A 115,343-nucleotide genomic window follows, 5' to 3' on the forward strand; every position below is an offset into this window, starting at 1 on the left:
AGTCTGACTTGTCAGCTAATAATTCAGCAGCTTGCTTTAACGGCTTTAGGGTCTCTAATTGGTCAAACATCCACGGGTAAACCATTTCGCCCGTAAACCAGAACGCATCACCTGTTTGGTAGTTAAAGTGCGGATATTCATCGCGAACACGGTGCGCTGACCATTGCGACGCCGTACCTTGACAATAGATCGACTCATGCAGAATCGCATAAATAGGATTAGTGAGGTAAGCCTGCTCTTGTTGCATCTGATTTAAGAAGCTGTAGCTCAGTTGCTTCTCTCCATCCACATCAACAAAGGCGTTTTCCAATGTGAAATACATCGGCAGATTCGCTTCCCCGCCACCAAGATTAATGCCAATTAGCTGGAACTGCTCAACCGTGAAGATCTGACCATTCGGCAAACGCACTTCATGAGTCAATAGATGATCTGCAATCTCACGACACAATGTTTGTGCTTGCGGGAACTGAGTGAAGAAGGCTTTGTTCTTATCTTCCACACGCTTGTAAGTCGCTCGATAGACATCATCTGCTTCACGCTCAATTGATGGAATACCGCCTGTGACATAACAACGCAGTAAGCTTTGAGGAAACAGAGAAAGGTAAGTCAGCGTACAAAAGCCGCCAAAGCTCTGACCGATTGTCGCCCACTGTTTGATACCAAATTGTTCACGAATCGCCTCAGCGTCACGCACAATGTTGTCAGCTCGGAAGTGTGACAGGTAATCAGCTTGCTGTTCTGGATTCAGGTGGGCCAGTGTTTGATGGCTAATCACCGTACTATTGCCCGTGCCGCGCTGGTCTAGTAAAAGCACGCGGTACTGTTGTAGAGCGCGTTTTACCCAGCCCGATTCGCCACTCATTCTTGGGGAAGGAAAGCCCGGTCCTCCTTGAAAGTAAACAAGCCAAGGTAGATCTTGATTGTCTTTTGCAAAGTCCACCAATTCACGTGCAAACACCTGAATTTGTTGACCGTGTGGGTTCTGGTAGTCGAGAGGAAGCTGAAAGCTATGTTGACGGTAAAGCGTCGTTCCATCAATGAATTGTGCCTGCACGCAAGTATCCTTTATCTGTAACTGATTAATTATCTGTAGCTAAGTATTTATCATTATATTTGAATTTGAGCCTAACCTAGCTCAAGACTTCAAGATACTCGCAAGTCACCCTATAGGAAACTGTAAATCGTCAATATTCGTAAAAATCTTTTACAGCCAGTCTGTTAACTCGTGAAAGTGACATCAACTCGCCAGCCGTCAGGCGATTGCTGGGTTTGATACGTCCATCCATACTGGGCGATAAGTCGCTGCGTCAGTTCTAGCCCCAAACCAAAGCCGAGATCATCTCGCCCAATTTTAGGCTCCGTATTTCGGTTCACAATAGATAACGTATCACCTGCTTGGGTAATCTCAACAATGCCATTTTCTGTGTGCTGAAAAGCGTTGCGAATCAGATTTGAAATGACAATTCGACACAAACTTTCGGGCAATTCCAGTGTGGTTTGGTCAACATTGGTGGTCACTTCCACTGATTTGCCTTGTAGTAAATAACCCAACTCGCCGACTATCTGCTGGATACTTTTCCCTAACACGACTGGGGAACTAGGCAGCGACTTCCCTTCCTGACGATTCAACCAAAGTAGTGTTTCGGTTAGGTCAGTCATAGTAAAGCCCGCCCTTTCGATACGATCGAGCACTTCGAGTTGTTTCTCTGTTGGGAGCTGCTTAGTAATCATTTTGCGCAGCAGTTCAGAATTGGTTCGCGTAACCGCAATCGGTGTTCGCAGCTCATGACTGGCATACCCAAGAAAACGTTGCTCTCGCTCCAAGCTCTCTTGTACCGAGCTCAAGCTAGATTTGATCAACTCCCCGAGTGCATTCAGCTCACTGTAGTGAAAGTTGGGGACAGGTTGAGTGAGCTGCTCTTTATCTAGCGCCTTTGCCCAATCTTTTAACTCTTCCACTGGCGAGGCTATTTTTCGCTGAACCAAAATCAATGCGATGAAAAAAAAGACGATGGCGCCAAGCCCAATAAAAATGATGTAGATAAATGGTGGCGGCTCATTTTCAAACTTATCGTTCATATCCATATGTTTAAGCAGCAAAGAGATATAACGTGTTTCCCCATCTACGACGACTTTCATTGCGAAGTAACCCGCTTCAGGCTCAGAGATGATAGGTACGCCATCTATCCGTTTAAGAAGTTCATTCGGGATCAACTCTTCCGGGTTCAGGTTTTGCTGAATCTCTTTCGGTAAGTCTTCCCACTTAGCCGCTAGCGTCACGTCATCAAACTGGACTGGTGCGTCGTTTTCACCCAGTGGAAGCTCAGTAGCTTGTGCACGCATAAACTCCGTCATCGCAGCATCTAAACCCGCAAAGAAGTAGTGAATACCAGTTATGGTCAACACGCCGATAGTGGCACTGCCAACAAATAGCATCGCGACCAGAAAATAGAGCCTGATACTCGGGCGGATCTTCATCTACGCGTCCTCATTCAGCTTGAAGGCAAAACCGTAACCGGAAACGGTTTGAATAAGCTTAGTATCGCTTTTGCCATCGACTGCTTTTCGAAGATTAAACATATGAACCTTCAAGCTATTGCTGTCTGGCTGTTCATCTCCCCAGACGGCTTGCATCAATTTTTCACGAGATACGGCATTTGGGCTCTCTCGCATCAAGCATTCTAGAAGTTTGATTCCGGTTGGCGATACTTTAAGCGCCTTACCTTGGCGAGTGGCGCTTTTATCTTGAAAATCCAACTCAACATCTTCGATGCGCAGTTTATTAACTTGCCCACTGCGACGACGAGATAAAACTTGAGTGCGTACGATCAACTCTTCCATAGCAAAAGGTTTTACGAGGTAGTCGTCTGCACCTTTAGAAAACCCTGTCAGTTTATCGTCGAGGGTGTCACGGGCAGTTAGCATTAGAATTGGAACATCTATACCTTGAGAACGTATCTTTTCACACACCTCTAGCCCATTAAGTTTGGGTAAATTGAGGTCAAGGATGACCGCATCGTAATGGTTAGTTTCGATGAGATTGTAACCGGACAAACCATTGGCTGCGTGGTCACATGATATATCTTCAAGTTCAAGGTAATCGATGACCGCTTTTGCCAAGTCGAGATCATCTTCAACCAATAGAAGTTGCAAATTGTTCACCCATCCCTCCGTCATTCCCAGAAAGCCCCATAAGCTTTTTCTCGGGGCTAGATATGCCTCATGTAATTGTAACTGATTACGCCAGCTCTAGCTGATTTTCAGTTTTAAAAAGCTTCTGTTTTATCTTGCTAATCAGCGTATTGGCATCATTTTGAATCATTAGCAGTGATGGTGTTAGAACCAGAGTGATAACAGTCGCAAACAAAATACCGTAACCAAGAGCCGCTGCTGCTGGAATTAGAAACTGTGCCTGCATAGAAGTTTCACTCAACAGTGGCGCCAAGCCAGCAAACGTAGTGACAGAGGTCAGCAATACTGCGCGTAAACGCCCTGTACATGCATGCTGGATCGCTTCTTTGACACTCAATGACTTATCTTTGATCAGTTCATTGAATCGTGAGACCAACAGTAAGCTGTCATTCACCACCACACCGCTTAGTGCCAAGATCCCGTTTAGTGACAAGATACTCAGCGTCAGGTCGTTCAACCAGTGCCCTAAAATGGCGCCAACAATACCAAATGGAATCGCGACCATGATGATCAATGGCTGCATGTACGATTTCAAGGGAATAGACAACAACGCAAAGATCATTATAAGCGCTAAAACAAAGGTCGATTGCATAGAGTCCGTAGACTCTTGTTGCTGCTCTGCTTCACCAGTAAAGTCAATTTTCACCGTCGGATAGTCTGCATTGAGCTCTTTGACTATGCTGTTTTTCAGCCGAGCGACAAGCTCGTTCGATGCGACCTGATCTTTGTCGACCACTGCCGTAATATACACCGCACGCTGGTTATCGATACGGGTAATTTCAGACTGTTGGTAATCCGAGTAGACCTTAGCAACCGTCGTCAATGGAACAACCGTACCATCTAGCGTTCTCACTTTTGACGCACCAATATCCGCAAGTGTTTGGCGATCTTCTTCTGGATAACGAACACGGACTTTCACTTCGTCTTTGCCGCGCTGAAAACGCTGAACAATATCGCCACCAAATGATTGCAACACTTGTTGCGCTAGCGTTGCGGTATCCATACCTAACGCTCGGCCTTGATCCGTCAATTCAAAGCGATACTGAGGTTCACCCAAGTCCAAGTTATCGTCAATGCCGCTAACTCCAGCCACTGTTTGCAACTCGGCTTTAAGTTTGTTCGCGGCTTCTTTCAATAACTCTTCGTCGTTGGCTTTCAGCTCGGCTTTAAACGCATCTACCATCTCCATCATTGATAGAACTTTGAGCTTTTTGACGCCTTCCATATTTTCAGAGTTTGCCAACCACACGTCAGCAAATTCGTTAGAGTCATAGGTCGCTTCACCGTCCAGTTCAATCGTCACTTTGCCCGACTTATCTTCCTCTGCGATCACTTGTACGCTTGAAATGCCCGACTCACCACCATGAATGGCTCGCAATTGTTTGTCCACTTCCAAAGCATTCGCTTCTAACTGCAGCAGGTTAGTTTGCGTTTGGCTAAAGCTACTATCGTTATACATGCTGATTTCAGCGGTCACAGTGTCGCCAGCAATATCTGGGAAGAAGGCAACCCGTACGCTACCGGTAAATGGCATCCCGATAACCAGAATGAATAACGAGATGAAACCGAGCACGACCGCATATCGGAAGTTCAATGCTTGTTTAATCAATCGCTTGTAAACCTGGTTGTTCACCCATTCTAAACCGTTATCAGCGCCTTGTTGAATGCGATTCCAAATCCCCTTTTTATCTGAACGTTGAGTATTCACATGGGCCAAATGAGACGGCAAGATCAGTTTAGACTCAACCAAAGAGAGCATTAAGCAGATGGCAACAACGGTCGCAAACTGAGCATAGATTTGTCCCATTTTGCCTTCAACCATGGCAATCGAAACAAATGCAACCACGGTAGTCAGCACACCAAATATGGTTGGTGCTGCCACTTTATGCGTACCTACAATCGTACTCTTTAATGAGTCCCCTTCTGCTCTGCGCGTCGAGTAAATGCTTTCTCCGACAACTACCGCATCATCGACCACAATCCCGAGTGCCATGATGAAGCCGAATGTGGTCATCTCATTGATTGTGAGACCCATAAATGAATCGGTCATAAAGAACAGAGTGCCACAGAATACAAATGGCAGGCTCGCCGCTACCCAGAACGCAACTCGGATGTTAAGAAACAGAGCCAAGACAATGAATACTAAGGCGATACCGGTTAGAGCATTTTTCGCTAGTAGAGACAGTCGTTCTTTAATCAGCGTGCTTTTGTCGTACCAACTCTCTATTTCAACGTTCTCTGGCAGTAAGTTACTTGATTTCCACGTTTCAACGACTTGTTCGGCCTGTTCAACGATGCTGATAACATCACTGTATTCATCCATTACAATCTGAATGCCCATCGAGTTCTGCTGGTTGTAACGAGACAGGCTGAAGGTATCCTCTTCAAACACATCACTGACTTTAGCAATATCGCCAAGTACGATCTGGCCACCATTGGCGGTGTTCAAGATAGGGATCGCTCTAAAGTCTTGCAGTTCGTACGCCTGATCCGACACTTTAAGACGAACCGTTTTATCGCCATTGCGTAAGCTTGTCGCTATGCTAGTTGATGATTCTGCATTGATTGCGTTAGAAACATCCGTTAGCGTTAGATTGTAAGCTTGCAGTTTGGCCTCATTAACCTCAACAGAGATCATTGGATCGATCTTAGCCTTAATTTCTAAATCACGAATCTGACTTTGACTCAGTAAATCCGCTTTTAGCTGCTCTGCAAGGTCCTGCAAGGTAGCGCGGTCTGTATCGCCATAGAGCTGAACCCACAGTGCGTGTTCTTGCATTCGCGCTTTGTCGATAACTGGGTTATCCGCTTCGACTGGCAGATTGTTAATTGCATCAACCTTGGTTTTCACGTCATCGAGCAACGTACTGAGGTCGTAATTGGTCTCTTTCTCGATAGAAACGTGGCTGCCTGAAGAGTCAGAAGTCGACGTTATATGCTTAATGCCTGATACCGTTTCAAGTGCCTCTTCGATCTTCATGGCGATCCCCTCTTCCGCTTGAACGGGGTCACCACTATCGTAGGTCACAGACACCGTGACGACGTCAGGTTCTAAGCTTGGGAATGCCTCTTTACGTAAGCTATTAACCGAGAACAAGCCAACCATGATAACGCCCAACATCAGAAGATTTGCCGCTACTGAGTTTTGGGCAAACCACGCGATGATGCCTTTAGGCTTATACGCTGATTGCTGGTCGGCTGAAGGTAACGAACTCATATTAGCCCTCCTCTGACATGGTACGATCTGAGGCTGAATCTAAGTTACGTTCAACCATTTGAATGTCACTGTTCTCTTCAGCAACCGTTGGAATGACCTTCATACCCACCTTAAAATTGCTTAGTGGACGCATCACCACTTGCACTGCGGTTTCACTGTTAACGGGTTCAACATAGATATGTTCGTTGCGCTCAAACATGGTGGCGGCTGGTGACTTAGTTAGCATACCTTGTGAATCAACAGTCCAAATGTCACCTTGCTGCGACAAAGCAGAGGCAGGCAGTTGCCATAAATTATCTACTTCAGCACCCGAGATGGTCGCGGTGACAAAGGTACCTGGGAAAAGTGGTTGAGTTTGTTCAAGCGGATTATCGACAACCAATACGACTGAACGCTGACGTGTGTTCTGTGCGACATATTGATAACTACGCTTGACCTCGGCTTGCCATTCAAAAGCACCAGTGCTGTCGGTAATGGTCGCGTTCCAAGTGACGTTGCCTTGTTGGTTGCCTTCTTTCGTTGCTTTTGGCAGGTTCGCCCACTGTTGTTCTGATAAAGGAATTTCGATTTCAATACGGTCGGTGCTGTATAGCGTCGCAACGCTACTTCCCGCGTTTAGATAACTGCCGGGCTGAATATCACGACTGACGACAACGCTATCAAAAGGTGCTCGAACTTCAGTATTCGATAAGTCTTGCTGCGCTTTCACCAAGGCTTGCTTAGCATTCGCTAGTTTAGCTTGCGCACTCGCTAGCTGAGGTTCGCGAAGCACAAGTGGAGAGCTCGGTTCTCCAGTTAAACCAGAACGCTCCCATTCAGAGCGAGCCTGTTCGCCTTGTCTCTGTTCTTCCAGTAATTCTTGGGTTGCGGTTGCAACATCTGACTTCGCTTGAGTCAGGGCTTGCTGGTAGCTTGTTGTGTCGATCTTAGCCAACAGCTCACCTTCTTTCACGGTAGAGCCTGCTTCAAAACTACCAGACAACCACTCAACACGACCGCTCACTTCACTTGCAAAGGCAAGCTCGTAGCGGGGTTTTGTTTCGCCATAGCCCACCACTTCAGCACGATAGCTGGCTGCGTCCGTTAACTGAACCGCAACCTGAGGAAGTGAACGTGTATCCAACGGTTGTTCACCAGCAATATCGAGTTTAGTTTGTGGCTGCGCTTGAGCGGCCTGAGCCATTTGGCTGCCGTTGTACGCAACTACAGCAAAAATAGAGCCCGCAGCCGCGACTGTGATAGCGAACGTAATTGCATTCTTTTTTAATGTGCTTTTCATGCTTTGTTTCCTAGATTTTCGACACCTAGGCCCAGTGCTAAGCCTAAATCAATTCGGTTAAGTAGACGTTGGTATGTGGTATTGGTGAGTTGAGACTCGACGTCATAGGCTTGCTGCTGAACGGTCAATAAATCGAAGATATCCACCAGCCCTTGACGGTATTTCTCTTCGTAGCTCACCACACTTCGTTTAGCACTCGATAGCGACGCTTGTAGGTGCTGTTGCTGATCCGCCAATGAGCCTTCTTGCCCAATCGCGTTTTCCACCTCATTCACAGCGGTTAGCAAGGTTTCTTGGTAAGCCCAGTAACTTTGCTCTGTCGTGAGTTCAGCAATCTCGGCATTGGTTTTCAGACGACCACCTTGGAATAGCGGTGCAGATACCTGTCCTAACGCACTCCACAAAGGGTTGGCAAACAAGGCTTCACTTGGTGTTTCAGCCATGTCTTTTAAGCTCGCAGAAAGACTGAACGATGGCAGCATCGCTTTATAAGCAGCATCGGTTCTCAAACTCTCGGCTTCAATATTGAAGAAGGCTTGTTGAAGATCTGGACGACCTGCTAGGTTTTGAACCGACATGTTTTCAAGTGGATTGAGAACATCAGGAAACGCTTGAACGACATTGACGTCAGTAACCTTAGTATTCAACTCACCCGTTAACAGCAGCAGGCTTCGTTTGCTCTGCGCCAAGTTTTCTTGATATTGAGCCACAGTCGCACGAGTAGAGGCTGTGCTTGTCTTTGCATTGTCGAGCTCTTCAAGTGTACCTAAGCCGACTTGATAGCGGTCTAATACTAAAGTTTCGTTGTTTTCAAGAATCGCTAAACGGCGCTGCTCAATATCTAACAACTGTTGATTAACACTGATCTCTAGCCAGCCACGCATAATGTTTGCAGCAAGAAGGTTGGTCGCGTTTTGTAAGCTAGCCTGAGATGCCGCAACATCTTTTCTAGATGCAGCGCTCACATCAGCAAGGCGTTGCCATAGGTCTAGTTCCCAACTCACCGTGACATCAGCGTTGTAACTCTCGTCACTGTCTTCTGTTTTTTCACCTGAAAAATTGGCATTCACCATTGGCAATTGGTCAGCAAAACTCAACCCCTCTTGGGCATAGGCGATCTTGAGAGCCACAATGCTCTGCTGAAGACTTGGGTTCGCGCTAAACGCAGTCGTCAGGTACTGCTCTAGCTCAGGTACATTAACGAGATCGGTAATTAAGGTCGTTGTTTGTTGTGTCTGCTCTTCACCAGCTGTTTCTACTCGATTAAGTAACTGCTGAATGGACTTATTTTGTTGCTCTGTGGCCTGCGTTGAAAAGTCGGCTTCACTGGTTGTCGCACAACCCATAAGACCGGATAGCATTATCGCAAGCACTGAATATCGAAACGTCATTGGTGCTCTCTCCCACTTAGATGCGGCCAAGATAGAGCAAGCAGGGTTAAGGAGGGGTTAACGCCTAAATATATTCACAAACAAAATGTTTAGCTGAAAGGTTTATACCAATCACAGTAAATAGGTGATCAAAAATAGCGCAGGAAAAAGGCTTGAGAACAAGGCGGCTTTTCTGCAACAGAGAGTTTCGATAAGTAGTTATTCTACAATCAAAAATTCTAACGCAGTTATCGAGCATTTTAACAAGCTAGGATGAGCAATTATTTACTACGATTGGTATTAATACTGCTAGAAAAGAAAAAGAGCCTAATGCTGAGAGGGAACATTAAGCTCTTTGGTTATAAACCAAGTGACACTGTCACTAAGATTTACATTTGTTTCCTCTGATAGGAAATAATGGAAATGCTTCAACGTATTGATCGCGGATTCTATCCATCACCACAAACAAGCGTTTCATGACTTGTGTGTACAGTATTTGAAGATAAACCAATAGAAGATTCATGGATTATGATGGCTTTTCGTTTTCTGACTCATGCTCTGCTACGAAACGTTTAATGAACCGCCTGATCTCACGCGCAGCAGAGGTATCCATGTCATCACACAATGAAATAAAGTTATCTTTTAACTCACTGTTAATTCTAATGATTAACTGGCTGTCTTTAGCGTTCGCTTTGTTCTTCTTAGTGGCCATCACTGCACACCCTAGATACTCGATTTGATTAGTTCGATTCTAAGACACACCAGAGCAGAGAGCCAATATGAACCGTATATTCGATGTATATACATGATCCGACTCTACAATTCGCTACAAATGACAATTCATTAGGTCGTCACATATCTGTCATAACTCGCCTGTAGATTACCCTGCGAAGTTTAACTAAACCTCTGATTAAGAAAAGATATGTCACAGGAAAAGCACCCTTTAGACAACAAGATCATCGCACTACTACAACAACGCGGCATGATCAAAAGTGAAGCGAAAACACGCCTCAAGAAACAGGTTTATAAGTTGCAGGCTTCAGAAGTGAATCAGATCAACAACTATTCCAATCACTTTGGCTTGACCGCAAAACAGAAATTGATTGATGAGATATTGGATATCAGACGTGAGGCGATGATTTCGAGCCTCACATCTGAAAAAGGTAGGGTTTGAATTAAGATAGCGTTAGCTAAATTTGATTAGAAGAAGTCGATGGAGTTACGACCGCTCTTCTCATCACGTTGTGGCTTTGGTTTTTCGTTTTGAGCTTGAAGTTTATTGGCGGACTTGTTTTTCTGCTTACGCGGCTCGGCAGAAGCACTCAAATTTTGGCCTTGATTAGCGCTCTTATTTTTCGGCTTAGAAGAACGTTTCGATTTGTGATGCTGTTTAGGCTCTTCTTTTTTCTTTGGTTTCTCAGCCACTTCTTGAACAGGCTGATCACAACAAACCACGTAGTACTCTTGGTTGAACTCAAAGAAGTCGCCATCGTACATTTTGCGACGCTTACGAGTTTCTAGCTCACCATTTACCGCAACGTAACCTTCAGAAATCACGTGCTTGGCCTCACCTCCACCGCCAACTAGGTTAGCGATCTTAAAGACTTTATATAGCTCGATAGGTTGTGATGAGACATCAACGCCAATCGCTTCAATCTCTATCTCTTCGCCTTCTTCGCCATACTGATCCACTTCATCGTAATCAGCGTCTTCGTAGTATTCTTGGTCCATGATGAACTTACCTAAAACATGTTCTTTATCGTATGCAGCGCAGTGTAATGGCAAACCAACAAAATAACCATCATCTATTTACCCTTCTACACGAGGGAATGAGAGAGCAAAGCAAGCGCCATCAAGATAGCTCTCTCCGACGGTCACTTGGGCCTGATGACGTTCACACACCTGCTTTACAATCGCGAGGCCAAGTCCATGCCCTGTCTTACCTTTATTCCTAGCAGCATTTGCGCTGTAGAAAGGGTCAAACAAGAATGGCCAGTGCTCTGACTCAACACCTTTACCATCATCATGCACTTCAACCACAACTTCCCCGTCGTTGGACCAAATTTCAATAACAATCTTAGAGTCGGCGAACTTAAATGCATTGCGGACGATGTTGTCTACAGCACGATTAAACAGTTTGAGGTCGACATGCAATTGTACGGACTCTTTAAGAGGCACCTTGACCAAATCAAGCGTGGTCTCTTTTTCCCAAATAGCACATCGCTCATCCAGCCAGTTATTCATATCAACCGGCTGCAACTGCAGTTCGGAGCCACCACGCTCTAGTCGCGAGTAGTAAAGCAGCTCATCGACCATGTCTTCCATCTCTTCGGTATCAGCAAGAATGCGCGCGATTGCCTTCGACTGTTTGTCCGTAGGGTCTAAATCACTCAGTAGCTCCGCTTGCCATTGAATACGAAAAATCGGTGTTCTCAGCTCATGAGCAACAGCATTGGTCAGAGATTTATTGCTGTTGATTAGGTCGCGAATCTTATCCGCCATCACGTTAAAACTGCGGTTAAGCGTACCAAGTTTAATGCTATTTTTCTCGGAGGCGCGCTGCATCAATTCGCCATTAGAAAACGCAACGGTAACCAATTCTAAATTCTTCAAACGACGTTTGATTCGCCACACTAAGAAAAGACCACTAAAAGCAAAGCCAGTGATGGCAAACACCCAAATGAATCGGTTTTCGGTCTTTATCTTTTTCCTCAGAAAAGACTCTTTGTTGTCCGATAGCTCGTACACATTTTGACTCTCCGGTAAACGCAGCCAAAGAAAATCTTCTTCATGGTAATACACGTTTACATCTGGATTATTAAACGCTTTTTGAACCATTTTAGGTGCAGCTTCAAACGCCACGATACGAAGGTTTTGGCGCGTTTTTTCCGCATAGTTTGTCAAAATGGTCTCGGTTTCAACTACTCCCTTCTCAGTCGCAATCGTGCTAATCAGCTCTTGATAAGCTTCTGCCTGATGATCGCGCAGGATGTATTCATAGTCGGTACCCAACTTGTAAACGACAAAAGCGTACGAATAGATACTGATGAGAAAGATTAGCGTCAGACCCACCAAGTATTCAAAATAGATTCTTCTCATTAAGAAAAGTCGCCTTTACCAGCGTTCAGGAACAAATAGATAGCCTTTACCGCGAACCGTAATGATCTTTTTCGGTGGCATAGTGATGTCATTCAGTTTCTTGCGAAGAATTACGATTTTGTTGTCGATAAAGCGATCGACACCATCGTATTCAATTCCTCGAATCTCCTGAGTCAAGTAGTTGCGCGACAAGACCTGCTCCGGCGAAGACGCCAATAACCAAAGTAGCTCAAACTCACTCTCGGCAATCGGAATATCTTGGCCTGCATGAACACATGATTTGGTCGCTTTATTGAGGGAAAGCTTGCCAAAACTCAGCTCATTGCCGTTACCCGTGGTATTTGGCTGTAAATCTTGAGTCCGACGAAGCAACATACGCACCCTTGCCAGCAAAACACGCTGTCGTACAGGTTTGCTGATAAAGTCATCTGCACCCGTTTCCAAAGCCGCAACATGGTCAAAATCGTCGTCACTGGCCGTTAAGATCAGAATCTTGCCATTGAATTGGCTGCGTATTTCACGACAAATGGTCAGCCCATCAACCTCTGGCAACATTAGATCCAGAAGTACAATGTCAGGTTGGATTGTTAAAATTTGCTCACAGGCAGTCGCCCCATCAGATATGGTAACAACATCAAATGATTGGCTCTCGAAATACTCTTGCAGCATTTCTCGTAGGACTGGATCGTCTTCCACGATCACTAATTTAGGGTTGGTCATAAATCCTTCTTACCGTGTCTCTTGCTACCCTTTTGAACCGCTTCCTTGAGTTTGAATTCAGCACATTCTTCTTACATAGCTGTGATTTTTTTAAATTAATTTGGTTTCATGAAAATGATAGAACTATCTGTATAACATATAAATAACAGATAATGCAGCTAAAATTTCACTATAACGGATGAATTTGATGAATAAAAAAGCCGGTTAGACTAGAAAGAATAACCGGCTCAAATTAACGACTTAATTTATTGCTTCCTAATTATTTTGTGTAACGAGGAAACTGTTCGAAGGCACGGCGATATGTCACATACTCGTTCGAACTCCAAAGTCTCAATTCTTCTGGGTCGTAGTTGTACACTTCTTTATGTAATGCATTGAAAGACCTTTTATTATTCTCCACAATTTGGTCGCCAAAAACCTGTGCCACATCAAACAGCTTGTCCAACTCGTCATCCTCAAACTTGCCAATCGCACGGTTTTGAGCATTTTCTAAGTGAGCTAGAGGGTTACACTTGCGTTTCATGTGATCTTCTTCAGATTCACCATCAACCTTAAATCGCAGACATTTGCTACCATCTTCTTCATACGCCTCGAACATGTCGTCGTAAATTCTGTATCTAGCAGAACCCGTCGTGTCTCGAAGTGCAATCAAAGCATCTTTGTCGCCTATCGCAATTATACGGGCTTCATTTCGATCACGTGTGTTTTTGAATACAGAGAGCGCGTTTCGAACTGGGTATGGTAATTTGTTTAGCTTCTCAACACGGGCTTTTTGCTCATCTTGATATAAGGCACGTGAAGCGACAGCATTGGCTAACGTGTTACGTGAGTTCAATGAGTAGTTGACCCCTTTCCAAGTGAAGTTAATCCCATCTGGATCAGCTGTCGCACTGTTTGCAAGGTTAATTGTAATCGAATCACTTAGCCCGCCAACAGAGTCGTTCAGGCCATATTCATTAGCACGATTGTACTTGGTTATATTCGCTAACAGCGTAGCGAAATAAGGAACCACAGTGTCTTGTGGCGATCCCTCTGTCCAATATTCGAAGGCATCTTCACCACCTAACACAAAGTAGCGCTTCATTGGCCATAAGTATGAAGGTACCGCTTCAATCGTTTGAGTTAGACTCGGCTGGTAACGAAGTACAGTTTCAACATAATCACCATTACCATCAACGAAGATCGCTTGACGCGCTTCAGGTCGACCCGCTAGGTCGGATAAGTGCGTATATAGCTCACCAATCTTATCGGAAAGGTCGATTAGAGCTAAACTCGAGTTCTCTGTTGCAATATAAGGTGAATCACGACGAACCAACATTTGTGCAGCAAGCAGTTTATCTGGCCACACACCCAGAAGGTCGACTGAGTTAGACGCCGTTTGGTACGGGTTGTTAGCCTTTAAACTTGACCAAATATGACCATCACGCGTCTCAGAGCGCATCACAATTTCGTTAGCTTGGTTCTTAAGTAGTTGAACAAGCTCTTCATCATAACAGCTCGTTGGAACGTCTCGGTTTGGTGACATACCTGTTTGGTATGTTAACCAAAGGTCAGAAAGTTTTGCAAAACGATAACGGTTCGGCACTCCCTCGACACCGCTAAGCTCTTCAAGCTCACACACTTTGTCCGGTGCTGTGAGTACGTCGAAGAAGAAATTAGCCGCTAGATTTGCTGCGTTGTATGTGTCACAAATCGGACGAAGTCCTGCTGACATATTGTCTAGTGGTACGATATTACCGCGATAATCGACGCAGTTGTTCCCTGCAATCTCTTTAAACACACTACCTTTGTTATTGATAGTGTCAGCACCAATGTAACGTGCGAAAACAAAATCGATTTCGCCGACGTTTTCTATGATGTCTCGAATTTTCTGGAATTCATACATACGTTGCCAGAAGTATTCGTACTGGTGATACTGGGAGAACCAATCACGACCGTTGCGGCGGTTCGCCGTTTCGTAGCTATCGTAATAACGCTGAATACGGAACTCTGTAATCTCGGTGAGTGATGTACCTTCGTCAAAGCGATCACACGTTAGACTTGTCGTTGTGTGTTCATCGGTACAGAAGCGGTAGCTTGCCAACTCAGGGATACCTTCTGTACCCGCATTCGCACGTAAATGAGCAATGACACCGGTAGGATAAGCATTGTAATCCTCGGTCATTTGTCGGTCGTACTCTGCCAATGAGTATGTCTTACGGACTTGAGCGCCTGTCTTATCACGAACTGATTCGCCGACAAATTCATTGGTTTCGATCTCACGAGCATAAGCAAATTTAAGCGCAGCCTTATCATATTTACCAAAGACCAACAGTTCATCAAAAATTGATGCGCCGTAGTCCATGATCGAGCTGTATGCTGCAGGTTTGTCGTGGTGACCCAGTTTGCTTTTCGTTAACTCTTCAGTCGTATAGAAGTTCGTTTTATCGACAGATCCCATGAAGTTGTGGCGTAAGCCTAAGTTATGGCCTAGCTCGTGAATCAATGTCGACTTAAACATGTGCTCTGAAATCGCTTCACTCGCCAATTTTTGCTGCTCTAAGCTCAACTCATTCCATTTTTTCATGGTATTTTGTTCAGCATCAGCAAAATAATCACCACCTGCGTAGTCGATACCAGCGATCAACCCCTTCGCATTAGTACTCAACCACATCGCATCTTCACTGTAGACGTTCTGCTCTGAGAAACGTTTCAGCATATCTTGACGCTTGTAAAATGCTTTTAGCGCTGCATCTTGGTTAGTTACATCAAATTTATGGCTTAAGTCAGCTTTTGGGAGTTCATTAATGAACTTGCCCTGACCAACAAATTCCATCTCACTTTCGGTTAGTTGTGGAACGAACTGTTCGGGGCCTCGGTCGGTCGAAATCATGTCATTAAAGACATCGACGTCAGTGCGCTCAGCAACCACAGATGCCGTATCACCCTCTGTTTCACCACTGTCTGCTGCACTGTTTTCTTTCGGTACGAATTTAGCGATCTCTTGACGGTTATAGCGCATCGCCAAGTCATTCCAGTAACGACGAGTGGTAGTACGAATAACGCCTAAGTACTGGTTAACATGAGCATGAATGATCTCACCCGTTAGCGGGTTCGTTGCCGATGGACCATAACCCAACAAGCCATTATCTACTGGTTCATCAATCAAATTGAAAACGTTGTAGCGTAAGTCACCCGATTGAATACCCGCTTTTTTATCGGTGTTCACAATCTTAATTGGCGGCACACCCGTGCCTTCAAGAGACTCATTAACCTCTTTCATCGTATCGATGGTCAGTTGACGGTAAACTTCGTTACCTTCATCAAAATAACTGTCGCTTAGGTAGTAATCGATCGATTCAAGATTTGGGTTAAAACGGTTGATGTAAGCGAAGCGCGAACCTTGAACATCACTTTCACCTGTGTGCGTTTTCACCGCTTTGCTGTCATTAAAAAAGCCGTAGTAAGCACTGTCTTGACCTTGATAATAGACGGGCTCGTAGTTTGAGCTCGCTAGCTTATCTAATTTAACCAGAGAGTAGAAAAAGCGAGTCTTGAACGACAAATTTTCTAGACCACCAAATTCATACTGATCTTCCGGGTCCGCTGTGAATGTGCGCTCTAGCTCAACGTTAATTACACCCTCTTCTGGGTTATATTCGTATGAGATAACACGAGGAGCGGCACTCTCTGATACATTGCTCGCGGTGTACCATGTGCTAAGCGTATCCTCTGATAGCGATTCGATGTTTTCATAATCCGGAATGAAGTGTGTCGCTGTTGTCCAGTCGACATTTTCATCATGGTTGACCTCTTCTTTGTTGGTACACTCTCCGTAACCATTTTCAGCACAACGATACTGTCTAAACTCACCTGGAATTTTCAGTACTGGTACGCGGTTAATCTCTGAGTCCCAACGACTCGGAGCTAAAGAGTCAACTTTGTCGCGATCTAACGCTTCAACGTATATACCATTAGTCTCGTCAAAACGTAGCTTGACTAATTTGGGGTCGCCTTGAAAGAAACCACGCTGCGTCAACGCATAACGCGGGGCTTCACCTGTTGAAGGCATGTACATCCACAATGATTCTGTATCTAGAGATTGAACGGTCACCTCTTTTGCGGATCTTTCAACGGTGTCATAGGCTCGATCCTCGGCCCCACACCCACTGAGTACAGCTGCGATACTTGCTGCAATTATTGCTTTTCTAAACATAATGTCCCTGTATTTATAGTTATATCGTTTAGTAAATAACGATTGTTTTTATTAATTAGCTCTCGCTAGAACTGATAATTAACCACTGCGTAATAGGTCATCTTTTTTAAATCGATCAGATCATTAAGCGGATTTTGCCCTTTATCTGGGTTGTAATAACCCACACTATTTGTCATACCAACTGACATCGAAATACTTTCTGTCATTTGATAGCCAATTTCTTCTCCATGTAAAATGGTTGGATCCAGTGAGTTACCGTGATAATTCCAGGACTGCCTTGGCATTAAGAAAATATTGAAGTAAAAGTCGTCTGCAAATGCATAATCCACGGAAAATTGATTGCTCAGTCGGTACTCAATCATTTGATATCCACCAGCGGTTTTGTATTCATGGAAATTCTTTCTTAGCAGTACCGTATTACTTAAAGTCAGACCTTCTAACCACTCATCAAATGAAGCACTCCAACGCAATTTGACACGTGTTCCAAATTGCAGATCATTTCTTTTAGAAGACTCTGACGTTGCAAATATCGCCCTAATCTCACCACTTACCGTGGATCCTTCGGTCGGATTAAACAATCCGTTGCGAGCCCATGACAAAGAGGTGTCATTCCAGAACTGGCCTCGTGTACCATATACATCACCATCTTGCTGGTGATAGCCAGATACCACGAGTTGTAACCGAGATTGATCAGAAACGGCATAGCGCAAAACGCCCGTTGCAGAAGCTGAACGATTCGCTAAGTGGGCACTATCCTCATAACCATTACGCGAGTAATCTGCACTCACATAACCTGACCATGCGCTCTTTTCATCGCCCTCGACCCACTCATCTTGCAAGTTATTTGCGAGCACAAGCGAGGGCGTTGCCAACAATAGAATTGGCAATACTTTTATTTTATTCATACTGTCCTTCTGCTATTTAAATCCGTCTCTCTTTTTAATAGTTATTCGCCGCCTGAGTTGTTCTGTTTTTTATTCTTTGTGAAGGGTGCGTAATAGGAATCGCGGATAATAACTCTTTGGTGTATTCATTCTTTGGCGATGAATAGACCTCTTTTGCAGTTCCCATTTCGACAATTTTCCCTTTTTTCATTACCGCCACGTGGTCTGAAATATGTTTAACCACCGACAAATCGTGTGAGATAAATATGATGGACAAATTCATCTCTTTTTGTATCTTGAGCAGTAAATTCAAGATCTGAGCTTGTACTGATACATCCAACGCCGATACTGACTCATCACAGATAAGTAGTTTTGGTTTAAGTGCAATGGCTCTAGCAATGCCAATGCGCTGCCTTTGACCACCGGAAAACTCATGGGGATAACGGTTTACCGCCGTGTGAGGCAAACCTATCTTGTCGAGCAGTTCCAATACCCACTGTTTTCGCTCTGCTGGTGTACCGATACCATGAATCTTATAAGGCTCTTCCAGGATGCCACCAACCGTATGCCTTTGATTCAACGACTCTAATGGATCTTGAAAGACAATCTGCATTTCGCGGCGAAGCGGTCTCATCTGCTTTGAGTTCAAAGACGTGATCTCTTTACCCTCGAAGAAGATCTTGCCTTCCGTCGGTTCATACAACTTAAGGATGGTACGCCCAAGTGTGCTTTTTCCGCATCCAGACTCACCCACAAGTCCTAAGGTTTGACCTTGTTCTAAACTGAACGACACGCCATCGACGGCTTTGATCACATAACCTTTTTTGAAGACCCCCTTACCCGTTAGGTAATACTGTTTTAACCCTTCAATTCTTAGTATCTCTGCCATTACGATGCCCCTTGGTATTCAGGAAAAAGTGACAGATCAATAGGGTCAATCTGTATTGCTTGCTTTGGCTCTGAATCCAAACCAGGAATCAAGCCAAGTAACCTCTTGGTATAAGGATGTTTCGGGTAATCAAAGAGCTCAAAAACATCTGCGTTTTCAACAATACGCCCGTCATACATCACCGCAACGTCATCACAGATCTCAGCAACCACACCTAAGTCATGCGTAATGAAAATCATCGCCATGCCCGTCTCTTCCTGTAGCTCTTTCATGAGTTTGAGGATCGAGGCTTGTACTGTCACATCCAAGGCTGTGGTTGGTTCATCACAGATAAGCACATCCGGCTTACAAGCCAATGCCATTGCGATCATCACTCGCTGCCTCATACCACCAGAAAGGTTGTGTGGGTACTCTTGAAATCTGAGCTCAGGCATCGGAATTTTTACTTTTTCTAGCAAGCCGATCGCGTAGTCTATCTTTTCAGCCTTAGACATCTGGCGGTGGTGTAGATCAAGTACTTCCACTAACTGGTTACCAACAGTTTGAACCGGATTCAGCGCCGTCATTGGATCTTGGAAGATGATTGAGATGCGATTACCACGCATTTGGTACAAATCCTGCTCCGCCATCTTGGTTAGATCCGTCTCGCGATACCAAATTTCACCCGCAGTGACCTGCCCGTATGGTTTAGGCAACAACCCCATGATCGACATTGATGTCACGCTTTTGCCGCTGCCCGACTCTCCTACTAATCCCAAGGTTCTGCCTGCTTTAACGTCAAACGAGACACCTTTTAGGATCTTGACTGCGCCTTCATCGGTGCTGAATTCCACCTCTAAATCGCGTACTTTTAGTACTGTTTGTTGCTTCATTGAATATTGCGCCCTATAGCCTGTAACGGTCGTCAATCACAGTGACAGGTTCGAACGTTTCGCCCTCTTTGTAAGCCAACTGAGTCTGCTGTTTTAATTCGGTATCAATCCAGAAGTTACTGGTGCCTAGAATGTTGAACATCGCAGCGGTTTTCTTCGTCATTGGGTTGTTTGGAAACTTAACCCAACGCCAGTGTGCATCGCGTGTATAAGGCACCATGTAACCCGGCACAATGACGTAGGCGTTTGAGATTGCTTTCTGTATCTCTCTAGAAAGTTGATATTTCTTTCCAGCATCGAATTCAGATTGGAATGCTTCAATCTTGCGATCCAACTCTGGCGAACTGTAGTTGGTGTGATTATTGGTCTGAACTCGGTTTGCATTAATAGAGTGGAAATACTCTTTGTATGCCGGAAGCTCACCACCCCCCATATTCAGAAATGCAAGTTGATGCTTTTTCTCTAAGATGTATTTGAATGCCGCCGAGCCATCGACCAAGTTCAAGTTAAGCTCTAAACCTGCTAGCTTGGCTTGCTCTTTGAGATACGCAATACGAGGTGTCCAGATGTTGTAACCGTAAGTGATCTTAAAGCTGAGGCGCACGCCGTTTTTATTGACTCGAATACCATCAGGACCAATGTTGGTGAAACCAGCTGCTTCGAAATAACCGATAGCCAACTCTGGTTCGAACGCAGGCGCTTTCGCATCGGGCAGATCGTATTCGCCGTGACCAAAGCCCAAAGCATGAGGCTTGCGTGAGTAGTCACCGCGAAGTACGTTCTTGATCATACCGTCAAAGTCAGTAGCGAAAGTGATCCCTTTACGAACGTTGATATCATTCAACAGTGGCATTGAGGTATTCATCCACAAGCCACCCGCACCTTGTGGTGTTTGGTTGAAGCCCCAAAATTTTTGAATATAGCCTTTGGTAAAGGGCTCTGAATCGGTTTTCTCATGCCACATTTGCGGAAGGACCATAGCAAAGGTGTCCAACTTACCTTTCTCAAAGTGTTTACGTGCAATATCTGAGTCGCGAATCACCTTGATACGTAATTTGTCGACATTAAAACGATTCTGATAATACTTATTACTGTATCCCCACCAATCGACACCTACATGTTGAAAGGTAATACTGCGACCTTTATTGACCTTAGATATGTAGTAAGGCGACGTCGTTGGCTCAGCTTTAAAGTTGTATTTACGAACAAAGTTGTCGTCCATACCATCGCCATTTTGATCATTGATATTGGCAAAATAGTGTTGCGGGCGCGGTTGCAAACCGTGGCTTGGTGTATTGAGTAGCACCATCAACTCATCATTACTCTTTGGCTCAGAGACAGTGATAGAGATGGTGTAGTCATCGAACTTCTCGACATTTTCGATGCTGTTTCTGAAGAAATCGTTGTACCAAGGATCGATAATGTCCTTAGAACGGTAGTACGTCAGCATGAACAGGTAATCATCTGCCGTTACCGCTTCACCATCAGACCATTTGGCTTTTGGATTCAACTTAAAGTAAGCCGTTTTGTAGTCATCCGAGAACGCCCACTCATCAGCAAGTTGAGGTATCCACTTGCCCGTATTTGGGTGACGTTGCGCAAGCTTTGGCGTGCCATCCATAATGTAAAAGCGAATACCCGAGTTCGCGTCAGGGCCGACAGAGCGAAGAGTTTGTGGAAAGCTCAACATGTAACTACGCAGAGTTCCGCCACGTTTAGCCTCGTCCGACGCAAAAACAGGGTCTTGCCAGTTGCTGTGCCATTGCAGGTCATGTGGTAGTGTGGCTGCCTGAGCCAAACCACTGAACAGCAGTGAAATAAGTGCAAATCTATACATGATTACTTCCTTGTTTCTATCTATATAGAGTGTATTTTTTCGGGTCGAAGGCGGTACGAATGGCCTCACCAATGAAGGTCACCATGACCAACACAGAAACAATCGCTGTTACCACAGACACGACAATCCAAGGTGAATCCAAGTTCGACTTCCCTTGTTGTAACAGCTCTCCCCAACTCGGTGTTGGAGGAACAAGGCCAAGACCCAGATAATCTAACGCCGTCAGAGCAGTAATGTTCGCAGCAATAGTGAAAGGTGCTAGCGTCACTATCATCACCATGGTATTGGGCAAGATATGGTGGAAAATGATCCTTGCAGTGGAAGCACCTAAAGCTTTGGCAGCCAACACATATTCTCGCGCTGACTCCTTGTATGTCATGGTTCGCATGTACCAGGTAATACCCATCCAACTGAATGCCACGTTGATCAGGACGAACAACATAAAGGTGGGTTGCGCTATGGAAACCAAAATCATAATTACGTACAGGAACGGCACCATTGACCACGTTTCAATCAGCCTTTGCACGACTAAATCGAATTTCCCACCAAAGAACCCCATTGCACAGCCAACCGTGACACCAATGACGTAGGCGATGCTCATCGTCAGCAAAGCAAAGCCCATCGCAGTTCGAAAGCCGTAAACCAAACGGGCAAGAATGTCACGACCAATAACGTCGGTGCCTAGGTAGTGTTGCGATTCAAAATCTGGAGCGTTAGGTGGAAAGTTGCCTGAAAAGTCCTGCTCAAATGCATTCCAAGGGACCAATGGTAATAACACAAAGTCACCATTGTTCTCATATTCAAAGTTCTGCTGCAGATCGCGGTAGTTGGTTTCTGCTGCGTAGTCCAAACCAAACGTGCTGCCTGAATACACATCTGAAAAAATTGGGAAGAAGTACTCGCCTTGGTAACGCACAACGAGCGCTTTACTATTGATCAGCACTTCTGCACACAGAGACAAAATCAACAATGTAGACAACAACATAAGTGACCAGTAGCCACGCTTGATCTCTTTGAAGCGTTTAATCTGTTTTCTGGTCAACGGGTTGATTGTGAATAGATTTAATCCAGACATGATTACGCTCCAAACTTCACTCGAGGATCGACAAGCGCAACGCACACATCAGATAAAATATTGCCAAATAGCAGCACCAATGCGTTAATCGCAACAATGCCCATGACCACTGGGTAATCCCGCTCTACAATCGACTCATAACCAAGCAGACCGATGCCATTAATATCGAAGATCACTTCAATCAAGAATGAGCCTGTCATGAAAAACAGTAGTGAGTTACCAAAGTGGCTGGCAATCGGAATCAAGCTATTGCGAAGCGCATGTTTACGAATGGCTTGTCTAAATGGCAGACCTTTAGCAATCGCGGTTCGAATGTAATCCGATGAAAGGTTCTCCATCAGGTTATTTTTCATGGTCATGGTTAATGTGGCGAAATCGCCAATTAAGTAACAAATTAGAGGCAGCACTGCATGCCAGAGGATGTCTGTCACCTGCTCTGACAATGTGGTGAAATCATCAAAATCATCGTCGACAAACCCACCCATCGGGAACCACTCTAAGTGGTAGCTAAACAAGGTGATAAGCAGAACACCGACTACGTAACCTGGTAGTGCATAACCAACAAAAATCATGATTGACGAGGCGGAGTCAAAAACACTGCCATGCTTCAACGCCTTGTAGTAACCAAGTGGGATCGAAATGAAGTAGCTGATGAAGAACGTGATGCCACCATACATTGCAGACACTGGCAATCGCTCAAAGATCATCTCCGTAACTGGCTCGTAGTAACGAGTCGATTCACCCAAATCGAATTGAATCAAGCGTGACAACCAATCGAGGTAAGCGTCTGTTACGGGTTTATCTAAACCGTAAAACTTATTTAAGTCTGCTAACTGTTCTTCTGAAAGTGCGGAGTTTTGGCCCACCACAGCGCTCGCCGAAGCGCCATCACCTTGCGGCTGCATATTAGCGAGCATGCGCTCCACCGGACCACCCGGCACAAAGCGGGTAATCGCGAAGATGAGTATTGTGATCCCTAGAAACGTCGGTACAACTAACGCGAAACGCTTCAATAAATATGCAACCATTTTATTTAGCCAAACTCCATTTATAACAACTGAGCATCAATATAATTAATGACAAAACGTAGTCAAATGGTTACATTCTTGTACATAAGGTTACAAAAGCCGCAAGAAAAATAGGAGTAAAAACACTATATATCAATTAGTTAGGATAGAACAAAAACTCAAACCAAACGTTTGCATCTTGTTTATCTACAAACAAAGAATTTGAGAATTGAGGAGTCAGCTACAAAACTAGCTTATGTATTCGTCAACCTGGTTGGCTTTGAATGGGTTTACTGGCGAGCTAAGTAATTGAAAGAAGTCGAAATGAATAGATGAAGAAGCCCGATATTTTAGGCATCGGGCTCGATAGACAAAAGCGACAAATGAGTTGTGGTTAAGTGCCTACATTGGACAAAGATACCAACTGTTGGGTGTATTCATGTTGAGGGTTAGAAAAAAGCTGTTCTGTTTCGCCCTTCTCAATTACCTCTCCCGCTTTCATCACAATGGTATAGTGGCAAAGTGATTTAACGACGTTCAAATCATGACTGATAAACAGATAGGTCAACTGATACTTTTCCTGCAGCGATTTCAGAAGCTCCAGTACTTGCGCTTGAACCGTTCTATCCAAAGAAGATGTCGGCTCATCCAGTAAAATAAACTCTGGCTTAAGCACTAAGGCTCGCGCAATTGCGATACGCTGCCGCTGCCCACCTGAAAATTCATTCGGGTAGCGATAGCGCGTTTCAGGGTCTAAATCAACTTCCTTCATTACCTCACAAATGCGTTGGTCAAGTTCAGCTTCGTCCAATTCTTGATGAACTCGTAAGCCCTCTCCGATTACTTGCGCGACCGACATACGTGGATTCAGCGCTGAGAACGGATCTTGAAACACTACCTGCATTCGACTGCGATACGTCAACATCTCTTGACGATTCAACCCTTGGATTTGATTGCCATCGTATTGGATTGAGCCTTCACTCTCGACCAGCTTCAAAATCGCCATACCGGTTGTCGACTTGCCCGAGCCACTCTCACCCACCAATCCAATTGAGTGACCTTGCTTGAGGTCAAACTGCATATCGGTGACCGCTTTCACGTGTGAGATGGTGCGTTTAAACAAGCCACCTGTGATTGGAAACCACACTTTGAGCTGTTCAACATTGAGTAATGAACTTGCACCAGCTGTCACAGGGACAGGCAAACCTTTAGGATCAGAATCAATCAGCTTTTTGGTATACGGATGCTTTGGTGTAGTAAACAGCGAAGCGCACTCACCTTCTTCAACTAACTCACCATCTTTCATCACAGCAACACGGTCGGCAATTTTGCGTACGATACTCAAATCGTGAGTAATAAACAGCATCGCCATACCAAGCTCTTGTTGAAGGTCTTTGAGCAAGTCCAGTATCTGGGCTTGTACAGACACATCTAATGCCGTGGTCGGTTCGTCAGCAATTAACAACTCCGGCTCATTGATCAGAGCCATCGCAATCATGACTCGTTGGCGTTCACCCCCAGACAGTTCATGTGGATAAGCATTGATCTTCTGCTCTGGGTGGCGGATACCGACTTTAGACAGCCATTCAACTGCTAATGCTTGCGCTTTATTGGTTCGCATTCCTCGATGAATCGCTAGGGTTTCCACCAGCTGCTTGCCCACTTTATGCAGTGGATTCAGAGACACCATTGGCTCTTGGAAAATCATACCGATTCGCCCTCCACGAATACCGCGCAGCTCACGATCGGAACAGCTAAGAATATCGGTACCAGCAAAGTTCACTCGACCAGTAAGATAGTGAGATGAACCTTTTGGCAATAACTTCAACACTGAGTTAGCGGTCACCGATTTTCCAGAGCCACTTTCGCCCACCAAGGCTAATGTTTCTCCTTTATTAATCGACAAGGAAACATTGTGAGTGACCTGTTCAATGGCATTTTTACGACCAAAACCAACAGAGAGGTTTTCAATAGTCAGAACAGTATTATTCATTGTCATTGTTACCTCTGCTGATGTGGGTCGAATGCGTCACGAACCGCTTCACCAACAAACACTAACAGTGTCAGCATCAGCGATAATACAACAAACGCGGAAATACCAAGCCACGGCGCTTGGAGGTTAGCCTTGCCCTGAGCAAGCAACTCCCCCAAAGAAGGTGATCCTGCGGGCAGACCAAAACCTAGAAAATCAAGTGACGTCAACGTAGTCACCGATCCAGACAGAATGAATGGCATCATGGTTAACGAAGCCACCATTGCGTTGGGTAGCATATGACGAAGCATAATTCGCTTATCTTCAACGCCCATGGCTTGTGCCGCTCTCACATAATCGAAATTGCGACAACGTAAGAACTCAGCTCGCACAATCCCAACTAAACTCATCCAGCTAAACAGCACCATAATACCGAGCAACCACCAGAAGTTAGGTTCAATAAAACTAGATAGGATGATCAATAAGAAAAGTGTCGGCATCCCCGACCACACTTCAATAAAGCGCTGCCCGAACAGATCAACCCAGCCACCGTAGTAACCTTGTGTGGCACCAACAGCCACACCAATGGCACTCGACACTATAGTCAGTACAAAACCAAACAGCACCGAGATTCTAAAACCGTAGATAATCCGCGCTAATACATCACGCCCTTTATCATCCGTACCCAACCAATTGACTGAATCTGGCTGAGATGGCACCGCCCCAGAGATTTCAAAGTTAATGGTGTCGTAGCTAAAGCGAATCACAGGCCAGATCATGTAGCCTTTCTCTTCAATCAGTTCGATGACATAAGGGTCTTTATAATCCGCTTCGGTTTCGAACTCACCACCAAACTCAGTTTCTGCATATTCAGCCGCAACCGGAAAGAACCATTGATTATCGTAGGAGACCAACAGAGGCTTGTCGTTGGCGATAATCTCTGCAAACAGGCTCAACACAAACAGAATGGAGAAGATCCACAGTGAGATAAAACCGCGCTTATTGGCTTTAAACCTTAACCATCTTGCTTCTGCTAAAGGATTTTTAAACTTCATTTAGAATTCACCATTAACGCGCTTCAAAGTCGATTCGAGGATCAACCCAGGTATAGGTAAGATCGGAGATAATACTGAGAACGAGCCCAAGCAGAGTCATAATATAGAGGGAACTGAACACCACAGGGTAGTCTCGTTGAATCGTAGACTCGAAACCGAGCAAGCCTATCCCTTCTAAAGAAAACATCACCTCTATCAGCATCGAGCCAGTAAAGAAGATACTAATAAACGCACTTGGGAATCCCGCGATAATAATAAGCATTGCATTACGGAAAACATGTCGGTACAAGATGCTGTTTTCATCGAGCCCCTTGGCACGAGCCGTGACAACGTATTGCTTGTTGATTTCATCGAGGAAAGAGTTCTTAGTCAGCATACTTAAGGTCGCGAAGCCGCCAATCACCATCGCGAAGATTGGCAGCGCCAAGTGCCAGAAGTAGTCGATGATTTGCTGATACCAATTGAGCTGGTCAAAATTGCTGGAGACCAATCCACGCAATGGGAACCAACTAAAGTAGTTACCGCTTGCGAAAAGGATGATCAGAATAATCGCAAATAAGAAACCCGGAACCGCATAGCCGACAATCACCACCGCACTCGACCAGATATCGAATCTAGAGCCGTGATGAATCGCTTTCATAATACCCAGTGGAATCGAGATGACGTAAATGATCAACGTACTCCACAATCCAAGAGATATGGAGACAGGCAGACGCTCGACAATCAAATCGATAACATTGCCTCCTTTAAATAAGCTTTCACCAAAGTTAAAAGTGGCGTAGTTTTTCAGCATATCGAAATAGCGGACATGAATCGGCTTGTCGAAACCAAACTGCTTTTTGATCTCTTCAACCACTTCGGGGTCTAAACCGCGTGAGCCCTTGTAGCCGCTCGAAGAAGCTTGTTCTGAATCGCTCAAGTCAACTTCTTGTCCACCACCAGAAAAGCGCTCCATAATGCCAGAGTTGTGACCTTCCAACTGTGCCACCGCCTGTTCTACAGGGCCACCGGGGGCAATCTGGATAATGAAGAAGTTAATGGTGATGATCGCCCATAAAGTGGGGATCACCAACAGTAAGCGTCTAAATATATACGCAGCCATGAGACTCCCTAACGACGTTTTTCAGGAAGTAGTTTCGCTTTGTCTTGCGAAATCCACCACGTGTCGATACCTAGGTCATATTTTGGCAAGGTATCAGGGCGCTCAAACTTATCCCACATCGCAACACGGTACTTACCCAAGTGCCACTGAGGAATAGTGTAGAAATTCCACTGTAGTACACGGTCAAGCGCACGACCTAACGTAAGCAGTTTTTCAGGATCTTGTTGGCTCTTAGAAATCTGTTCAGTCAACGAGTCAACCACGGGATTGATAACACCAGCCGTGTTGTAAGTAGAGTCGATGTAGTTCGAGTTCCAAGCGATCATCAAGTTCGGACTTGGGTAAGCGTTAGCTGAATATGCCGAAGAGACCATATCAAAGTCACGATCACGTAAGCGCTTGATATATTGTGTCGTATCCACCGTTCGAATCTTCATATCGATACCCATTCGCTTCAGGTTTTTCTGAAGTGGAATAGAAATACGCTCAGTGGTCGGGCTGTAGATCAGCAGCTCAAAAGAGAGCGCCTGTCCTGTTTTCTCGTTGGTCATCACTTTGTTTTTCAGCTCCCAACCCGCCTCTTTAAGAAGCTTAAACGCTGTTCTCATTTGAGCACGAATGCGGCCACTGCCATCAGTGACAGGTGGTTGGAACTCTTCAGTGAATACGCGTGGAGGGATTTGGTCTTTAAACTCAGAAAGTACCGCCACTTCTGCATCAGACGGCAAGCCTTTCGCTTCGTACTCCGTGTTTTGGAAGTAGCTTCGCGTACGGTCATACTGGTTGTAGAACATGTTCTTGTTCATCCACTCAAAGTCCATAGCATAAGTTAATGCCTCACGAACCTTCGGATCTTTAAACACCTCTGATTGAGTGTTGAACACAAAACCTTGTGCCGACTCTGGACGCTCATGTACGATCTCTTCTTTTACGATGTAGCCCTTATCAAAGTTACTGCCCGTGTAAGAGTTTGCCCAAAATTTAGCGGAGTTCTCCATACGGAAATCAAATTCACCCGCTTTGAAAGCTTCTAACATCACCGTATCGTCACGATAGTAATCGTATTGGACACGCTCGAAGTTGTTGCGCCCTACGTTAACCGGTAAATCGGCAGCCCAGTAGTTCTCATCCAACCCGTAAGTGACGCTTTGACCAGACTTATAGTTGATGACTTTGTAAGGGCCACTTCCTACAGGCGGTTCACTCAAAGGTTCAGAGAGCTTCTTGTCTTGCCAGTAATGCTTTGGCAACACACGAGTGCTTTGCGCAAAACTGAACAACTTTTCGCGATTTGGCGTTTCCATCTCAATCCGAACCACTAAATCAGAAACCGCGGTGACAGATTTGATGTCTTTATAGTAAACGCGATATTGAGGGACGCCCTCTTTTGAAAACTTATCGAAGGTAAACGCGACATCATGCGCGGTAATTGGCTTTCCATCGTGGAAACGAGCGTTCGGATTGATGTCTATTTCTAGCCATGAGAAATCGCTGGCGTAGCGTACCTTTGAAGCAATAAGCGGGTAATACGCATCTATTTCATCCGCTGGCGAAAACATCAGAGTATCGTACAGCTCGCCACTGTAGCTTGCTGATACACCGCGCGACCCAAAGCGGTTAAAGCTGTCGAACGTACCAATGGCTCCATAGGTAATTTTCCCTTGCTTTGGCGCATCTGGGTTAACGTAGTCGAAGTGTTTAAAATCAGCGGGATACTTGGCTTCACCAAACCCAACTAATTGAGTCGTTTCGATGACTTGAACGCCATCTTCAGCAGCAAATGAAGAGATAGGTAAGAGCGCCATGATAGGCAGCGCTAGCGCGCGTGAGCGGTGGGTTAAGCGAAAAAATGTTGACCGTTTAATTGGATTAACTCGGCAATCTGTTCCCATTTGACTCTCCCTGCAAATGATTAAATAACCAGTGTGATTGAATACGCCACAAGTTGGACACACGATAATAAAAATAAGTATAGAGAAAAATCTAACGCCATGTAATAACTAATAAAACACTTAGTGCGTCGAAACCGACTTTTCTCGCGTTAAGACTCAAACAAACCTACCCTAATAAAAACGCAGTCTGCACAGGCATTTTCTTTAATCATAGTAAGGGGATTTACACCTTCGAATACTATTCCAATTTTACTGTGCGCAAACGGCCTCATAGAGTGATATTCAGCCTTCACGACTTTGAGTGCTATGGCTAATTAGTCAATCCGATCACCAAACAAGTTCAAAAACTTGCTCGGTAAAATTACCTACCTTTAGCAATACCTTAAAGCGAAGTGACGTATACTTAAAAGAGTAATCACGCTTTGTTACAGCGCCCGACATTTAGGAAGCAGCTTTTGAACACACGGAGTCACCTAACCATTACCACATTCAACCTTTTCAACTATCTTGAACCACCCAACGCTTACTATGACTTTGAGAATATCTATAGCTTTGAGGAGTGGTCTAAGAAACAAGGGTGGATCAAGAACGCCATTAAAGAGGCTGACAGTGACATTATTGGCTTTCAAGAGGTCTTCAGCCCAGATTCGCTTGAAGTGTTAGTGAATGATCTAGGCTACCCTTTCTTTGAGGTGGTCGATGAGCCGAATATCGAAAGTGATTACCTTTTTCGAGATCCTGTCGTCGCTATTGCTTCTCGTTATCCGATCAAATCCACTCAAGCAGTTTCGTTATCTGAACAATTTCAGATGCAGTTCAATACATCGCTTCTAAAGGATTTTAAATTCAATCGCTTACCTGTACACGCCACAATCGATTTGCCTCATCTTGGTTTAACCGATTGTTATGTTGTCCACTTTAAATCTCAGCGTCCTATTCAAGCTGAGAACGCTGATACAGAATCAATAACTCACTCTTCAAACATGGTGGTGCATAGCGAAACCTTGACTCAATTTCACCAAGAGGGACTTGGGTGGTGGCTTTCAAGCGTGCAGAGAGGACTAGAAGTTCAAGTACTGCACGAATACATCACTCGGCAGCGTCATCAGTCGGAGCGCCCTGTGGTGCTAATGGGCGATTTCAATAAGCCACTTTTCAGCGATGAATTTCGAGGATTGCTCAACGACTCACTCAGCAGAAATGAAGAGAGCCGACACTGGTTGAAGTACTTTCGCTTGCGCGACAGTTGGGAACTCTATCATCAGCTTCATCAAGAGGATCTGCTGGTTCAGCGTTCACCGACTCACTATTATGGTGCCAAAGGTTCAGTACTCGACTACATTCTGCTCTCCAATGAGTTCGATTGCCAAAACTCATCCAGCCTAATGGAAATAACAGGTTATCAGGTGCAAGACCAGCATCTCATTAATCCTAGCTTTGAAGTAGACCAATTCAGTACCGACCACGGTATAGTAAGCGTGACCGCTCATATCCGTTCGTTCTAATAGCCAAAACAAACGGTCAAACGCGCAAAGCCGCGATAGGTATCGTGGCTAGCTTGTTCTACGACTAAGCACCAAAATACTCAATCTAATTCATATAAACTGAACCGATAACTCGCTAGCACTAACCCTACTCCGTACTAATAAAACTATCACTTGCGTGATCCAACTCAATGTTTGGCCCATCATCGAAACGTTTCGATGATCATTATCACACTCTTTCTGAATGATTCGTGCATTTCACTATTCGAACACTATTATCTCTATCGAAACGTTTCGATGGTGTTTTCTTATCTCTGTTCCGACATCGAAAAATTACCCAATAGGTAGTGTTATGAAAAAAAGTACTCTAATAAATTCCGATCTTTCTTATCTTGTGGCGACCCTAGGTCACACAGATGAAATCACTATCTGTGATGCGGGTCTCCCGATTCCCGACCACGTGCGCCGTATCGATTTAGCGCTTACCCATGGCGTACCAAGCTTCGAGCAAACCGTAAAAACTATGCTTGAAGAGTCTCAAATCGAAGGCGTGGTTATTGCCGAAGAATTTGCTCAAGTGAGTCCTGAACATCACGCTGTGTTGATTGACCAACTCAAAACGGAAGAAGCGCGTTGCGGCAAAGCTATCACGATTAACTACGTGAGCCATGAAGAATTCAAACAACGCACCAATGAGAGTCGCGCTGTAATACGTACGGGCGAATGTACGCCATATGCGAATGTCATTTTTCAAGCTGGCGTGACCTTTTAAGCGAGCTAAAAACTTAAGCGAACCAAACAACCTGGCCCCGAGTAAAGGAAACCACATGACTCAAGCCATTTTAGAACTTAACTCAATTGAGAAAGCTTTCCCCGGCGTAAAAGCCTTGGATAAAGCGAGCCTCAACGTTTACCCAGGGCGTGTTATGGCGCTAATGGGCGAAAACGGTGCGGGTAAATCGACCCTAATGAAAGTGTTGACGGGTATCTACCACCTTGATGGCGGCACTATTCACTACCAAGGTCAGCCAGCGGCATTTAAGGGTCCACGCGATTCGCAGCAAGCGGGTATCAGCATTATTCACCAAGAATTAAATCTGATTCCTGAACTGACAATTGCGGAGAACATTTTTCTAGGTCGTGAAATCACTGGAACGATGGGTCGCATCTTGTGGAACGAAATGTATCAAGAAGCCGACAAGCTACTTAAACGCCTTAACGTAAAACACAGTTCTAAAACTCCATTGGGTGAGCTAAGCCTTGGCGAGCAACAGATGGTAGAGATCGCGAAAGCCCTATCGTTTGAATCTAAGGTCATCATTATGGATGAACCAACCGATGCCCTGACCGATACGGAAACTGAATCTCTTTTCAAAGTGATTAACGAATTGCGTGATGAAGGCTGTGGCATTGTTTACATCTCTCACCGACTGAAAGAGATCTTCGAGATTTGTGATGACATTACCGTACTTCGTGATGGCAAATTCATTGGTCAATGTGAAGTGAAAGACACCAACGAAGATGGTCTTATCGAAATGATGGTAGGCCGTAAGCTAGACGAACAGTACCCACGTATCGAACCAACTCACGGTGAGACTTGTTTAGAGGTTGTTGGCTTAACGGGCTCTGGTGTACACGATGTTAGCTTCACTCTAAAACGCGGTGAGATCTTAGGTGTGTCTGGTTTGATGGGTGCAGGTCGTACTGAGCTGATGAAGGTGATCTATGGTGCCCTGCCAAGCGAACGCGGCGTCATTAACCTAGATAACAAGACCATTAATCCAGCGAGTCCAAGAGACGGCTTGGCTAATGGCATCGCCTATATCTCTGAAGACCGTAAAGGTGACGGTCTCGTGCTTGGTCTGTCGGTGAAAGAGAACATGTCTCTTTGCTCTTTAGACATCCTGACCAAAGGCGCGCAAATCCAACACAAAGACGAAGTGATCGCGGTTGATGACTTCATCAAGCTGTTCAACATCAAGACCCCAACTCGCGAGCAGATCATTGGCAACCTATCTGGTGGTAACCAGCAGAAAGTGGCGATTGCTAAAGGCTTGATGACCAAACCAAAAGTTCTGATTCTCGACGAGCCAACCCGTGGTGTCGATGTCGGTGCGAAAAAAGAGATTTACCAGCTTATTAACAAATTCAAGGCTGACGGAATGAGCATCATCCTTGTCTCTTCTGAAATGCCGGAAGTTTTGGGAATGAGTGACCGCATCATGGTGATGCATGAAGGCCGCGTGAGTGGCGAATTTGACGCTAAAGAAGCAAACCAAGAATTATTACTGGCGTGTGCGGTCGGTAAAAAGATCAACGAGGACGCAGCATGAGTACCAATACCATGAGCAAAACAACTGAAACACCAGCAAAGAAGTCTCTACTGAGCAAAGAGTGGCTGATTGAACAAAAATCACTGATCGCTTTGATCTTCTTAATTGTCATTGTTTCTTTCTTGAACCCAAACTTTTTCACGGTCGACAACATTCTTAACATCCTGCGTCAAACATCGGTAAACGCGATCATCGCTGTCGGTATGACACTGGTTATTCTAACTGCGGGGATCGACCTGAGTGTGGGTTCAGTTTTAGCACTTTGTGGTGCCTTTGCAGCCAGCATGATTGGCATGGAAGTTCCTATAATGGTCGCTGTACCAACCGCTCTATTAGCAGGTGCTGCGCTGGGGGCTATCAGTGGTGTGATCATCGCGAAAGGTAAGGTTCAAGCCTTCATCGCAACCTTAGTAACCATGACGCTTCTACGTGGTGTGACCATGGTTTACACCGACGGTCGTCCAATTTCTACTGGCTTTACTGACACAGCAGACGCATTCGCTTGGTTTGGTACTGGCTATGCAATGGGTATCCCAGTTCCAGTATGGATCATGACAGTTGTATTCGCGGCTGTTTGGTACCTACTTAACCACACTCGTTTTGGTCGCTACGTTTACGCACTTGGCGGCAACGAATCAGCAACTCGCCTATCGGGTATCGATGTAGACAAAGTAAAAATCGGTGTGTACGCCATCTGTGGTTTACTTGCTGCCGTAGCAGGCATCATCGTTGCTTCTCGCCTCTCTTCAGCACAGCCAACCGCAGGTATGGGCTATGAGCTAGACGCTATCGCCGCGGTTGTCCTTGGTGGCACAAGCTTAGCTGGCGGTCGTGGTCGCATCATGGGCACATTGATTGGTGCGCTGATTATCGGCTTCCTGAACAACGCACTGAACCTATTAGACGTTTCTTCTTACTACCAGATGATTGCAAAAGCAGTGGTTATTCTTCTGGCGGTATTGGTTGATAACAAAAACAAGTAACACCTTAATAAATCAATAATATAACAACAAGCTAGGACTCACCTTCTAGCTCACCCTACATAAAGGACTTACACCATGAAAAAATTAGCAACTCTAATTTCTGCTGCTCTACTTTCAACAACGGTTTCTGTGTCTGCTCAGGCGCAAGACACAATGGCTATCGTACTGTCGACACTGAACAACCCGTTCTTCGTGACAATGAAAGATGGCGCAGAAGCGAAAGCAGAAGAGCTAGGCTACAAGCTTATCGTTCTTGATTCTCAAAACGACCCAAGCAAAGAGCTGTCGAACATTGAAGATCTGACCATTCGTGGTGTTAAAGCAATCCTGATCAACCCAACAGATTCAGATGCTGTATCTAACGCGATTCGCATGGCTAACCGTTCAAGCATCCCTGTATTGACTCTAGACCGTGGTGCAAGCCGTGGTGATGTCGTGAGCCACATCGCTTCTGATAACGTAATCGGTGGTGAAATGGCGGGTCACTTCATCATGGAAAAAGTGGGCGAGAAAGCGAAGGTTATCCAACTTGAAGGTATCGCTGGTACATCTGCCGCTCGTGAACGTGGTGAAGGCTTCATGAACGCAGTAAACGGCAGCGGCCTTGAGCTTCTTGCAAGCCAACCTGCTGACTTCGACCGTACTAAAGGTCTGAACGTAATGGAAAACCTACTTGCAGCTAACCCAGACGTTGAAGCTGTATTCGCTCAGAACGATGAAATGGCTCTAGGTGCACTGCGCGCTGTTCAAGCTTCAGGTAAAGACGTAATGATCGTTGGCTTCGACGGTACAGACGATGGTATTGCTGCCGTTAACCGCGGTTTACTGGGTGCGACTGTTGCTCAACAACCAGATCTAATCGGCTCTCTTGGTATCGAAATGGCAGATAAAGTACTGAAAGGCGAGAAAGTTGATGAGTACGTACCAGTACCACTAAAAATCATCGCTAAGTAATCTTTCTTGATTAAGAACAGCGAGGGTTTCCCCTACCCTCGCTTTCTTTCCATCACGACAGTGCATCGCTCTTTCTCATTATACAATATCTCGATAACCAATGAGCAAAGATGAGAAACAGCCATGCATTTTCAAATACGATATATCATAAGGCTCGTATCATGACTCAACTGATTGTTTTAGGTAGCGTAAATGCTGACCATGTACTTCAAGTTCCTTCGTTCCCTCGCCCAGGTGAAACACTGATTGGCGGAAACTATCAGGTCATCCCTGGCGGTAAAGGCGCAAACCAAGCAGTTGCGGCAGCTCGCTTGAATGCAGACATCGGCTTCATCGCCTGTGTAGGTGACGACCCATTTGGTATCAATATTCGCCAAGATTTCAAGAAAGATGGTATCGATATCGATGGTGTGATTGTCGCTGAAAACTCCCCTACAGGGATTGCTATGATTCAAGTTTCTGCAACCGGTGAGAACAGCATCTGTCTGTCCGCCGAAGCAAACGACAAATTAGATAGCGTACAGATCGAACCACACCTCGATAAGATTCGTGGCGCAAAATACCTGTTAACGCAACTTGAAACGCCGCTTGAAGGCATCGAGTACGCAGCAAAAGTTGCGAAAGAATCTGGTACTAAAGTGATTCTTAACCCAGCACCCGCTCGCCCTCTATCCAACGAATTACTTGCATGTGTCGACGTGATAACGCCGAATGAGACCGAAGCAGAAGTCTTAACCGGCGTTACCGTAACTGACAGCGCTTCGGCGCATCAGGCATCCTTGGTTCTGCACGGGAAAGGCATTGAAACCGTGATGATTACTCTTGGTGCGAAAGGCGTGTGGGTAAGCCGTCAAGGACAAGACCATGCAGCTGGAGAAGGTGAACTGATCGAAGGCTTCCGTGTTGCAGCGACGGACACCACTGCTGCAGGTGATACATTCAATGGCGCGTTGGTTACGGGTTTACTTGAAGAGATGCCACTAGAGAAGGCGATCAAGTTTGCTCACGCGGCAGCGGCTATCTCAGTGACACGTTTTGGAGCACAAACATCAATACCTTCACGCGAAGAGACCGACGCTTTTCTTGCTGAACAGCTAGGGTAATTACACACTTCATGACGATAACGGTATCGGCTGGTGCGTAATAAATTCTAAATAATTTATTGCGCACAACTCTCTGTTTTCAGGCAGAATATCGCCCAAAGTGGAACGAACAGCACCACAAGGAATTATTATGGCAACAATGAAAGACATCGCTAAACTTGCCAAGGTTTCGACCTCTACCGTTAGCCATGTAATCAACAAATCTCGATTTGTCAGCGACGAAATTGCCGAACGCGTGAACAAGGCGGCCAAAGAGCTCAACTACGCGCCCTCAGCCCTCGCTCGCAGTCTAAAAATGAAGCAGACAAAAACGATCGGTATGTTGGTGACCACCTCAACGAACCCATTTTTCGGTGAAGTTGTAAAAGGCGTAGAGAGACGTTGTTACGAAAAAGGCTACAATCTTATACTTTGTAATACCGAGGGCGATAGTGAGCGCATGAAATCGTCTATCGACACCCTACTTCAAAAACGTGTCGATGGTTTAATGCTAATGTGCTCAACGCTAGAAGGCGAACATCTAGACGTGTTCGAGCGCTACCCAGAGCTGCCTGTCGTTGTCATGGATTGGGGTCCAATGCTGTTTGCAAGCGATAAAATCCAAGATAACTCCCATCAAGGGGGGTATATGGCTACCCAGCATCTTATTGATAACGGCCATACTGAGATTGGTTGTATTACAGGCCCTCTTCATCGTAACCAAGCCTCTTCACGTTACGAAGGCTTTAAGCAAGCCATGAGTGAAGCTAACCTCAAAGTGAACGCAGATTGGATTGTCGAATCTAACTTTGAGTGTGATGGTGGCTTTGATGCATTTCAGACGCTAAAAACCCGTGGAAGACTGCCAAGTGCTTTATTTGTCTGCAACGATATGATGGCGATGGGCGTGATTCACGCTGCTGCACAAGATGGTTTACGTGTACCACAAGATCTTTCACTGATCGGCTACGATGATATCCACTTATCGAAATACATGACCCCAGCATTAACGACCATCCATCAGCCAAAACATCGACTAGGTAAAGCGGCTGTTGATACTCTATTGAGCCGTTTGGAGTCTCCAGACGTGTATCCTCAAGTGGTAGAATTGGAGCCTACTCTAGTAGAAAGAAGCAGTGTTTTGGCGCTATAAACTGACCAGTTAACACTATTGAGAGCACACACTTGTGCTCTCTTTTGCACGAATCGTTATCTCTTCACCTCTTTAAAGCACACAGTTAAACAGCGCAGCAAAGTGTCTCGTTTAACTCAAAAATTAACGCCTTACCTATAGTCGAATAGAATATCTTGTGTCATCTAAAGTTGGATTTCCAGAAATAGACTGAAACTGCACGATAACCACAATATGCACCATTACACCTAAACTTTTTGCTTTTCTCTACTACACTAGTTGAATATAGCAACCGGCTTAAGGTACTGTTTTCATGTTTGCAACATGGTTCGATAACATATCCCTGCAAAAGAAACTTTTCGTCAGTTTCTGTATTCCTATTGTGTTCATGCTGCTTGTTTCTCTCTCCGTGTATGAAAACACTCAATCAATGGTAAAAGACAGCCATTGGGTGGTTCATACGCATAAAGCAGTCGCACGAGCCCAAGAGTTACTGAACCTCGTCGTCGATATGGAAACCGGGCAAAGAGGCTACCTTATCACCGGCGATGCCGACTTCCTTGAGCCATACCATCTCGCCTTGGCGGTGTGGAAAGACAAAGTTACTACACTCGCCAAACAAGTCGACGATAATCCCTCTCAAGTTGAGCGCTTGCACAAAATTGACGCCCTACTTGAAAGATGGTTAAAAGAATCTGGCGCGCGAGAAATAGTCCAGCAGCAACATGCTGACCGCAGCGAAACATCTATGTCGAGCGTCACCAAATTTGCACAAGAGAAAACAAGCAAAACCATTATCGACGAAATACGAAATGAGATGAATCAGTTCATCGCAATTGAAAATGAACTCATTGATATCCGCGTGGTTAAGTCCGATAACAGTGCGACAAGAACAACACATGTTCTGATTGGAGGCGCACTCTTAACCATATTTGTATCACTGGTTGTCGCCGTTGGGTCATCGAGTCGAATCAGAAAACGCATTACATTTCTGCTAGAAGCAACACAACAAGTCTCTGAAGGACATCTAAGTAAAGGAGCAAACACACTTAATACAAACGTTAACCTACAAGGAAAAGATGAGATTGCGCAGCTCACACATGGCTTTCGGAAAATGACGGACAACTTGGTTAAAAATGAGCAAGACATGCGCTCTTACAATGAAGCATTAATAGAAGAGAGAAAAAAAGCTGAGGCTGCAGTCAAAACCAAGAGTGAGTTTCTCTCAACGATGAGTCATGAGATTAGGACCCCAATGAATGGTGTACTCGGTATATCACAAATTATCGCGTCTCAGACTAAAGAGCCTGCAACCCAAGAGAACATAAATATCATCTTAGACTCTGGGCAACATCTGATGACCATTCTCAATGACATCCTGGATTTTTCGAAGGCAGAAGAGAACAAGCTGGAACTAGAAGTTGCACCGTTTTGCTTTAATCAAGTGCTGCAACCGGTCTGCAGTGCGCTACAACCGATGGCGGATGAAAAAGCGATTCGCTTGTTAACCGAAAACGAGATCCCTCACCATATTGAATTACTTGGTGACTGTGCCCGCTTGCGTCAGATCTTGTTCAACCTAGGCGGCAATGCAACCAAATTCACCAATGATGGCCATGTACTTATCAAAGCAGATTTGGATAAAGCAACGTCGGAACTAATACTGACGGTAACAGACACCGGTATCGGTATTCCAGAAGAGAAGCACGCACATATCTTCAACTCCTTTGAGCAGGCAGATGCATCAACCACAAGGGAGTTTGGTGGAACAGGACTTGGCTTAGCCATTGTCAAAAACCTCGTTGACCTGATGTCAGGTGAAATACACCTCAACAGCGCCCCAGGCTTAGGCACGCGTTTCAAAATCACACTTCCGATTACTTGGCGAGAAAAAGAACTTGCTGATAACTCAAACACGCCAGATTCATTCACTTCTACAGACATAATGCCATTGAACATTTTGTTGGTCGAAGACAACCGTGTAAATGCTATCGTTGCTAAAGGCTTCTGCGAGAACTATGGACACCAAGTTTCACTGGCCGAAAATGGTGTTGTTGCAATAAATCTCTTAAAATCAGAGCGTTTTGATCTCGTGTTAATGGATAACCATATGCCTGAAATGAATGGCATAGAAGCGACTCGTTATATCCGTGAAACCCTGGGGCTGAACATCCTAATCTTCGCTTACACTGCCGACGTATTTCGTGAAGCACATGATAGTTTCATTGAAGCCGGTGCTGATCACGTCTTAACCAAACCACTTCAGCAAGAGAGTTTCTTAGATGCCCTCCAACATTTCTCCTCTCGCTTAGGGAATCAGCCAAACGTGGTTAAAGGAGACAAAGCAACAGATAGTAGAGGCAGCAATGTCATTGAACTCCAACGAAAACCGATCGAGAAGTTAAGACTGACCGAAGAGGAGATCAGCCGATCTGAAATCATTCTGATGTTGCAAGAAGACCACGAAGCACTCGCAACACTCATTGACTCTACGATAGCGGAGTTCGAAGAATCCATCGACCACCTCATTGATTTTTACATGGCCAAAGAGCTGCGTTCATTACAAAAAGCACTCCACTCAATCAAAGGCATGTCTCTCAATTTGGGGCTCAATACGCTGTCAAAACAAGCTTTAGATTTGGAAACTCAGGTCAAACATCATAAACTTCCAGAGATTGAGCCATTACAAAAACTCATCAACCGACTGCTTGTTAATATCCATCAGGCACAAAGAATGAAAACAGCGCATCCAAGCACAGAGACGAGTCAGATAAAACGCTCGCAATAGTGACCAGCAATTGAGCGGTAAACCGTTAGATAGCTATGGTCAACCTTGGCTCAACCTTGCTAAGCTTGAAGGCATAAATAACCTTTACTCCCACTCCTCACTTAAACGAAGTGCTTTTCCCAGCTTGGAGGAGTGCCGATGATCTCTTGAACAATCTCAATAAAGGCCAGCACAAGTGGCGACTGCTTTCGATGAGTATACATTGCGTAGATGTCACCAAAGGATGGAATTCTGCGTTCTGGCAACAACTGAACCAAACCTTGCTCAGCCAAACCTTCACTCAGCATAAACTGACCTATTTGGGCAAACCCAAGTGAGGCTTTGACACTTTCGACAATCAACTCAGGTTCATTCACTCGATAGTTACCTGTGAGGGCATACGTTTCAAGCTCTCCTGTGTTGTCCTCGGGATAGAACTGCACTTTGTCCGCGACAAAGCCCGAATGTGAGTAAATTATGCTGGGTAGCATCGTCAACTCTTCCGGGCAACGTGGCATACCGTGTTTATCAATAAACGCTTCTGAGGCAACTATCGCTGTTTTATTTTCGGCAAGTCTCTTAGCAATCATTGACGAATCTCTCATCGGGCCAATACGAAAAACAATATCAAACCCCTCGCCCACCAGATCAACACGACTATCATCTAATATCAGTTCGATCGATGCTCTTGGGTAACGAGTCAAAAACTCCTCAACCGCCTTTTGCAAAAATCGTCGACCAAACAAAGTCGTGCTAGAGATACGAAGGTTGCCAATGGGTTCCTTGTAAAAACACGCCGCGATCTTTTCTGTCTCTTCAAGTAAATCACTCACTTTAACCGCTTGTTCAACGATTTGCTTTCCTACATGAGTCAACGAAAGTGAGCGCGTGGTGCGATTGATCAACCTTACTCCCAAGTGCTCCTCTAGTTGTTTAACCTGCTTTGATAAAACAGAGCGATCAACGTTCAGTCTATCTGCAGCTTTGGCAAAAGAGCCAGCTTTCGAAACCTCGAGAAGCAGTTCTAATCGTGTTGCTAAATCCATATTGTTCCAAACTTTAATGCCTGTGGTTAAAGAACCGAACAGACAGCATATTTAATAAAATTGTTAGTGATACTTGGCACTGTTTTAAGTCAAACAACGATGAGTGATCACACACTTATCTTCAAGATTAACGCAGAAGACGGCGGTTCAAGGTTTTAAGTAATGCAACAAATACAACTACGCGTAAGAGACTCAAATTTCATAACGCCTCTAATTGAACACTAAGTAGTGCTAAATTTGCACGGATAGAGCGAAATTTTCACGGATAGAGAAACGCATAAACATTCACTTATGATGCATTTTGTCCGAGAAATTACCAACATACCTGCAAACAGCCTTTTTGCGCGCTCTTCAAACAGTGTACAGGACAAATTACAGTATTGACTATCAAAACAACCACTGGTGCATAAAAGGCACTAGTGAAGTGCTAATAAAACCATAATTTCTGCGTATGGATTTTGTAAAATGCGCTCTCCATCACATCTAATTACAATAATACGACTAGGAGTGTGAGCATGGACTTAGCGACTCAACTGGAACTACTGCTTGATGTCTCTGAACACGGCACCTTTGCAAAGGCGGCCGACAGAAACCATATTGACCGTTCCGCACTATCAAAACAGATAAAAAAATTAGAAGACAGCCTAGGGTTAAGACTGCTCAACCGCTCTACCCGATCGCTTTCACTCACCAATGCTGGTGAAGAGATGGTCCAGCAGGCGAAAAAGGTACGTGAGGTACTGAGTGAGACTAGAAAGCTTGCAGACACTTTTCATGCCGAGCCGCGTGGTCACCTAAAGATCTCGAGCGCTTCGTTCTTTGGTCGTACATACTTAAAAAAGGCGATCAAAAGCTTCATGCGTAAATATCCCCACATTACCGTCGAAGTTTTCCTTTCTGATCATAAAGTTGACGTGATCAGCGAAGGTTACGATGTGGTGTTTCGCATCGGACCTATTCGCGAATCAAACATGATTGTACGTAAGCTCGCGACCAATAAATTGGCCATCATTGCCTCAGAAGATTTCTTAGCAAGACACGGCACTCCACAAACACCAGAAGATCTGATAAAGCTACCCGCCGTGATTTATTCAAGTGAATCTTTCGTGTTAGACAAAATTAGAATTATTGATGACGAGCAGACTGGTGAAATCAAAACTTTCAACATGAATGCCAAGTACAAGGTAAACGAAACTGACTTGATTATGGATGCCGTTCAAGACGGTCTTGGCTACGCTGTCATTGGCCAGTTCATGCTACAGGAAAGCATAGAAAAACAAGGCCTTGTACAGCTTCTACCTGAGTACAAACTCTCAACACACAGCGACATTTTTGCTATGTACTCACATCGTAATCAGCAACCTTTAGCCAAGTTGTTCATTGACACAATACAGAGAGAAATTGGCACTACACCGGTTTGGGAAACCTACTTGTAATAAGACTCTCATTTTGCTCTATCGTTTGACTATTTTCTGGATTTACTCAATGCAATACATCAGCCCAATTTGTGACGAGCGACGCGGCGACCGCGTCTTTGATACATTCATTATTTTACATAGCTTCGTACTCACATTAGTCGTCGCTTACATTAGTATTCACTTTGACTCTCACACCAAAGAGAGCTCTGTGCTTGAGATTAGTCAAGTTGCTATCCTTTTAGGCACCGCGCTAATCAGCTACGTCAAAGCTCAAGAACGTCATGAATTTTCATCGATATTGAAAATTCATGCTCTGCTCATGTTACTACTCGTCTCGAGAGAGCTTGACCAAATATTTGAGCTATTCCTATTTCATGGCTTTTGGAAGGTTCCCGCTGGTGCTATCGTGGCAACAATCGTCTGTCAAATGCTCTCCCACCGAAAAAGCGTTATTGTTGCAGTAAAACGGTTTACAGCAACAGACAGTTTCCTTGTTTGGATAATCGGGGTTTTTATGTTCCTTATATTTTCACGCATTGCCGGGTACAAAGGTTTCTGGATGGATTTTTTAGGTGATGGTTACAACAGAGATATAAAAACATTGGTTGAAGAGGGGCTAGAGTTCTTCGGTTATTCTTTCCTTTTCTCTAGCATGATATTACTTAGAGAAAAAAGCTAACCTCATTTATTATAACCAAGACGTAAATGTTCTTTATAATCTAACTCGTATCATTTAGTGTCACTAGTCGACAAATAACAGAAAATAATAGTTTATTCCAATTTCTTATGTTTGTTATTTACCATAGTGAATTGATAATTTCTCACTTTTAAATAACCTATGTGTATAGATAATTACTTCGACTTAAAACACAATGTAGTGGTAATTAAAATATGGATAAGAAAATTATTTCTCTGGCGATTGGTGCCGCAATCTTTGGCTCTGCAGTTAATGCAGCTCAGGTTTATTCGGATTCAGAAACTGAGCTGAATATTCACGGTAGAGCTCAAGGTGCATACTATTTTTCTAGCGACAAGGATATCGACGGAGACCAAAGCTACATCCGTGTTGGCCTAGACGGAAAATCCCAAATCAATGATGACCTATACGCATTCGGTTTGTACGAACTGCAATTCAAATCTAACAGCGATGCGAATAACGATGATGAGTTCGACGTACGTAAAGGATACGTAGGTGTGGGCTCTGAATTCTGGGCTGTAAGCTACGGTCGCCAGTTTGGCGCAGTAACACTAGTATCTGATTACACAGATATTTTCCCAGAGTTTGGTAACGAAGCTGCAGGCGTAAGCCCAGACTTATTTGGTACAGGCCGTTCAGATTCAGTATTTAAAGCAACGGGCTCTTACGACGCTCTTAATGTACATGTAAGCTACCAAGGCGAAAATGATCAAGTATCAACTGATGCCTCTTCATACGGCATTGCAGCAGACTACGCACTGCCATTCGGCGTAAAAGTAGCGCTGGGCTACAACGAAGGTGAAGGCACTGCTGCTGGTGCGGATTCTGAGCTTCTGATAGCAGCAGTTTCATACACCTATGAAGATCTGTATGCTGCAGTTCTGTTCAGCGATGGCGAAAACTGGGAAAAAGACGGTACAGATAACGGTGTTGACTACGAAGGTATTGAAGCAGTCGTTACATATCAAGTGACTGAAGAGCTTAATGCTCTCATCGGTTACAACAAGCTAGAGAAAGACGATGTAGAGTCAGTTGATTACTACTCACTAGGTGGTGAATACAACCTAACTCCTAACTTCAAAACACTAGCTGAATACAAGATCACCGACGTAAATGGTGAGGATGATATTTTATCGTTGGCACTTCGCTACTCGTTCTAATATCGTATGAATATTCAAAGCCCACTTATTGTGGGCTTTTTTGTATCTATCAATAGTTTGATGCAATTATTACCACAAAGAATGGATATTTATTATCGAGACAAAAGTCTACATTTAAATTATCATGCCTCCGTTGACTTTCCCCACTGCCTTTGAAAGTTACTGATTAACTCCGAAATATTCGAGCAGCAATTTATGCTGCTCTTTTTTTATCCCAAAACCTCACCAAACCAACAATCAGTATTAACTTTCCAAAAATCACGAACAAATAATTACAAAACAACCATGCATTCAAATCAATTACCACAAGGCAATTTCACCGTTTAATCGTTCACATGCGTACCATAAAATATATCAAAACACACCGTCGACATTAAACCCCCAACAGCACTTGGGGCGAAACGTAAAAACCCAAGTTTCGATTCGTGCATTTTTGACATCAGTGAAATGAGCTATGTGATATTTATCACACTTATGATTTACATAATAATAGCGTTGTACCGAGGCAAAGCGCCTCAAGTAAACAAATTTTTTGAGGATTACATTATGAAACGCATTATTACTCTTGCTGCGACTCTAGCATTCACTTCAGCTTCTTTCGCTTCATCTTCTTGGGTTCAAGTTGATCGTGAAGCCAACCTGGATGTGGGTGTTTTTGCTACTCAAGAACAAGCTCAAAACGCTGCTGAAGAGTTTGCCACTTCACTAAACACAATGAACAATCAACAACTCAAAGCGGCGTTGCCAACGAATCAACATCACTTTGTACGCAATGTTCGTCTAGGTGATTCAAGTGTGTCAGTAGAACAAATCGAAAGTGGTGAATATCAAGCAAGCCTGCACCAAGACTACGCTTTCACTGCATTTGAACGTGATTAACCGAATCTCGAAGCGGGAAGCATCAATCTAAAAATAAACTGCCGCTCTCGTTTCAAAAATTGCCCTGTTATCGAAGATGTCTGCTTTGGACTTCTTCGATGACAGAAATTTTTTCCGATTGGCAGCTACAATTTGCCACGCATAATGTGTTGCGGACCCGCGGCTCCTCCAAGGTACAACTCTCCGGTCTTTTCGAAACCAGCCTTCTCATAACAAGCAATCGCACCTGGGTTCTTCAGATTTACGGTTAAATAGATAAACTCAAATGATGAGGCATAGTGCTCTTTTAGATACGGAAACAGAGCTTTTACCGCACATGTACCTAGCCCCTTACCTTGCTGACTGCTATCTATTGCGAACGCTCTTAATCCAACTCCTGATTCAGGACAGAACTCATAACTTTCACCATAAGCCGTATCCAGTTTAAAAAAGCCAACGACTTCGTTGTCTAGCTTAATAATATGCAGGTGAGTGGTCTCACTAGCATCTTTTAAGAACTCTTCCGCAGTCCCTGCAAACTTAACTTGTTCTTCAGCTAACTTTACCTTCTTTACCGACTCAATTTGCGCTTGCGCTAGTCGCTCGATAGTAACCATATCTATTTGATTCCCCTATTCATAGTGAACATGTTTCTACGTCGACCTGTTCTATATTGTCTTTTTTATCAACTAAACGTCTCTGTTAGACACAAAATCAACACACAATAGAAAACCAATCACATTGCCACATGTAACATATGCAATATATAACAATTTTGTGACTGTTTATTAATGATTACCGTAGCATATTGGTAACCAAATCAAAGGTTATAACTCATTGCATAACCGGATATATATAGAACAGAGGAAACTTAATGCTAAATAATTTAAAACTGCTACTAGTGACGATATGTAGTTTCTACTTAATGGGATGTGTTAGTCCGCTAACCGTTGAAGAGTCAGCTCCGAATGTCAATATCAATCAGAGTGTAGATGCCGTATCTATCGCTGTTCTAGACCAGCGCCCATATGTTTTAGATGGTGACAAAACACCCGATTTTGAAGGCATTATTCGATCTGGCCTAGGCATTCCATATAGCCATACCACGATAACTAAAGAGCCTATGGCAACTTATTTAGGTAACCGCTTAGAGTCGGGAATAAAACAAAAAGGCATTGATGTTGAACAACATAGAACAGATACGGCTATGCAGTTCTCAAACCTGATGTCCAAACTTAAAGCTGACGGTAAACCGTCTATTATTGTCGTGCTGAAAGAGTGGAAATATGACTTTCACGCCTTTGCAGATTCATCTTGGTATGATGTAAATGTGACTGTCACCGACCGCACTGGCACCCAAACAATCACGAAGAATTACTCCGGCGAAAACGATATTCCCGATAACGGAGCTATCATGAATGAGATGATGTTAATCTACAAAGCTCGTTTTGAAGAGATATTCTCCGACCCAGAATTACGAACTGTGATTGAAAACTAGAAAAAAGGCGAACTTTCGAGTTCGCCTTTTGTTTGCATGGAAAGTACTCTCACCGTATACGGAATTCACGATCAGTAGAATGAACCGCAAAGGAATTGTAAGCCCATTTAAGTGGTTTATTGTATAGACTAACTCCTTTTTGCAATACTCACTGTACTTCCACGCCCCTTCCGTGACAAATAGATTAGCTTACATTTGATGACACAAAAAAATTTAACTTTTAGTTAATATGTAACTATCTGATTAACTGGGGTTAAACTATGAGTAAAGGGTTTACGCTCATTGAGTTAATAGTCATTATTGTACTAATTGTCGTTCTAAGCGCTGTTTCAGCTCCAAGGTTTTTAAATGTAACCACTGATGCAAGAAACGCCGTTTTAAGTGGTATCAAAGGTGACATTGAATCTCAAATTGCAATTGTATACGGAAAGCTTGCAGTGGTTGGTCTTGAGGGAGAAAACGAGGATAATGACGCCCTTTTAACTGGTGGCGGCTATTTTGGCGATGAACCTGATTACAACCCATTCAAAGACATTTGTGGCCACGATTGCTACTTTATTTATGGTACACCAAGTGCAAGCGCAACAACGCTAAGCAGCCTGCTGCCCTCAGTTGGCCAAGATCAAGAAATCGTTTTTTCTGGTTATCACGCAAATGAGTGGCAATCTGATGGAGTTACCGGAACTAATGTTGTAGGCACTTTTTCATTCAAAGATAATGTCATCTTGAATGGAGAACCCGCGTTAAACAAGCTCAAAAAAGAATCCTGCTTTATTTGGTACTCTGGCGCTCGTAAAGAGCGTGACTACAAAATCGGTATTGTGCCATGCGATTAAACATAGCTCGTTGGGGACTATTTTAATGCGGTTAAGTGTCTAGCTAGGGATGCTGGTAACCACAGACTAAGATTCTTATGTGATGCGACTCGCTTAGAAGCAAGTCGCATTAACTAGACTTTTGTTTATTTGGTTTTCATTGGTTCACTATACCAAACGCCATTCTCATCTTGTCTTAGGCTTTCAGCATACGTCAAAACACCATTTTCAAACGTATAAGCTAAATGATAATTATCAGAATATTTATAGATGTATGAGATTGAGGTTTCACTGATGCTGGTAACTATATCAGGCTCTCCAAACTCACCACTTACCTCAATAGGCGTTGTTTTTCCTACCTCAAGAAAATTGAAGTCCTCACCGTTAACACAACCAAACAATGTGGTTAGAGTGAGTAATGCAATACTAACCTTTATCTTCATAATTCTTCCTCTCTTTGATTTTAATCATAATAACTGTTTGATTTGTAATGAACGTAACGCTTTGTAAGCATCTGGTTCTTAATGCAACAAATTGAATTAACTTCTGTCTCATTGTTGTATTTGGATAAACGAGATTCTTGAAGTGAAAACAAAATTAGCCTTTTTATTTGGTTTGGCTCTCTCTGGTTGTAATGCCGGATCAAGTGCTAACAACACAATAAAACCTGTAACACCGGACACTACCGAAACCACTCTAACCGACAAGTATGATAGAGAAATGATCAGCCAGATAGCCAAGGCAAGTAAAACTCTTTCTGATGAAAAGATATGGTTTGACTATGGCAACTGGTACAAATCAGCACCGATTTATATGCTTAGAATGGATGATGTAAATAACAAAGATCCATTAAAAGTATTTTTGTTTAACCCTGTTGAACCTGACAAATCATTTCAGAAATTAGGGCAAAACGAATCATCCGGATTAGATACTTATCGTAATGATGTGAACATGCATCTAGCCAATGACAAGATCAATAAACTGAATGGAATGTTTGATTTTGACTACAAATTTGAAAAAGGTGTTTATTACGCGCAAAAGTATCACAAACTGGAAATGAGTCCGAACAACGTTGATCACGGACATAAGACGATAGATAGGAACATTTCACTTAACATTCATGAGAATTTTCACAAGTACCAGATGAAAAACTTCAAGATCCCTAGCTCATTTGTTCAGGTCTTAGATGGCTACCCAGTAAATGCTGAATTGATAGAGTTAAAGCTGTTGACCTTGCAAACTTTCAAAGGACTTCCCAAAAGCATAACTAAGAGCGAGGCGACAAGTTTATTGAAAAAATATGTTGCACTTACAAAAAAGCAGATTGAAATTGATACAAGTGAGAAGAGACTTGTTGAAAATATGGGGCTATGGCAAGAGCTGACCGAAGGATCAGCAAAATATGTTGAAACAGTGGCTATCAGAAAAATGTTTGCTCATGCAAAAGACTCAACATTTGTATACAGCTGGTTTTTAGAGAATGAATATAAAACAGCTAAAGAGGTAAAAGAGCAATTTGGGTTTGGGATTTTTTACGAAACAGGCGCAGCTGCGATCTGGTTGCTTAATCAAGCTGGATATGATTTGAAGAAGCTAGAGAGTGGTGTTTCGCCGTATCAAGCAGCCACTGAATTACTAGGTGATAGTTTTGATTATGATCTCGAACTGCTCAACGTTTACGCCACAACACCGAACGCTAACGAGATTAAATACAAAGCTAAAGAATTGGCTAGATTATAAAAACCAAGCCCTGATTAACCAGGGCTTAGTATCTTCTGATTTACGATTAAAAAATAACGTCTCTTATGTAGTAGAAAATAAGAACATCTAAGCCTGCCTTGTATCAAAGCTAGTACATAAACCTATACTTATCTTTTTCACAAATATTAGCATATCAACTATCCCAAAAAAATTGGTCGCCTAAGTTATCCATGACTTTTTCGACAATCTAACTTCTAATTCCCGCTAAGTTAAATCTAATCATCAGTGCTTTCCAAATAATACCAATCACAGTAAATAGGTGATCAAAAATAGCGCAGGAAAAAGGCTTGAGAACAAGGCAGTTTTTCTGCAACAGAGAGTTTCGATAAGTAGTTATTCTACAATCAAAAATTCTAACGCAGTTATCGAGCATTTTAACAAGCTAGGATGAGCAATTATTTACTACGATTGGTATAATTAAGCATCAAAGAAATATAGCTTTATAGGTACCACAAAGGGGTCTACAGTCCACATCCTTACCTCAATATAAATTCACTTAACCTATACTTACAAAGCAAAAGTACGCTTACAAATATAGAGTTGTTTACGATGAGAATCTACTTATACTCCCACTCCGCCAATAAGGTGACATTTTTTTGTCATGTCTATTATTTGGCATATTTAATTAACAGAGTATTACAAAAAATGAAAAAAACTATTCTATCCCTAGCAATCACATCCATCTCAACATCTTCACTTGCTGCCGTAGACTTCGAAACCAACAAACGAATTGAATATGCAACTAATACAGCTATAGCGGCTCAAATTAAGACACTAGAAAATGACAAGCGTATTAGTGGGGTCAAAAATAACGTAGATCATGTTGGCGGTATCGCGCTGAAAAACAAGAAAGCAATTGCGTCTGTTGTAAGCCAAGTTCACGACCAAAACCAACAGCAAGATCTAAGAATCCACGCGAACTTAAAAGCAACGTCAAGTAACCGCCAAAGCCTTATTGATCTTTCGAAAACAGCTGTGTCTGCTCACAAACGTTCTGACCGTGCTATCAATTTAGCAAGTGAGGCAATTATCAAAGCTGATAATAACAACATCATTGCAACTACTGCTGACAGTAAAGCAAATGAGTCCCTATACAAAGCCAACCGAAACACTGAAATTAACACTAACCAGCAAAAACAGATTGATGCAACCAACACAAAACTTAATAAAGTTGGGGAATATGTTTACAAGAACTACGTAAAGAAAGATGAAGTTATTAAATCTGTTGATTTCAAAGTCAACTCAAAGCACGACGCAAAACAGTATCTAGAGATCGGAGATAACCGCCTCGCAGCTGCAAACAATAAAACCAAGCTAAAGAAACATGACCAACGCATCACTAAACTTGAAAGCTACCACAACGATAGTATGGCTGAATTACGTTCTACTGCTTTTACTATTGATACAAAAGTTCAAGCACATAATACTGAGATTCAAAACATTGCCGTATCATCAACAAGAAATACCACAGATGTTTCAAAGCTAAAGAATGACCTTAATGAACTAAGCAAAGGCGTAACTACAAACTATGTTGATATCCAGGAGAACACAGCAACTATAAACAAAAACACGACTGCTATCGCTAAAATTCACAGCCAGGTTACTGACAACAGTGAAGACTTAGATCAAATGTCTCATGCACTAGTGGGTGATAAACAAACCGATGAACAGATTCAAACTAAACTTGCTAAACTATCAAAGGGTAACATTGTTGATTCAGTGAACAATAACCATAACCTAATTAATCAACATTCGGCTTACCACGTTCAAAAGAATCAAACTCAAGATAAGGCAATCGCTAAAAACAGCGCTGATATCGCAGATTTACGTAGTGACTTTGAGCGCCAAGCAACACAAACTAACCAAGCATTTGCTGCAATTGCTGCGATGAACAACATTCCTCTAGTTACTGGTACTGATTTCTCAATGGGTGCTGGCGTTGGTTATTACAATTCAGAGTCCGCTGTTTCAGTTGGTGGCAACTACAACGTGACAGAAAACGTTACTATTAAAGCTTCGATTGCTGGTAATGCTAACAATTGGCAGCCGATTGTAGGTGCAGGTGTGGCGGTAGGTTGGTAATGACATTAGATACTCTTTTAGCGCTTGCACGTTTGCTAGAACTAAATGTAAGTGATTCGAATGTTCGAGCTTGCATTGTCGCAGCTTATTATCATGATGGTGATAACAATGTTGAATATGAACAAGCTCTACTATCCGCTTACAGGTCGCAGAACCTAGTATTACTTAACGCGGTGAAGAATACCCAAAAATACAAAGAGCTGACATCATTGCTTGACGCGAAAAGTTGTAAAAAACGACGCAACAATATGCCAACTCAAATAATGCAATATCACTTCTAGTGATTACGCGTCCCTACTCAACTATTATGCTTTAGACTTACGAGAGGGGCGCACTAACCAATTGAAGAAACCGATAGACTATAAATAATGATTGGACACGTTATCCCTATTTGTTTGTATTACCTAGGTTTTCTTCCTATTGGAATCATTTGACAGTGATTGCTCGTTCATTAAAACTATAAATATTATCATGCCTCAATTAAAAAGTTGTTCTCGTTGCGAGAAAGTAACAATATTCAAAAGAATTAGAAGAACTAGACTACAGCGTTTTTTTAACACTGCATCAATACGCTTACAATGTACGGGATGTAATCGAAAGAAGTTATTCAAATTATAATAAAAAGCCCCGGCCATAAGGCTAGGGTGTACTAATTCAGACCTGATCTGACAGTTACCCACTCTTCGACTCGGTGCCTGTCAGGTTATATCTGGGCTAGATTCTTTTCAGCCCAGATTGATTTCCCATCCTCTAATGTTTCTATCGGTGTTCTGCCGCAGCACATTTTTCCTTGATGAGTACGATGATTGTTGTAGTAGTCCATCCATTCGTCCAGATCTTTCTGTAACTCTTCCATTGAGCCATACAGTTTCTTTCTGAATGTCACTTGGTAGAACTCATTCAATATGGTCTTGTGAAAGCGTTCGCAGATACCATTTGTCTGTGGCGACATCGCTTTAGTTTTAGTGTGGTCGATATCATTAATGGCTAGATAGAGCTGGTAATCATGTTGTTCAACACGACCGCAGTATTCAGTGCCTCGGTCAGTTAAGATTCGCAGCATTGGCAGCTCATGAGCCTCGAAGAACGGTAGAACCTTGTCATTCAACATGTCCGCCGCGGTGATTGGTGTTTTGGTCGTGTAGAGCTTGGCGAAGGCGACTTTGCTGTAGGTATCAACGAACGTCTGCTGATAGATGCGTCCAACACCTTTAAGGTTACCAACATAAAACGTGTCTTGAGAGCCGAGATAACCTGGGTGCGCGGTTTCTATCTCACCACAAGCTTCGTCGTCGTGCTTCTTGCGCTCAAGGGCAGCAACTTGCTCGTCTGTTAGGATGATACCGTTCTCAGCGACCTGTTTTTCTAACGCACTAAGGCGTTTTTTGAAGTTTTCTAAGTCATTACGAAGCCAGATTGAACGCACACCACTTGGAGAGATAAACACGCCCAGTTTACGTAGCTCATTGCTTGTTCGAACTTGCCCATGAGCTGGAAAGTCTATGGCGTATTTGAGAACGGCTTGCTCAGTTTCGCTATCGACTCGATTCTTCAGGTTTGGTGTTCTTCGACTTTGGTTAATCAGAGCATCAATACCCCCAGTTTCGACTAACTCTTGATAACGATAGAAAGTATCTCTTGATACGCCCATGACCTTGCAGGCTTTTGATACATTGCCGAGTTCTTCTGCAAGATTGAGAAGGCCAGCTTTGTGTTTGATGATTGGATTGCTAGTATGAAGCATGAGAGTTACCTCTTATTGTCTTTGATTAGTGATTAAGCACCTTTAATCAAAGTGGGTAACTCTCTTCTTTTCAAATTGAAGTGTCAGATCTAGTCGGAACTAATACAGCTAGGGCTAACATCAATATATTACTGTTCCACCGTTTTAACCAAAAAATGATCTATAGTTAAATTTTCACTCGGCTCAATCAATCTAAACTCGACTTTCACTAAGTCGCCTTTAGCTTTAAATTGGTTTAAAGTAAGTTTTAAATCTTGATCCGTTGCATCTATATTGTGCGCAACCTGGCGGCCATCGATAAACACATCAAAAGGCTTTTGCCCTCTTTCTATTACTGTTTCAATTGTATAGCTGTCGCCCTCTACAGCATAAAATACACTTTGAATGCTTCCGTCACTTAGCCATTTTGTTTCGTTGAAATCGACGTTGCCAGCGCGCCAGTAAGAATAAAACGCATGTAAGTTATCAATATCGTTTTGTGTTTCCGGCGTCCATTTAACCACATCAAAATCAATTGGCTCTACATAGCTAAAGCCATGCTCTTTCATTGTCTTGTGAATGAATGGTAGGCGCGCTATCACATCATCAAATGTGTCAGTCCAGCCACCGATTTCACTAGTACCATACTGCAAACCAATCTCACCGATTAAGTATAGTTCACCGTCTCTTTCAATCGTGATACCTGAACCTGAATCACCATGAATTGAAAGCCAATTTAAGTTAGTCTTTTCTAATGTATTGAAATCATATGAATATTCAGCAAGCCAACGGTCCTCATATTCACTGTGCATCACCTGTTTAGTTCCACCGTTTCTGTGGTTGTAATTGCCGTAACCGATTTGATTAACCTCGTAAACTTTCGAGTAATCAAACATCCCCTCTTTAGGCAGCTTTGCTGGCTTAATATCTGTGATTGGCGTATCTAGTCGAACAAGAGCGAAATCACCAAAACCGCGATCATTTTTATATGGGAAATTGTATTCTCCAAATTGACCAGCCGGATCAGTGCTGGCTACCTTCCGCTTTATCTGCTGATAAACACCCTTTTCATCTTTCTCATATGAATAACAAGTAACCGTGTTTTGATATCCATCAGACTTAGAACCGCTTACATGGCTTGCAGTGACTACCCAAAACGGATCAATTAGCGTTGCTGAACCTGCATTCATGTGGCACGCAAAATCAAACTTTGATTGTAATGCAAATTCTTTGTGCTGTTGAACTGAACGATCAAATCTCGTCAAACCAGCGTTTACAGAAAGTGAGGCTAAGACCGCCGTTGCAATTAATAGCTTTTTCATTAGTTCACCTCACTTAGGTTGATTGCTTCAAGCGCATGATATGGATCGTCATTTTTCCAGCTAAATTGATCGTTTTTCGCTTTATATGTAATTGTTAACTCGTCTGTTGCCGTCTCAGTTGAGAACTCAACGCTATTCTTTGTCGTTGATATATGTGATGGGTAATAATTTGTAATTGTCACACAATCATTTTTTAAACATGCGGTGAACTCTGACATAGCAAGCCAGTTATGTGTATATAGATCTAGCTTGAATTTTCCTGTCTTGCCGGGTTTTACGATGAACTCAAAACCACCTCCAGGCTTAACGCTGATTGCATGATTTGATTGGTCCAGAAAATCTCTGTAGCTACCATTGCTCCAAAAATACTCATTTCCGCTAGCAGGCTTTTGATGATGAAATTTAAACTCACCGAACGTTTTAACATCACTGATTAAATTAGAGTTCGGCTTTGAGTGAGAACGGTTTTCACCGTACCAAAAAGCCCAGTCTAGCCCGTCTAAATCAACGCTATTCACATATCTAAACTTGCTATTATCATCTAATTTATATCCGTGAAACTTTGATGTTACTAAGATAGTTTCACTTTGTTCTGTAGAAATATTGGAAAGTTCTTCTATTTCTGACGCGATTGTGCAGGTAGAAATCAAAGTAAGTGATAAAATTTTAAGCCTCATTGTCAGTTCCCTTTATAGAAAGTAACTGAATTATATGTGCACATTATGAAACTAATGTAAGCATTTTGTAAGTCTATATATTCATTGAATCAGAATCAAAAAGAGCGTCATAATACCGTGTTAGGTTTTTGACGATCTATAGATATTTTAGTGATTTTCCACTCTAACTAACTGAAATTATTAATAATTTATATTAAGTCCTCACGGGAACTAGAGTGTATCTAGCTCCACTACGTGAGATAGAGTCACTATGAATTTTTCAAGTGTTGTCATCATATGAGATTTCTGTTTCTGATCCGATACCGTAAACAGTATTAAACCAATAATCTACGGAGTAACATATTCCTCCAAGAATTAAAAGTGGTAACAATAACCACAGTTTAAGGAACACAAAAGCACAAAGAATAGCGCCACCAAAACCTACAAACTGACCGATTCCACAGAGAAATACTATTACATGATATCTAGTTTTGATCTTACCTTGATACGGACGAATTAGATCTTTTAACATATAACCCTCAAAAGAAAGACGGCCTACTGAATTCTACCCTTTTATCGCCTTTCGTTAAATTTACAACAACGATTGCACCATATATTAATTACAAGCACTCATCCATGAGCACTATATTGACCTTAATCTTATTATTTATACTCCAACCCATCAGACATAGCTAATGTAAGCACATCAAAAAAATTTTATTTTAGTCCCAGAATAGCCAACTAGACCTACTATTAGAATCTCTACCGAAATTGATTTTTCTGGCAATCCCATAAGTCCAATTTTTCTTTATTGATGTACAAGTTTCTTTTCTATCTTCTAGCTCTCCAAAACTCCAAAACGGCCAGTTGGACTTTTTCTCTGTTTCATTTTTCTTCATTATATTAATATCTCATTATGTTGTGTTGTTAATAATTATCTCATTTACTATGATATTCATAAGAAACTATAGTTTCTTATTTTACTATGTTATTTTTATAGCACGATTTGTTTTAATTTAAAGTTAATGCTATTTAATGTACTCTTTAAGTGAAAGCTTGTATTTTCTTAGCTCTTGGTTGTAATCTTCACCAGTTACGCACTCAGCAAAACGATACCTATGTTTCGCCTGTTCAATTAGAATAAGTTCATCCTTTTTTGTCAACTTACCACTCAATTTTTCAAGCCTATCTATTAGATCATATTTGTTAATGTCTTGCTGTTCTATTTTTATTAATAGTTTTTCAGTACGCTCAATTAATTGATCAACACTTTCATATTCAAATTTCTTAGACCCACAAAAAGAAACTTGACCACTTTCAACCATTAGATTTTTTTTAACCATTGCATTTAGATAGATTTGGTAAAATTCATCTTTATAAATACTACCAATAACGGCGCTACCACAAAGAGCTACAGAAAATAATAAGGCTATACTTTTCATATTTGATCTTATATTTGTTTTTATATATTTTATCATCTATACATTTAGGATAATCTATCCAATAAGTAAATAAAGGTAATTGCATGTAAGCACTTGAACTATTGATGTATATTTTAAATTGCAATGTTGTTAGTTATCTTAAGCAGATCTTGCCTTGTAATTAGATAACTTGTAATTAAGAGAAACCGTAGAAAAGATTCATAAATAGTCTTTTATATCCAGCTCTTTTCTAGCATCAAACTTAACTAACTTGGCTTTAATCCCCTGAATCCTTTCAACTTCAAGCGCAACAGGTACTAAATTTTTAACCCAATCTATACTAGTTCCCAACAAAGGGTGCTCAACATTGAAACGCCTAATGGATATCACACTTTCATTTCCATCACTGTGTTCATAGACGAAAGCAAATATTTCTTTTACCTCTCCCCTAAAATCATTGTTCATATAACTCCCTCTACTAAATTATTATACATTATAATATTACTTTCTTTCCGTTTTTATTTTTATTAATCCGTAAAACAATATCTATAGCAAATTAAAAACTAATAATTAGAGTTTTATTTATCACCTGAACTTATTTTCAGTATCATACCTCCTTTTCTTGATATTAAGTTTTTAAGTGTTGCTTCTTTACCTGAATACTTTTTAATAAGATCTGATTTTCTTACTGAGTTTTTAACAACTCTGACTTCGCGATCTATATTCTTATATACTTCTAATTTCTTACACTCATTGCATGAAAAATTTACTCTAAATGAGTTTGGAGTTTTAATAACAATGTGACCATTTATACAAACTAGTTTTACTTGTGTATTTTGGTTCTTGTATTCATATGAATCTGGAAAAGAAAAACCATAATTAACTGCGAAAGTCTCAAATTCTCTCTGCGCTCTAGCACTTCTTAATTTATGCCATTCAAGAGTATTTGAAAACGATTCAAATTCAACGTCTGTCAATTCGTAGAGTGTATTCATAGATTTTTATAATTAAGTAGATAAATGGCTGTAAAAACGATAAGTACTAAAAACTTGAGTTAAAAATGATACAAAATTTTAACTTAATTAGTGTAAGCATTAGTAAGTGCATGTAAATTCAATCTCACTTATCGTAATTTAAACTGCATTTAAAGTGTAATAACATAAATATGAAACAAATAGCTTAAAGCAGTTTTATATATGCACGTTGTTTTACAACATATTTCTTTGAATTTATTCGTTATCTTAGAAACATTGTCGTCTTAAAACCAAATACGCTACTCAATTCAGGATCAAAATGAACGTTTAGTTAAGGGGGGACTAGATGACTCGAAGCAATTAATGCCGCAAGATCACGATGTTTTTTTGGGGGGTAACGTATGAGTAGAGAAGCCTGCTATGAAGAAGTCCTAAAAACTCTTTGTACTTCTTCATAGCAGGCTTAACTCTTTAAACGTCAATCAGACTGGTTCTATAACGAGGTTTACATCTTGACTAGTCGAAGAAAACGCGACTTCAACTCCTTCGCTTGATTCCAGCGTGAATTTAGATATCGGGCTTGTCTCATAATGCCAGAGATTGAACGCGATCTATGACAAATATGATAATCCTCGCATAGGGAAACAAGGCAACAACCTCACTGAAGCCACCTTTCTGTGCAATTAACACTAAGCCCAACGAGGACGTAAAGAAGTAGAACAGCTGATACAACTTGATGCTTTTATATGCGTACTAGTCGTAATTTCTGAAATTATTGATAACTCTATACGTAATACTGCGGTTGTTTGCTTCTAATACCTCAATAGTGGCGCCTTGATAGCTTATAACGTTGCTTTCATTTAGATCGTACTCAACATCCGTTGTGAAAGGCATTCTTACCGTGTTGCCACTAAATTCACGATAGGTAAAACGTATACGATCACCTATTTTACCCGTATAAATTAAGGTTTGTTGCAAGGCACTGGAATCATAGATCGTTTTATCGTAAATACGCGCTTTCGATGTCACGTTATCAAGGTCACTGCAATCGGTAGCCTCTAACATCAAACCCATACTTGGTTCATATAGACAAGCAAGTTTTGCTTTCTCATTTACAACTAGCATAGCCTCAGAAAAAGCGCCTGAAAACGCGCTTTCTTTATCTTCTGGCTGAAAAATAGCCCTATCCATCGAATTTCCAACATATCCTGTTTGGATGTATTTGTTTGGCATTAATGTAGCCAATGAAACTGAAGCCTCGTTATATACATCGATAGCTCTTACTTCACTACTTAACCCTTGACGTAACAGATGCTCTCCCAAAGAAACAGTGACCTCTCTTTCTAAAGGAGGATAGCTAAATTTTTTAGGTACAGGCTGTTGATACGTGGGAGAACCAGCACAACCAGTCAGTAATGCTGCAATAGAAATAATACAAAAAGGCTTAATCATAAATATCTCAAATATGTATATATTAGAGACACTTATTATAAATATTGCCTTTGTTTACGTAAGGGGTATTAACCAAATCTTACACATAACGTCCACCCCTAAAACATGAGAATTTGAACTTCGTAGCAGCATAATGCACGAGCAGACAAACCCACCAAGTTAGAAAACTCTGTAATATTCATTGGACTTCTTCCTAGCAGGTTTAGCTCTTTGAACGTAAATCACACAGGTTAAACCTAAATCACACGGGTTCGATGACGAGATTTACATCTGGACTAGTCGAAGAAAATACCACATCAGTTCGTTCGCTTGATTCCAGCGTGAATTCAGCACCAGACTCAACATGAAAGCTCAGTTTAGCTTGGTTGAATTGAACCGTGATTTCGCCTGATTCAGAACTTACATTCTTAAATGTCTTTTTCATTTCAAACTCCTTGTGAATAACGGATAGATTATTGACGACTGATTAACAGATTTGCTCCCGACAGTGCCAAAAAAGAAGCACATGCCTTGTTAAATCGTTTGGCCATTTGCGGTTTAGTGAACCACTGTCTCAGATAGATACCGAATATGGCGTAAAGTGATATTGCGCCTAATTCCAAGACTAGGAATATAAGCCCAAGAATCAAAAACTGCTCGTTTACATTGGCCGACACATCGACAAACTGAGGAAGAAATGCAGTAAAGATAAGAATCGCTTTAGGGTTACCTGCTGCCAGTAAAAACTCTTGTTTGGCTAAACCTAAACGGCTTTGAACAGTATCGATTTCTAATATAGGGCTTGCTTCAGAACGCCAGAGATTAAACGCTATCCACAACAAGTATGCAGCGCCTGCAACTTTAATGGTGAGAAACAGCGTTTGAGATGCATACAGAACGACTGCTAATCCGGATGCAGCAAGTGCAATCATGACCGCAAACGCCGCAATTCGACCAAGACCAGCAATAAAGGCAGACTTAAAGCCATAACAACGCGCATTATTCATCGACAACAAATTATTCGGGCCAGGCGTCATATTCAGAGCAAAGCACGCGGGAATAAAAAGCAGTAACTTCCAGATTTCCATCAGGTTTCCTTCATCAAAATATGAACACGCAATAGGTGAGTTTTGGTTAGGCTATTTGGTTCTGTCTTCAATTTCATTGAACGCTTCCACTGAAACACGTTCAGCGATATCACGCATCTTTTGCATTTTTTCTGGGTTTCGGTTTCCCCAAAACAGCTCCCAACCTGTTCGGCTTCTCCACTTTGCAATGGTTAATACCTTTTCTGGCGTGTCGGATGATTGAAGCATGAAGCTACCGAGCGCACCTTCTGTCGATTCGTGAATTGACTCAGTCGCAGAGCGCCACACACTTTGAAACTCTTCCATTTTATCAAGTGGAACTCGCCACTCGTAGATAACTCTAAACATAAACGATCCTTTTATGTTTACCTTTCACACAAATCGCACGATTTAATCAGATTGACCATTTCATGCGACCAGCTATAAGCTTACTGTAATTCCAGATTTGGAGATTGATCATGCATACATTAACAGCAAATGATGCCAAACGTAATTTTGGTGAGCTACTCCTAAGCGCCCAACGTGAGCCTGTGAAGATTAGCAAGAACAGTAAAGATGCCGTAGTTGTAATGTCTACCAAGGACTATGAAGAACTAGAAGCAATGAAAGCCGATTATCTTAGACATTGCTTCGAGTCCGCAAAACAAGACTTAGCACAAGGTGAAGTGGTTGATGGTGAAGACTTTTTAAACGCCTTATAACCCGATATGCAAAAGAACAAATACAAACTGAGTAAATTAGCTCAGACTCATTTACGGAAAATTAAAAGCTACACAGTTAACAATTTCTCTGAGATGCAGTGGCGAAGCTATAAAGATACGTTACTGACTGGTTTTCAGATGCTTGCTGATAATCCAGCGGTTGGTCGCCGTTGTGATGAAATATACCTAAGCGGTATATTTCCCTGTAGGCAAACATACCGCTTACTTTACAAAAGAAGATGGCTTCATTTTAGTTGTAGCCACACTCGGTCGTTCACAGCTTCCTGAGAACCACATATAATCAAGCTTTCACCCTGGATTTAGGGTGATGATCTTGATTGGTAAACTAACGAGCCTGTAGGGTTTCTCCCTTACCCGTTCTCAATTCTGATCCTACCGACATTTCATCATGCTCAAGATTATCTTTTACGCCTATTCTCTTGGTATGTTATCAAGTCGACGTATTGAAAGAGCCTGCATCAACAATATCACCTTCATGTGTCTGTCTGGCGATGTAAGACCACACTTCACCACCATTGCTGCCTTCATCGCAAAAATGAAAGACACCATTAAACCACACCTAACGCATTGTTCTATAATGACTAAATTTGAAGTAGAAGCAAAAATGTCAAGCGTTGTGAATCCCTCTTAAATGCTTGTTAGTTGCCCATCTCAAAGCCTAGTGCTAACATTTGTACACACACCAACAAAGGAATATATCATGGACACTAGAATTCAATTTCGTGTTGATGAAGAAACAAAACGCCTAGCTCAACAAATGGCTGAGAGCCAAGGCCGAACTCTAAGTGATGCTTGTCGTGAACTTACTGAGCAACTCGCTGAACAACAAAGAAAAACATTATCTCACGATGCATGGCTAACTGAACAAGTAAACCTAGCATTTGAGAAGTTTGACTCTGGAAAATCCGTTTTCGTTGAGCACCAAACGGCTAAGTCTCGAATGGAAGAGCGCAAAGCCAGAATCCGTAATCGAGGTAAGCAATGATTTTATGGGAAGAAGAGTCACTTAATGATCGTGAAAAGATCTTTGAGTTTCTCTATGACTTCAACCCTGATGCTGCAGAAAAAACAGACAACCTCATTGAAGCAAAAGTAGAAAACTTGCTTGAACAATCTTTAATGGGTGTACAACGAGATAGCATCCGCGGACGATTGCTCATCATTCCTGAGATTTCGATGATTGTCTCTTACTGGATTGAGGGCGATATCATCCGAGTTATGCGTGTACTACACCAGAAACAAAAATTCCCTGCGGATTGATTGCTTCCTCAGGGGAACTAACGAATGACATGGATTCCCCCTACCGAGGATCTGCCACACTTATGTGGTACTTAAATGCATCAGAGGCACCATGTCTGATTATTCTTATTTTTGCGGTATCGACCTAGCTAAAAACCACTTTAGCCTTCATGCCGTAGACCAAAATGGTAAAGTCATACTTCATAAGTCAGTAACACGCTCTAAACTATTGACTACAATAGCAAATATGCCACTCATGCGTATAGGCGTTGAAGCGTGTGGTGGTGCACATTATTGGGCTAGAACACTCAATAAACTGGGTCATGACGTCCGCATTATGGCTGTTAAATACGTAACTCCTTATCGAACTAAGGGAAAGAACGACCTTAATGACGCTGTTGCTATTTGCGAAGCTGTTCAGCGATACTCGCTTCGATAGGTAATGGCTCTCAATTTGATAAAAGTCGCGACTTCTCTGCTTGGTTAAGCTTAGTGCCAAAGCAGTATTCCACAGGAGGAAAGCCTCGGCTAGGTCGGATAACCAAACACGGTGATAAATACTTACGAACACTATTAGTTCACGGCGCAAGGACCGTGATTGCCAACCTTGGCGACAAGCAAGATAAGCTAAGTCAGTGGTGTCGAGGCGTTCTGGAGCGCAGAGGAATGAATCGAGCGATAGTGGCACTTGCCGCGAAGAACGCACGAATTATATGGTCGCTTTTATACAACCAAACTGAGTATGAGAACTATGCTGCTTAATACCAATCGTAGTAAATAATTGCTCACCCTAGCTTGTTAAAATGCTCGATAACTACGTTAGAATTTTTGATTGTAGAATAACTACTTATCGAAAAATTCTGCCTTGTTCTCAAGCCTTTTTCCTGCGCTATTTTTGATCACTTATTTACTGTGATTGGTATAAGTAGAAGCTTAAGCAGCATAAAAGAGTTAAACCCACCGGGTCATTGCAGACGCTAATGATGGAGATAGGTTAAGACCACTTGCGGAGAGCCTGTTAATGCGGCGGACACACTCGATGTCATCTAACGAATAAGGCACCGCAGTCGCGCAAAGTCATCAGGGCCACGATGAAAATAAAATCATCGATAAGTAGGCCGAATGTAGAGCGGCAGTCCAAAACCCATCAACACAAGTTTAGCGAATGTTTGACAACCGGGGGAATCCATGTAGCCGCGTTAAGTAGTGAGCAACGCAACCACGAAACCTAACCGTACCACCATAAACACAAAACCCAACGATGGAATGAAAAATGCCATGCGTTGGGAATCACTCTTAAACAGATTGTTATGAAACAGACTCATCACTCTCTGTTTCTTTCATAGACCAACCAGCAGCATATAGAATATGCTTTTCATGCAAGTCAGTCTGCGTTGTATGCGAATCAACAACAACTTCCTCAGACTTAACTTTTGGTATCACTGTAACAGGCTCAAGACCAAGACCTATAGTTGGTAAGTTTTTCCTAGATTCTATGACTTCTTTGAGCGTTGGTTTCTGAAGTGGTGTTCGCTTTTTACGTTTTGGTTTTCGTGTATGTTTGCGCTTAGATTTCTGTTCTTTCTTTTTTGCTTCCACAAAATCCAGGCTATCGATTAAAGTCTGCAATTCGCCTAACGCTTTAAAATTCAACCGTTTGGTTGGCGGTAATGCATGTACTGATTCATAAAAGCTTCGGATTTTTGCTTTCTCTTTCTTCGAGAAAACAAATTGTCCATTTGGGAACATTTGGCTATAGAAAGAGCCATAGCTAGCCATTGCTTTAGGATTTCTAAGCACCCCTACAAATTCACTAATGTCCATAGTTCCCTCTGTTTCATAGACATAATGACCCCCACGAGGTGCTAGCCTCCAATATCGTGGGTTAGCTAAAAGCCAGAGCCATAATTAGTGCGTCAAACAACTAAATTTGGAGGCTAGCATGAGTAAAGATAGCATAATTTTCATTGGCTTAGATACGCATAAGTCATTTATTCAAGTCGCTGTTTTACAAGAACATCGAGGGGCAAACCCACAACAGTTAGGCCGCATTAAATCCAATAAGTCTGCACTAATTAAATTGGCCAAACAACTGCAATCCAAGTATCCCAAAGCGACTCTGCACTTTGTCTATGAAGCGGGGCCATGTGGTTACTGGACTTATCGCTTGATTACGAGCCTTGGACACTGCTGCTATGTCGTCGCTCCATCGTTGATACCTAAGAAGCCTGGTGATCGAGTTAAAACTGACAAGCGAGATGCAGTGAAGCTCACGAAGTTGTTAAAAGCCGAAGAGCTTACACCCATCTATGTACCGGAAGCCGAGGATGAAGCCATTCGAGACCTCTCACGTGCCAGAGAAACGGCCATGAAAGATCTCAAAGACGCAAAGTTCCAACTCAAAGGCTTTCTTCTTCGCAATAATATCCAAGCTACGGTGAATGATAACTGGTCTAAAAAGCATCTACGGTGGCTGACCGACCTCATTCTTCCTCACCATAGTCAACAAATCGTCTTACAAGAGATGATCATCACTATCAATGAACGCATACAACGCCTTCAACGACTCGACAACGAACTGCTCCATCAGGTTAAAAACTGGCGATATTATCCTGTAGTGAAAGCCATACAAGCTATGCGTGGAGTGAGGTTACTCGTAGCTCTCGGCACAATAGCTGAACTGGGTGACCTACGACGGTTCGACCATCCAAGAAAACTTATGGCTTACCTTGGACTTGTACCAACAGAAAACTCTAGTGGAGGTAAAACTCGCCGCGGCAGTCTGACAAAGTGTGGTAACAGTCGGGCTAGACGGTTGCTCGTTGAAGGCGCACATACCTATAAACACAAAGCGAACATCTCCGTAGAGCTTCAACTAAGGCAAGAAGGACTACCTAAAGAGATCGTCGATATTGCTTGGCAAGCCCAGCAAAGGTTATGTCGTCGTTACCAACGGCTACTGCAAAAAGGTAAACACCGAAATGTCGTTGTTGTCGCCATTGCAAGAGAGATGATCGCCTACATCTGGGCGATTGCTCGTGAAGTTGTCATCAGCGACGTAGATCCTAAAACACGAATCGCTCGTTTACCGGCATGAAGAAAGAATTAGTGTTATCGCATTGGATAAAGCATCGGGAGTGGCACAAACACCGACGGCGTTAGGACGGCAATATAGCTTCGGCTATATTGAACCACGAGCATAGACTGAAGACAGGTGCTACGACGGAACAAGTAAGGTAGGCTCTACTCATCAAACGATGAGCAATCCACGTATATCAGCATGAGAACCGACGACATTACTTGCTTCATCTATGTGATAACACTATCCCCTAAATAACAAGAAAGGCTCTATAAATGCGGGAGCAGAAACTTCTACGCTCTTATTGACAGTGGGGGTCATATCAACGCCGCATTAAGGTGTGAGCGACGCTTGGCTATACTTGAGCGAAGCGAAACTGCCAAGCGTTGCGAATCACTCTTAAATGCTTTGTTAGCCTAACCTTTTAAACTGCTCATATAGTTCATTGCTCTCCCTATGTTCTAAAAGTAGTGAAGCATTCAATGCATAAGAATGAGAACAATTAAACTTTGGGCTTGCCACGATTTGCTTCCATTTTTTCCCATTCAGAGCCTTGCTGAAAGGATTAACTAATTCATTAAGCTCTTCTAAAGAAAGGCTATTTTCTTCTGCGGAATACAAGTAACTACGATTCGAGAACATCCTAAACCTCAACTCTTCAGCTAACCGATCAAAGCTTCTAATGTTAACCTTGTGCGCGTCCTCGTAGCGGCGGCGATATTTAACCATATCAAGCATTTCAGCACGACGTCCTATGTATATGGTATAGATATAACGAGGCTTTTGAAAAACCAAAGCACTTTTAGAAGGGAACAACCTATTGCTCTGAGGGGTGTTATCCGTAATCCAATCACGCCAGTCTTCAATCTGCTTCAAAGCATCAGCTAGCTTCTGTGAAGCTTTACCATGCTTGGTAAAAATCTTATCTGTGGGCTTCTCTATCTCTATTAATTCATAGATGAATCCATTACTTCCATCATCAATAAGACGTACAAAGTCTGTTTGATGATCATCTCCAAGATTGAGTTTACTTGCGCACATTAATGTTCTTATATCATCACAAAAGAAGAGTCCCGCGTGTTCACTTAAGAAAGCATGACACATTTCTTCACTAACTTTTTGTGAGCTTATTAGATCTAACCATTGTTCTGAGACTTCTTGAATCAATGCTCTATTGGAGTTCATAAGCTCCCAATTATTCATCTTATATCCCTAATCATTTGACTTGTGAGTGTTGGGGGTAGGCTAACAGCTCTATTAGACAGAATAATTCTGCATTTTACCTTTGCAACAATTCTGTCTAGTAATCTGTACTGTTTGGCTAAGCCTAACTAACCTTTGTAATAACAGTACCTTACCTACTTCTCGTTGTTCCTAATGTGACCAAAAGCAGAATTATTCTGTATAGTTCCAAAAAATGTAGAAACAGCCAAATAGGTTGGTTACTCATCATCTTCTTGGTTGAACTCTTAGCCGCAGTGTGGGCATAGGTCGCCTTGGTTATACATGACCACTCCTTAGCGGTGCAGAATTAGCCTGTGTATAAGTCAAGGCCGGTTTTCTTGCCTTTAATAAGAATGGTTACACCCTACTCATTTGAGCATGTGATCTGCCAGCCGAGATTGTCGCCGACTTTGGTGCGATTCCATGCACGTAGGTAAATCCTTTTGGTGTTCTCACTTCCCCACGACCAAACGGTGTTGTGAAGCGGAGCCTCCAGCTTTTGTTCAAAAAACTTTGAAATCACTCATTTAGACATCAACTTACCTCGATCTAGCTTAAAACCAACTCGTGACATGCACGACGAAAAAAAGGCACTAACTATATTTTATGGAACGAATTACCAATACCCAAAAAGAAAAACGCCGACAAGATCGTCGGCGTTAATGTGTAGAAGGATTACAGCTAAGTTATTAAGAACGCTCTTGTTTGGCGAGTCTGCTCGCTTTCATTCGTTTGTAGCCATCCAACACTAGCGCGATTAAGGCGAACGAGATTAATAGGTAGGTTGGTACTTCGTGAAGCGCAATGCTATCGCCAATTAACAGCCCGACAATAAAAATGAAGGTCGGCTCTACGTAACCCATTAAACCAAACAGAGATACTGGTAGCTTTGAATAAGCGAATAAGTAGAGCAGCATTGGTGTAACCGACACTATCGCAAGGCCAAGGTAATACAGGTAGGACGTGGCTGGCAGGTTCATAAAATGATCGGCTGGGTAGAGATAGAACATCGCCAAAACAACCCAAGGGAGCATCATAATGTGGTCGACGGCCAAACCAATATCGGTCGGCATTGGATTGGTTTTACGAAACATAAAGTAGACCGGATAACCCAGCGCTACTACCAATACCACCCAAGACAGACCCGATGCCAGCACATAGGTATATATTGTCCCTGCCAAAGCGAAATAACACGCCACTTTTTGAAGCTTCGTGAGGCTGTCTTTGTAATAGAAGCAACCAATCAGCACCATCACGATAGGCATGGTGAAGTAGCCTAGTGCGAGGTTCAGTGTCTCTCCATTGGCAGGAGCCCAAACGAAAAGCCAGTATTGTGGCGCAACAAGCAAGGCTGAAGTCAGGTATTTTGGCCACTTGCGCCACTGTTTCAATGCATCCCACAGCAAAGCCAGTCGCTTGGTGAAAAACAGCAAGATGAAGAACAGCATCGTGCTCCAAATAATACGCTGCACAGCCAACCAGTGACTCTCGCCACCAGAAATTAAACTTGGCCCCATATCAGGCTGTATTTGTACATAAGCAGGAATGCAAGCAAACAGCATTGAACAAAGTATCGATGCTGCCACCCCTTTTGATTGATCCGACATCAAGTGGATGTATTTATCAAATAAAGCCTTTAACTGACTCATGAACACTACCTATCGTAACTGCGCTTACAGGCTACAAGACAACAACAAAAAAGCGCTGTTATGATTCAACAGCGCTTCTCAGTATCCAATAAAAGAGCAATTGCGGATAAATCTGATTCTTTAATTGGTTTGGCGCATTGAATATCACTGCTCATTAAAGAATGCAATCATTAGGTATCTGATAGCTTAAGATTTAACAAAGGTTGTTCACAAGATCACGACAAACAAAAGAGTCCTCTGCTTTTCTGATCAATAGCGAGTTAACAATCACGAACTGCTGTAGCGCGCTCTCATTAGCCATTGATTCATAAAATAAATATTACTTAATGGAGTTCATTAACTTCATCGACTATTTGGCCAACGTACTTAAAAACTCGGCTTCAAACTCTTCATCAGCTTCGCGAGTTAAGCACGCCACCAGCCAGTCGATACTGTCATGGTCGAGCTTACTATTGACCACAAAAGCCTGCTTCACGCCGAATTGATCCAACTTGGCAGAGCCATAGTTCTTGAATGATTTATTGCCGTGATAGTGCAGCGACTTAATCGCATCGGCGTCAGATTCTGGTAGTGCTTCAAGGGTGTTGGCTAGTTGAATCACCAACTCCATTGAGTTCTTAGATGAAGATATGCGATACAAAAAGCCGCCCTCCACTCTTTGCCTTACCCAGTAATCAAACCCGCTGCAATCCATTACCTTGTCACTCACCAGTGCCGCTTCACTGCGATAACCGCATGGCTCCACTATGACTGGAGTGTGCTTGAATTCCGGCTGACCGGATGCGGCATCGGTATGAGGCAGAATCAGGTCGCACGGCTTGCTGTCTTTCGCTGTTGGGGCGTTCCAGTGAATAGGCATAAACACTTGTTCGCGGCGCATCTCTTTGGTGACGACTAAACGCGCTTGGCACTCCCCTTGTGCGCTGCGTACTCTCACCACTGGGTTGACGGTCGCATGGTTGAAAGCATCTAAGCCAAACTCATCGAGGTTTAATTCGGCAACCGTGTCTGGATGCATGGCTACGAACGGTTCAGGTGTATGTTCGCCCAAGCCTGCTGCCAAACCAGTGCGGCTCATGGTATGCCATTGATCTCGGATACGCCCCGTGTTCATAATGAGTGGGAACTCGACACTGGTATCGGCAATCGGTTTGTCATGCTCAACCGCGATGAACTGCGCTTTGCCCGATTCGGTAAAGAACTCCCCATCGGTAAACATACGCTGCTCGATGATGTCTGGTTGGTACTCCAGCACCGGCCACTGCTGTGGGGTGAGTTCGCCATAGCCTTTTTCATCGAGTTTGGTTAGTCCAATCAAACACAAATCGCGTGCTTTGCCTGTTTCATTACCAAGTGCAGTCATCTCGCAATACTCTTTGAAGATCTCGCCTTCGTGTCGGTAATCAAACTGTTCTTTAAATCCCATCTTTTGCGCCACTTCTTTTAATATCCACCAATCAGGTTTGGCTTCCCCTGGGCTTGGCAATATGCGGCGTTGGCGCGAGATTCTGCGTTCAGAGTTGGTTACGGTACCCGACTTTTCACTCCAACCTTGGGCAGGCAAAACTACATCAGCTAGTCGTGTGGTTTCGGTATCGGCAATACAGTCCGACACCACAACAAATGGACATTTCTCTAATGCTGTTTTGATTTTCTCACTATCAGGCAAGCTTACAACGGGGTTTGTCGCCATGATCCACACCGCCTTTATCTTGCCGTCGTTCATAGCATCGAATAGATCAATGGCTTTTAAACCGGCATGGGTTGCTAAGTTGTCGGTCTGCCAAAACTCGCTCACGGTTTGGTGTGACTGCGGATCACCAAATTCAAAGTGCGCTGCCAACGTATTGGCTAAGCCACCTACTTCACGGCCCCCCATCGCGTTCGGTTGGCCTGTCACCGAGAATGGCCCCATACCTGTTTTACCAATTTTACCTGTCGCCAAATGGCAGTTGAGAATGGCGTTAACCTTGTCGCACCCTTGGGTAGATTGGTTTACGCCCTGAGAATAGATGGTGAGCACCTTGTCGTTGGATGCAAACAGAGAGTAGAACTGCTTGAGCTGCGCTTCAGTTAATCCTGTCAGCTCAGAAACGCTTTTGTCACCCCAGCCATTTTCGGTATAACGATATCGCGTTGCTGCTCGAATCGCTTCGGTAAAGCCTTGTGTGTGTTTTTCAATATAGTCTGGGGCGAGCTTGTCGTGATCATCGAGATACGCTAATAAGCCATTAAACAGTGCGACGTCAGAGCCCGATTCTAACGCCAAGTGGATGTCGGCAATTTCGCAAGTGTCGGTATAACGAGGGTCAATCACGATCACTTTCATTGCTGGGTTAGCTTGCTTAGCCGCACGCAGGCGTTGAAACAGAACAGGGTGACACCAAGCGAGGTTTGAGCCAGTGATCACCACCACCTCTGCTTGTTCAAGATCTTCATAACAGACTGGAACGGTATCGCTGCCAAATGCGCGTTTATGCCCTACCACACTCGAGGCCATACAGAGGCGTGAATTACTGTCGATGTTGGCGCTACCGATAAAGCCTTTCATCAGTTTGTTGGCAACATAGTAATCTTCAGTCAGAAGTTGGCCTGAAACATAAAAGGCGACCGAGTCTGGGCCATGCTCTTTGATCGCTTGGGTGAACTTGTCTGCCACCAGCTGCGACGCTTCGCCCCAAGGTAACAGCTGCTGTCCGCTTGCGACTCTTTTCATCGGTTGGGTTAAGCGGCCTATCGGCGTAACGGTATCGCCCAGTGCTGCGCCCTTAGTACACAACTTACCATAGTTCGATGGGTGCTCTTTGTCGCCACGCACTTCCAATTTACCTGAAGCCGTTGGCCTTACTTCAATGCCACAACCTACGCCACAGTAAGCACACGTTGATTTGATCCAATCCTTGTTTGAACTCATCACTCTTCCCTCGTGCAATGTTCTTTTTTATCTCTTCCACCGGAGTAATCAGAAAGCCATTTTCAGCTCCCACTCAATAGTGAAAATTTCTCTTTTTTAATAAAGCAATTTGCGCACCACTATTTAGCTCAATGAGAGACAATAAAAAACTCATTTAATTACAGCTAGTTAAAATCAATCCACATTCAAAAAGTAAGGTTAGTTAATTCCAACCGAAGAAACATTGAGATATTTGCACCATGTTGATCAATTTTGCACCACAAAGGCTCATTTTCATAAATCTCTTACTTTTAAAATCTACCACTTTAGGGGTAATTGATGTGTTTATCACTTATTTAAGGTATTGAATATATTCATTATTATTATTTTTTACGATCGCCTTTTTTATCTGGCACCCTACTTGCTGACCTAAAAACCAATAACCCAAAATTCACAGTTTTTAAGTTCATTGGAAGAACAGCAAATTACCCACCATTGAGAGTGGACTGTTTTTAGAAACGCTAGGAAGCCAGCAAAAAAGGAATTTACTATGAGCAAACAGAAAATTGTCGTCGTTGGTAATGGCATGGTTGGCCACAAATTTATCGACAACATCATTCAAGCAAACTCAGACCAATACGAAGTCATCACCTTTAGTGAAGAATCACGTCTTGCCTACGACCGTGTTCAGCTCACTGCTTACTTCAACGGTAAGTCAGCAGACGACTTGGCCCTCACTAGCGAAGCTTACTATCAAGAGAATGGCGTTAAGTACTTGGTGAATGCCAAGGTGACTGAGCTTGATACCGAAAACAAAGCGGTAGTCACCAACAGCGGTCATCGTGAAAGCTACGACAAACTGATTCTTGCTACTGGCTCATTCCCATTCGTACCGCCAATCCCGGGTAACGATCAGGAACACTGTCACGTCTACCGTACTATTGAAGACTTAGATGCGATTGAGTTTTCGAGTAAGCAGAGTAAATCGGGCGTGGTAATCGGCGGTGGCCTGCTCGGTTTAGAAGCGGCTAACGCAGTGAAAAACCTTGGTTTAGAAACCCATGTGGTCGAGTTCGCGCCTCGCTTAATGGCGGTTCAACTCGACGAAGGTGGCGGCGCACTACTACGCCGTAAAATCGAAGACTTAGGCGTACAGGTTCACACCGAGAAAGCGACCTCTGAGATTGTCGCAGGTGAAACGGCTCGCTACCGCATGAACTTTGCAGACGGCACTCATCTTGAGACCGATATGATCGTGTTCTCTGCTGGTATTCGCCCTCAAGACGCATTGGCGCGTAGTTCTGATATCGCGATTGGCGAGCGTGGCGGTATCGTGATTGATGATTACTGCCAAGCCAACATCGATGATGTCTACGCGATTGGTGAGTGCGCACTGTGGGACAACAAGATCTTCGGCTTAGTCGCTCCGGGCTACTCTATGGCGAAAGTGGCGGCTAGCCATATCCTTTCAAATGGTGAAGATGAAAGCAGCTTCACCGGTGCAGACATGAGCACCAAACTTAAACTGCTGGGCGTAGATGTAGCCAGTATCGGTGAAGTACACGGCAAAACAGAAGGCGCCCAGTCTTACACTTACAACGATGAAATCGAACAGGTATACAAACGCCTGATCATTTCTGCTGATGGCAAGAAGATCGTTGGTGCCGTGTTGGTGGGTGATGCTGAAGCTTACGGTTCACTGCTGCAAATCAAGCAAAATGACATGCCGCTGCCAGAAAACCCATCAGTTCTGATTCTTCCAAACCTTGCTGACGACTCTGGCAGCGCTATGGGGGTTGAAGCCCTTCCAGACAGCGCCGTGATCTGTTCATGTTTCGATGTAACCAAAGGCGATATCAAAGAAGCGGTTTCCGCAGGCTGCACCACAATGGCAGCACTGAAAGAGTCGACCAATGCTTCGACAGGCTGCGGTGGCTGTTCTGCCCTAGCGAAACAGGTATTGGACAGCGAACTTAGCAACCTAGGTGTTGAGGTTTCTAACGATATCTGTGAGCACTTTGCCTACTCTCGCCAAGAGCTAACCGACATTATCCGCGTCAACAAAATCAGGACATTCGATGAACTACTGGAATCTCACGGGCAAGGCTTAGGTTGTACTGTGTGTAAACCTGCGATTGGCTCTATCCTCGCCTCTTACTGGAACGACTACATCCTTGAGGATGAGCACATCGAGTTGCAAGACACCAACGACATCTACCTTGGCAACATGCAAAAAGATGGCACCTACTCTGTGGTTCCACGAATTGCCGGCGGCGAAATCACCCCAGACAGACTGATTGTGCTCGGTGAAGTAGCAAAAGAGTACAACCTCTACACCAAGATCACTGGCGGCCAACGTGTCGACCTATTTGGCGCGCAATTGAACGAACTGCCCGCTATTTGGAAAAGGTTGATTGATGCAGGCTTTGAAACCGGCCATGCCTACGGTAAATCGGTTCGTACAGTGAAGTCTTGTGTGGGCAGCACTTGGTGTCGTTATGGCGTAAACGACAGTGTCGGCCTCGCAATCAAACTAGAGAACCGCTACAAGGGCCTACGCTCACCTCACAAGATCAAATTCGCTGTATCTGGCTGTACGCGTGAATGTGCCGAAGCGCAATCAAAAGACATTGGTGTTATCGCGACCGACAAAGGCTGGAACCTATACGTGTGTGGTAACGGCGGTATGCGCCCACGTCACGCCGACCTATTCGCAACCGACCTCGACGAACAAACGCTGATTCAATACATCGACCGCGTACTGATGTTCTACACCCGTACTGCTGATCGCTTACAGCGTACCTCTGTTTGGATGGAGAACCTGGAGGGCGGCTTGGACTACCTCAAAGAAGTGGTCATTGAAGACAAACTCAATGTCGCTGCTGAACTGGAAGCGGACATCGCGCTCAACATCGAGAAGTACCAATGTGAGTGGAAGACCACCATCGAAAACCCAGCGAAAATGAAGCGCTTCCAACACTACATCAACAGTGACGAGATGGATAAGAGCTTGTCGTTCATTACCGAACGCGAACAGCGCTTCCCGAAACCAATCATCAACACTGACCACGATGCCGAGCGTACTCAAGCGCTGAATAGTTCTGAACAGATTGAAATTACGGAAGTCTCGTAGCCAGTTTGGTCGTTAGCAGGCCCTTCACTACGCAATACTCTGCTAGCGACCTTCTTTCTTTACGACCTTCATTTTTACGAAATTGAACAAAATCTAAGACTCAACAAATTGACAAGGAGACTGTCATGGAAAACTGGACCACTGTTTGTTCCCAAGAGGATCTAACGCCCAACGCGGGTGTGTGTGCCAAAGTGGCTGATCATCAAGTCGCGATCTTTTACTGCAAGCGCAGTGACAAGATTTATGGCCTTTCAAATTTCGACCCAATTGGTAAAGCCAATGTCATGTCACGTGGTATTATTGGCTCGTTAAGTGGAGAGCCGTACGTCGCTTCTCCCCTTTACAAGCAGCATTACCATCTAGAGACAGGCGCTTGTTTAGAAGAGCCTGAACACGCTCTGACTCGCTTTGAAGTGCGCAGACAAGGTAACGATATTCAAGTACTGGCACCCGAAGCGTTAGCAAACTAATCACGCATTAGGTCGTATTTCAGAATCACCCAATACCCATGCCTTAGCCGCCTATAATTAAACACTTAGGCTCGCTACGGAGTTGGCATGTGAACGGCTAGAAAAACTCTAGACACTTTCCATATTTAAAGGATTTAATACATGGATAACTCAAAATTTTCGCTGCTCTCATTCACAGGTAAGATGAAAATCTTACACCTTAGCTGGATCGCCTTTTTCATCACCTTTGTGGTTTGGTTTAACTTTGCGCCACTACTGCAAATGGTAAAAACCTCTTTAGGCTTAACCACTGAAGAGATCAAAACTCTCTTAATCTTAAACGTGGCATTAACCATTCCGGCGCGTGTCGCCATTGGTATGTTGACCGACCGCTATGGTCCAAGACTGGTCTACTCTGCCCTACTCGCTATCTGTTCGATTCCATGTTTCATGTTCGCGCTCGCTGACTCGTTCATGCAAGCAGCTATCGCACGTTTCCTACTCGGCTTCATCGGTGCTGGCTTCGTGGTTGGTATTCGCTTGGTATCTGAGTGGTTCCCACATAACGAACTGGGTACAGCAGAAGGTATCTACGGTGGTTGGGGTAACTTCGGTTCAGCTGCGGCTGCGTTCACTCTTCCTACTCTGGCACTGGTTTTCGGTGGCGAAGATGGCTGGCGTTATGCCGTGGGTGTGACAGGTGCAATGAGCCTTCTGTTCTCGGTTATCTTCTACAAAAACGTATCGGATACACCAAAAGGTTCTACTTACTTCAAACCTGCTCAAGTTACAGCGATGGAAGTAACGTCTAAGGGTGACTTTTTCTTTCTACTCATCATGAAGATCCCTATGTACGCGGCTCTTGCGCTACTGGCTTGGAAACTGTCTCCATCAGGTATCGGCATGCTATCAGACTCAGCAGTATACGGTGTGTATGCGGTACTGGCTGCGCTGTATGTGTATGAAGTATCTCAAGTTTGGAAAGTGAATAAGAACGTCTTCAAGGAAGAAGTGCCAGAGATTCATCAGTACAAATTTAAGCAAGTTGCGGTATTGAACGTGCTTTACTTCGCAACATTTGGTTCAGAGCTGGCTGTGGTTTCTATGCTGCCACTGTTCTTCTCTGAAACCTTTGAGCTAACGCCAGTTCTAGCAGGTATGGTGGCGTCGGCATACGCCTTTATGAACCTAATGTCTCGCCCAGGTGGTGGTTGGATTTCAGATAAATTTGGCCGTAAACCAACACTGCTTATCCTAACTGCAGGTCTAGCGGTGGGCTACTTTGCAATGGGTCAAGTCGACAGCACATGGCCTGTATGGTTGGCGGTTGTGGCAGCAATGGCGTGTTCTTTCTTCGTACAAGCAGGTGAAGGGGCAGTATTTGCGACAGTACCACTGATTAAGCGCCGTATGACAGGTCAAATCGCGGGTATGACGGGGGCTTACGGTAACGTGGGTGCGGTGGTTTACCTAACGGTACTTTCATTCGTGAGCTACCAAACGTTCTTCCTTGTGATTGCAGCAACAGCGGTACTTGGCTTCCTGACTCTAATGTTTATGGAAGAGCCAAATGGTCAAATTGCTGAGGTAAATGACGATGGTAGCGTGACGTTAATTAACGTATCGAGCTAACCACTCATTGAATGATATCGGGAGAAGGAGCCGGGATTGCGACACTCGGTGACTTCGTTCAAAAGCTCTTGTTTCTGACCGGAGCTTTTGTTCTTTCCCTTCCTTTTCAAACAATGAGCAGATAGGAGCAAGGACGTTATGACTCTCTCATTTAGCCAAAGCCAAACAGCAGCTGATACAAATACAAGCCAAGACGCGGAACAAGGTATTCATCCGCAGGCAAGCAATCAACTCAAGCTCAACTATGGTGGTTACTCACATCAAGGGGTTAGAAACGAAAATCAGGATGCGATTATCGTTAAGCACCCTAAAACCCGTGCCGAACAAGAGTTCAAGGGCAGCGTGGCCTGTATTGCCGATGGTGTGAGTTGCAGTGAACAGGGACAAAAAGCCAGTCACACCAGCGTGATGCAGTTCATTACTGACTACTACGCAACGCCGGAAAGCTGGAGCATTCAACGCTCGGCTCAGAAGGTACTGACTTCACTGAACTCTTGGTTATTTAACGCCTCCTTCTCTGAGCTTGATGACGATAAACAGCTCGCTCATAACACCATGGTCTCGACCTTCAGCGCGGTGATCATCAAATCTAACACGGCTCATATCTTCCACGTTGGCGACAGCCGCATCTACTTACTGCGTGATGGTAAAATTCAGCAGTTAACCCGCGATCATACTCGCAAAAACTTGGTGAATACCCACTACCTCACGCGCGCGCTTGGTATGGATAGCCAACTGAATGTTGACTATCAGACTCTACCCATACAAGTGAAAGACCGCTTTATTCTGACAACCGACGGCGTGCATGAGTTTATTGACGAAGAAGATCTAGTCGAAGGAACCAATAACCAGAATGATTTTGAACTGGCGACTCAGGCGATCTGTAACAAAGCCTTGGCAATGCACAGCAAGGATAACGTCAGCTGTTTGATGATTGAGGTAACACAACTGCCTAAGCCATCATTGATTGAGTTTCATGAAAAGCTCGCGACACGCGTCATTCCTCCGGTATTAAAACTTGGGCAGATGATCGACCAGTTTCAGGTTCTAGAAGTGCTCTACTCTGGCACCCGCAGCCACGTATATCGTGTGATGCAAACCCAGACCCAAACCGAATTCGTGATAAAGGTGCCTTCAATGCAATATCACGACGATCCAGCGCAGCTCAAAGCGTTTTACAACGAACAGTGGGCAGGCATGCTGCTTAACAACAAACGCATTATGAAGGTCTACCCGACTGATGAACGTTCGCAGTTTCTTTATCAAGTGTGTGAGATGGTTGAGGGCGTAACCTTAAGGCAGTGGATGTACGACAACCCCAAACCAAACCTGCCAGAAGTGCGTACTATTCTGGAAAAGATCATTCAGGGCATTCGTGTACTGCAGCGTGCAGATATAGTTCATCGCGATCTGAAGCCCGAAAACATCATGTTACTACCGAATGGCGATATTAAGCTGATAGACCTTGGTGCAGTATTGATTCGCGGCATCGAAGAAGGTTTACCCGTTGAAGAGGATGCGGTTCCGCTTGGTGCGGTCAACTACATCGCTCCGGAAACCATTAAGCAGAATATTGCGACCACACGCTCTGATCTATTTTCTGTCGCGGTAATTGGTTATGAAATGCTGACAGGACAACTGCCTTATCCAGAAATGACACCGCGATCTTTGGCTCAATCTCGTCATCATCAATGGCACTATCAGCCTATTACTCACCTACGCCCTGACTTGCCCGCTTGGTTCGATTTGGTGCTACAAAAAGCCTGTGCGGAGCAGCCAACAGAGCGTTACTCCGTGCTCGGCGACTTTATCTCTGATCTCTACACACCCAACTCTAAACTGGTGAAGCGAAAGACCCAGCAACCGCTACTCAATAGAAACCCAATCCAGTTTTGGAAGGTACTGGCCCTGTTATTAGGGATTGTGGCACTGGTCGAATTCGGTTTATTGATTCAATAAAAAAGTCTCAGCACTTTAATGGCGCTGAGGCTTGGATAAGAAATTAGAGCTTACGCTAACTGTTTTAGTTACGCTTTACCAGGCTTCTTGGCACCAGTTCAATACCAGACTGGTAACGTTTTGCTGAAGCGTTCAATGCCAAAGCGAATGCGCTGTCTGCAATAACCTCAAACTGTTGTGGCAGTGAATGTACTTTAAATGGTAAGAAATCCAACAAACGGTTGTCACCAAAAGTCGCTAGCTTAACTTGGTTGACCAGCTCAGGCTTTTCAACCATCACATCCAGTACCCCTTCCAACAAGGTGTAGGACATAGTGACGATCGCATCCGGCACCGTTCCTTTCGCAATCCACTCTTCAAAGATTTCTCGCCCCGATTCTCGATCAAAGTGCTCACCATAACCGACAACCGTGGGTTTGTTATCTTGCAGCCCGTTTTGCTGGGTATGCGCTTTATTGGCCGCTTCAAACCCCAACTGACGCTCGCGCGAGATGTTTAGGTCAGGCAAGGCACCAATCAAGCCAATGCTTTGAATATTGTCATCAAGAATAGAGTGCGTCAGTTCAAACGCTGCTTCGAAATCTTCACTGATCACACAGGCAAAGTGCTCATCGTCTAACGGACGGTCAATGGCGATAACTGGCGTTCCCGATTTTTGAAGTTGCAGATAGAACTCGTTAGCGTCTGGCATCGAGCTCGCCACCAGCAAGGCATCAATACGACGGCTCACCAAGGCTTCTGCGACTTTTCGCTCGGTTTCAGCATCGTCGTCTGAACAACCGATTAAGATCTGGTAACCCACTTTGCGAGAGTTTTGTTCAATCAACTTAGCTAGACGTGCATAACTGCTGTTCTCTAGGTCTGGAATAATCAAACCAAATGAACGGCTGTTACCTGCTCTCAATGACGATGCAGCGTGGTCTGGACGGTAGTTGTGCTCGTTCACCACTGCCATTACCTTCTGCTGCGTTTTCTCGCTGATGCGGTACTTCTGAGCTTTACCATTAATCACATAGCTTGCAGTGGTTTTAGATACACCCGCCAGTTTCGCTATTTCATCAAGTGTCATATCAAGGGCCTGTATTTTGTGCGTAGGATCATAGAACCAAAGTTCGGATCCTCAGAATAGTTGAATTATATGCTGAATCGATTCAGTATGAAAGCTGAAAGGATTCAGCAAAATCCGAAAAGTGACTCCAATCATCTTTTTTTAGCGACTTTGAGATTAATGACTATCTTTAAAAAGAAACGAGGCACGCTAAGCAGCAATATCAGTTTTATCACGAGAACTGGGCTTTGCTGAATTTTTTTACTCTTTTTGCTGAACCGATTCAGCTAAACATTCAGCAAGGTGTTCAGCACTCAATAGGCAGAACTTGAATCGGGATAACAGCAACAATGAAGCGACACGCTCAAACAAAGCAATAAGCTAAAGAGGCAACATGCTTAAACTAACTAAATCTGACATTTCGCTTGGTCAATCTGCGCAAGATAAGTTCCAAGCTATTCGTAACATCGCTGGCAAACTGACTGAGAAAGGTCTGGTTGATGAAGGTTACGTAGAAGGAATGCTGAACCGTGAAAACCAAAACTCTACTTTCCTTGGTAACGGTATCGCCATCCCTCATGGCACGACAGACACTCGTGGTTTAGTAAAAGAGACTGGTGTTGCCGTACACCACTTCCCTGAAGGCATCGACTGGGCAGATGGCAACCGTGTTTACGTCGCCATAGGTATTGCAGCAAAATCAGACGAACACTTAGGCATTCTAAAGCAGCTAACCAAAGTACTTTCTGCTGACGGCGTTGAGCAAAAGCTGCAACATGCAAAAACAGAAGACGAAATCATCGCCCTACTTCACGGTGAAGTTCAGCTTGAAGCAGACCTAGACGCTTCTTTAGTTCAACTTAAGTTCCCAGCAAGCGACATGGTACAAATGTCTGCCGTTGCAGGTGGTTTACTGAAAAACACAGGTTGCGCTGATAATGCATTCGTTGCGGACCTAGTGACTAAAACACCAACTCACTTGGGCCAAGGCTTGTGGCTTATCGGTAGCGACAAAGGCGTGACTCGCACTGCTGTGTCTTTTGTTTCTACGGCTAATGATTGTGAGTTTGAAGGCACTCAAGTTAAAGCGCTTGTCGCATTCGCAGCGTGTAACAGCGCACACCAAAACATCCTAGCAAACCTAAGTCAGCTGGTTTTTGAAGGTAAGCAAAATGCACTTATCGATTCAGACATTGAAGGTGTGATTGCGCAGCTAAAAGGCGAAGCACCAAGCACTGCTGCTGAAGGCTCAGACAACCAAGCAATCTTTAAGATCAAAAACGCACACGGCTTACACGCTCGCCCTGGCGCGATGCTAGTTGCAGAAGCGAAGAAATTCGATGCAGCAATCCGTGTATCCAACCTAGACGGTGACGGCAAAGAAGTGAACGCGAAGAGCCTGATGAAAGTTATCGCGCTTGGCGTAAAACATGGCCACCAGCTTCAGTTCACAGCTGAAGGTGACGATGCTGCACAAGCTATTGAATCAATTGGTAAAGCTATCGCTTCTGGCCTTGGTGAAGGTTAAGGATTGGCAATGACTGAATTAAAGCAAATCAAAGCCGTTACGGTAACGCTGAACCCAGCATTAGACCTAACAGGTAGCGTTGATACGCTAAACATAGGTTCAGTGAGCTTGGTAAACCAAGGGTCGCTACATGCTGCGGGCAAAGGCGTAAACGTAGCAAAAGTGCTTTCTGAGCTGGGCGCAAAAGTAACCGTTACGGGTTTCTTGGGTCGCAACAATGAAGAGGCATTTTGCCAACTGTTTGCAGAGATGGGTGCAACCGACCGCTTCATTCGTGTCGACGGCGCAACGCGCATCAACGTGAAGCTAGTGGAAACCTCCGGCCAAGTTAGTGACATTAATTTCCCGGGTGTACCAGTTGATCGAGATGCGATCAGCGCATTTGAAAAAACACTGCTAGAGCTTGCAGAAGACCACGAGTACTTCGTAATTGCAGGTAGCTTACCTCAAGGGGTATCTCCAGAGCTTTGTGCTTCTTGGGTACAACGCCTACGCGACCTAGGTAAGAAAGTATTGTTCGACAGCAGCCGTGATGCACTAAAAGCAGGTATCAATGCGCAGCCTTGGCTTATCAAGCCTAACGACGAAGAGCTATCTCAACTGTTCAATGCAGAACTCACTACACCGAAGCAGTGCCAACAAGCAGGCCAAGCGCTGAGCGAGAAAGGCATTGAGAACATTGTTGTTTCTCTAGGAGCAGATGGCGTGATGTGGCTTAACCAAGGTGAATGGTTACACGCTCAACCACCACGAATGCAAGTCGTGAGCACAGTTGGCGCAGGCGACACCTTAGTCGCTGGCCTATGTTGGGGTCACATGCAGCAGATGCCAAAACCAGAACTTATCAAATTCGCAACCGCACTATCTGCCCTAGCCGTTTCGCAGGTAGGTGTGAGTGTAACCAGCCAACAAGAGCTGGATTCAGTACTACAAAATATCCAATTACAGGTGCTTAGTGCTCCAACTAGCCAGTTAGACACAAGCAAATAGGACAAAAGGTTTATTATGAATATTACCATTATCACCGCATGCCCAAGTGGCGTTGCAAACAGCATCATCGCAGCAGGCTTGTTAGAGCAAGCAACAAAAGCACTGGGTTGGAACGCCGCTATTGAATGCCAATCAAGCGTACTACCTGAATCTCCAGTATCACAAGACGCTATCGATAGCAGCGACGTTGTGGTTATTGCAGCTAACACAAACGTTGATAAAACACGTTTCGTAGGCAAAAAGGTTTACCAAGCAGCTATCTCTGAGTGCACTGCAGATGCAAAAGCATTTCTAGAGAAAGCGGTAGCAGAAGCAACGGTATTAGACGCATCTCAAGTTGAAAGCACTGTTGAAGTGACGGGTACTTCGCCAGCTACAGGCAGCAAAAAGATCGTTGCGATTACTGCTTGTCCAACGGGTGTTGCACATACCTTCATGGCAGCAGAAGCGCTTGAGGCAGAAGGCAAACGCCTAGGTCACCAAATCAAAGTGGAAACTCGCGGCTCTGTAGGTGCGAAGAACCAACTAACAGACCAAGAAATCGCAGACGCTGACCTTGTTATCATCGCAGCCGACATCGACGTTCCACTGGATCGTTTCAACGGTAAGCCTCTTTACAAAACAACAACGGGTCCTGCGCTTAAAAAGACAACTCAAGAGTTTGAGAAGGCGTTCGCTGAAGCTAAGCCATATCAACACACAGCTTCTTCTTCACAAGCAGCACCTGCCGATGAGAAGAAAGGCGTGTACAAGCATCTAATGACAGGTGTATCTCACATGCTACCTGTTGTTGTAGCGGGTGGTTTGATCATCGCGCTCTCTTTCGTATTCGGTATCGAAGCGTTTAAAGAAGAAGGCACACTAGCGGCAGCACTGATGACTATCGGTGGTGGTTCAGCATTCGCATTGATGATTCCGGTTCTTGCTGGTTTCATTGCATTCTCAATTGCTGACCGTCCGGGTCTGGCTCCGGGTCTAATCGGCGGTATGCTGGCTAGCTCTACAGGCGCTGGCTTCCTAGGTGGTATCGCAGCTGGTTTCATTGCAGGTTACTCTGCGAAGTTCATTGCTGACAAGGTTCAACTTCCACAATCTATGGAAGCACTGAAACCAATTCTGATCATTCCATTTATCGCGAGCTTGTTCACTGGCCTTGTGATGGTTTACATCGTAGGTGGTCCGGTTTCTGGCGTAATGAGCGCAATGACAGACTTCCTAAACAACATGGGTACGTCTAACGCGATTCTGCTAGGTGTGATTCTAGGCGCAATGATGTGTTTCGACCTTGGTGGCCCAGTAAACAAAGCAGCTTACACATTCGGTGTTGGTCTACTGGCTTCACAAACTTACGCACCAATGGCAGCAATCATGGCAGCAGGTATGGTTCCTGCTCTAGGTATGGGTCTTGCGACTTTCCTAGTGAAAGACAAGTTTGAAGCGGGCGAGCGTGAAGCGGGTAAAGCGTCATTCGTTCTTGGTCTATGCTTCATCTCTGAAGGTGCGATTCCATTCGCAGCGAAAGACCCAATGCGTGTTATCCCAGCGTGTATGGCAGGTGGTGCTCTGACTGGTGCTCTATCAATGCTGTTTGGTGCTCAACTGATGGCTCCACACGGTGGTCTATTCGTTCTACTGATTCCGGGTGCTATCTCTCCAGTACTTATGTACCTAGTGGCGATTGCAGCAGGTACAGCGGTAACTGGTTTCGGTTACGCAGCACTTAAAAAGATGAGCGATTCGAAGGTAACTGCAGCAGCTTAACCCCCACTTCATTAAGCTCCTATAAACTGCTCATTAGCAGAACAAAGGCTCCTCATTTGAGGAGCCTTTTTTGTCTGATGTGCCCCGGAAAGGCCAAAGAACAATATAATAACTTAACTTGTTTTGATATCGCAGCTTAGCTGGTTAATGTCTCTTCAAAGACACCCAGCTCTCGACCAAGCCAAATAGCACGAACAGTATGATCCAGTGTTTCTTCACCGCCAGTCACAGGGTGGATAAGCACTGACATATCACCGCGTTCCTGTTCAAGCCATTCAATAATGCCTGAATCTTTATTGGCAAAATGCATCTCAAACATAGGCATTTTGTGAGGGCCTACAAGACGCTGAACCAAAGGGAAAACTTCAAGAACATCTTTTCGCTCTGCAATGATCTTCTGACGAAGCGCTTCGGCTTGCTCTGCAAATCGCAGAGGGAAATAGATATGACCGTGGTACATATAACCATCCTTACACAATATGATGGCGGTAGTTTACATAAGTTTGAGTGACTGAACAAAGAAGCTTACCGCTTGATAACTTGACTTTTGATGCGAATACACCACCAACTGTCATCATCAATAAGCTTCTCTGCAATCAAAAGACGGTATTACTCCGGCTTTAGTTTCAATACGTTATCGATATCTTCGGCCGAGTGGCGCTCTGGTAGTTGCTCCCATGCTTCGCCCCATGAACGGTTGACAATACGACCGCGCTGAAAGCCTTCACGCGCTTCAAGCTGTTTCGCCCAACGCACAACATTGGTGTATGTCTCCACTTGTAGGAACTCTGCTGCATCATAGAGGTTGCCAAGTACTAGATTGCCGTACCATGGCCAAATCGCCATATCAGCAATCGTCAGTTCGTCACCCGACACAAACTCATTGTTGGCTAACTGCTTATCTAGTACATCCAATTGACGTTTTGCTTCCATCGCAAAGCGGTTAATTGGGTACTCTTGCTTTTCGTCGGCGTAGGCATAGAAGTGACCAAAACCGCCACCTAGGAATGGTGCTGAGCCTTGTGCCCAGAACAACCAGTTGATCGCTTGAGTACGTGCAGCCCCCTCTTTTGGTAAGAAGTGACCAAATTTCTCTGCTAAATGCATCAGAATCGAAGCCGACTCAAAGACATTAACCGCTTCGTCGCCAGACTTATCAACCAATGCTGGGATCTTAGAGTTCGGGTTCACACCCACAAAACCAGAAGAGAATTGATCCGACTCACCGATGTTGATCAGATACGCATCGTACTCGGCTTCTTTCACGCCTTGTGCAAGCAACTCTTCAAGCATAATAGTAACTTTTTGACCGTTCGGAGTGCCTAGCGAGTAAAGCTGAAATGCGTGTTTGCCAACTGGCAGATCGCGTTCGAATCTCGCGCCAGATTCAGGGCTATTGATGTTTGCCCATTTATTTCCGCCGTCGGTATTGTTTACCCAAACTTTCGGTGGAGTGTATTGTTCTGACATAGTATTTCCTTTTTGATATAGGGTCTCACACATTGATATTAGGTCACAGTCTCTCGGTTAAAACCCCCGAATACGATTTATTTTCAAACTGTTAAGCATGGCTTATTCCAGAAAGAAATAACCGTGTTTGTCGGTTCTAAACAAGGCGAGAACTGCACGAGTGAATTTGAAGCACATCGTTGAAAATTGAGAGATGATTTGCGGTGACTCAACAACGACTTGAAGATAGCTGTGATAAAATCACGCCAATACAATAACTAGGAATTTAGCAATGTCGTCTGATTACAATGGTTCAAGTGCCGCGTATGCACGAAAAGAGAGTGGCTACCGTGAAAAAGCACTGAAACTCTACCCTTGGGTTTGTGGAAAATGCGCGCGAGAGTTTGTGTATTCAAACCTGCGCGAGTTAACTGTCCACCACGTTGATCACGACCACACCAATAACCCGGAAGATGGCAGTAACTGGGAGCTGTTATGCCTGTACTGTCACGATCACGAACATTCTAAGTACACTGACCATGAGCGTTATGGCGTGGATGCGAAAGCAGAGCTCGATAACCACCAGCACGCGACGCACAACCCGTTTGCTAATCTTGCAAAGATGATGAAGAAATAGCGTAATCTTCAGATACCACGGATACACAAATACCCCCAACAGGTTCTCACCTATTGGGGGTATTTTTCATTTGCTACAGGCGTAAAAAAGCCTTCCGAAGAAGGCTTTTAAGAATCTGTTTTTGAATTATGCCGCTTGCTTGCGAGCCTCTTCAATCTGCTTCTCACGTTTCTTTAGCGTTAGCTTATCGCGGTAAGAGAACCACACGTAAGACACAACCACTAAGAAGAACAAGTATGACAACGAGAAGATAAACGGTGACTGGATAATGTCGTTCGAAATACCCCAAGAAACACCGATAACCGTAACCGCAATTTTTGCGAAGAAGCCACATAGTAGTAGAACTAGAGCCAATTGTGGGAAACGCGTGCTGCGAAACGCCAACCAGTAGCAGCTACCTACAGCCAGAGCTGCAATGTAGAAGCCGAACAAGAAAGAATGAATATGATCAGCAGCTGCAACACCACCCGTAATCGACATCAATAGAATTAAAAATAGTTTCATAATACTCGCCTCATGTAGACTAGAAACGCATCCTTTCAAATTTGGAATCTCAGTTTGCGTACTATTTTCCCACTTTTTCCGCACAAAACAAGCCCAAGAATTGAACAAATTGTAACCGAGATACCCCATCAAAATCATTGTTAACATTAACTTAACATTATGGTTTTTAAGAAACTAAGCCCCCACTAGCTTTGTGGCAAATACCGACCAAATTGATTTGTTTTGTTACACAAAATTAACCATCGAAATAATTTAAAATTAATTGCAATGATGTGATGGTCGCACGTTTTGTAGGGGTACTACCGATAAGAGTGAGCTCAAGGCGATAAATAGTGAGCTCAAGGCGATAAATAGTGAGGGCGGAATGACCAGCTTGTACAAAAAAGAAAGGTGTTCACAACAACTGCAACACCTAGAAAAAACAGTTCGTTAACAACTTGAGTTTTATTTTGATAAAAAGGCAAAAAGAGATTCCAATCACATTTTTATTGGTTATAATCCGCGCTCTTTTGCGCTATCTGTTGATAAACGCAAACTAATTTTGAATAAACCATCACAATAACCCGTTTTCTGTTGAGTTACCCGCTCAATGGATGACAGAAACGAGAATAAAAATGAGCAAGATTGATAAAGCTACACGTATCCTGCTAGCAGGCTTCTGTATCAACCTTTGTCTTGGCATCCTGTATGCTTGGAGTGTATTTAACAAAGCCCTACAAGGTGAAGGCTGGTCTGCAGCTGAAGCATCTGCACCATACGCGACTGCAACAATCACATTCTCTATCTGTCTTCTTGTTGCTGGTATCCTGCAAGACCGCATGGGTCCACGTAAGATCCTTATCCTTGGTACTGCACTAACTGGTCTTGGTATGATCGCGTCTGGTTTCGCGACATCTCCACTGATGCTAAACATCACGTTCGGTGTTGTAGCAGGTGCTGGTATCGGCTTCGGTTACGCTTGTCTTTCTCCTTCTGCAATGAAGTGGTTCCACCCTTCTAAGAAAGGTATGGTTAACGGTCTAATCGCAGCAGGCTTCGGTCTAGCAGCAATTTACCTTGCTCCAGTAACAGCGGCTCTTATCGAGAGCATGGGCATCCAAACAAGCTTTAAGATTCTTGGTGCTGGTGTACTAGCGATTGCAGTACCGCTAGCAGCAACAATCAACAACCCTCCAGCGGGTTACTCTCCAGCTGAACCAAAAGTTAAAGCGGGTCAAGCTCCAAAGGTTGTTAAGAAGAGCGAAGACCTGTCTTGGAAAGTAATGCTGAAAACCCCTCAGTTCTACTCTCTATGGATCATGTACGCATTCGCAGCTTCTGTTGGTCTAATGATCATCGGTAACATCACAAGTATCGCAAGCGCGCAAGCTAACCTACCAAACGCGGTTTACCTTGCTTCTATCCTTGCTGTATTTAACTCAGGCGGTCGTGTTGCTGCTGGTATGCTTGCTGACAAAATCGGTGGCGTTCGTACTCTTCTGCTTGCATTCATTCTGCAAGGCGCAAACATGGCTCTATTCGCTACGTTTAACACTGAGTTCACGCTAATCATCGGTACAGCGGTTGCAGCGGTTGGTTACGGTACTCTACTTGCAGTATTCCCAACGCTTACTGCAGAGTTCTACGGCCTTAAGAACTACGGTACAAACTACGGCGTGCTTTACACAGCATGGGGTATCGGTGGTGCAATCGGTACAGCGGTTGTTGGTTACTCAATGACTAACGGCGACAGCTACGGCCTTGCTTACACTATCTCTGCAGCAATGATGGCAGTATGTATTGTTCTTGCAATCATCACTAAGCCTATGTCTGAAGCAAAAGTTGCCGAGCTAAAAGCATCTCAAGCTTAATCTTATAAAAGATTGAATTTGAAAAGAAAGAGCTTAACCTTAGGGTTAGGCTCTTTTTGTATCTGCGTCCTATAAACTGGTTGGGTTAGAAGGAAGCCTTTTCAAATAACGGATTGATGAGACAAAGACTTGCTAGACAACACACCTGTACTACCACCAACTTATTACCTCGATAACTTCCAACGCCTTATCGAACACGCCCAACAGTGGTATCTAGATCTACTTACCCCTCAAGAGCAAGAGTGGCTGAGACGTTTCATGGCTTTGCCCTCGCCCGCTCGTTGTGCTCTTGTGAGAATGTTCAGCCGCAAAGGACATTGGTTTCGAAGCGATAAGCTTAACTATCAAGAGATCGACGATTTTCCGCTGCAACTTGAACGCCTTGGCGAACAAGGCTTTATTCGCTCAAGCAAAGGAATGAATGAAGCTCGACCGGTCATCTCCTATTCAGATTTGGCGCGAGAGCTACTAACGAAGCCAGAGTTGTTTCAAGTATTCCCAGACCTCGTATCAAACCGCACCGCTCGCAAGGATGTCTTGCTACAGCAGTTGCCAGACGAGACGTTCACTGGTTTTGAGCAGCTTCCGTTTGCCTGCATTGAACTGCTACACCCCGAGTTCATCAACCTATTGCTCGTGCTTTTCTTTGGCAATACTCACCAAGATCTAAGCCAATTTGTGTTGAGTGATTTAGGGCTGAACACCTTCGAGCCGGTAACTATTACCCTCGAAACTCGATTCTTTCAAAGCCGTGAGCAGGTAGACGAACTGTTAACGCTGCACAAGATTCACAACCAATACTATGAGATCACAACAAAAGACTCCGTATCCCTCACAGCTCTGCTGGATAGCATACCAACCAACAGCGATCACACTGCGCTAATTCGACGCCGATCCAAGCTGATCAATTTGATTGCCAGAGATCTTGAGCGATTGGGAGAGTATCAACTCGCCCTACACTATTTTACTCAATCGCACCTACCCCCAAGTCGTGAACGACAGGCGCGTATTCATGACAAGCTAAACCAAACCCAAGCAATGAGTGACGTTGTCACCGATATACTGCAACATCCGATTGATGTCGCGGAGTTAGAAGTGGCGCACAAGTTAGAACAAAGAGTACAAAGACTTCAAGGTCACAAAGTACCACGAACCAAAAAGCCAACCTGTGAGAATGAACATCTAAAATTGGACCTCAGCACGGTACGCGTCGAGGAGGCCGTACGCGCACATATGGAAAAACAAGGTTGGCATTGTTACTTCAGCGAGAATACCTTTCTCAACGGTTTGTTTGGCTTGGCATTTTGGGACGTGATATTTGCGGAAGTGGATGGCGCCTTTATCAACCAGTATCAATATCGCCCTCTCGACCTATACCACGACGACTTTGTTAGCAAGAGACAAGAGTTGATAGAGCAAACCTTTAGTGCACTCAATAATGAAGGTATGGAAATCTTATTCGATACATTTCAAGCCAAACAAGGTATCGCTAACCCTTTTGTGCAGTGGGCCTACTTCTCCAAAGATCTTTTAGAGCGAGCGATCGAACATATCCCCCTACCTGTGCTTTGTGACCTGTTTAGAGTATTACTCAAAGATCTCAAACTGTATCGAACGGGTATGCCTGATCTGATTGCCTTCAATGATTACGGCTTTCGTTGGGTAGAAGTGAAAGGGCCTGGGGATAAGCTCCAAGACAATCAGTGGCGTTGGATTAAAGAGTTCGACAAACTAGAGATACCTTTTTCTGTCTGCTGGGTAAATCAATAACATTCAGAGAGCTAACAGAACCACCGATAGAAATACAAGTAATACTCAAATGAAAACTCGGGACGCGTCCAATTTGATGCATTTGGTTACAAAGGCATCGCTATGCTCGTTGCATTCACCACACCAATTATTGATAATAGTTTTCATTATCAATAATTGGTGTGCCTTATGTTGTCTTTCGATTACTCTCCTACCCCCTCAAAAGTAAAAGATCCTACGTCAGGTCGGCTCCTTGTTGTCGAGGACGACATAACCCTCAATGAACACCTTAGTGACTTGCTAAGTAATCGTGGCTATCAAGTGTCGAGCACCACGTGTGGCGAAAAAGCGCTAGAGCTTCTTAGGCTAGAAAGCTTCGACCTAATATTACTGGATGTCGACTTACCTAAGGTTGATGGCTTCAGCATTCTTAATTTTGTTCATGAGAGCTCACAAACTCCAGTGATCATGCTAACCGCTTATGGTGCGGAAGAGCATCGTATTCGAGGCTTTAAATCGGGTGCTGATGACTACATTTCTAAGCCATGCAGCTTCACCGAAATCAGCTTGCGAGTTGAAGCTGTCCTTAGACGCAGCAAGCCTGAACCTCTTAACCAAACTCCCTCACACCGCCTTCAACATCACGAGCTCACCCTCGACAGACTCACTCACAACGTTAGTGTGACTATCGATAATCAACAGCAAACGACTGAACTGACTCCAACTCAATTCAAGCTTCTCTGGGTATTGGTTCAAAATGCAGGTTCGGTTCAAAACAAACCATTTTTATATCAAGCGGTACTCGAACGAGAGTTTAGTCAATACGATCGCAGCTTAGATATGCACCTCTCCAGAGTCAGAAAAAAGCTACTCTCATTTGGTATGCCTAACGATCGTATTCAAACCGTGCATGGTAAGGGATACATCGTAAAATGAGTCGATTATTGTTTTGGCGCTTATTTATCGTACTGTCGTGTGGCGTAGTGATCTTTTTCTCTCTATTGCACAGTGCCGCAATACTCTCAAACGAGAAAATGAGTTACATAAAAAAGAATCATCAACAAGAGATCCTCACTTGGGGACAGACTGCTCAAAACTTCCTAGCCAAGCAGCAGTTTTCAGAGCTTGATATTTGGCTTGATGAACTCTCTGAAACGGAAAACACTTGGGTAACAGTGGTTCAGTCTAGAATTGATGTTGTCGCAGGTAATGAACTCAATCAGCGCTTCTGGGAGGGTTACGGAATTGGCCGCAATGTTGAGTGGAAAATACACTTAGACTTTCCTGACAATCCAATCATGGAGGTCGCACTCAGCCCTTCTAACTATCATTTCCTGGTTATACTTCCTGATAGAATGCGTCCCGGAACCTACATGTCTCATGCATTCTGGCTATTTCGCTTTATCATCCCGTTTTCTACGCTTCTCGCACTGACTGTCTATTTGTATCGTTACGTGATGCGCCCACTCCAACAGTTTCATTGTGCAACGCAAGAGTTCAGCAAGGGCAATTACTCAGCGCGCATTCCAACACAACTCACGCGAGGCAACGATGAATTTAGCCAGATTGCATGCACATTCAACGCGATGGCTGAAAAAACTTCGGATGTCATCACCCACAATCGAAACCTAATCTCCGACATGTCCCATGAAATCAGAACACCGATTGCTCGTGTTGAAACTGCGATAGATTGTATCGAGCAAAACATCAAGCCCGACGCCATGATGAAGCGAATCAAAAGCGAAACCAGAAACATGCGTGAGTTGGCTGAAGACACCTTAACTTTGGCTTGGTTAGAGAACGAAAATCCCGACCTTCGACAAGAGTGTTTCGATCTGATTGAGTTGGTTGAAGCGATCGTCGAGGATGCTCGATTTGAATTCTCTAACAAACAGATCCTGCTTAACTCTTCAGATACACTGATGCTTCGCAACTCCAACCAGAGAGCTTTAGCACATGCAATAGAGAATATCTTGCGCAATGGTCTTCGTTACACACCTGAAGGCGAACAACTTTCAATTGATATTGTAAGTGAAAAGTCGACAGTGAAGCTCACTCTCACGGACAGTGGACCGGGTATTGATCCGCAACTTTATAGCAAGATGTTTACCCCGTTCTTTAAAGCACATAACCAAGTTGACACTCGCAAAGGGTTTGGGGTTGGGCTAGCACTCGCCAAACGTCACATAGAAGCCGTTAGGGGCTCGGTTAGCGCTCGCAACGCACCAGACAAAGGGCTTTGCGTAAGTATCGAACTGCCAATTTAGTCGAGCACATTCCAATTCGCTTTATGGTTATGAAGTGGCTGTTCTATATGGCAATTTCTGATATGTAACATTTGTAAAATTGATTTACTCAATACCCAAATTACACCAAAATCCAGATCGATAATAATTCTCATTAACATCGGAGGTTTCGGTGAATTTACCAGCCACTTTTAAATTAAGCCCTATTGCTTTATCTCTGCTTCTCATTTCTAACAGTGCTTTTTCTGCAGACGATACTGAGGTCATCGAAGTGACCGGTCACCAAGTTCATACTGGAGATGTGACCATCACTGCAGATGACCTGGACAAGCGTCAAGCCCAAGATCTCAACGACATTTTTCGTGGTGATGCTGAAGTAAGCGTGGGTGGCTCTTCAGGCATATCTCAAAAGATCTATGTACGTGGCCTTGAAGACACCATGCTGAATATTTCTGTTGATGGTGCTGAGCAGTCGGGCAGCCTATTCCATCACCAAGGTCGACTCTCGATTGAGCCAGAACTGCTCAAACAAGTCGATGTCAGTGCGGGTGCAGGCCGTGCGACAAATGGTCCGGGAGCACTAGGTGGTGCCATCCAATTTAAGACCAAAGACGCTCATGATCTGCTCCATCCAAACGATAGCTTTGGCGCACAGGTCAAAGGTGGTTATTACACCAACAACGATGGTTACAAAGTCTCTACGAGTCTTTACGGTGAAGTTACCGAAGGCTTAGGGTTACTTGCCTCGTTTGGTTACGTTGATGGACAGAATATCAAAGATGGAAACGGTGATAGCCAGCCTTATACGGCTTTAGAACAAACTGTGGCGCTCCTTAAACTCTCAGGTCAAGTTACTGAAAGTCAGTACTTCTCTTTGAGTTACGACTTCCGCCAAGACGATGGCCGTCGCTTAAATCGACCACACTTTCAGCCAAGTTTCAAAAACGATCCATTAGATCAAGAGGCCGACCGCCATACAATTACAGCCTCTCACAAGTATACGGGCAGCGATAGGCTAAATGTTGAGAGTACGCTCTACAACACCAGCAATCGCATCGCGCACAAAAACCACCCAAGATGGGGAACCAGTGACGGTTCAATTGATACCTATGGTGCAAAAATCAGTAACACCTCGAACTGGACAACAAATACGGTTATTTACGGTGTCGACTACAAAAATGATACTGCAGATTTTGACACGGGTTCCGGTGCTCAAAACAGTAAAGAGAAAGGCAAGGTTTACGGCTTGTTTGTTCAAGACGATTGGCGCATTACCCAAGACCTAACACTCACTGCGGGAGCTCGTTACGACTGGTATGAACTGGAAGACAATAAAGACCAGAAATTTGATTCTAGCGGCTTTAGCCCCAATGCTGGTTTAGATTACAAGATCACGCCTTCTATCAATGTATTTGCTAGCTACGCTGAAGCGTTTCGCGGTCAACAGATCAAAGAGCTGTTCGTCATCGATTACAAAGAGAACGACCCTAATCGCAAACCGGAAAAAGCGCAAAACACAGAGTTCGGAATGGCTTATCAAGCACAAGATCTCGCCATTGGAGCCACCTTTTTCTATAGCGAAATCGAAGATGTTGTCGGTGATAACGGCACCATCACCAATGTCGGTGACCTGAAAAACAAAGGCATTAATGCGTACATCAGCTATCAATTTGACCAACTGCGCACACGCCTAAGTTACAGCCAGTCACGCCCAGAGCTGAACGGTGAGCCACTATCAGACGACAGTATGAACATTGGTACATCAGTTGGTGATACATGGGTTCTCGATTTAGGTTACACAGCAACAGAAAGCTTAGAACTTGGCTGGAACGCTCGTTTTGTAGAACGCTTAACCGATGTTGCAGACCCAAGTGCTCACCCTGAAAAGCCTGGCTACGGCGTTCATGACCTTTACGCACAGTGGATTCCCATGTCGAATGACAAGCTGACATTCACTCTGTCAGTGAAGAACGTGTTTGATAAGTTCTACTTCGATCACGCCTCATACATGGAATACATTGGTAGCCCTGTCGCACAAGGCTATGCAAGTGCAGGCCGCGATTTCCGCTTCAACGCGAGCTACTCATTCTAATCGGTAGACACTACTGGTTCTAATCGGTAGGCGCTTCTGGGTCTATTCAATAGGTACTTCCAGGCATACTGCGGAGACCTAATCAAACCTAGCGAGTAGCGTTACTTTTTCCTTTACGCTGCTCGCTTTTCTCACCCAGGCTATTCAACAAATTACTAGAACATGAGCATTTTCAATCATTTTCGATATACTTAAGAAAAATGATAAAACTATAAGTCTCTATGAATTTAAAACGAATCTTGGTTGTCGTACTGGTCAGCCTCTTCTCTGGTTGTGCAATGTACGCTGGCTTAAACTTCGACGAACTGTTTGGCGAACCCGAAGTTCGCGACCGCCAAGCACCTGTGGTTTCTGCACAAGCACAACATTTCATTAATGAAGTAAAACCGATTATCGATAACCGATGTGTGGTGTGTCACGCCTGTTACGATGCGCCGTGCCAACTAAAAATGTCCTCAGTAGAAGGAATAGACCGCGGTGCAAGCAAAGAGTTGGTTTATGAGGGCACCCGTTTAACCGCATCGGCCCCTACTCGTCTGTTTGAAGATGCGCAGACGACTCAGGAATGGCGCGAGGCAGACTTCCACCCTGTGCTGAACGAGCGTATGCAAAATTCGACCGCAAACTTAGACGCCGGTTTAATTGCTCGTATGCTGATTCAAAAAGAGAACCACCCACTTCCCGATCAAAAACAGTTAGAAGGCTTTGATTTTGCTGTCGATCGCGATCAGCAGTGTCCGACTATTGAAGAGTATGCTCAATACGAGAGAGATTACCCAACATGGGGAATGCCTTACGGGATGCCAAATCTTAATAAAGGTGAATATGCGACTTTGATGAGCTGGTTAGAGAACGGCGCCATCATGAACGCCCACATCCCTTTGACTGAAGATGAGCAAGCACTGGTTGATACTTATGAGAGCTTCTTAAACAAAAGCGCGCGTAAGAGTCAGCTGTCTGCTCGTTACATCTACGAGCACTTATTCCTTTCTCACCTCTACTTCTCAGAGTTAGAGGGGCCAACGCGCTTCTTCACCTTGGTTCGCTCTGCAACACCACCGGGTCAACCAGTTCAACGCATTACCACTCGTCGACCATATGACGATCCTGAGGTGGCACGCGTTTACTATCGCATCATTCCCGAGCAGGGAACCATTGTCGATAAAACCCACATGCCGTTTGCTTTGAATGGGAAACGCCTGCAAGACTGGACAACTTGGTTCGTTAATACACCATACACAGTGCGAGAGCTACCAAGCTATGATGTCGATGTCGCTGCCAACCCAATGACAGCGTTTGAGGCCCTGCCTGTCAACTCGCGCTTTAAATTCATGCTCGATAACGCACAAAACACCATCATGGCCTATATCAAAGGCCCGGTATGTCGCGGACAATTGGCATTGAACGTTATTAATGACCGTTTCTGGGTGGTGTTTGTCGACCCGGATAAAGCCGATCTTCCTGAGATCAATGACTTCTACGCTAGCCAAAAAGATAACCTAAAACTGCCCGGGGAACTTGAGAGTAACACACTACCTGTCACTAATTGGGTTAAGTACTCAAAACAACAAGCTCGCTACCTAGACGGTAAGTCCGAGTTCGCTAATAAATGGTTCAAAAACGGTGAGAACCTCACCATGAACGTTATTTGGGACGGTGGCGGTACCAACCCAAATGCAGCGTTAACCGTGTTTAGGCACTTCGACAGTGCTTCTGTGGTGCAAGGTTTGGTGGGGACACAACCAAAGACAGCATGGGTACTTGATTACGCGCTCCTTGAGCGTATCCATTACCTGTTAGTTGCGGGCTTCGATGTGTACGGCAACTTTGGCCACCAGCTGATGACACGCATGTTTATGGACTTCCTGCGTCTAGAGGGCGAGAGTAACTTCTTGACCCTGTTACCTAAAGATGTGCGCCATAAAGAGCACTCAAGCTGGTATCAAGACCAAGACACTCAGCTAAGCGATTTCTTGCAGCGTAATATCACGCCATTCGATCAGCCTTCCAGCGTTGTTTACAAAACTGATGATCCGAAGGCGGAGTTGTTCGACATGTTAAAAGAGAAGCTAAGACCTATCCTCAATGATCGCTATGAGATCGTGAATACTGGATTTGAACCGAAGCACGAGGCTCTACTACAACAAGTCGACGCGATTAAGGGAGCAGGTCTACAACACGTACCTCAACTAGTGATGATGATGATCAAAGCTCACAGCGGTGAGGAGCAGTTATTTACAATGCTTCACAACAACTCTCATACCAACATCTCCAGTTTGTTTGATGAAGAGAGCAATCGTGACTACGAGAACGATGATCTTACGTTGGTGAGAGGCGTTGTAGGTAGCTACCCTGCAGCTTTCCTAGAGCTGGATGAAACGGAAATCCCTCAGCTTGTCTCGATGCTACAAGCCATTGAAACTGAAGAGGACTATGTGGCATTACTGGATAAGTTTGCGGTACGCAGAAGCTCAAGTGACTTTTGGCCTTTCAGCGACCGTGTTCACCAATGGTATCAGCAAAATCAACCTATAGAGTTTGGTCTGCTCGACTACAATCGCTTTGAAAACCGCTAAGGCTTGCAATACCAATCGTAGTAAATAATTGCTCACCCTAGCTTGTTAAAATGCTCGATAACTACGTTAGAATTTTTGATTGTAGAATAACTACTTATCGAAACTCTCTGTTGCAGAAAAACTGCCTTGTTCTCAAGCCTTTTTCCTTCGCTATTTTTGATCACTTACTTATTGTGATTGGTATAACCCATCCTACATCATTCAAACTAGATTGAGTTAAAACGAAAAATCCTCTGCCTTAACTGCAGAGGATTTTTGTTATTGGAGGCTTAAATGTCATGGCTAAAAATAAGATTTAAGCGCCTTATTCGACGCGCAGACTATCTCTATTAGCGCGTCTGCGGTATTGCCATATTCAGTCAAAGGTTCAGCGGCAGCTTCAATAACTAAGCAGGCTTGATGTAGCTTGCCTAAACCCAGACTACCTGCAGAACCTTTTAACTTATGCGCAAGAGACTTCACTTCTCGTGAGTTCTTCGCTTCGCTAGCCACCTTTAACTCATCAAGAATAACTTGAGAGCTCTCTTCAAACAGCTCCACAATCGACAGCATTTTTTCTTTACCTAGAATCGCCAAGTCGCCCTCGATGACCTTAGGGTCAATGATCAACACATCCACCTCCTGCTTCTTTTCGACTATATCATCAATGTTGTTTGGCTCATCAATGTTGTTTGGCACACCACTTTCGCCTTTTTGAGCAATGCACATGCGATCCGATGAATCTGGCTGAGGCAGCAACAATCGACGCCCTGTTAACTGAGTACTGATCAGCCTTGCCAACGCCTCTTTCTCTAAAGGTTTTGGTAAGAAGCCATCGAAACCAGAAGCTAAGTACTCTTCCACTTCTTCATTGAAAACATGGGCAGAAACCGCAATCATTGGCGGCTCTGCTCTCTGCGCGTCTGAATGGCTGTTGAGTACCTTTAGATCATTTCTCAGGTCTCGAATCAGTTCCGTACCATCACAGTCTGGAAGATTAATATCCACTAAGGCAATATCAAAGTCCTGCTCTTTAAACAGCTCTCTAGCTTGTGCGCCCGTGGTTGCGATGGTGACTTGATGTCCAAGATTGTTCAAGAAACCCTCTGCAACAATACAGTTAACCGGATTGTCCTCAATCAAGAGTACTTTAGCTTTGACACATGCTTCTACCGCCTGAGCTTGCACTTCTACTTTTTCACCAATCTCAAGCGGAACCGAGAACCAGAACTGACTCCCCTCGCCCTCTTCTGAGTGTACGCCAATATCACCACCCATCGCGGTTAAAATGCTCTTACTGATGGCGAGGCCGAGTCCAGTGCCCCCTTTTTTGTTGCGACCACTCTCTGTTTGGCTAAAGGCATCAAACAAACATTGCTGCTCATCGGCTTTGATGCCTGCGCCGGTGTCCGCCACTTCAAACATCACGCGGTTGGGATCTTCGACATCTAAACTGACGTAGATATCAACAGAGCCAGTGTCGGTAAATTTAATCGCATTCCCCACCAAATTGTTCAAGATTTGACTCAGACGAGTGACATCCCCACGCCAATAAGTCTGCACATCACTTTCGATTTGGAAACTGAAATCAATTTGCTTCTCGGATGCTCTTCCTTCCATGAGTTGGTAGGTGTCTTCTACCATTTGGTGAAGATTAAAAGAAGCAACGCGGATCTCGAGATGACCAGCTTCGATTTTTGAGTAATCCAGAACATCATTGAGTATCGCAAGTAAGTTTTTACCACTGCGGTTGATGATGTCAGCATAGCCCGATTGCAGCGGATTTAGCCCTGTATCTTTCAGTAACCTTGCTGTTCCTAAAACACCATTCATTGGCGTTCGAATCTCGTGACTCATCGTGGCAAGAAACGCCGATTTAGCGCGACTGGCTTGCTCTGCTGCACGTCGTGCTTTAGCGTGATTTAACACTTCTATATTGAGTTTTTCATTGGTTTGTTGCAGCTGATAAGTTCGTTCCGTAATCAACTCTTCAAGGTGCTCTTTGTGCTCCTCGAGCTCACGTTTAGCCTTTGCCTCACCAACCGCCACCACTTGCAGAGCTTGAGCAGTATTTCGAGCTGTGATGATCGCTTGCCCCATGTGAGCTAATTCATCGTTACCTTTCACCGATATATCGATATTTAAGCGCCCTTGAGCTATCGACATCAAGGCAACGGAGTACTCAGCAAGCCTTTTGACTACCGACACATACACCACACGCCACACAATAAACGCAGCGATGAATAAACCAATCACTGAGATAACCGATAACGTCCATTGAGCGTAATTCAATGTGGTCGTCAGTTCGTCAACCGCCTCTTTGGTACTGCGGTTCGAATCATCCACCAGCACGTTGACCGTGTTGTTAAGCTGAGAAAACAACGCCAATGTGTTCTGCATTAAGTCTTCTGATTTTTTTGCGTTTTCTTCCTTCTCTAACGCAATATCGAAAGCCACCTGTCGGCTACGCAGCTCATCTAAAAGCTGCGACATCTGCTCTGAACGGGTTGGATCTTCCACCGCTTTTACACGACGAGCCATAATTTTTAGGTTGGCTTCAAACTCGGTTTGTATTTGGTGAATACGATCGACATCAGTAACCGTCGGTGTCTCTTCAATCTGATTGAGCATCTTAAACGCTAAAAGATGCAGTTCGTGCAAACGTTCAGAAAGATCCAGATCGACCTCGACTAAAGCATCCAATGCCTTGTATGCGCGATCGGTCTGCTGCTTTTCGAGTAAGTCATAAATGTGCGTAACATTAGCCACGGCAATGGTTGCTGTATTCAACACTTGGGTTCGGGTGAGTTGCTCAAGCTCTTCTGCCAACAAGCGCATCTCCTCTACGCGAGAATGAAGCTCTTTGGTTAGCCATAATTTTCGCTCTACTGATACACCAAGTTCCGCTAAGGTATTAATAACATTCTGAACGTTGTTTTCTAGGTTACTCAACAATTCCGAATCAAAGCTATCTGAGCCAAGTTCTTTGATATGACGCAGTAAAGATTCCAGCAGTTCGAACAGTTCTGAACCAGCTTCTTTGCGCTGCTCTTCATTGCGAGCATTACTGAGAGTTTGTACCGATGCAATAATACGATTGCTTAGTTCAGAGACCTGACGCGCCTCAATCATAGCTGGCAGTGCGGAGTCAACGACGTTTCGTTCTGTTTTTGCCACAAAGCTAAAACCTGACACACCAATCAGAGCTGATAAGACAACCAATAAGGCCATCACTAAAAATGAGGCGAGCAGCTTTCTACCTATACTTGCCGTGGCTAACAACATAAACCCGTAACCTTAAAACATTCTTCTTTACCCATGCAGAATACGCTATATTTTGCAGTGTTTCTTATCCAAAGCCAATAAACTGACAATTCATGCTATCTAAACGTTTAGTTTCAACTCTAGTTTCATGCTCACTGGCTGCAGCCAGTTACTCGGCAGTCGCCAACGACCTCGCAGTGGACAATAAAGCAGCAGCCAAAGCCCAGGTTTCTTCTGTCGCGCAAGAAAAAGAGAAGGTGTGCGCCATCTACCCACACCTGAAAGACTCTTACTGGTTGTCAGTCAATTACGGCATGATTTCAGAAGCCAAAAAGCAAAAAATTGAACTACGAGTGCTCGAAGCTGGCGGTTATCCCAACATCGGTAAACAGGCCTCGCAACTTGAGTTGTGCAATCAATGGGGTGCCGATGCGATTATCCTTGGCACCGTATCTCCCGGTGCTTTTTACGACAACCTAACCAAATGGGTCGATTCGACACCTGTTTTTGCCACCGTCAATGAACTCAACCTCAGCCAAGCACAGCAAGATCAAGTGCTCAAAGGTACGGTAGGGGTAGATTGGTGGCAGATGGGTTATGAAGTTGGTAAGTTTCTCAAAGCAAAGCACCCGAAAGGATCAGGAAAAACGGATATTGCGCTGCTACTTGGCCCGCAAGCAAGCGGTGGCACCAAACCTGTCGCTATCGGCTTTTATGATGCGATTAAGTCCAGCGATATTAATATTGCTGTCAGTTACTGGGCAGATAATGACAAAGAGCTACAGAGAAACCTCGTTCAGCAGGTGATTGATTTACCGAATATAAAATACATCGTTGGCAGCGCAGTCGCGATTGAAGCGGCAATCAGTGAGGTAAGAGCGGCGAATAAAGAGAAAGAGATCGGATTGCTTTCAAGTTACTTAAGTCACGGTGTCTACCGTGGATTACTTCGTGACAAAGTGCTGTTTGCGCCCACAGATAAGATGGTTGAACAGGGCCGCCTGTCCGTGAAGCAAGCGACACATTATTTAAGAAAGCAACCTTATGAATTTCATCAAGAGCCTAAAATTGAAGCACTAACGCCTTCATCTCTCAAAAAAAAGGTGATTGCCGATTCGTTGTCACCTTCTGAGTTTCGTCCAGTATTCAGTGTCTCACCTTAGTGATATATTGCTAACTAGAAATTAAACAAAATCAAAAAAATTTAAGCCAATTACTTAGGAAACATTCATGCAAAAAACAACACGTACGATGCCAGCTCATAAGAACATCGCTTTGGTGGCTCATGATAACTTCAAGCCAGAATTACTGCGTTGGGTGAAAGAGCACAAAGAAAAACTGCAAGGGCACTTTCTGTACGCGACAGGCACCACAGGACATCTACTAAGCAAAGAAACAGGCTTAGCGATTAAAAGCATGATCAGTGGCCCTATGGGTGGCGACCAGCAACTTGGTGCATTGATTTCTGAAGGTAAGATCGACATGATGATCTTCTTCTGGGATCCTCTTAATGCTGTGCCTCACGACCCAGACGTAAAAGCACTGCTGCGTATCGCGAGTGTGTGGAACATCCCTGTGGCAACTAACCGCGCGACAGCAAACTTCCTATTCAACTCTTCAATGCTTGACGAGGAAGTGTCGATTGAGATCCCAGATTACGAAGCTTATTTAGCAAGCCGCACTTAACTAAGCGCCGCAATACAAACACAGCCTGCGTACTTGCAGGCTGTTTTATTTGGTAATGACGAATATTTTGCAACGACGAGACGAGTGCTCAATTACTTATCGCTCCAAACTGCCATTTCATTACCACTTGGCTCGCAGAAGTGGAAACGTCGACCGCCCGGAAAAGCAAAGATATCTCGCTTAATCATGCCACCCGCTTGCACAATCTCTTGCTCAGTCTGCTCTAACCCTTGGCTATAGAACACCATCAAAGCCCCACCTGTGCTCGCGTCACAAGCCAATTCAGACTGATAAAAACCACCCATCAGACCTTTGGCAGTAAAAGCTGTGTACTCTGGTCCATAATCTTCAAACTGCCACTGGAATACGGATTCAAAGAACGCCTTGGTCTTATCTAAATCTTTTGCTGCAAACTCAATGTAATTAATCGAACCATGCTCCATTTCGGCCTCCTTACCAAAAATGTTGACTAGACTACGGTTTATTTTCTACGAACAACCGGATAATCCGATTGATGTAACTCTTGCACAAAGCCAGAACCATCACCACTGTGCGTAATCCAGACTTTTTCTTTTGCTCGTGTCATAGCGACGTAGAACAGCCTTCTCTCTTCAGCATAAGGGAATTTATCTGAAGACTCTGTTAACGCGCCATCAATATGAAGCTGTTTCTTCTTCGCTGGGAATTGCCCCTCATCTACACAAAGAATGATCACAAAGTCCGCTTCTTTACCCTTACTTGCGTGGCAGGTCATAAAACTCATGTCTAACGATGTGTAAATCTTCTGCCAATCCGCTAAAAGCTCCGGTTTATGATAGTGGTTGCGCCCAAGCAGCAACACTGACTTTGTCGCATTTCCTTTTACTTGGCGGTTAAGTTGATCGAGGATCTTCTCAACATCTTTACTCGGTGCTGTGTAAACCGCCTTCTGCTTCTGCTGCTTAAAGCTATTGAGCTCTTTCGGTAGTTGAATCGGGTTCTCTTGCACAAATCGATTCGCCACCGCGCCTAATTGGTTATTAAAACGATAAGTTGTGTCTAAATGATGAATCGTTGAACTTTTGAATCGATCTTTGAAACCCGTGGTTAGATCGACATCCGCACCAGCAAACTGATAGATAGATTGCCAGTCATCACCCACCGCAAAGATAGAGGCTTGATGTTGCGCCTTGGTTTGATTACAAAGTGCCTCAACCAACGCCAAGCGATCTGGAGAGATATCTTGGTACTCATCGATCATGATGAACTTCCAAGGCGAAATAAACCTTCCTTTCTCGACATATTGAGTGGCGCGGCTGATCATCATCGAGAAATCGATTTGATTCTGCTCTTTCAGATTTTTCTGCCAAGCCGTCACACATGGCCAGCAAAGTGCTAACTCACTATTTAAGCGAGTATAATCGGGGTGATCGATAAGTTGTTGCTGCACCTCTTTTTTGGTTAAGCCTGAACTATTTAACTGCTCTAACTGCTTCTCTAACCACCCGATTAGTTTAAGATTCGAGACGTGGCTGCCAAGCTCTTCATCGCCCTTCAGGTAAGCAATAGGCCATTTAGCGAGGTGTTTTTGCCAACGCTTAAAGTTAGTCGGAGTCATCCAATGCTTTTTAAGCCAGTCGATACACCACGCTTGACGTTGATTACTGTCCAGTGCCAAAGGAGAGATGGTCACGGGTTCATTTTCAACGTGATTAAGAATTTTTAGCCCCAACTGGTGGAAAGTCTTCACCTGCACTTTTTCAGCTGAGAGACCAATTTTGCTATCTAAGCGCTGTTTCATTTCGTCAGCAGCCTCGCGTCCAAACGCGAGCAATAGCATCTCTTCTGCCTGAGCCTGATGACTCTGTAACAGGTAAGCAACACGAGCAGTAAGAACACTGGTTTTGCCTGAACCGGCACCTGCCAAGATCAAGTTGTGATCGTCGTTCATCAACACCGCATATTGCTGAGAAAGATTCAGCGGCGAAGATTCGCATTGCGCAAACAGTACTTCCCAGTTTTGACGTTCCCGATCAAGCCATTGTCGGTTGCGCTCCGCTTGCTGCTCTTCGGTCTCAAGCAACCAAGAAGAGAGGCGCGCAATTCGCTTAGGCATGCGCTGAGCAGCTTCATCCAAAGTCATTGCCATAGACTCTAAGCCTTGATTAACTTTATTGACCCATTGCTCGACTTGAGAGTGCGGTAAAAATGCTGGCAGTTGTTCAAGTCGCGTCAACTCGGATTCCCATTCAGGGACATGCTCCGCTAACTGCTCACATTGAGTATCGTGCCACTGTTGATAAGCATTCACTGCACGACGTGCAAATTGGCGGCACTCGCTCCACGGCAAACCTTGCACCAACCAGCTGCGTTGTTTCCCCTCTTGAGAGTTGGCAAAGAACTGCAATGAACCCCAAAACAAGCCGCGCTTTATCGCGACTTTACCACTCCATATTGTGAACGGAATGCGCTCCTCACTGCCGACAGACGAGAGGAGTAAACGTGAGCCATCTAGCTCAACTTGATGGTATTCATTTTGGATAAAAAACTGTGCAGTCTTATTTGCGCTTAGCTGCATTGGGCTTGCTCTTAAATGGGAGATTGTGAATTTATATCATGTTGCAATAAGAAATAATAATATCCCATCTCTTATCGCCGTTTTCATGACCACCTAGAGTTAATTATGAATTAGTATCAAATTCTTGTGCTTGATTTCTGTTAGGATTATGTTTTTAGCTTGAATAGCGAGCGACTGTGAACTTCTCTGAAAATTTACGCCTCTACTGGGCGAACAAAACCATAAATTACAGCGTCCTCATTCTAATCACCCTCTTGGGTGTTGTGGTGCCGGCTTGGTACTACGAACAAAATACGTTAATCACCCCGCTCATTCTTGGCGTTATTGCCGCTGCACTGGCAGAAAGTGACGATAGTTTTACCGGAAGGCTTAAAGCACTCACATTAACCTTTATCTGTTTTGCTATTGCCGCTTTTTCTATTGAGCTACTTTTTGATACTCCTTGGTTGTTCGCCATTGGGTTGTTCATCTCGACGTTCACTTTCATCATGCTAGGTGCCATTGGCCCGAAATACGCCAGTATCGCTTTTGGCTCCCTTCTTGTGGCTATCTACACCATGCTGGGCGCCCATGAGAGCACCAATTTGTGGTTCCAACCGCTGCTACTGTTAACTGGTGCGGCTTGGTACTACTTTATGTCGATGATTTGGCAGATTGTTTGGCCAATGCAACCTGTACAGCAGAACCTTGCGACCGTTTTTGACCAGATTGGCAACTACATGGAGTCCAAAGCAGAATTATTCTATCCCGTGACCGATCTCGTCCCTCAACCGCACCGCATCATAGAAGCCAAACTAAACGCAAGCACAGTTAATGCCCTCAATATGTGTAAAGCCACGCTGCTGAGTCGATCTAAGCGAGGACACATCGATGGGCCAAGCGACCGCTTTCTAAATACCTATTTCATCGCCCAAGATGTTCACGAGCGCGTCAGCTCTACTCACTATCGCTATCAAGAATTGGCGAAACATTTTGAACGATCGGATGTATTGTTCCGCTTTAAATATCTCCTAGAGGCGCAAGCCAAAGCTTGCCGTGAAATTGCGAGCTCTTTAAAAGTCGGTGCGGAGTATCAGCACAGTGACAAGTCGGTACTTGCTTTAGATGAGCTGATGTCTTCTTTAAGTCACCTCCATCAACAAAACCGTCCGGAGTGGAAACCGCTACTTAGTCAGCTCGAATTCCTATTTAAAAACTTAGCGACGGTGGAAAAACAGCTCTCAAACATCAATAACCCAGATGCAGAAAAGCTTGAAGAAGACGTATTGGATGACACCAATCCTCATACCTTAAAGGCTATGTGGCACAGAATACGCGCCAACCTTAACCAAGATTCAATGCTATTTCGTCACGCAATACGCATGGCGGTAACCCTAACGCTAGGCTATGGAATCATTCAAGGCTTAGAGATTGAACGAGGCTACTGGATCCTGCTCACGACGCTGTTCGTGTGTCAGCCAAACTACAGCGCGACTCGTCAAAAGCTCACCGCGCGTGTCATTGGTACAGTGGCAGGCCTGCTGATTGGCGTTCCCCTCCTGACTTTCTTCCCTTCCCAAGAGAGCCAATTGGTGTTTATTGTCATCAGCGGTGTGATGTTCTTTGCCTTCCGTATCAATAACTACGGATTTGCCACTGGTTTCATCACTCTACTGGTCCTGTTCTGTTTCAACCAACTTGGTGAAGGCTATGCCGTGGTTCTGCCTCGACTTGCGGATACCTTTATTGGCTGTGCGTTGGCCGTACTTGCGGTGGTTTACCTATTCCCAGATTGGCAGTCGAAACGCTTACATAAAGTGATGGCCGATGCGCTAGACGCCAATAAGTTCTACCTGGCACAGATCATTGGGCAATATCGGGTAGGCAAAAAAGATAATCTCAGTTATCGCATCGCCCGCCGCAGTGCACACAACAGTGATGCCAACTTAACCGTGGCAATCAGTAGCATGCTGGTTGAGCCCGGAAAATATCGAACCTCAGTCGATGAAAGTTTCCGTTTTTTGACCCTTAATCACGCTCTACTTAGCTATATTTCAGCGCTAGGGGCGCACAGAACACGTATTGATGATGAGGCGACTCACAAGCTAGTGTTAGATGCGCACCGAGTGATTCACGAGCATCTAGATGCTTTGTACTCTCAACTTCATAGCCACAGTGAGCAATGTGAAATCAAAAATAGTTACGACTCAGAACTAGATAACCGTTTGAGTGAATGGCGAGAAGAAGACGAAAGTTCTGTCAGAATGGTGCTACAACAACTGCATCTTATCTATCGAATGCTGCCTGAATTGCATACCTTGGCAACTAAGTTTGCGGTGAAAGTAACGTTCAGCAAATAGTTCGATAAACACCAAAAAAGTAATACAAAATAAAACCAATAACAAACAAAAGGATAGCTTAAAAAACACTCGATTTTAGCTATCCTTTTGTTCTTCACGACATACTATATAAATAAACAAGTTACGAAAAAAGCCCACCAACCCCCGCCAGTGCTGACATCTACAAAATTTACACACTTCGAATGTTCTAATTTTGATTGACCAAGTACTAACTTTGCCTGACATTTCTCGGACAAAACCTGCTCAAACGAAACTATAGTTGTCTTATAAATTGGAATAGCGAAATATTTAGCGATTTTCCTACAAATTTACTGGATCTATGCTACTGAGACACTATGATTTTAGTAGCGTAACAGACGACATAAGGCTGTATCATGAACGCACTACAATTCGAAGCTTTAAAACAACAGATTCATCTATTGAGCAATCAACAACTTATCGCTCTTCAAGGTGAAATTGGTGAAACCATCGACAACAAAGCCGACAAAAAGCAACAACCTTTGCTTACGGACGAAGAGATGAAAGCACTGAGCGAACTGTTTAGTTAATATCAACTTTACTAAGCAGTTCCTCATTTCTCCGCAGTTTTAACACAATGCCGCTTTACCACCCCTAGCAACTTATCAATATATCAAGCTATCAATATAGCAATTTACACCTACTCCGCCACAAATCATGCTGGTTGTTCTCTTAGTCACTCGTTTGATGAATGAATTTCATCGGATGTTCCAACGTACACTGAATTTCCTATATTGCTCCCCCTGACAACGACTTAGTCACAATGTATCGGCTCATAGATCGCACATTGCTCTTGCGTTCATTATTTAGCCAACCTAAACTCAACTAAGGGATAAATAGAGGTCGATGAATGTCCATTTCAGGTCTACATTCTGGTTACGCAATCATGCAACAGTCTGCCAACATGGTGGAAGAAGCCGCTGTGGAGATTAATCAGCTTGCTAAGAATGAACCTCAATTAGAGCAAGAAATGGCACCTAAAAGTGATCTCAGCTTTAATCAACTCCCTACCGCAGACCCTCTTCAAAAAGAAGCCGTGAGTGAACCCATGCCTTCTCACAGCGATGCGCTAGTTAAACTCACACAAAGTGCCAGCTACAATCGCGTGGGTGCTTCTGTCGTCGAGCGCCAGAATGAAGCCATAGGAAGTCTTTTAGATATTCACATCTAATATAGTGATTAACAGTGTGCTCATAATCTCTGAACAAAGCCTCGTGTATTTTTGCCGATGGAAGCACAAACTGTAACTCATTATATCTGACGCTTGTTTCTCCCCCATTACTCGGTAGAATCAGCGCAAAATATCTCTTGCTGTTCCAACTGTACCAATAATAATTATGCCAAAACTCAACCTGCACCGTCGCGACTACGTTTCAATCTTAGGTGGCGATATCACCGCAGAAGAATTAGAACAAAAGCTTCAACCACATTTCGACAAGCCCAGTAAAAAGCTGACTCCAAGCCCTTACTTGACTGAGAAAAATCTTACCCGCCGTTGGACAGCACTTGATAAAGCGGAAAGCCAAGCTGAACTGCTTGACGCCCATACTTTTTCGCAATTTTCTGCCTACGAAAAGAATATCGAACACTTTATTGGCACCGTTAAAGTGCCAGTCGGCATTTCTGGCCCATTGCGCGTAAACGGTCTTTTCGCTGAAGGTGATTATTTAGTGCCATTGGCGACCACAGAAGCCGCTCTCGTCGCTTCCTACAATCGCGGCTCTAAGCTCATTTCGGCTTGTGGTGGTGCAAGCGCAATGCTGCTCAATGAAGGGGTGACTCGCACTCCTGGGTTTGCCTTCGAGAACTTGGCGCAAGCTGGTCAATTCGTCGCATGGGTAGTGACGCAATACGATCACTTTAAGGCGCTTGCAGAATCGACGACATCGCACGGCAAACTCACCGACATCAGTTGCAACATCGAAGGCAATCACGTTTACCTTGTGTTTGAATTTTTGACAGGCGACGCCTCGGGTCAAAACATGGTGACCATTGCGACCAATGCCGTGTTCGAATACATCATTGAGCATACACCTGTAAAGCCTGACCATGCGTTTCTCGATGGCAATCTATCCGGCGACAAAAAAGCCAATACACAGACACTGCGCAGCGTACGCGGCAAAAAAGTAACCGCAGAAGTGAACATTCCTGCGGAGTTGGTCGAGAAGTATCTCCATACAACGCCAGAGAAAATGGTTCAGTTTGGACAAATGACCACTGTTGGCGGCGCACTAAGCGGTACCATTGGTATCAATGCCCATTATGCGAATGCACTGGCTGCGCTCTATATCGCTTGCGGTCAAGATGCAGCTTGCGTAGCTGAATCGGCTATTGGTATGACTCGTATGGAACTCAACAAAGAAGGCGGATTGTACGCTAGCGTCACCCTTCCGAACTTGATGTTAGGCACTGTGGGCGGTGGTACGGGGTTACCAAGCCAGAAGGCGTGTTTGGACTTGTTAGGGCTTCACGGCAACGGTAAATCACAAGCGTTGGCAGAAGTGTGCGCCGCGCTCTGTTTGGCGGGAGAACTTTCTATTGTCGGTGCTTTCTGTGCAGGTCACTTTTCGCGTGCTCATCACAAGCTAGCACGTTAGAATCCAGACTCGTTCTCTGATTCTGGAGTAGAGATGGATTATCTCCACCTATCGCGCGTAAGCCTTAAACACCTTACTGTTCTTCACGTTATGCTCAATACTCATAGCGTGACACAAACTGCGGAACAGTTGTATGTAACGCCATCCAGTGTCAGTAAAACACTCTCTCAGCTTAGAGTGATTCTCGATGATGAGCTTTTCTACCGCGATGGTACTAAGCTCATCCCTACTCCGTTTGCATATCAGATTGCACCAACCGTACATGCCATACTATCGAGTATGAACGGCCTTCTGCATCAAAAGAGCTTCGTTCCAGAGACTTACCAAGGTAGCTTTACCTTATCGATGCGTGAGAGTACTTTTGAAGTGTTTTCTCCAACCATCAGTCGGATAACCACTCAGTTAGCTCCCAACGCAGCGCTAAAAGTGTATTCAAAGCAGCAGTTCGGTTTTGACTCGCTTTTAAGCGGTAAAGTGAATGCCATTTTACTGCCCCACGATATTTCACAGCCTCCAACAGAAAACAAAGAGTTGGTATGGAAGACCATCTTATCTGATGAGATGGTGTGCTTGATGGGGGTTGATCATCCACTCGCCACAACAGCGCTGACTATCGAAGACTACCTAAGCTACAAACACATTGGGATCTTTGATAACGAACTGTCACAGCCCTTCTTTGAACAGAATTTGGTTCAGTGCCACAAACCTCGTGACGTCGCTATTTCGGTTGCTGACTTTGGCTCCGCCGCCGTACTTTGTCATCAAACACCCTACTTGTTTACCTGTTCAAAGTTATGGTCGCAGAAAGCCCTACAAGCCAAAGGACTCATCGCGAAGCCATTGCCTTTCGATTATGGGAAAGTTGCGTACAGCTTGGTATGGAATCGACCAAACATGAATGATCAAGCAATGAAATGGCTATGTGACCAGTTCATCACGCCAGAGAAACCGCTTTAAACGTCGGTGAACAACTAAGGTTGAAACTCTATGAAATCCAATTATCCCAAAGCCACTCTGCACTTCATCTATGCGGTAACACTATCCCAAAATGAACAAAGGCTCTGAAATGTGGGAGCAGAAAGCTCTAGGCGCTTATTGACAATGGGAGTCATATCAACCCCTTGTTAACGTGCGACAACGCAATGCCACCCAAATTAAAATGTTCACCCTAAACACTGAAGCTGATTTATATAAAAGTGGACAAGCGTTAGGTGTCCCTGTTGAACAATTTGTTATATTCGTAGCCTATTGATTAAAAAGCTGTTCTACCGTTTTCATTGGTAAAAACATACGAATACGCCCATTATGTTCGCACAGCACTTCAAAGCCGAACTTCGCATAGAACGCTTGAGCGGAATCTGTCAGACAGTCCACAACAATTGCGTACGCCCTCATATGGCGATTCACTTCCCATAAGTACTTCAGTGCTCGAATTAGACTAATCTTTCCGAGCCCAGAGCCATGAAACTCTTTGTGCACAGCTAACTGAGCCAACACAAAAACAGGAATTGGATACCTAGGAAGTTTCTTTGCTTGTTGTGCTGGTAATGTTTCTCGGCTGATTGAACTCGGTGCAACACTATAAAATGCACAAATAGCGAATTTTTGATTTAACAGTGGTTGAGAACTAGGTAAAACCATTGTTCGGCTAATACCTGCTTGCATGTGCTTTGCAGCTTGAGTTTTGATAAATGTGTTTAGCTCTTGCTCACCACAGTCAAATGAGTTGCGATCATGCTTTGATTTACTAAGCTCTACGAACTCTTTACCCCAACTCACTTAATACCACTCTCATCTGTAAATTTGGCAGCCTCAAGCAAAGCTTGATTCGGTGCTTTTGCTTTATTGCACGCAGCCATAAACTCGTCAAAGACACTGTCTTTAACCATAATACTTTCATGTTCCTCAATAACACGAGTCGCATCTTCGTCCATTAGTCTCACTACATATTCAGTGAGACTTTTTAAACCAAGTAAAGCCGATGCTTTTTCGGCTTTTGCCTTGATCTCTTCATCAAGGCGGATATCTAAACGTGCGGTTGCCATAGCCTCTCCTACGTACGGATCTATTCCGTAATTATAAAGAGTATAGTACATCCTTAAAGCTCATTCAATTTGTACGGAAAACTTACGGAACACGAGACGAATATGATGCCATTGCTATTTGAGAAGCTGTTCAGCGCCCCTCCACTCGCTTTGTGCCCATAAAATCCCCCGAACAAAAAGCCATCAAAATACGTTTAGCGGATGTTTGACAACCGGGGGAACCCATGTAGCCGCGTTAAGTGGTGAACAACGCCAACCACCAAGCCTAAACGATTGTGCCGTCAACACTAAAGCGGAATCAAGCCGAGAGTGTCACGCGTTGCGAATCACTATTAATCAGCTTGTTATACCGCTTAGTCAAGGCTAAAATGACCAACATAAAGACCACTTAAGAGACCGATTATATGACCACTAGAATTTTAGCCGATGTTGCTGCAAGTATTACTGAGTTGAAAGCTAACCCAATGAAAGTCGCATCTAGTGCTTACGGTGAACCTGTTGCTGTACTAAACCGAAATGAGCCAGCATTTTATTGCGTGCCTGCCGAAGCCTACGAAATGATGATGGACAGGCTCGAAGAGCTTGAACTACTCGCTATCGCTAATGAACGAGAGTCTGAAGAGAGCATTTCGGTAAATATTGATGACCTATAAACTCGACTTCAAAAAGAGTGCTCTTAAAGAGTGGAAAAAGCTTGGCTCTACTCTGAAACAACAATTTAAAAAAAAAGCTAGTCGAACGCTTAGATAACCCACATGTCCCGGCTTCAAAACTTTCTGGAGCTGACAACATGTATAAAATTAAGCTGCGTCAATCGGGCTATCGCCTTGTCTACAAAGTTGAAGATGATGTCATTGTTGTAACCGTACTGGCAGTAGGAAAACGCGAACGTAGCGGTGTTTACCGTAACGCTATGAAAAGGTTAGATGACTGATTGCGGTATAGCGCGCGTTAAGTAGTGAGCAACATTGCCACCTTACTCAAACACTGCACCGTAAACACCAAACCGATTGAAACCGAAGGCACCAAGCATTGCGAATCACTCTTTAATGCTCTTGTTAGATTTTAGAGTTCAAACTTAGCCAAATACCTAGCGAAGACCCAACCAACCCTTTCATCTCCAGTATCTGGGCATAAGTATTCAATTTTGATCCATCGTTTAGACTTACTAATAAACCTAACAACTTTGCCGTTAGATAAACTATCTAAAACCTCTGAGTTAATACTTGCAGATGAACGGACATGAAGAGATGTCGCAATTACAAAGCGATAGTCCTCCAAATATTGTAAGTCAAATTCTTTGCTTGCCTCTCTTACGACTGATTTAACAGCTGCTCTTGAGTTTTCTTGCTGAAAAATGTGTCCCCAGTCTTCGTATAGAGGCATTGATAAATTTACAAACACACTAAGCCAATAGTTAAGGACTAGCGTTATCAAAAGCTGAATTGACGGTTTTTGAGAGTCATACCATGCAAGAAATGAAAATTCATCAGAGGTTGAAGATACTAGCTTCAACTCAACAAGAGACTCTTCCACTTCTACATCATTTAATTCAATCGTAACATCCGTTGAAGTTAACTCTGATTCTTGGCTGGTCAAAACATGAAGAATGGCATCTTCTGAGTACTGCTGAATTAGGCGCGATTGCAACAGATTCGATATTTCACTGTACTTCGAAATGACATTTTGCTGTTGACGCATAAACTCAATGTTGCGAGAGTTCATTTTAAGGATGGTTTGAAGACGCTTGTGACTAGCCATGACTTTTTCCATCCTACGGAGTGGAGCCATTTGTCTTTCAAAGGCTTTGGTAACTCGATTGATTTTATTCAACCGTTCAGAGAGTTGCCTCTGTTTTTGAAGCACCCGATTCATGCGGGCATTCACTTCTATTACTTTTTGTATGCTCATTTTACCTCTGAAGTCGAATTAAAATCTAACGCCCAATTAAGGTGTGAAGCACGCGACCACAGCACTCAATTTGACCACCGTAAACACCTAATTCAACCCAAACCAAAAATGCCAAGCGTGCTGAATCACTCTTAAATTGTTTGTTAGTTTTTAATTGCCTGGCACTGAAATATTATAGATGACCAACCCCGCAACCAGTAACGCTGTAACTACACCAATTACTGCAACCCTCTTTGAGTTAACAAATGATGGTTCACCAACTTTAACTCGTTCCCACTCCTCTTTTAAGGTCAACTGAGCAAACTCTCGAATACTGTCGACCATTGCAGCTGATTCATCCCACTTTCCATCGTTAGCTAGAGTTTTTGATTTAACAAGACTTGTACGCAGCGCCTTTTGGCGCTCACTTTTATCATCAGGGTTTAAGCGCATCATGATGCTCGAATAGGCGATTGCCAGTTCTTGATGTTCTTCTTTAGTTTCCATTGAACGAGCTAACACATCAACTGCATCACCATGCTTCTGATTCATTGCCCAATATATTTCTTCTGTGGCGATCAACGCTGCAATGTACTTTGAGATGTCATCACGTAGTGCATCTATCCAGTTTTGTCTTAGTTGGGAGATCTGCTGTTCTTTGGTTAACACTAAACTTAAAAATGAGAATGCGCCTGCGATAAGTGCAGCAATAATCACCCCCACTGGTACAAGTACATTAACTGGAATATCACTCATAACTTTCCTTAAAAACTAACGCCTTGCTAAGCTGTGAGTGAACATGTGCCATGTTTGAGCGATAGCGAGTTCGGCACGCGTTCACGAATCAGACTTAAGCAATTTGTTAGTTGCTTACAAGCGAGAAGTTATATGTTCAAGTACTTCTGATACTCTCGCTAATTTTCTTTTCTGATGTTGGATACCCAACGTGTAAACAGTCGAATTATTATACGGTGACAATGGCGAAGCATTTACTGCATTACGGTACCCCTTTAACTTATTGAATGAGTCTGCTCTGTACTGCACTATTTCATTAAACTGATTCTCTAATGGCTTAAACTTATCGTCATAATAGATCAAGGTATCAAATGACGATTCGAGGGTCTGCCATAACCTTGTTTCAACTTGAAGTAAATCGTCAATCTCGTGCTTAATTACATGAAAATCTGGAACGCTTGGATTGTAGTTGGAAGGTATTTCAATATTTTGCTTGATAGCACGCTCCCAACGCTTCAAGCCTCTTATCAATTCAAGGCGACTTTCGTCTATTTTGGGCATACGCCAATCATGACGAAAAGCGATCAAGAGAAACAATGTCCCAAAACCTACCAATGCAGATGATACGGTACCTAAAGCTATCACTATGTTAATAGTGTTGCCCGTTTCTAGTTGCTCACCGCCGCCAAAAGCGACTCCTAGTCCGAACACTATAAAGACGAACAATAAAGGGATTAGAAATACTAGAACTTTGAACAATTTATCTCCGTACGAATCGTTGCAACTAACGCCGCATTAAGGTGTGAGCGACGCTTGGCTATACTTGAGCGAAGCGAAACTGCCAAGCGTTGCGAATCACTCTTAAATGCTTTGTTATGCAGACTTATTTTTTGACGCCAAAGTCACAAAACTTACCTATGACATTTTTGTCAAAATCACCGAGACGGACAGAATTACAAGCACGTGTTAAGTATTGAATAACAGATTCATTCGTTTCCTCTACGCTATAGTTAATGCTTGTTCCGTCATTTGTATTTACTCTAGCATAACCAACATACCGCCTACCTTCGACATTAGCATCAATCGCCAAAACCACTGATCTATTCGAAAATTCTTCGCCACTACTGCTTCCAGGATCATCGAACGGGACACCATAAAACTCCGCTGCTACCGGATTTATGGAAGTAAGAACAACCGTAGAAATCCCTTCAAGTGCAGCTATTGTATTGCTACCCAACTCTTGCTGAGTGAGGTTCATACTCAAAGTTGCCAAGTAAAGCCCATAATTTGTATAGTAGGCTAGTTCACTAAAACAGTATTTGTCTCCTACATTACACTCCACAACATCAAGAAACTCCACAGGATTTAATACACGTTTGTTCGGTATATCATGGGGTAGCAACTCTGTTCCTAGAAACACTTCATAATTCGAACCCAACAGAACTACGGTTTTATTTTTCTCAATGATTAATCGTTCGTCTT

General features: G+C 43.9%; 95 protein-coding genes and 4 pseudogenes (2 of these 99 only partly in view). 48 read left to right on the forward strand and 51 right to left on the reverse strand.

Annotation, left to right across the window (positions count from 1 at the left end; translation table 11 throughout):
- From vsple_RS15750 to vsple_RS15780, 7 genes are all read right to left on the reverse strand, one after another.
- On the reverse strand, positions 1–1,054 hold the 5' portion of the coding sequence (locus vsple_RS15750) for an alpha/beta hydrolase (protein WP_261883791.1). The gene continues 239 nt to the left of window position 1, outside the view; 1,054 of the gene's 1,293 nt are visible here — the first part of the coding sequence; its start codon is at positions 1,052–1,054; its stop codon lies off the left edge, out of view.
- A 164-nt stretch (positions 1,055–1,218) separates the two neighbouring features.
- Positions 1,219–2,478 carry a sensor histidine kinase gene (locus tag vsple_RS15755; RefSeq protein ID WP_261883792.1) on the reverse strand — a complete coding sequence of 420 codons (1,260 nt, stop codon included), beginning with the start codon at positions 2,476–2,478 and terminating at the stop codon, positions 1,219–1,221.
- The gene (locus vsple_RS15760) at positions 2,479–3,177 is read right to left on the reverse strand and encodes a response regulator transcription factor (protein ID WP_420833815.1); all 699 of its coding nucleotides are present in this window, start codon (positions 3,175–3,177) and stop codon (positions 2,479–2,481) included.
- Positions 3,178–3,238: 61 nt separating this feature from the next.
- The gene (locus vsple_RS15765) at positions 3,239–6,409 is read right to left on the reverse strand and encodes an efflux RND transporter permease subunit (protein ID WP_261883794.1); all 3,171 of its coding nucleotides are present in this window, start codon (positions 6,407–6,409) and stop codon (positions 3,239–3,241) included.
- 1 nt (position 6,410) lies between these two features.
- Positions 6,411–7,688: an efflux RND transporter periplasmic adaptor subunit gene (locus vsple_RS15770; protein WP_261883795.1), complete on the reverse strand. Its 1,278-nt coding sequence runs from the start codon at positions 7,686–7,688 to the stop codon at positions 6,411–6,413.
- Positions 7,685–9,079, reverse strand: a complete 1,395-nt coding sequence (locus vsple_RS15775) for a TolC family protein (RefSeq protein WP_261883796.1) — start codon at positions 9,077–9,079, stop codon at positions 7,685–7,687. The genes vsple_RS15770 and vsple_RS15775 overlap by 4 nt, the downstream gene beginning before the upstream one ends.
- 505 nt (positions 9,080–9,584) lie before the next feature.
- Positions 9,585–9,770 (reverse strand): hypothetical protein, encoded by a 186-nt coding sequence (locus tag vsple_RS15780; protein WP_255232658.1) that lies wholly within the window; start codon positions 9,768–9,770, stop codon positions 9,585–9,587.
- Between the two features lie 210 nt (positions 9,771–9,980).
- Here vsple_RS15780 and vsple_RS15785 point away from each other — a divergent pair, with 210 nt between their 5' ends.
- On the forward strand, positions 9,981–10,232 hold the full coding sequence (locus vsple_RS15785; RefSeq protein ID WP_261883797.1) for a hypothetical protein: 252 nt from the start codon (positions 9,981–9,983) through the stop codon (positions 10,230–10,232).
- 26 nt (positions 10,233–10,258) lie between these two features.
- Here vsple_RS15785 and vsple_RS15790 read toward each other — a convergent pair whose 3' ends face one another.
- The 14 genes from vsple_RS15790 to vsple_RS15855 all read right to left on the reverse strand — a co-directional run bounded on the left by vsple_RS15790 (position 10,259) and on the right by vsple_RS15855 (position 29,657).
- Positions 10,259–10,789: an RNA-binding S4 domain-containing protein gene (locus tag vsple_RS15790; RefSeq protein WP_261883798.1), complete on the reverse strand. Its 531-nt coding sequence runs from the start codon at positions 10,787–10,789 to the stop codon at positions 10,259–10,261.
- 78 nt (positions 10,790–10,867) lie between these two features.
- Positions 10,868–12,157: an ATP-binding protein gene (locus vsple_RS15795; protein ID WP_261883799.1), complete on the reverse strand. Its 1,290-nt coding sequence runs from the start codon at positions 12,155–12,157 to the stop codon at positions 10,868–10,870.
- Between the two features lie 15 nt (positions 12,158–12,172).
- Positions 12,173–12,877 carry a response regulator gene (locus vsple_RS15800; RefSeq protein ID WP_032552380.1) on the reverse strand — a complete coding sequence of 235 codons (705 nt, stop codon included), beginning with the start codon at positions 12,875–12,877 and terminating at the stop codon, positions 12,173–12,175.
- Between the two features lie 259 nt (positions 12,878–13,136).
- Positions 13,137–17,072 (reverse strand): zinc-dependent metalloprotease, encoded by a 3,936-nt coding sequence (locus tag vsple_RS15805; RefSeq protein ID WP_261883800.1) that lies wholly within the window; start codon positions 17,070–17,072, stop codon positions 13,137–13,139.
- A gap of 65 nt (positions 17,073–17,137) precedes the next feature.
- On the reverse strand, positions 17,138–17,977 hold the full coding sequence (locus tag vsple_RS15810; RefSeq protein WP_261883801.1) for a hypothetical protein: 840 nt from the start codon (positions 17,975–17,977) through the stop codon (positions 17,138–17,140).
- Between the two features lie 34 nt (positions 17,978–18,011).
- Positions 18,012–18,845, reverse strand: coding sequence for an ABC transporter ATP-binding protein (locus vsple_RS15815; RefSeq protein ID WP_261883802.1), 834 nt, complete (start codon positions 18,843–18,845; stop codon positions 18,012–18,014).
- Complete coding sequence (locus tag vsple_RS15820; RefSeq protein ID WP_261883803.1) at positions 18,845–19,717, reverse strand: ABC transporter ATP-binding protein; 873 nt, start codon at positions 19,715–19,717, stop codon at positions 18,845–18,847. Before vsple_RS15820 ends, vsple_RS15815 begins: the two co-directional genes overlap by 1 nt.
- A 13-nt stretch (positions 19,718–19,730) precedes the next feature.
- Positions 19,731–21,554 carry an extracellular solute-binding protein gene (locus vsple_RS15825; RefSeq protein ID WP_261883804.1) on the reverse strand — a complete coding sequence of 608 codons (1,824 nt, stop codon included), beginning with the start codon at positions 21,552–21,554 and terminating at the stop codon, positions 19,731–19,733.
- A 16-nt stretch (positions 21,555–21,570) separates the two neighbouring features.
- Positions 21,571–22,629: an ABC transporter permease gene (locus vsple_RS15830; protein WP_261883805.1), complete on the reverse strand. Its 1,059-nt coding sequence runs from the start codon at positions 22,627–22,629 to the stop codon at positions 21,571–21,573.
- Positions 22,630–22,631: 2 nt separating this feature from the next.
- The gene (locus vsple_RS15835) at positions 22,632–23,657 is read right to left on the reverse strand and encodes an ABC transporter permease subunit (protein ID WP_261883806.1); all 1,026 of its coding nucleotides are present in this window, start codon (positions 23,655–23,657) and stop codon (positions 22,632–22,634) included.
- 373 nt (positions 23,658–24,030) lie between these two features.
- Entirely contained in the window at positions 24,031–25,629 is a 1,599-nt protein-coding gene (locus vsple_RS15840) for an ABC transporter ATP-binding protein (protein WP_420833816.1), read from the reverse strand.
- Between the two features lie 8 nt (positions 25,630–25,637).
- Positions 25,638–26,663, reverse strand: coding sequence for an ABC transporter permease (locus tag vsple_RS15845; RefSeq protein ID WP_255232646.1), 1,026 nt, complete (start codon positions 26,661–26,663; stop codon positions 25,638–25,640).
- 13 nt (positions 26,664–26,676) lie between these two features.
- Entirely contained in the window at positions 26,677–27,765 is a 1,089-nt protein-coding gene (locus tag vsple_RS15850; protein ID WP_255232645.1) for a microcin C ABC transporter permease YejB, read from the reverse strand.
- Between the two features lie 8 nt (positions 27,766–27,773).
- The gene (locus tag vsple_RS15855; protein ID WP_261883808.1) at positions 27,774–29,657 is read right to left on the reverse strand and encodes an extracellular solute-binding protein; all 1,884 of its coding nucleotides are present in this window, start codon (positions 29,655–29,657) and stop codon (positions 27,774–27,776) included.
- 455 nt (positions 29,658–30,112) lie between these two features.
- Between vsple_RS15855 and vsple_RS15860 the strand changes: the two genes are divergently transcribed.
- The 8 genes from vsple_RS15860 to vsple_RS15895 all read left to right on the forward strand — a co-directional run bounded on the left by vsple_RS15860 (position 30,113) and on the right by vsple_RS15895 (position 40,413).
- A complete protein-coding gene (locus vsple_RS15860; RefSeq protein WP_261883809.1) occupies positions 30,113–31,162 on the forward strand; it encodes an endonuclease/exonuclease/phosphatase family protein in 1,050 nt (349 codons plus the stop codon).
- Positions 31,163–31,493: 331 nt separating this feature from the next.
- Positions 31,494–31,913, forward strand: coding sequence for a D-ribose pyranase (gene rbsD, locus vsple_RS15865; protein ID WP_261883810.1), 420 nt, complete (start codon positions 31,494–31,496; stop codon positions 31,911–31,913).
- A 55-nt stretch (positions 31,914–31,968) separates the two neighbouring features.
- On the forward strand, positions 31,969–33,474 hold the full coding sequence (rbsA, locus tag vsple_RS15870) for a ribose ABC transporter ATP-binding protein RbsA (protein WP_261883811.1): 1,506 nt from the start codon (positions 31,969–31,971) through the stop codon (positions 33,472–33,474).
- Entirely contained in the window at positions 33,471–34,457 is a 987-nt protein-coding gene (gene rbsC, locus vsple_RS15875) for a ribose ABC transporter permease (protein WP_261883812.1), read from the forward strand. The genes rbsA and rbsC overlap by 4 nt, the downstream gene beginning before the upstream one ends.
- A 75-nt stretch (positions 34,458–34,532) precedes the next feature.
- Complete coding sequence (rbsB, locus tag vsple_RS15880; protein ID WP_108020025.1) at positions 34,533–35,411, forward strand: ribose ABC transporter substrate-binding protein RbsB; 879 nt, start codon at positions 34,533–34,535, stop codon at positions 35,409–35,411.
- A gap of 161 nt (positions 35,412–35,572) precedes the next feature.
- Complete coding sequence (gene rbsK / locus vsple_RS15885) at positions 35,573–36,514, forward strand: ribokinase (protein WP_261883813.1); 942 nt, start codon at positions 35,573–35,575, stop codon at positions 36,512–36,514.
- A 130-nt stretch (positions 36,515–36,644) separates the two neighbouring features.
- Positions 36,645–37,646 (forward strand): substrate-binding domain-containing protein, encoded by a 1,002-nt coding sequence (locus tag vsple_RS15890; protein ID WP_261883814.1) that lies wholly within the window; start codon positions 36,645–36,647, stop codon positions 37,644–37,646.
- Between the two features lie 292 nt (positions 37,647–37,938).
- Positions 37,939–40,413 (forward strand): CHASE3 domain-containing protein, encoded by a 2,475-nt coding sequence (locus vsple_RS15895; protein ID WP_261883815.1) that lies wholly within the window; start codon positions 37,939–37,941, stop codon positions 40,411–40,413.
- Between the two features lie 101 nt (positions 40,414–40,514).
- Here vsple_RS15895 and vsple_RS15900 read toward each other — a convergent pair whose 3' ends face one another.
- Complete coding sequence (locus vsple_RS15900) at positions 40,515–41,438, reverse strand: LysR family transcriptional regulator (protein ID WP_255232635.1); 924 nt, start codon at positions 41,436–41,438, stop codon at positions 40,515–40,517.
- Positions 41,439–41,953: 515 nt separating this feature from the next.
- Between vsple_RS15900 and vsple_RS15905 the strand changes: the two genes are divergently transcribed.
- The 4 genes from vsple_RS15905 to vsple_RS15920 all read left to right on the forward strand — a co-directional run bounded on the left by vsple_RS15905 (position 41,954) and on the right by vsple_RS15920 (position 45,592).
- Positions 41,954–42,874, forward strand: a complete 921-nt coding sequence (locus tag vsple_RS15905) for a LysR family transcriptional regulator (protein ID WP_261883816.1) — start codon at positions 41,954–41,956, stop codon at positions 42,872–42,874.
- 190 nt (positions 42,875–43,064) lie between these two features.
- Complete coding sequence (locus tag vsple_RS15910) at positions 43,065–43,535, forward strand: hypothetical protein (RefSeq protein WP_261883817.1); 471 nt, start codon at positions 43,065–43,067, stop codon at positions 43,533–43,535.
- Between the two features lie 212 nt (positions 43,536–43,747).
- Positions 43,748–44,713 carry a porin gene (locus vsple_RS15915; protein WP_255232632.1) on the forward strand — a complete coding sequence of 322 codons (966 nt, stop codon included), beginning with the start codon at positions 43,748–43,750 and terminating at the stop codon, positions 44,711–44,713.
- A 546-nt stretch (positions 44,714–45,259) separates the two neighbouring features.
- Positions 45,260–45,592 (forward strand): DUF3316 domain-containing protein, encoded by a 333-nt coding sequence (locus vsple_RS15920; protein ID WP_255232631.1) that lies wholly within the window; start codon positions 45,260–45,262, stop codon positions 45,590–45,592.
- Between the two features lie 125 nt (positions 45,593–45,717).
- On the opposite strand, the gene vsple_RS15925 is transcribed toward vsple_RS15920, so the two are convergent.
- A complete protein-coding gene (locus vsple_RS15925) occupies positions 45,718–46,188 on the reverse strand; it encodes a GNAT family N-acetyltransferase (protein WP_261883818.1) in 471 nt (156 codons plus the stop codon).
- Between the two features lie 257 nt (positions 46,189–46,445).
- On the opposite strand from vsple_RS15925, the gene vsple_RS15930 reads away from it, so the two are divergent.
- Positions 46,446–47,069 carry a YajG family lipoprotein gene (locus vsple_RS15930; RefSeq protein ID WP_255232629.1) on the forward strand — a complete coding sequence of 208 codons (624 nt, stop codon included), beginning with the start codon at positions 46,446–46,448 and terminating at the stop codon, positions 47,067–47,069.
- A gap of 260 nt (positions 47,070–47,329) precedes the next feature.
- On the forward strand, positions 47,330–47,905 hold the full coding sequence (locus vsple_RS15935; protein WP_255232628.1) for a prepilin-type N-terminal cleavage/methylation domain-containing protein: 576 nt from the start codon (positions 47,330–47,332) through the stop codon (positions 47,903–47,905).
- A 125-nt stretch (positions 47,906–48,030) separates the two neighbouring features.
- Here vsple_RS15935 and vsple_RS15940 read toward each other — a convergent pair whose 3' ends face one another.
- Positions 48,031–48,327 carry a hypothetical protein gene (locus vsple_RS15940; protein WP_261883819.1) on the reverse strand — a complete coding sequence of 99 codons (297 nt, stop codon included), beginning with the start codon at positions 48,325–48,327 and terminating at the stop codon, positions 48,031–48,033.
- Positions 48,328–48,469: 142 nt separating this feature from the next.
- On the opposite strand from vsple_RS15940, the gene vsple_RS15945 reads away from it, so the two are divergent.
- From vsple_RS15945 to vsple_RS15955, 3 genes are all read left to right on the forward strand, one after another.
- Positions 48,470–49,624 (forward strand): hypothetical protein, encoded by a 1,155-nt coding sequence (locus vsple_RS15945; protein WP_261883820.1) that lies wholly within the window; start codon positions 48,470–48,472, stop codon positions 49,622–49,624.
- Positions 49,625–50,290: 666 nt separating this feature from the next.
- Positions 50,291–51,727 carry a YadA C-terminal domain-containing protein gene (locus vsple_RS15950; protein ID WP_261883821.1) on the forward strand — a complete coding sequence of 479 codons (1,437 nt, stop codon included), beginning with the start codon at positions 50,291–50,293 and terminating at the stop codon, positions 51,725–51,727.
- Positions 51,727–52,008 (forward strand): hypothetical protein, encoded by a 282-nt coding sequence (locus tag vsple_RS15955; protein WP_255232624.1) that lies wholly within the window; start codon positions 51,727–51,729, stop codon positions 52,006–52,008. Before vsple_RS15950 ends, vsple_RS15955 begins: the two co-directional genes overlap by 1 nt.
- Positions 52,009–52,430: 422 nt before the next feature.
- On the opposite strand, the gene vsple_RS15960 is transcribed toward vsple_RS15955, so the two are convergent.
- From vsple_RS15960 to vsple_RS16005, 10 genes are all read right to left on the reverse strand, one after another.
- Complete coding sequence (locus tag vsple_RS15960) at positions 52,431–53,471, reverse strand: IS481 family transposase (RefSeq protein ID WP_261883822.1); 1,041 nt, start codon at positions 53,469–53,471, stop codon at positions 52,431–52,433.
- 128 nt (positions 53,472–53,599) lie between these two features.
- Positions 53,600–54,772, reverse strand: a complete 1,173-nt coding sequence (locus tag vsple_RS15965; RefSeq protein WP_261883823.1) for a trypsin-like serine peptidase — start codon at positions 54,770–54,772, stop codon at positions 53,600–53,602.
- The gene (locus tag vsple_RS15970; RefSeq protein WP_261883824.1) at positions 54,772–55,449 is read right to left on the reverse strand and encodes a hypothetical protein; all 678 of its coding nucleotides are present in this window, start codon (positions 55,447–55,449) and stop codon (positions 54,772–54,774) included. The genes vsple_RS15965 and vsple_RS15970 overlap by 1 nt, the downstream gene beginning before the upstream one ends.
- Before the next feature lie 1,007 nt (positions 55,450–56,456).
- Entirely contained in the window at positions 56,457–56,870 is a 414-nt protein-coding gene (locus vsple_RS15975; RefSeq protein ID WP_261883825.1) for a hypothetical protein, read from the reverse strand.
- A 198-nt stretch (positions 56,871–57,068) separates the two neighbouring features.
- A complete protein-coding gene (locus vsple_RS15980) occupies positions 57,069–57,314 on the reverse strand; it encodes a hypothetical protein (protein WP_261883826.1) in 246 nt (81 codons plus the stop codon).
- Positions 57,315–57,427: 113 nt separating this feature from the next.
- A complete protein-coding gene (locus vsple_RS15985; protein WP_261883827.1) occupies positions 57,428–57,844 on the reverse strand; it encodes a hypothetical protein in 417 nt (138 codons plus the stop codon).
- A 732-nt stretch (positions 57,845–58,576) separates the two neighbouring features.
- On the reverse strand, positions 58,577–59,275 hold the full coding sequence (locus tag vsple_RS15990) for a hypothetical protein (RefSeq protein ID WP_261883828.1): 699 nt from the start codon (positions 59,273–59,275) through the stop codon (positions 58,577–58,579).
- A gap of 241 nt (positions 59,276–59,516) precedes the next feature.
- Entirely contained in the window at positions 59,517–59,699 is a 183-nt protein-coding gene (locus vsple_RS15995) for a hypothetical protein (protein WP_261883829.1), read from the reverse strand.
- A 28-nt stretch (positions 59,700–59,727) separates the two neighbouring features.
- Complete coding sequence (locus vsple_RS16000) at positions 59,728–60,342, reverse strand: LysE family translocator (protein WP_261883830.1); 615 nt, start codon at positions 60,340–60,342, stop codon at positions 59,728–59,730.
- Positions 60,343–60,393: 51 nt separating this feature from the next.
- Complete coding sequence (locus vsple_RS16005) at positions 60,394–60,690, reverse strand: antibiotic biosynthesis monooxygenase family protein (protein ID WP_261883831.1); 297 nt, start codon at positions 60,688–60,690, stop codon at positions 60,394–60,396.
- Between the two features lie 110 nt (positions 60,691–60,800).
- Between vsple_RS16005 and vsple_RS16010 the strand changes: the two genes are divergently transcribed.
- From vsple_RS16010 to vsple_RS16035, 6 genes and pseudogenes are all read left to right on the forward strand, one after another.
- On the forward strand, positions 60,801–61,043 hold the full coding sequence (locus vsple_RS16010) for a type II toxin-antitoxin system Phd/YefM family antitoxin (RefSeq protein WP_261883832.1): 243 nt from the start codon (positions 60,801–60,803) through the stop codon (positions 61,041–61,043).
- Between the two features lie 6 nt (positions 61,044–61,049).
- Positions 61,050–61,344 (forward strand): annotated as a pseudogene (locus vsple_RS16015) (type II toxin-antitoxin system RelE/ParE family toxin).
- 90 nt (positions 61,345–61,434) lie between these two features.
- Positions 61,435–61,629, forward strand: a pseudogene (locus vsple_RS16020) (transposase); the annotation flags it as partial.
- A 135-nt stretch (positions 61,630–61,764) separates the two neighbouring features.
- The gene (locus vsple_RS16025) at positions 61,765–62,049 is read left to right on the forward strand and encodes a type II toxin-antitoxin system TacA family antitoxin (protein ID WP_005398409.1); all 285 of its coding nucleotides are present in this window, start codon (positions 61,765–61,767) and stop codon (positions 62,047–62,049) included.
- Positions 62,046–62,324: a type II toxin-antitoxin system RelE/ParE family toxin gene (locus tag vsple_RS16030; RefSeq protein ID WP_261883834.1), complete on the forward strand. Its 279-nt coding sequence runs from the start codon at positions 62,046–62,048 to the stop codon at positions 62,322–62,324. The genes vsple_RS16025 and vsple_RS16030 overlap by 4 nt, the downstream gene beginning before the upstream one ends.
- Before the next feature lie 91 nt (positions 62,325–62,415).
- Positions 62,416–63,065 (forward strand): annotated as a pseudogene (locus vsple_RS16035) (transposase).
- A 546-nt stretch (positions 63,066–63,611) separates the two neighbouring features.
- Here the strand turns inward: vsple_RS16035 and vsple_RS16040 are convergent.
- Positions 63,612–64,127, reverse strand: coding sequence for a hypothetical protein (locus tag vsple_RS16040; protein WP_261883835.1), 516 nt, complete (start codon positions 64,125–64,127; stop codon positions 63,612–63,614).
- Between the two features lie 118 nt (positions 64,128–64,245).
- Here vsple_RS16040 and vsple_RS16045 point away from each other — a divergent pair, with 118 nt between their 5' ends.
- Entirely contained in the window at positions 64,246–65,400 is a 1,155-nt protein-coding gene (locus vsple_RS16045) for an IS110 family RNA-guided transposase (protein ID WP_261881728.1), read from the forward strand.
- A 393-nt stretch (positions 65,401–65,793) separates the two neighbouring features.
- Here vsple_RS16045 and vsple_RS16050 read toward each other — a convergent pair whose 3' ends face one another.
- The 3 genes from vsple_RS16050 to vsple_RS16060 form a co-directional block, all read right to left on the reverse strand.
- Positions 65,794–66,585, reverse strand: coding sequence for a DUF4263 domain-containing protein (locus vsple_RS16050; RefSeq protein WP_261883836.1), 792 nt, complete (start codon positions 66,583–66,585; stop codon positions 65,794–65,796).
- Positions 66,586–67,295: 710 nt separating this feature from the next.
- Positions 67,296–68,255 (reverse strand): EamA family transporter RarD, encoded by a 960-nt coding sequence (gene rarD, locus vsple_RS16055; protein WP_261883837.1) that lies wholly within the window; start codon positions 68,253–68,255, stop codon positions 67,296–67,298.
- A gap of 349 nt (positions 68,256–68,604) precedes the next feature.
- On the reverse strand, positions 68,605–71,169 hold the full coding sequence (locus vsple_RS16060; RefSeq protein ID WP_420833817.1) for a molybdopterin oxidoreductase family protein: 2,565 nt from the start codon (positions 71,167–71,169) through the stop codon (positions 68,605–68,607).
- A 529-nt stretch (positions 71,170–71,698) separates the two neighbouring features.
- Here vsple_RS16060 and nirB point away from each other — a divergent pair.
- From nirB to vsple_RS16080, 4 genes are all read left to right on the forward strand, one after another.
- Complete coding sequence (gene nirB / locus vsple_RS16065; protein ID WP_261883839.1) at positions 71,699–74,281, forward strand: nitrite reductase large subunit NirB; 2,583 nt, start codon at positions 71,699–71,701, stop codon at positions 74,279–74,281.
- Between the two features lie 125 nt (positions 74,282–74,406).
- A complete protein-coding gene (nirD, locus tag vsple_RS16070; protein ID WP_261883840.1) occupies positions 74,407–74,751 on the forward strand; it encodes a nitrite reductase small subunit NirD in 345 nt (114 codons plus the stop codon).
- 141 nt (positions 74,752–74,892) lie between these two features.
- Positions 74,893–76,362 carry a NarK family nitrate/nitrite MFS transporter gene (locus vsple_RS16075; protein ID WP_255232605.1) on the forward strand — a complete coding sequence of 490 codons (1,470 nt, stop codon included), beginning with the start codon at positions 74,893–74,895 and terminating at the stop codon, positions 76,360–76,362.
- Between the two features lie 138 nt (positions 76,363–76,500).
- On the forward strand, positions 76,501–78,321 hold the full coding sequence (locus tag vsple_RS16080; RefSeq protein ID WP_261883841.1) for a bifunctional protein-serine/threonine kinase/phosphatase: 1,821 nt from the start codon (positions 76,501–76,503) through the stop codon (positions 78,319–78,321).
- A gap of 64 nt (positions 78,322–78,385) precedes the next feature.
- Here vsple_RS16080 and cra read toward each other — a convergent pair whose 3' ends face one another.
- Positions 78,386–79,390 (reverse strand): catabolite repressor/activator, encoded by a 1,005-nt coding sequence (gene cra, locus vsple_RS16085; RefSeq protein WP_261883842.1) that lies wholly within the window; start codon positions 79,388–79,390, stop codon positions 78,386–78,388.
- 373 nt (positions 79,391–79,763) lie between these two features.
- Between cra and fruB the strand changes: the two genes are divergently transcribed.
- The 3 genes from fruB to fruA are packed head-to-tail and all read left to right on the forward strand — an operon-like array spanning position 79,764 to position 83,648.
- Positions 79,764–80,897, forward strand: coding sequence for a fused PTS fructose transporter subunit IIA/HPr protein (gene fruB, locus vsple_RS16090; RefSeq protein WP_261883843.1), 1,134 nt, complete (start codon positions 79,764–79,766; stop codon positions 80,895–80,897).
- 9 nt (positions 80,898–80,906) lie between these two features.
- On the forward strand, positions 80,907–81,887 hold the full coding sequence (gene pfkB, locus vsple_RS16095) for a 1-phosphofructokinase (protein ID WP_261883844.1): 981 nt from the start codon (positions 80,907–80,909) through the stop codon (positions 81,885–81,887).
- Between the two features lie 15 nt (positions 81,888–81,902).
- On the forward strand, positions 81,903–83,648 hold the full coding sequence (gene fruA, locus vsple_RS16100; RefSeq protein ID WP_261883845.1) for a PTS fructose transporter subunit IIBC: 1,746 nt from the start codon (positions 81,903–81,905) through the stop codon (positions 83,646–83,648).
- Between the two features lie 136 nt (positions 83,649–83,784).
- On the opposite strand, the gene vsple_RS16105 is transcribed toward fruA, so the two are convergent.
- On the reverse strand, positions 83,785–84,108 hold the full coding sequence (locus tag vsple_RS16105; RefSeq protein ID WP_255232600.1) for a DOPA 4,5-dioxygenase family protein: 324 nt from the start codon (positions 84,106–84,108) through the stop codon (positions 83,785–83,787).
- 149 nt (positions 84,109–84,257) lie between these two features.
- The gene (yghU, locus tag vsple_RS16110; RefSeq protein ID WP_261883846.1) at positions 84,258–85,118 is read right to left on the reverse strand and encodes a glutathione-dependent disulfide-bond oxidoreductase; all 861 of its coding nucleotides are present in this window, start codon (positions 85,116–85,118) and stop codon (positions 84,258–84,260) included.
- Between the two features lie 271 nt (positions 85,119–85,389).
- Here yghU and vsple_RS16115 point away from each other — a divergent pair, with 271 nt between their 5' ends.
- Positions 85,390–85,734, forward strand: a complete 345-nt coding sequence (locus tag vsple_RS16115; protein WP_261883847.1) for a YajD family HNH nuclease — start codon at positions 85,390–85,392, stop codon at positions 85,732–85,734.
- Between the two features lie 126 nt (positions 85,735–85,860).
- On the opposite strand, the gene vsple_RS16120 is transcribed toward vsple_RS16115, so the two are convergent.
- Entirely contained in the window at positions 85,861–86,238 is a 378-nt protein-coding gene (locus vsple_RS16120; RefSeq protein ID WP_150897323.1) for an NADH:ubiquinone oxidoreductase, read from the reverse strand.
- A 614-nt stretch (positions 86,239–86,852) separates the two neighbouring features.
- Here vsple_RS16120 and vsple_RS16125 point away from each other — a divergent pair.
- From vsple_RS16125 to vsple_RS16150, 6 genes are all read left to right on the forward strand, one after another.
- Positions 86,853–88,088, forward strand: a complete 1,236-nt coding sequence (locus vsple_RS16125; RefSeq protein ID WP_255232598.1) for an L-lactate MFS transporter — start codon at positions 86,853–86,855, stop codon at positions 88,086–88,088.
- Positions 88,089–88,217: 129 nt separating this feature from the next.
- Positions 88,218–89,858, forward strand: coding sequence for a VRR-NUC domain-containing protein (locus vsple_RS16130; protein ID WP_261883848.1), 1,641 nt, complete (start codon positions 88,218–88,220; stop codon positions 89,856–89,858).
- Positions 89,859–90,026: 168 nt separating this feature from the next.
- Entirely contained in the window at positions 90,027–90,773 is a 747-nt protein-coding gene (locus tag vsple_RS16135) for a response regulator transcription factor (protein ID WP_261883849.1), read from the forward strand.
- Complete coding sequence (locus vsple_RS16140) at positions 90,770–92,104, forward strand: sensor histidine kinase (RefSeq protein WP_261883850.1); 1,335 nt, start codon at positions 90,770–90,772, stop codon at positions 92,102–92,104. The genes vsple_RS16135 and vsple_RS16140 overlap by 4 nt, the downstream gene beginning before the upstream one ends.
- A 151-nt stretch (positions 92,105–92,255) precedes the next feature.
- On the forward strand, positions 92,256–94,175 hold the full coding sequence (locus vsple_RS16145) for a TonB-dependent receptor domain-containing protein (protein WP_261883851.1): 1,920 nt from the start codon (positions 92,256–92,258) through the stop codon (positions 94,173–94,175).
- Positions 94,176–94,396: 221 nt separating this feature from the next.
- Positions 94,397–96,751 carry a fatty acid cis/trans isomerase gene (locus vsple_RS16150; protein WP_261883852.1) on the forward strand — a complete coding sequence of 785 codons (2,355 nt, stop codon included), beginning with the start codon at positions 94,397–94,399 and terminating at the stop codon, positions 96,749–96,751.
- 282 nt (positions 96,752–97,033) lie between these two features.
- Here vsple_RS16150 and torS read toward each other — a convergent pair whose 3' ends face one another.
- The gene (gene torS, locus vsple_RS16155) at positions 97,034–100,015 is read right to left on the reverse strand and encodes a TMAO reductase system sensor histidine kinase/response regulator TorS (protein WP_261883853.1); all 2,982 of its coding nucleotides are present in this window, start codon (positions 100,013–100,015) and stop codon (positions 97,034–97,036) included.
- Positions 100,016–100,107: 92 nt separating this feature from the next.
- Between torS and torT the strand changes: the two genes are divergently transcribed.
- On the forward strand, positions 100,108–101,157 hold the full coding sequence (torT, locus tag vsple_RS16160) for a TMAO reductase system periplasmic protein TorT (protein ID WP_261883854.1): 1,050 nt from the start codon (positions 100,108–100,110) through the stop codon (positions 101,155–101,157).
- A gap of 67 nt (positions 101,158–101,224) precedes the next feature.
- Positions 101,225–101,680, forward strand: a complete 456-nt coding sequence (locus vsple_RS16165) for a methylglyoxal synthase (RefSeq protein ID WP_255232590.1) — start codon at positions 101,225–101,227, stop codon at positions 101,678–101,680.
- A gap of 92 nt (positions 101,681–101,772) precedes the next feature.
- Here vsple_RS16165 and vsple_RS16170 read toward each other — a convergent pair whose 3' ends face one another.
- Together vsple_RS16170 and helD are read right to left on the reverse strand one after the other, a co-directional pair.
- The gene (locus tag vsple_RS16170) at positions 101,773–102,123 is read right to left on the reverse strand and encodes a VOC family protein (RefSeq protein WP_255232589.1); all 351 of its coding nucleotides are present in this window, start codon (positions 102,121–102,123) and stop codon (positions 101,773–101,775) included.
- Positions 102,124–102,161: 38 nt separating this feature from the next.
- On the reverse strand, positions 102,162–104,237 hold the full coding sequence (gene helD, locus vsple_RS16175; protein WP_261883855.1) for a DNA helicase IV: 2,076 nt from the start codon (positions 104,235–104,237) through the stop codon (positions 102,162–102,164).
- A gap of 176 nt (positions 104,238–104,413) precedes the next feature.
- On the opposite strand from helD, the gene yccS reads away from it, so the two are divergent.
- From yccS to vsple_RS16200, 5 genes are all read left to right on the forward strand, one after another.
- On the forward strand, positions 104,414–106,576 hold the full coding sequence (gene yccS, locus vsple_RS16180; RefSeq protein ID WP_261883856.1) for a YccS family putative transporter: 2,163 nt from the start codon (positions 104,414–104,416) through the stop codon (positions 106,574–106,576).
- A gap of 374 nt (positions 106,577–106,950) precedes the next feature.
- Entirely contained in the window at positions 106,951–107,124 is a 174-nt protein-coding gene (locus tag vsple_RS16185; protein ID WP_255232586.1) for a hypothetical protein, read from the forward strand.
- Between the two features lie 320 nt (positions 107,125–107,444).
- Positions 107,445–107,765 carry a hypothetical protein gene (locus vsple_RS16190; protein WP_261883857.1) on the forward strand — a complete coding sequence of 107 codons (321 nt, stop codon included), beginning with the start codon at positions 107,445–107,447 and terminating at the stop codon, positions 107,763–107,765.
- Positions 107,766–107,931: 166 nt separating this feature from the next.
- Entirely contained in the window at positions 107,932–109,191 is a 1,260-nt protein-coding gene (locus tag vsple_RS16195; protein WP_261883858.1) for a hydroxymethylglutaryl-CoA reductase, read from the forward strand.
- Positions 109,192–109,224: 33 nt separating this feature from the next.
- The gene (locus vsple_RS16200) at positions 109,225–110,148 is read left to right on the forward strand and encodes a LysR family transcriptional regulator (RefSeq protein WP_261883859.1); all 924 of its coding nucleotides are present in this window, start codon (positions 109,225–109,227) and stop codon (positions 110,146–110,148) included.
- Positions 110,149–110,436: 288 nt separating this feature from the next.
- On the opposite strand, the gene vsple_RS16205 is transcribed toward vsple_RS16200, so the two are convergent.
- Together vsple_RS16205 and vsple_RS16210 are read right to left on the reverse strand one after the other, a co-directional pair.
- On the reverse strand, positions 110,437–110,970 hold the full coding sequence (locus tag vsple_RS16205; protein WP_261883860.1) for a GNAT family N-acetyltransferase: 534 nt from the start codon (positions 110,968–110,970) through the stop codon (positions 110,437–110,439).
- Positions 110,967–111,236: a type II toxin-antitoxin system TacA family antitoxin gene (locus vsple_RS16210; protein WP_261883861.1), complete on the reverse strand. Its 270-nt coding sequence runs from the start codon at positions 111,234–111,236 to the stop codon at positions 110,967–110,969. Before vsple_RS16210 ends, vsple_RS16205 begins: the two co-directional genes overlap by 4 nt.
- A 404-nt stretch (positions 111,237–111,640) precedes the next feature.
- Here vsple_RS16210 and vsple_RS16220 point away from each other — a divergent pair, with 404 nt between their 5' ends.
- Together vsple_RS16220 and vsple_RS16225 are read left to right on the forward strand one after the other, a co-directional pair.
- The gene (locus vsple_RS16220; RefSeq protein ID WP_261883862.1) at positions 111,641–111,889 is read left to right on the forward strand and encodes a type II toxin-antitoxin system Phd/YefM family antitoxin; all 249 of its coding nucleotides are present in this window, start codon (positions 111,641–111,643) and stop codon (positions 111,887–111,889) included.
- A pseudogene (locus tag vsple_RS16225) lies at positions 111,879–112,170 on the forward strand (type II toxin-antitoxin system RelE family toxin). The gene vsple_RS16220 and the pseudogene vsple_RS16225 overlap by 11 nt, the downstream one beginning before the upstream one ends.
- A 131-nt stretch (positions 112,171–112,301) precedes the next feature.
- On the opposite strand, the gene vsple_RS16230 reads toward vsple_RS16225, so the two are convergent.
- The 4 genes from vsple_RS16230 to vsple_RS16245 form a co-directional block, all read right to left on the reverse strand.
- Positions 112,302–113,147, reverse strand: a complete 846-nt coding sequence (locus tag vsple_RS16230) for an SH3 domain-containing protein (RefSeq protein WP_261883863.1) — start codon at positions 113,145–113,147, stop codon at positions 112,302–112,304.
- Positions 113,148–113,297: 150 nt separating this feature from the next.
- On the reverse strand, positions 113,298–113,882 hold the full coding sequence (locus vsple_RS16235; protein ID WP_261883864.1) for a hypothetical protein: 585 nt from the start codon (positions 113,880–113,882) through the stop codon (positions 113,298–113,300).
- A gap of 114 nt (positions 113,883–113,996) precedes the next feature.
- Positions 113,997–114,620, reverse strand: coding sequence for an OST5 family protein (locus tag vsple_RS16240; RefSeq protein WP_261883865.1), 624 nt, complete (start codon positions 114,618–114,620; stop codon positions 113,997–113,999).
- Between the two features lie 124 nt (positions 114,621–114,744).
- Positions 114,745–115,343: the 3' portion of a hypothetical protein gene (locus vsple_RS16245; RefSeq protein ID WP_261883866.1), read on the reverse strand. It continues 379 nt past the right edge of the window; the window shows 599 of its 978 coding nt (coding positions 380–978); the start codon falls outside the window, past its right edge — the gene reads right to left on this strand; the stop codon is at positions 114,745–114,747.

Origin of the sequence: Vibrio pelagius (assembly GCF_024347575.1) — a bacterium.
In the GTDB taxonomy this organism is placed as follows: domain Bacteria; phylum Pseudomonadota; class Gammaproteobacteria; order Enterobacterales; family Vibrionaceae; genus Vibrio; species Vibrio pelagius.

Coding starts and splice junctions, on each gene's coding strand:
- vsple_RS15980 (WP_261883826.1), bottom strand. CDS start 57,314: ATGAACAATGATTTTAGGGGAGAGGTAAAAGAAATATTTGCTTTCGTC.
- vsple_RS16000 (WP_261883830.1), bottom strand. CDS start 60,342: ATGGAAATCTGGAAGTTACTGCTTTTTATTCCCGCGTGCTTTGCTCTG.
- vsple_RS15805 (WP_261883800.1), bottom strand. CDS start 17,072: ATGTTTAGAAAAGCAATAATTGCAGCAAGTATCGCAGCTGTACTCAGT.
- vsple_RS15895 (WP_261883815.1), top strand. CDS start 37,939: ATGTTTGCAACATGGTTCGATAACATATCCCTGCAAAAGAAACTTTTC.
- vsple_RS15815 (WP_261883802.1), bottom strand. CDS start 18,845: ATGGCAGAGATACTAAGAATTGAAGGGTTAAAACAGTATTACCTAACG.
- rarD (WP_261883837.1), bottom strand. CDS start 68,255: ATGAGTCAGTTAAAGGCTTTATTTGATAAATACATCCACTTGATGTCG.
- vsple_RS15850 (WP_255232645.1), bottom strand. CDS start 27,765: ATGGCTGCGTATATATTTAGACGCTTACTGTTGGTGATCCCCACTTTA.
- vsple_RS15965 (WP_261883823.1), bottom strand. CDS start 54,772: ATGAAAAAGCTATTAATTGCAACGGCGGTCTTAGCCTCACTTTCTGTA.
- vsple_RS15775 (WP_261883796.1), bottom strand. CDS start 9,079: ATGACGTTTCGATATTCAGTGCTTGCGATAATGCTATCCGGTCTTATG.
- vsple_RS15940 (WP_261883819.1), bottom strand. CDS start 48,327: ATGAAGATAAAGGTTAGTATTGCATTACTCACTCTAACCACATTGTTT.
- vsple_RS16050 (WP_261883836.1), bottom strand. CDS start 66,585: ATGAATAATTGGGAGCTTATGAACTCCAATAGAGCATTGATTCAAGAA.
- vsple_RS15770 (WP_261883795.1), bottom strand. CDS start 7,688: ATGAAAAGCACATTAAAAAAGAATGCAATTACGTTCGCTATCACAGTC.
- rbsA (WP_261883811.1), top strand. CDS start 31,969: ATGACTCAAGCCATTTTAGAACTTAACTCAATTGAGAAAGCTTTCCCC.
- vsple_RS15780 (WP_255232658.1), bottom strand. CDS start 9,770: ATGGCCACTAAGAAGAACAAAGCGAACGCTAAAGACAGCCAGTTAATC.
- fruB (WP_261883843.1), top strand. CDS start 79,764: ATGCTTAAACTAACTAAATCTGACATTTCGCTTGGTCAATCTGCGCAA.
- vsple_RS16185 (WP_255232586.1), top strand. CDS start 106,951: ATGAACGCACTACAATTCGAAGCTTTAAAACAACAGATTCATCTATTG.
- vsple_RS15950 (WP_261883821.1), top strand. CDS start 50,291: ATGAAAAAAACTATTCTATCCCTAGCAATCACATCCATCTCAACATCT.
- vsple_RS15765 (WP_261883794.1), bottom strand. CDS start 6,409: ATGAGTTCGTTACCTTCAGCCGACCAGCAATCAGCGTATAAGCCTAAA.
- vsple_RS15825 (WP_261883804.1), bottom strand. CDS start 21,554: ATGTATAGATTTGCACTTATTTCACTGCTGTTCAGTGGTTTGGCTCAG.
- vsple_RS15975 (WP_261883825.1), bottom strand. CDS start 56,870: ATGAAAAGTATAGCCTTATTATTTTCTGTAGCTCTTTGTGGTAGCGCC.
- vsple_RS16120 (WP_150897323.1), bottom strand. CDS start 86,238: ATGAAACTATTTTTAATTCTATTGATGTCGATTACGGGTGGTGTTGCA.
- vsple_RS15755 (WP_261883792.1), bottom strand. CDS start 2,478: ATGAAGATCCGCCCGAGTATCAGGCTCTATTTTCTGGTCGCGATGCTA.
- torS (WP_261883853.1), bottom strand. CDS start 100,015: ATGTTGTTAGCCACGGCAAGTATAGGTAGAAAGCTGCTCGCCTCATTT.
- vsple_RS16075 (WP_255232605.1), top strand. CDS start 74,893: ATGGATAACTCAAAATTTTCGCTGCTCTCATTCACAGGTAAGATGAAA.
- vsple_RS16135 (WP_261883849.1), top strand. CDS start 90,027: ATGTTGTCTTTCGATTACTCTCCTACCCCCTCAAAAGTAAAAGATCCT.
- vsple_RS15835 (WP_261883806.1), bottom strand. CDS start 23,657: ATGGTTGCATATTTATTGAAGCGTTTCGCGTTAGTTGTACCGACGTTT.
- nirD (WP_261883840.1), top strand. CDS start 74,407: ATGGAAAACTGGACCACTGTTTGTTCCCAAGAGGATCTAACGCCCAAC.
- vsple_RS15800 (WP_032552380.1), bottom strand. CDS start 12,877: ATGACCAACCCTAAATTAGTGATCGTGGAAGACGATCCAGTCCTACGA.
- vsple_RS16115 (WP_261883847.1), top strand. CDS start 85,390: ATGTCGTCTGATTACAATGGTTCAAGTGCCGCGTATGCACGAAAAGAG.
- nirB (WP_261883839.1), top strand. CDS start 71,699: ATGAGCAAACAGAAAATTGTCGTCGTTGGTAATGGCATGGTTGGCCAC.
- cra (WP_261883842.1), bottom strand. CDS start 79,390: ATGACACTTGATGAAATAGCGAAACTGGCGGGTGTATCTAAAACCACT.
- vsple_RS15905 (WP_261883816.1), top strand. CDS start 41,954: ATGGACTTAGCGACTCAACTGGAACTACTGCTTGATGTCTCTGAACAC.
- vsple_RS15900 (WP_255232635.1), bottom strand. CDS start 41,438: ATGGATTTAGCAACACGATTAGAACTGCTTCTCGAGGTTTCGAAAGCT.
- vsple_RS15970 (WP_261883824.1), bottom strand. CDS start 55,449: ATGAGGCTTAAAATTTTATCACTTACTTTGATTTCTACCTGCACAATC.
- vsple_RS15820 (WP_261883803.1), bottom strand. CDS start 19,717: ATGAAGCAACAAACAGTACTAAAAGTACGCGATTTAGAGGTGGAATTC.
- vsple_RS16060 (WP_420833817.1), bottom strand. CDS start 71,169: ATGAGTTCAAACAAGGATTGGATCAAATCAACGTGTGCTTACTGTGGC.
- vsple_RS15840 (WP_420833816.1), bottom strand. CDS start 25,629: ATGAATAATACTGTTCTGACTATTGAAAACCTCTCTGTTGGTTTTGGT.
- vsple_RS16030 (WP_261883834.1), top strand. CDS start 62,046: ATGATTTTATGGGAAGAAGAGTCACTTAATGATCGTGAAAAGATCTTT.
- rbsB (WP_108020025.1), top strand. CDS start 34,533: ATGAAAAAATTAGCAACTCTAATTTCTGCTGCTCTACTTTCAACAACG.
- vsple_RS15955 (WP_255232624.1), top strand. CDS start 51,727: ATGACATTAGATACTCTTTTAGCGCTTGCACGTTTGCTAGAACTAAAT.
- vsple_RS16200 (WP_261883859.1), top strand. CDS start 109,225: ATGGATTATCTCCACCTATCGCGCGTAAGCCTTAAACACCTTACTGTT.
- vsple_RS15810 (WP_261883801.1), bottom strand. CDS start 17,977: ATGAATAAAATAAAAGTATTGCCAATTCTATTGTTGGCAACGCCCTCG.
- vsple_RS16220 (WP_261883862.1), top strand. CDS start 111,641: ATGACCACTAGAATTTTAGCCGATGTTGCTGCAAGTATTACTGAGTTG.
- vsple_RS15995 (WP_261883829.1), bottom strand. CDS start 59,699: ATGAAAAAGACATTTAAGAATGTAAGTTCTGAATCAGGCGAAATCACG.
- vsple_RS16150 (WP_261883852.1), top strand. CDS start 94,397: ATGAATTTAAAACGAATCTTGGTTGTCGTACTGGTCAGCCTCTTCTCT.
- vsple_RS15935 (WP_255232628.1), top strand. CDS start 47,330: ATGAGTAAAGGGTTTACGCTCATTGAGTTAATAGTCATTATTGTACTA.
- vsple_RS15855 (WP_261883808.1), bottom strand. CDS start 29,657: ATGGGAACAGATTGCCGAGTTAATCCAATTAAACGGTCAACATTTTTT.
- torT (WP_261883854.1), top strand. CDS start 100,108: ATGCTATCTAAACGTTTAGTTTCAACTCTAGTTTCATGCTCACTGGCT.
- yghU (WP_261883846.1), bottom strand. CDS start 85,118: ATGTCAGAACAATACACTCCACCGAAAGTTTGGGTAAACAATACCGAC.
- vsple_RS16125 (WP_255232598.1), top strand. CDS start 86,853: ATGAGCAAGATTGATAAAGCTACACGTATCCTGCTAGCAGGCTTCTGT.
- vsple_RS15925 (WP_261883818.1), bottom strand. CDS start 46,188: ATGGTTACTATCGAGCGACTAGCGCAAGCGCAAATTGAGTCGGTAAAG.
- rbsC (WP_261883812.1), top strand. CDS start 33,471: ATGAGTACCAATACCATGAGCAAAACAACTGAAACACCAGCAAAGAAG.
- pfkB (WP_261883844.1), top strand. CDS start 80,907: ATGACTGAATTAAAGCAAATCAAAGCCGTTACGGTAACGCTGAACCCA.
- fruA (WP_261883845.1), top strand. CDS start 81,903: ATGAATATTACCATTATCACCGCATGCCCAAGTGGCGTTGCAAACAGC.
- vsple_RS16235 (WP_261883864.1), bottom strand. CDS start 113,882: ATGAGTGATATTCCAGTTAATGTACTTGTACCAGTGGGGGTGATTATT.
- vsple_RS15890 (WP_261883814.1), top strand. CDS start 36,645: ATGGCAACAATGAAAGACATCGCTAAACTTGCCAAGGTTTCGACCTCT.
- vsple_RS16210 (WP_261883861.1), bottom strand. CDS start 111,236: ATGGCAACCGCACGTTTAGATATCCGCCTTGATGAAGAGATCAAGGCA.
- vsple_RS16080 (WP_261883841.1), top strand. CDS start 76,501: ATGACTCTCTCATTTAGCCAAAGCCAAACAGCAGCTGATACAAATACA.
- vsple_RS16005 (WP_261883831.1), bottom strand. CDS start 60,690: ATGTTTAGAGTTATCTACGAGTGGCGAGTTCCACTTGATAAAATGGAA.
- vsple_RS15930 (WP_255232629.1), top strand. CDS start 46,446: ATGCTAAATAATTTAAAACTGCTACTAGTGACGATATGTAGTTTCTAC.
- helD (WP_261883855.1), bottom strand. CDS start 104,237: ATGCAGCTAAGCGCAAATAAGACTGCACAGTTTTTTATCCAAAATGAA.
- vsple_RS15795 (WP_261883799.1), bottom strand. CDS start 12,157: ATGAGAAGAATCTATTTTGAATACTTGGTGGGTCTGACGCTAATCTTT.
- vsple_RS16045 (WP_261881728.1), top strand. CDS start 64,246: ATGAGTAAAGATAGCATAATTTTCATTGGCTTAGATACGCATAAGTCA.
- vsple_RS15915 (WP_255232632.1), top strand. CDS start 43,748: ATGGATAAGAAAATTATTTCTCTGGCGATTGGTGCCGCAATCTTTGGC.
- vsple_RS15785 (WP_261883797.1), top strand. CDS start 9,981: ATGTCACAGGAAAAGCACCCTTTAGACAACAAGATCATCGCACTACTA.
- vsple_RS15790 (WP_261883798.1), bottom strand. CDS start 10,789: ATGGACCAAGAATACTACGAAGACGCTGATTACGATGAAGTGGATCAG.
- vsple_RS15920 (WP_255232631.1), top strand. CDS start 45,260: ATGAAACGCATTATTACTCTTGCTGCGACTCTAGCATTCACTTCAGCT.
- vsple_RS16165 (WP_255232590.1), top strand. CDS start 101,225: ATGCAAAAAACAACACGTACGATGCCAGCTCATAAGAACATCGCTTTG.
- vsple_RS16105 (WP_255232600.1), bottom strand. CDS start 84,108: ATGTACCACGGTCATATCTATTTCCCTCTGCGATTTGCAGAGCAAGCC.
- vsple_RS15845 (WP_255232646.1), bottom strand. CDS start 26,663: ATGAAGTTTAAAAATCCTTTAGCAGAAGCAAGATGGTTAAGGTTTAAA.
- vsple_RS16040 (WP_261883835.1), bottom strand. CDS start 64,127: ATGGACATTAGTGAATTTGTAGGGGTGCTTAGAAATCCTAAAGCAATG.
- vsple_RS16190 (WP_261883857.1), top strand. CDS start 107,445: ATGTCCATTTCAGGTCTACATTCTGGTTACGCAATCATGCAACAGTCT.
- rbsD (WP_261883810.1), top strand. CDS start 31,494: ATGAAAAAAAGTACTCTAATAAATTCCGATCTTTCTTATCTTGTGGCG.
- vsple_RS15985 (WP_261883827.1), bottom strand. CDS start 57,844: ATGAATACACTCTACGAATTGACAGACGTTGAATTTGAATCGTTTTCA.
- vsple_RS16010 (WP_261883832.1), top strand. CDS start 60,801: ATGCATACATTAACAGCAAATGATGCCAAACGTAATTTTGGTGAGCTA.
- vsple_RS16025 (WP_005398409.1), top strand. CDS start 61,765: ATGGACACTAGAATTCAATTTCGTGTTGATGAAGAAACAAAACGCCTA.
- rbsK (WP_261883813.1), top strand. CDS start 35,573: ATGACTCAACTGATTGTTTTAGGTAGCGTAAATGCTGACCATGTACTT.
- vsple_RS15990 (WP_261883828.1), bottom strand. CDS start 59,275: ATGATTAAGCCTTTTTGTATTATTTCTATTGCAGCATTACTGACTGGT.
- vsple_RS16140 (WP_261883850.1), top strand. CDS start 90,770: ATGAGTCGATTATTGTTTTGGCGCTTATTTATCGTACTGTCGTGTGGC.
- vsple_RS15760 (WP_420833815.1), bottom strand. CDS start 3,177: ATGACGGAGGGATGGGTGAACAATTTGCAACTTCTATTGGTTGAAGAT.
- vsple_RS16195 (WP_261883858.1), top strand. CDS start 107,932: ATGCCAAAACTCAACCTGCACCGTCGCGACTACGTTTCAATCTTAGGT.
- vsple_RS15960 (WP_261883822.1), bottom strand. CDS start 53,471: ATGCTTCATACTAGCAATCCAATCATCAAACACAAAGCTGGCCTTCTC.
- vsple_RS15830 (WP_261883805.1), bottom strand. CDS start 22,629: ATGTCTGGATTAAATCTATTCACAATCAACCCGTTGACCAGAAAACAG.
- vsple_RS16170 (WP_255232589.1), bottom strand. CDS start 102,123: ATGGAGCATGGTTCGATTAATTACATTGAGTTTGCAGCAAAAGATTTA.
- vsple_RS16230 (WP_261883863.1), bottom strand. CDS start 113,147: ATGAGCATACAAAAAGTAATAGAAGTGAATGCCCGCATGAATCGGGTG.